The following is a 105,796-nucleotide window of genomic DNA, read 5'->3' on the forward strand; positions in this document are numbered from 1 at the left end:
TCGCGTACGTTCTTTCCGGGTGCAAGTCCAGTGCGGTTGGCGACACGGAAGATGTGCGTGTCCACCGCCATCACCGGTTCGCCGAACGCGGTGTTGAGCACCACGTTGGCGGTCTTGCGGCCGACACCGGGCAGGGCTTCCAGTGCGTCGCGATCGCGTGGCACTTCGCCACCGTGCTTCTCAAGAAGCAGCGCGCAGGTGGCGATCACGTTCTTCGCCTTGGCGTTGAACAGACCGATGGTGGCGATGTACTTCTTCAGTCCCTCTTCGCCCAGCGCGAGGATCTTCGCCGGCGTGTTGGCAACCGGGAACAGGCGTCGGGTGGCCTTGTTGACGCCGACGTCGGTGGCCTGTGCAGACAGCGCGACCGCCACCAGCAGTTCGAACGGCGAGCTGTATTCCAGCTCGGTCTTCGGATGCGGGTTGAGCTCGCGCAGGCGGGTGAACATTTCCACCACGTCGGCACGCGGCATCGTACCGCCGCGGCGCGCAGGTGCGCGCGCGGTCTTCTTCGCGGTCGCCATTACTGCTCCTTGCCGGCGGCGCGGGCCTTGGCCCGGGCGAGGATGGCGGCCGCGGCGGCAGGCAGGGCGGGTTTGACGTCCGGTGCCGGCGCGGGCGTCCGGCGCGCATCACGCTCTGCCTCGCGGCGGGCCAGGCGCACGGCGCGTGCGCGGAAACGTTCGCGCGCCGCCCATGCACGCTGCAGTTGCAACTGCATCTGGCACAGGCGGTCGGGCAGGTCCGGATGATCGGGCAGCAGCCGCTCATCGCCAGCCCTCACGACGTAGTCCATCAGTCCAGCCTGCAGCGCACCATCGGGATCGTCTGCCTGGACCCGGGCGAACAGCAGCACGGGGTCGGGTCGGGATGCCATGGCGTCAGCGGTTCTGGAAGGCGGGGGGGCGGCGCTGCAGGAAGGCGCTGGTGCCTTCGCGCATGTCCTCGGTGGCGAACAGCAGGCCGAACTGCGCACTTTCGTATTCCAGGCCGGCTTCCAGGCTGCATTCTCCGCCCACGTGCACCGCATCGAGCAGGCCACGCAGCGCCAGCGGCGCCGACTGTGCCAGCTGCCGGGCCAGGGCCTGCACGCGGGCGTCGAGCTCGGCGGCGGGCACCACTTCGTTGACGATGCCCAGGGCCAGTGCGCGTGCGGCGTCGATCGGGGTGCCCAGCAGGCACAGCTCCAGCGTGGCCGCGCGACCACACAGGCGCAGCAGGCGCTGGCTGCCGCCGAAGCCGGGAATCAGGCCGAGGTTGATCTCCGGCTGGCCGACTTTGGCCGAATCGGCGGCGATGCGCAGATGGCAGGCCATGGCCAGTTCCAGCCCGCCGCCCAGCGCAAATCCATTCACCCGGGCGATCACCGGCTTGGGCATGCGTTCGATGCGGCGCATCAGGGCCTGCCCGAGCAGGGAGAAATCACGTCCCTGAACCGCGCTCAAGGTGTTCATTTCGGCGATGTCGGCCCCGGCCACGAACGCCTTGGGGCCAGCCCCGGTCAGCACCACCACCCGTACCGCCGGGTCGGCGGCGGCGTCGCCAAACGCCTCGGCCAGGGCCTGCAGGGTGGCGGCGTTGAGGGCGTTGAGCTTGTCCGGGCGTTGCACGGTAATGGTGCGGACGGCGCCATCATCGCTGACGTCGACCGGGTGGGGAGCGGGGGCCTCGACCACGGGAAACTCCTGGAACGTTAAAAAAAAGTGATATTGAACTCTGTAAACGCAGACAGGTCATAGCCTGCGTGGTGAGTAGCGGTTACACGTTGTGGCCGTTATCCTAACCCGTCGCCTCAGGGCGGCGCAGAACGTCCCTGAGTTACCACCCCTGGAGAACTGTTTGATGAAGTTGCGTTCTATCGCGGTCGCCGTCGCGGCCCTGGCCCTGACGGGCAATGCCTTCGCCCAGGACATCGCGTCCGAGAAGGGCAAGCTGAGCTACTACTTCGGTTACGACTACGGCAACAACCTGGCGGAGCTGACTGGTCGCGGTGAGCAGCTGGACATCAACTCGGTGGTGAAGGGTCTGCAGGACGCCTACGCCAAGAAGCAGCCGGCGATCACCGCCGAGCAGCTGAAGCCGGCCGTTGAAGCGTTCCAGAAGCGCGAGCAGGGCCGTGCCCAGGCCGCCAAGGCCGAGTACGAAAAGGCTGCTGCCGAAAACAAGACCAAGAGCGATCAGTTCATGGCGCAGAACAAGGCAAAGGCGGGCGTGCAGACCCTGCCGAGCGGCGTTCAGTACCGTGTGATCGAAGCCGGCAAGGGTGCCAAGCCGACCCAGGCCAGCACCGTGCAGCTGGAAGTGGCCGGTCCGTTCCCGTACGGCCAGCGCCCGACCGAAGCCCGCCCGGCCCAGCAGATTCCGTCGATCAAGGTCAGCGAAGTCGAAATGAAGGCCATGCGTGAGACCCTGCTGCAGATGCCGGCAGGCTCGAAGTGGGAAGTCTCGCTGCCGCCGGATCAGGCCTACGGCGCCGACCCGCGCACCCCGTTCCCGCCGAACGTGGCTGTGCAGTTCGAGATCAAGCTGATCAGCGTCAAGTAAGAAGAAACAGCGTCAACATCAACGCGCCGGTGAACCCACCGGCGCGTTTTTGTTTCTGCACCACGCTGCAGCCGTGCGGGGCCCATCCCAAATTCAGCCCATTCGCGCTACTGTTGACCGGTGCAAATAATGGAAGAAACGGCGCGTGCTGTCGCAAGCCCCTGCATCAACGTCTGCAAGCTGGATCGCAACCGGCTCTGCGCCGGGTGCGGGCGGCATATCGACGAAATCGCACGGTGGTCGTCGATGAGCGACGGCGAGCGCAGCCACATCCTGGAGCGTGTGCTGCCCCTGCGCCAACAGCTGCAGCAGTCGCTGCGAGGTTCGTTGGCCGATCATGAGCGGCTGCTGCGCGCGCTGCATCCGCTGGCCGAACCGCCGGCAGGTGACGGCTGGAACCGCAGTGAACTGGATGACCTGCTGCCTCCGGGCCCACCGGTCGAGGCGGCGGTGTTGGCTGGCATCGTGCCGCGCGCCAACGGTGCGCAGGTGATCCTGACCCGGCGTACCGAAACCCTGCGGCAACATGGTGGCCAGGTTGGCTTCCCCGGTGGCCGTACCGAGCCCGATGATCGCGATGCGCTGGCTGCCGCACTGCGCGAAAGCCAGGAAGAAATCGCGTTGGCGCCGACACAGGTGCAGGCACTGGGATATCTCGATCCGTTCGTGACCATCACCGGCTATCGCGTGACCCCGGTGGTGGCAGTGATCGATCCGGATTTCGTGGCGGTCCCGCAGCCCAGCGAAGTGGCCGAGGTGTTCGAAGTGCCGCTGGACTATCTGATGGCCGCCGACAACCTGCGCCAGGTAGAAATCAACCATCGCGGCCGCGTCCGCCATGTCCTTGAATATGGCTGGCCCGGCCAGCGCATCTGGGGCGCCACCGCGGCCATCCTGTACAACCTGCGTCGCCGCCTGGAGCAAGTGCAATGAAGCCGATCGACCCACCGTGGACCACCCTTGTCGATGTTGCGACCCTGGCTGCGGCTTTGGGCAATGGGGTACGCGTGGTCGATGCCCGCGCGACCGCCAGTACCGTGCGCGTGGTCGACGCGCGTGCATCGCTGGCCGACCCGCAGGCGGGCAACAGCCTCTATACGCAGGGACACATTCCCGGCGCAGTGCATGCCGATCTCAACCGCGACCTGTCCGATCTGACGCGGGTGGGCCATGGCCGCCACCCGTTGCCCGACAGCGATGCGTTCGCCGCACGACTGGGGCAATGGGGCATCGGCACCGACACGCAGGTGGTGGTGTATGACGGCAGCGATGGCAGCATGGCCGCCGCGCGCCTGTGGTGGCTGCTGCGCCTGATCGGGCATGCGAACGTGGCCGTACTCGATGGCGGCATCGCCGCGTGGCAGGCCGCCGGCCAGCCGCTGGCGACCGGCAGCAGCGAGGTCACCGCGTTGCCCGCGTATCCGGGGCGCTTCGATGGCAGCCAGGTTGCCAGCGCGGACGAGATCGAATCACGCCTCAAGCACGCGCCGGGCTGGCTGGTCGATGCCCGCGCGGGCGAGCGGTTCCGCGGTGAGGTGGAGCCGCTGGACCCGGTCGCCGGCCATGTGCCGGGCGCGGTCAATCGCCCGTTTGCGTTGAACGTGCTGGACGGCCGCCTGCGCGATGCACAGGAACTGCGTGCCGAGCTGCAGGGCGTGATCGGCAACCAGGACCCGCAACGCGTGGTGCTGATGTGCGGCTCGGGCGTGACCGCCTGCCACCTGCTGCTGGCGATGGAAAGCGCGGGCCTGTCCGGCGCACGCATCTACGCGGACTCATGGAGTGGCTGGGTCAGCGACAGCAGCCGCCCGGTCGCCACCGGCGCCTGAGCAAAGCGGGTTGGTCGATTTGTCGTTCATCCACGCATGTCGTGGATCTACTGGCCACCGGTTCATCTCTGGGACAGAGCCCCCTGAGTCAGGGGGCGGCCGCGAAGCGGCGGGGGTGTGGGAGCTGGTAAGTGGGGCCCGCGGTTCGCGCAGCGAAGCGTGGGAGCGACAGCGCGTATGCGATGGCGTGTACCCAGGGCGCAGCCCTGCCGACGCTTACTCCAACCCCTGCAACGGCACCTTCGCCAGCACCCGCGCCCACGGGAACAACGGGCCCGGATCACGCTTGCGCGCCACGGTCACCGCCGGGTCATCACTGGCCGGCACCTGCTCCAGGTCCAACTGGTCATGTCCGGCAATCCGCCGCAGCGACGGGTAACGAGCCACCAGTGCCTGCAGCAGCTGTTCCAGCGCCAGCAGCTGCGCTTCGGTGTACGGCTCGTCCATCGCCTGGTGGCGGCTGTCGAGCCAGTGCGGGTAGCGCCCCGAATTGACCAGTTCGATGCCCACGGTATCGGCATTCATGCCGCGCACGTGGTGGGCGATGCGCTCCGGCGCCACGTACTGCACCACGCTGCCGTCGCGGTCGATGTAGAAATGCCCGCTGTTGCCGGCGCCGCTGTCGTACAGCACGCGCTCGCCGTACTCCCGGGCTGTCGCCAGGTCGGGTAGTTCCGTGCAGTGGATCACCACCATTGCCAGGCTGGATGGATCGCGCAGTGGCAGGCGGTCGTGGTAGGGCAACGGCTGCAGCTGCAGGCCGGGCAGGAGCGGTTTGGGCATGCGGCGATGCTAGCATTGCCGGATGAAACTGCCTTCCCTTCTGCTGTCGATCCGCTCCGTGGGAGCGCACGCATGAGCCGCGGTCACTGCATCCTGTCCCACGGCTTCGAGAGCGGCCCGGAGGCGACCAAGGTCACCGCGCTGGCCGAAGTCGCCGAGCGACTGGGCTGGACCCATGAGCGCCCCGATTACACCGACCTGGACGCGATGAGCCAGGTCAGCCGCGTTGGCGATGTGCGCACCCGCCTGCAACGCCTGATCGAGCGCACGGCCGCTGCCGCTGCGCAGGGGCCGGTGGTGCTGGCCGGCTCCAGCCTGGGCGCCTACATCTCTGCCATCGCCTCGCTGCAGGTGCCGGTGGCCGGCCTGTTCCTGATGGTGCCGCCCACCACCATGGGACCGATGCCGGCGCTGGATGCCGCGCCGGTGCCGACCACGGTGGTGCAGGCCTGGCATGACGAGGTGGTGCCGGCCGCCGGAGTCATCGCCTGGGCGCAGGCGCGCTCGGCGCAGCTGCTGCTGGTGGACGATGGCCATCGCCTGGAGCACCACGTGGAAGCCTCTGCGCAGGCCTTCGAGCGCCTGCTGCGGCAGCTGTGAAGCCCGGGCGCACGGCGCGCCCGCCCGCATTGACTACAATGGCAGCCCCGCCGCCCCCGGCGCGGGCCTGCCGGCCGTGTCCACGGCCCTCCCTTCCGAATGGCCCGGCCCCCTGCCGTGCCTGACCACCTGCGAACCGATCCCGTGAAATTTTTTGTCTCCTGCGCCAAGGGCCTGGAATACCTGCTTGCCGATGAGCTGTCGGCCCTGGGCCTGGAAAAGGCCACTGCCACCATCGCCGGCGTCAACGCCGATGGCGAACTGGAGCAGGCGCTGCGGATCGTGATGTGGTCGCGGCTGGCCAGCCGCGTGCTGTGGCCGATCGACGAATTCGAATGCCCGGACGAGCAGGCGCTGTACGACGGCGTGCGTGCGCTGCCGTGGCACGAACACATCAAGCCGGAGATGACCCTGGCGGTGGACGCGCATGTGTCCGGCGACAAGATCACCCATGCCCGTTTCGCCGCGCAGCGGATCAAGGACGCCATCGTCGACCGCATGCGTGACGAAGGGCTGGAGCGCCCTTCGGTCAACACCGACCTGCCGGACGTGCGCGTGAACCTGTCGCTGCGCAAGGGCCGCGCCTCGCTGTCGATCGACCTCGGCGGCGGCCCGCTGCATCGCCGCGGCTGGCGCGGTGCGGCGCATGACGCGCCGTTGAAGGAAAACCTGGCTGCCGCGCTGCTGATGCGCGCGCAGTGGCCGCGCCTGCACGCTGCCGGTGGCGGCCTGCTGGACCCGATGTGCGGCAGCGGCACCCTGCTGATCGAAGGCGCGCTGATGGCGGCCGATGTCGCCCCCGGCCTGATGCGCCATGGCAGCCTGCCGCCGAGCCGCTGGCTGGGCTTCGACAAGGCTGCCTGGAAAACCATCCAGAGCGAAGCGCGTGATCGCGAAGCGGCCGGCCTTGCCGCGCTGAAGCCGGTCATCCACGGCAGCGACATCGACCCGGTGGCGATCCAGGCCGCGCGCGAGAACGCCGAAGTTGCCGGCGTCGCCCATGCCATCCGCTTCACCCGCGCCGATGTGGCTGACCTGCCCACCCCGGAGCAGGAGATCGGCGCGGTGGTCTGCAACCCGCCGTATGACGAGCGCCTGGCCGCCGATCCGGCGCTGTACCGCAAGCTGGGCAATGCCCTGCAGAAGGCCGTGCCGCAGTGGCGCGCCAGCCTGCTGTGCGGCAATGACGAACTGGCCTTCGCCACCGGCCTGCGTGCGGGCAAGAAATACCAGATGTTCAATGGTGCGCTGGAATGCGCACTGATCGTCTGCGATCCGATCGCGGTGCCGGGCCGCGACCCGGCACAGGTGCGCGAGCTGAGCGAAGGCGCGCAGATGGTGGCCAACCGCCTGCGCAAGAACCTGAAGAAGTTCAAGAGCTGGCGCGCGCGCGAAGGCATCACCTGTTTCCGTGCCTACGATGCCGATCTGCCGGAATACGCAGCGGCCATCGACGTGTACGAGGAAGATGGCGGCCAGCGCCGCACGTTCCTGCATGTGCAGGAATACGCTGCACCCGCTGCGATTCCCGAGAACGACGTGCGCCGCCGCCGCAATGAACTGCTGGCCGCTGCGCGCGAGGTGTTCGGCGTGCCGCCGGAACAGGTATCGATGAAATCGCGTGAACGTGGCAAGGGCGGCAGCAAGTACGGCCGTTTCGAGCAGCGCGATGAGTTCCTCGTGGTACGCGAGAACAACGCGCTGCTGCAGGTGAACCTGTTCGACTATCTCGATACCGGTCTGTTCCTCGACCATCGCCCGCTGCGCCGGCTGATGGCCGAGCAGGCGCGCGGCAAGCGCTTCCTCAACCTGTTCTGCTACACCGGCGTGGCCAGCGTGCAGGCGGCGGTGGCCGGTGCGGCCAGCACCACCAGCGTCGACCTGTCGGCCACCTACCTGCAGTGGTGCTACGACAACCTGGCCTTGAACGGGCAGGGCGGCAATCAGCACCTGCTGGTGCAGGCCGATGCGATGGCCTGGCTGGAAGGTGATCGCGGCCAGTACGACGTGATCTTCTGCGACCCGCCGACGTTCTCCAACTCGGCCCGCGCCGAGGACTTCGACGTACAGCGCGAGCAGGTGAAGATGCTGCGTGCGGCCGTCGCGCGACTGGCGCCGGGTGGCGTGCTGTACTTCTCCAACAACTTCCGCCGCTTCAAGCTGGAAGAGAACGCCATCGCCGAATTCGCCCAGTGCCGCGAGATCAGCGCCAGCACCATCGGCCCGGATTTCGAGCGCAATGCGCGCATCCATCGTGCGTGGGAGCTGAAGCGCCTGGCGTGACGCGTCGCCGGGCATGGCCCGGCGCTACCCACGTGCGCGCAGAACGGTAGCGCCGGGCCATGCCCGGCGAGCGTGGGTCCGGTAGATCCACGCCATGCGTGGATGCGGTCCACCGCACGGGTTACAACAGCGCCACCACCAGCCCGATCACCGGCAACGCGATCGCCAGCGGCGCGATCCATTTCGGCCGGTACGGGTACAGCGCGAACGCCAGCACGATTCCACCCAGGGTGAGTGCGCCGAGCCACAGCACCGGGCCCATCGCCCAGCCGTGGTCGACCACGCACAGTGCGAAAGCCACCGTCAGCAGCACCCAGCCCAGCACCCGCCATTGCGTGCGCCGTGCCGGTGATGCCGCGGATTTGCCGTGCAGTTCCTGCTGGTGCTTTTCCATCGCCAGCGACAGCGCGGTGAACGCTGTGAATGACAATCCCAGTACCAGCAGCATCATGCGCTGGCCTCCGCTTCCACTGCATCGGCCGGTGCCCTCGTCGCTGCAGCGGCCGCCGCACGTTTCTTCTTCTCGGCGGCAGTCAGCTGTGGCGTCCAGCGCTGCATGCGCCAGCCGCACAGGGCCAGCATCGCACCGAAGGCGATCATCGACAGGTCGAAACCGGCCAATGCCCAGTCACCGTTAAACAGCGTGACGCCCAGGTGCGCGTGGGTGGTCAATGCGTTGACCACCGGAATCAGCGCGAACGCGGCCGCGCCGATGTACAGCTGCCACGCCCACATCATCCGCTTGGGCCAGATGAAGGCCGCCAACAGCGAGGCGCCCCACGCGTAGAAGAACACGTTCGCTTCGGCGTTGGAGCGCTCGGCCAGGCCCAGCGGCAGCAGGCGGTTGCCCCAGAAATAGGCGGCGAAGGCGATCGGCAGACCGGCCACGGCGCCGATGTTCAGTGCATCGACCAGGCGCAGGCCGAAGCCGGTGCGACCGCTCTTGGTATGCTTCGGCCGCTCCTTCACCGCCCACAGCACCACGCCGCTGGCCACCATCAGGCAGCCGGTCAGACCGGACAGGAAGAACAACGCGCGCAGGCCCCAGTCGGCGAAGCGGGCCAGGTGCAGGCCATAAAGCACGCCACGGGTGGCGGTGGCGCCACCGGAAGGCGGCGTTTCCTGCAGCAGCGCGCCAGTGACCATGTCATAGCGCAGCGCCGGGGTATCGATGGACAGGCGTTTGCCATCGCGCTGGCGGATGTCGATCACCGCATTGGCGGCACCAGGATTGGCAACGCTGAAACCGGCGACCTCGGTGCCGTGCCAATGCGTGCGGGCGCTGTCCAGCAGCTGCCGCAGCGGCAGGGGGGCTGCCTTGCCTTCGGCGGGTGCGGTGACCTCGGGCAGGCCACCAAAGGCCTCCGCATAGAACGCATCCTGGTCGGTGCCGTAGGCCACGTTCACTCCCCACGGCAAGTACATGATCATCAACGTGACGATGCCGGTGTAGGTGATCATCGCGTGGTAAGGCAGGGCCATCACCGCGCTGACGTTGTGGAAGTCCAGCCAGGAACGCAGGCCCTTGTCCTTCCGGAAGGTGAAGAAGTCCTTGAAGATCTTCTTGTGGGTGATCACGCCGGTGATGATGGCCACCAGCATGAACATCGCGCAGAAGCCCACCAGGTAGCGCGCCCACAGCACGGGAATGTAGTGCAGGTCGAAATGCAGGCGGTAGAAGAAGTCGCCGCCACGTGTCTCGCGGGCCTTCAGCTCGGTGCCGGTGTTCGGGTCCAGGGTGGCATCACCGAAGGCGCCGCGTCGGCCCTTGCTGGGGTCGGCCAGCTCGGCCGGCAACCGCCAGAACATCTGCATGGCCGGATTGCGTGGCTGCGGCAGGGTGACGAACCAGCTCTCGGCCTGCGGTGCGTTGGCCAGCAGGTAGTCGGCCGCGCGCTGCGCCGCTTCGTCGGTGCTGACCGTGCTGCGCGGCAGCTCCGGGCGCATCCAGCGGCTGATTTCCTCGCGGTAGTAGCTGGCGGTGCCGGCCATGAAGATCAGCAGCAGCAGCCAGCCGACCAGCAGGCCGGTCCAGGTATGCAGCCAGGCCATGGATTGGCGGAATCCATTCTTCATGCCCACGCTCCCAGCAGGCGCGAAATGCCGGCCAACAGCAGGGTGGGGGCGAGAATGCCGACCCAGGCACGCAGCGCACTGCGCGTGGCGAACGCCCACAGCGCGGCGCAGGCGGCGACCAGGATCGCCAGCAGCATGCCGGTCAGCACGGCCTGGCCGCGCGCTCCAGGCAGCGCCAGCGCACAGAACACCGTGGTCATCGAGGCAAGCGCGTAGCCGCCGAAGATGGCGGCAAGGGATCGGGACAGCACGCCCCATCGCGGGTTGGCGAAGAAGGTGCTGAGGCGGGGGCTGGCGGTTGCGGGCGAGCGGTCCACGGCGGTCCTGCAGGTTGAATGAAAGAGGACCGGCGCACCGAAGCGCGCCGGGGTTGGCCATCCGTGGCCGGGTGCCGGTCGCAGAACCGGCACCATCCATCAGGTCATCAGAGTTTCCAGCGCAGCGTCACGCTGACGTTGCGGGGTTCGCCCCAGTACACGCCCTGGTAGAAGCCGACGTTGTTGTAGTACTTCTTGTCCAGCAGGTTGCTGATGTTGAGCTGGGCGCTGAAGTTCTCGTTGAAGCGGTAGCCACCGGCCAGGTTCAGCAGGTAGAACGCGTCCTGGGTGATGCGCGCACTTTCGGTGCGACCGGTGGTCAGGTAGTCGGCCGTCGGCTTGGTGCTGTTGTTCCAGATGCGGCTCTGCCAGGTCACGCCACCGCCCAGCCAGAAGCGGCCTTCGATACCGCCCGGCCGCCAGCTGGTGTTGAGGCGGAAGGTTTCCTGCGGGGTGGTGGTCCGTTGCAGCACACCCGCGGCGTTGCGGATCCGGGTACGGGCGAAACCGGCCGAGATGTTCCACTGCTCGCCGATGCTGCCCTGGGTTTCCAGTTCCCAACCCTTCACCTTGTTGCCCTTGCCGGTCGAGCGATAGGCCTGGCCGCCATCGGGCAGCGAGTTCAGCGGCACCGAATCATCGATCTCGGCCACGTTGTCCTGCTTGCCTTCAAACACGGCGGCCGAGGCGTTCAGCAGGCCACCGAAAAATTCAGCCTTGACGCCAGCCTCGTACATGTCGCCGACCACCGGCTCAAGGTAGTTGCCGTTGCGGTCGCGGTAGTTCTGCGGCTTGAAGATGTCGGTGTAGCTGACATAACCGCTGAACATCGAATTGAAGTCGTAGACCAGGCCGGCATACGGGGTCAGCGTGTCGTCGGGCTTGTAGCCGGTGCGGGTGGTGCGGTTGCGGTTGCCGTTGGTGTCGTAGCCGTAGCCCCACTGGCGGGTTTCCCAGCTGCCATAGCGGGCGCCGACCACGGCCAGCAGCGGGTCGGCCAGGCGCAGGCGCGCGGCGATGTAGGCGGCGCGCTGGCGCAGCTCGTTTTCCGAGGAAAGACGGCCGTAGCGTGTCACCGGCAGGACCGGCACCTTGCCGGTCCAGTTGCGCCAGTCGGGAACCTGCATGTAGCCCGGTGCGCTGGTGTCGAAGCTGGTCGCTTCGGATTCGCCCTTGCGCACGGACTGGCCCAGCCCGAACACCAGTTCATGCTCGCGGCCGAACAGCTGGAACGGGCCGCCGACGTTGACGTCGAACACGTCCATCGTGCTGTGTTCGTTGAAGTGCGAGACGTAGGCGGTGACGCCGGTGCCGTCCGCGCGCGGGTAGCCGGCTGCGCCGTACCAGACGCTGCCATCGGTATCACGCACGGCATGGCTGACGTTGCCCTTCAGCGACCAGCCGCTGCCCAGCTGCTGTTCGAGGCGGGCGAAGGTGGTCTTTTCAATGATCGGCCATTCGCTCCAAGACGCCGACAGATTGGTCGAGCGCGGCAGGTTGGCCGGGTTGCCGTCAGCACCCCAGTAAGGCACCACGCCCCAGGTCACGCCCGTGGTGTGCGGTGACTGGTATTCATAGCCCAGCTCGAACAGGGTGCTGTCGGTCAGGTCGGCCTGGACGATGCCGTAGAACACGTCCTTGTCGAGCTTGTAGACATCGCGGAACGAATCGCTCTGCTGCTTGGCCGCGACCACGCGTGCGCGGATGCGCCCGTCCCACGCCACGGGACCGCCCAGGTCGGCTTCCAGGCGCTGGTTGCCCCAGCGCCCCACGGTCAGGTTGCTGCTCATCTGGAAGGTGTCGGTGGGGCGCTTGCGCACCATGCTGATGGTGCCGGACGGATCACCGGCGCCCGTGGTCAGGCCGGTGGCGCCGCGGATCACTTCGATGCGTTCGTAGATGACGTTGTCGGTGTTGGTCTTGATCGACCCACCGAAGGTGTTGAGCATCCCGTCGATCTGGAAGTTCTCGATCGTGTAGCCACGCGAAACATAGCTGATGCGCTCGCTGTCGGTGACCGACACGCTGACGCCGGTGACCTGGCCCATCACGTCGGACAACGAGAACAGCCCCATGTCATCCAGCCGTTGCCGGGTGATGACGGTGACCGACTGCGGCGTCTCGCGCAGCGACAGATCCAGCTTGGTCGCGCTGCGGGTGTTCTTCACCGTGTAGCCGTATGCGATCTCGCCGTCAGCGGTCACCTTCACCGTGTCCAGCGTGCGCGCATCGGCAGCGAGCGGTGCATCGGCGTGGGCCAGCGGAGCGATCATCACAGCGGTCAGGGCCAGGGCCAGCAGGGTTGGGCGGGGAGTATTCAGGGGAGAAGCCATCGGTGCGATTCCATGCAGGACAAAAAACAGGCGATGGCAAACGCACCCATAGCAGCCATGCGCTCCGCGCACGTCACCCAGCGTGATTCCCATCGACGGTGCGCCACCTGCGGCAGGCAGGTGACCCAGTGGTCGGGGGATGTACACGGGCGAAGGGGCGGGTGGGCGCGTGCTTCCGTGCCCCGCTTGGCTAAGCGTACAACCGATCAGTAAATGATAGGCATTCGCATTTCGTTAAGCAAGTGTGACAGCCCCATTCGTCCCCGAACATGTGGATCCAGGCAGATCGAGGGAAACGGTCGAAGGCGGGGCGCTGTGGGTTTGCGGGGTGTGAGCCGCATGGATGCGGCGACCAAGCCCCCAGGGATGGGTTCACGGCGGCCCCGCAAACCCACATCGCGCTGCCATCCCGCAGGAAACCAGCTGTGGCTGTTGCTCTGACTCGGGCCTCTGCGGGTGCCGGGCGCAGCCCGGCCGGGAACCCCCTCAGAACCGGAACAGCACCGTAGCCGCATGCAGCAGCAGCCCGATCAGCCCACCCACCAGGGTGCCGTTGAAGCGGATGAACTGCAGGTCTCGGCCCACGCTCAGTTCCAGCTGCTCTACCAGATGACGTTCGTCCCAGCTCTTCACCGTCTGCGCGATATGGGTGGTGACGCCCTCGCGCAGGCGCCCGGTGAGGCGCTGTGCGCCTTCCAGCAGGTGCTGGTTCAATGCCTCGCGCAACGCCGGGTCCGATTGCAGGCTGTCGCCCAACGAAGCCAGGCTGCGCTGCAGATGACCGACCAGTGCCGAATCCTCGCGCTGCAGATCGCCGCGCAGGCTGGCATGGATGCGCGACCACAGGCCCTGCACGTAGTCCTGCAGGGCAGGGTGGTCGATCATTTCCTGCTTGAGCTGCTCGATGCGTTCGGCCAGTGCCGGGTCTTCGCGCAGGCGCTGCACGTAGTTACCCAGCCATTGTTCGTAGTCCTGGCGCAGCGGGTGCTGCGGCTCGGCCAGCACCTGCTGCAGTTCTTCCAGCACCGCCCGGGCCAGGCGTTCGGCAAGGTTGTCGCCGATCTCATCGATCGGCTTGATCCAGTTCACCGTGCTCGACAGCGTCGGCCATTCGCGCTGGATGTAGCGCACGATCAGCTGCGAGGCGCGTTCCTTCACTTCCGGTTGCTCCAACCAACGCCCCAGCCGCTGCAGGCCCTCGTCCAGCACGCGCTGGTGGCGGCCATCGGCGGTCAGCAGGCCCAGCAGTTCGCCGGCGGTGGCTGCTGCGTTCCACTGCCGTAGCTGCTGCACCACGAAGCTGTGCAGCTGCCGCCGCACCGCAGCTTCATCGAAGAAATCCAGCGCCTGCAGCGCCCAGCCACGGGCCATATCGGCCAGCATCCGTGAACGCGCGGGATCGGCCAGCCAGCTGCCGAGGCGGCTGGCCGGGTCGAACACCTGCAACTTGGCCAGCAGCACCGTCGGTTCCAGGAACTGGTCGCGCACGAACAGGGCCAGGCTGTCGCCGATCCGTTCCTTGCTGCGCGGAATGATCGCCGTATGCGGAATCGGCAGGCCCATCGGCCGCCGGAACAGGGCAACCACCGCGAACCAATCGGCGAGCGCGCCAACCGCGGCGGCCTCGCAGAAGGCCGAGACCCAGGCCCAGATGCCACGCTCGCCCTGCCAGTGGCTGATCGCAAAACCGGCCAGCATCAGCAGCAGCAGGCCAAGGGCGAGGGTTTTCAGGCGCCGCAGCTGGGCGCGGCGCGGATCGATGGCAGACGTCATGCCCGAAGTCTACCCGCAGGCCGGTGAGTACCCGGTAGTGCCGGCCGCTGGCCGGCAGCCCATGGACGTTGCAAGCACGTTGCAGCTGCCGGCCAGCGGCCGGCCCTAACGGGGGATGCTCAGAGCGCTTCCAGCTGCCTGCGCAGGTGGGCCAGCTGTGCGCGCAGGGTGTCGTTCTCGCGGGTCAGGGCAACCACGCGGCGGCGCAGCGCCGGGGCATCCTCGCCAAGCTGCTCCAGTGCGGCCAGCACCTCGGCATCGCGGCTGGCGATCTCATCCTCGTTAGCCTCTTCGAAGTCCATTTCCGCCGACTCCGGTTCAGGCTTCGGCGCACGCGGCTTGCGCTTTGACTCACGCACGCGCTTTGCAGCCTGCTTCAGTTCATCCTTGCCACCGGCAGCCGCCGCGCGCTGCTCTTCTTCCGGCAGGTCGGCCACGGCGGCGGCGGCGCTGATCGAGATCACGCCGGCCTTCACCGCTTCCACCACCTCGGCCGCGGCCTGGGCGTGGATGCGCTCGATCATGCCTACCTGGCTGGTGCTCAGCTTGGCTTCGCGGGCCAGTTCAGCGCGGCTGATCTTCGGCGCCGGTTCCCACGGCGGGCTGTCTTCGCCGGCCTCGTCGGCAGGCTCGGCGGTGCCGTCGCTTTCGCGCTGCAGCTGCGCCTGTTCGACCTGCTTGCGCGCGGACAGGATGTCGCGCTTGCGCAGGGCCAGCACGCCGCGCTGGAAATCGGAAACGCTGCGCCGGCCCAGGTGCTGCTCGATCATCCACAGGTGCACGTCTTCCATGCTCTGGAAGCGGGTGTTCTGCACGGTGTTGAACGGCAGGCCATGCTTCTGGCAGATGCCGAAGCGGTTGTGTCCATCCACCAGCACGTCGCCCCACAGTACCAGCGCATCGCGGCAGCCTTCGGCGAGGATGCTGCGCTCCAGCGCCTCGTGTTCGTCGGCGGTGAGCGGGTCGATGTAGGCCTTGAGTTCTTCTTTGACGACGATGTTCATGGGCACGGCAACAGGCAGGAGCGGAACCGCCCATTGTACCCGCTCGCCAGCACCGCCCTGGCCTCAGGCGGTGGCCCGGATCATCTCGCCCAGGGTGCCGGTGATCTGGTCGATCTGTGCCTTGTCCACGATCAGCGGCGGTGACAGCGCGATGATGTCGCCGGTGCAGCGCACCAGCAGCCGCCCGTCGTGGAAGCAGCGGCGGAACACCTCGTAGCCACGGCTGCCAGGGGCGTCCTTGCGAGGTGTCAGCTCCACCGCACCGACCAGGCCGAAGTTGCGGATGTCGATCACGTTCGGCAGCCCCTGCAGGGCGTGCAGGCGCTCCTGCCAGTACTCGCCCAGCTCGATCGCGCGCTCGAACAACCGTTCCTCGGCGTAGATGTCCAGCGTGGCCAACGCCGCCGCGCAGGCCAGGGGGTGGCCCGAATAGGTATAGCCATGGAACAGCTCGATGGCCTGTGGCGGACCCTGCATGAAGCTGGCATGCACGCTGTCGCCGACCAGCACGCCTCCCAGCGGCACCGCGCCGTTGCTGGCGCCCTTGGCGAAGGTCAACAGGTCTGGGGTGACCCCGAAACGCTGCGCGGCGAACGCCATGCCAACCCGGCCGAAGCCGGTGATGACCTCATCGAACACCAGCAGGATGCCGTGCTGGTCGCAGATCTCGCGCAGGCGTTGCAGATAGCCCGGCGCCGGCAGGATCACCCCGGCCGAACCCGCGATGGGCTCGACGAACACAGCGGCAATGGTGGACGGGTCGTGCAGGGCGATCAGCCGCTCCAGATCGTCGGCCAGCTCGGCGCCCTGGCGTGGCAGACCCTTGCTGAACGCATTGCGTGACAGGTCCAGGGTATGCCGCAGGTAGTCCACGCTGCCGAGCTGCAGGCCAAACTGCCGGCGGTTGTTGGGCAGCCCGCCCAGTGCCATGCCGCCGAAGCCGACCCCGTGGTAGGCCTTCTCGCGGCTGATGAAGCGCGTGCGCTGTCCTTCGCCGCGCAGGCGGTGGTGGGCCAGCACGATCTTCATCGCTGAATCCACCGCCTCCGAACCCGAGCTGGTGAAGAACACGTGGTTCAACCCGGCCGGGGCCAGTGCCGCCAGCCGCTGCGCCAGGGCGAAGGCCGGCGGCGAACCCATCTGGAAGGCCGGCGAGTAATCGAGGGTGGCGGCCTGCTCGGCGATCGCGTCGACGATGCGCCGGCGCGCGTGACCTGCATTGCAGCACCACAGGCCAGCGGTGCCATCGAGGATGGAGCGCCCATCGACGTCCTCGTAGTGCATGCCCTCGGCACGTACCAGCATGCGCGGCGCGCCCTTGTACTGGCGGTTGGCAGTGAACGGCATCCAGTACGCGTCCAGTGAATCGGGGCGCTGGGTGGCCAGGTCGTGCAGGTCGCTTGCAGGGGTTTTCATGCCGGCTCCGTCGGGTCCGATGGTTGCGACTCTAGCGCAGCCGCGTCACGGTTCTGTCGGCAGGCATGGCCCGGCGCTACCGTTCGGGCCTCGACCTTGCGGTAGCGCCGGGCCATGCCCGGCGAGCGCGCAGCGCGGTCGATCACGGTGGGGTCGCGGCCGCGCCGGTATAAACAAGGAACGTTGATTGCTGGAGCGACCCATGGCCGACTTCCCCGACCGCAGCCACTGGCAGGCCCTGCGCAGCCGCGTGGCGATTCCTGCGCAAGCGTTCATCGATGGCCGCTACGTGGATGCCGCCAGCGGCGCGCGCTTTGATTGCATCAGCCCGATCGACGGGCGTGTACTGGGTGCGGTGGCCGACTGTGATGCACAGGACGTCGAGCGTGCGGTAGCCTCGGCGCGCTGCGCGTTCGAGGCAGGCCACTGGTCGCAGGCCAGCCCCGCCCATCGCAAGCGCGTGCTGCTGGCGCTGGCCGCGCTGGTGGAGACGCACGCCGATGAGCTGGCCCTGCTGGAAACGCTGGACATGGGCAAGCCGATCCGCGATGCGCGTCGCATCGATCTTCCCGGCGTGGTGCGCTGCCTGACCTGGACCGCTGAAGCGGTGGACAAGCTGTACGGTGAAATCGCCCCCACCGGTCCGCACGAGCTGGGCCTGGTCACGCGCGAGGCCGCAGGCGTGGTGGCGGCCATCGTGCCGTGGAATTTTCCGCTGCTGATGGCGTGCTGGAAGATCGCGCCGGCATTGGCGATGGGAAATTCAGTAGTGCTGAAACCCTCCGAGCGCTCGCCACTGAGTGCGTTGCGGCTGGCCGCACTGGCGGCCGAAGCGGGATTGCCGGACGGCGTGCTCAACGTGCTGCCCGGTCACGGCTCACGCGTGGGCGAGCCGCTGGCCCTGCACATGGACGTGGACGTGTTGGCCTTCACCGGCTCCACCGCTACCGGCGCCAGGCTGCTGGAATACGCGGGGCGTTCCAACCTCAAGCGGGTCTGGCTGGAATGCGGTGGCAAGAGCCCGCACGTGGTGTTCGCCGACGCGCCGGATCTGGATGCGGCCGCCAAGGGCGTGGCGCAGGGTATCTTCTTCAACCAGGGTGAGGTCTGCACGGCCGGTTCGCGGTTGCTGGTGCAGCGTTCGATCCGCGATGACTTCGTGCACCAGGTGATCGCCTACGGCCAACGCATGCAGCCCCGCCATCCGCTGGAGGCCGATGCACCGATGGGCGCGCTGGTCGATGCCGCGCACGTGGACAAGGTACTGGCCGACATCGCCCGGGCCGAAGCCGATGGCGCGCGCCTGCTGCTGGGCGGCCAGCGTGCCGAGGTGGAGGCGGGTGGTTGCTATGTGCAGCCGACGGTGTTCGACCAGGTACGCCCGGAACAGGCATTGGCCCGCGAGGAAGTGTTCGGCCCGGTGCTGGCCGTGCTCGGCTTCGATGACGAAGCCGAGGCCGTGCGCTTGGCCAATGATAGTCGCTATGGACTGGCCGCCGGCCTGTGGACGCGGGATCTTGGACGCGCCCATCGCGTAGCCCGCCAATTGCGCGCGGGCAGCGTGTGGGTGAACGGCTGGGATGGCGGTGACATGACGGCACCGTTCGGTGGCTACAAGCAGTCCGGCAACGGTCGTGACAAGTCGCTGCACGCCTTCGACAAGTACAGCGAGATCAAGGCCACCTGGATCCAGCTGTAGACCACGCTACCGGCAGCTTGCACTGACCTGCAGCACCGCCTCGCGCAGCAACTGCCGGTCCACTTCCTCCACTGCGTTCTGGAAGTACTGCATGTCCTGCTGGCCCAGCGTACACGGGTCAACCATGTAGCCCGGTGGCCAGGTGCCGAGCATCTGGGCAACACCCTGCAGGATCTGCTCGGGCGTCATTTGCCGGTGGATCCGGAATGGTGGGCGACGGGGCGCGAACGCCGCATGCACCTCACGGCGGCCGATCAGCTTTGCGGTCACACCCTCGGCAGTGATGCCATCGCCACCATCGATGCTGCCAGCCGGCAGCCTCAGATTCAGTGGTTGGTTGCGCGCAGCCGCGCTGCGTTGCCGATCAACATGCGCTGAGCGCTGCTCGGCCTGCGCAGGAGGAAGCGCGGGGGCGTGCGAAACCTGGTGCGGCGCAGCCGACGGCCGTGATGCATCGACAACCTGAGGGCTCATCGGCGGCGCTTCCGGCGGCAGCCAACGCAGGCTGATCCGCGAATTGTCGTGTGCGATCAAGGCGATGCGCCCCGCATGCAACAGCCACAACAGCATCAGTAGATGCACCAGCAGCACCACCAGCCATGCAGCCAGGCGAGGCAGCAGCGGGGAATCGGAGCACGACTGCGGGGCGGCAGAACCCATCGGTGAAGCATCCATGCAGGGACCGATGGTGCAGCGTAGCGGCCCCCCGGAAAGAATTCGTTGGCGTCGGTGTCGCCTGAAACCATTGCCCCGGCGGGGCCACCAAGCGTGGCAGAATCGGTCGATCCGCCGTTACCCGCCTTGCCGATGTCGACGATCACCGCTGCCGCGCCACCCGTGAATTCTCCCCGCCGTGTCCTGCTGGCCAGCCTGATCGGCACCACCATCGAGTTCTTCGACTTCTACATCTACGCCACCGCCGCGGTGCTGGTGTTCCCGCACCTGTTCTTCCCGGAAAGCAGCGACCAGGCCGCCTTGCTGCAGTCCCTGGCCACCTTCGCGGTGGCGTTCATCGCACGCCCGGTGGGCTCGGCGGTGTTTGGTCACTTCGGTGACCGTATCGGCCGCAAGGCCACCCTGGTGGCCGCGCTGCTGACCATGGGCCTGTCCACGGTCGCCATCGGTCTGCTGCCCACCCATGCGCAGATCGGCCTGTGGGCGCCGGCACTGCTGGCGCTGTGCCGCTTCGGCCAGGGCCTGGGCCTGGGCGGCGAATGGGGCGGGGCGGTGCTGCTGGCCACCGAGAACGCACCGCCGGGCAAGCGTGCCTGGTACGGCATGTTCCCGCAGCTGGGTGCACCGATCGGCTTCCTGCTGTCAGCCGGCATCTTTCTGCTGCTCGGCCGCTGCCTGGGCCAGGACGATTTCCTGCAATGGGGCTGGCGCATTCCGTTCGTTGCCAGCGCGCTGCTGGTCGGCCTTGGCCTGTGGGTTCGGCTGAACATCCACGAGACACCGGATTTCAAGCGCGCGCTGGAGCGCAAGGCGCCGGTGCGGCTGCCGATGTGGACCGTGCTGCGCGACCATCCGCTGCCGATGCTGCTGGGCACGCTTGGGGCGTTCGCCACCTTCGTGCTGTTCTACCTGATGACGGTGTTCAGCCTCGGCCATGGCACCGCCGTGCTCGGCTACAGCCGCGAGCAGTTCCTGCTGATGCAGATGGTGGCGATGCTGTTCTTCGCCGCCGGCATCCCGCTGTCGGCGCGCTACGGCGACCGCTGGGGGACGCGCCGCACGATGGCCATCGCCAGCCTGCTGATCATCGGCTTCGGTGTGCTGTTCGCGCCGCTGTTCCAGGCCGGCAGCCCGTGGCTGGTACTGACGTTCCTGTGCCTGGGCCTGTTCCTGATGGGGCTGACCTACGGCCCGTGCGGCACGTTCCTGGCCGAAATCTACCCGGTGGAAGTGCGCTACACCGGTGCCTCGCTGTCGTTCAACCTGGCGGGCATTCTGGGCGCAGCCCCGGCGCCGTACCTGGCGACCTGGCTGGCCGAGCGTTATGGGCTGGTCGCGGTCGGCTACTACCTGTGCCTGACCGCAGTGATCACCCTGTGCGCGCTGCTCGCCCTGCAGCGCCGCCAGCGCTGATCAGCCGAAGAAGCGCTTGAGCGTGCGGCCCAGCCAGCCGCCGCTCTGGTGCTCGCGGGCAAACTGGTTCAGGTGCTGCTTGACCTGTTCGGCATAGGCCTGGTCGTCGCCGCGGATGTGGTTGAACAGCCAGCGCGAGAGCATGGTGCGCAACTCGTCACTGATGTCCTCACCGGCCTGGAAGCGCATGCGGTATTCCGATACCCGTTTGATGAAGACCTCATGCACGCGCTTGTGCGCGGCACAGAACGGGTAGCCGGCCTCCTCCATCAGCTCTTCTTCGAATGCGAAGTGCGACATGGTGTAGTCCACCACCTCGTCGATCACTTCGCCCACTGCTGCCCGCTGCAGGCTGGTCTGCGCCACGTGCAGGTGGTTGAGCATCTCGATGATGCGGCGGTGTTGCTGATCTATCACATCGATGCCGATGTTCAGATCGTCCTGCCAGACCAGTAGTGCCATCCCCGGCTCCCCTTCATGCTGATGTCGGGGCCGACTGTAGAGGCGCCGCCCACGGGCGGCGTTGATCTGGATCAAGGCATGCCTGTCAGGACAGCGCAGCCTCGCGCGGGCGCAGCGGGCTGGCCACCGTGGTGCAGCTGACCCGGTTGCGGCCTCCGGCCTTGGCCAGGTACAGCTGGCGATCGGCCTCGGAAATCAGCCGGTGCAGCGCATCACGCTGCGGCCGCAGGCAGCACAGGCCGATGCTGACCGTCATGCGCAGCGTGGCACTGCCGATGTCCACTTCCAGCGCGGCGATGCGCTGGCGCAGCTCCTCGAAATAGAGCAGGGCTTCGTCCTGTTCCATGTCCGGCACCAGCAGGCAGAATTCCTCGCCGCCGAAGCGCGCGATCAGGTCCTGGCTTCGCGCGTGGTCGCCGACAGCACGGGCTACCGCGCGCAGCGCATCGTCACCCGCTTCGTGGCCGTGGGTGTCGTTGATGTGTTTGAAATGGTCGATGTCGATCATCGCCACCGCCACGCACTGGCCATGCAGCTGCAGTTGCGGCAGCTGGCGCTGGCTCTGTTCCAGGAAGCAGCGGCGGTTGGGCAGGCCGGTGAGGAAATCGCGGGTGGCCAGGTCCTGCAGCGTGCCGATCAGTTCCAGCTGGTCCACATTCTGCGAGACACGGCAGAAAAACTCTTCGCGCGAGAAGGGCTTGCGCAGGAAGTCATTGGCGCCGTTCTTCAGGAAGCGCGGAATCAGCGACGCATCGGTATTGCCGGAAATGCCGATCACCGCCACCTTGTCGCGCGAGCGCAGGGTACGCAGGCGGCGGGTGAACTCCACGCCCTGCATGCCCGGCATTTCCTGGTCGACCACGGCCAGGCGGATCGCCGGGTGCGCCTCGATCGCTGCCAGGCCTTCATTGCCATCGGCCGCCTCGTACACCTCGTGACCGTACATGCGCAGCAGGGCGGCGGCATAACCACGCGCGGACGGCGAGTCGTCCACCACCAGCGCGGCGATGCGCCGGTTGCGTTCCAGGCGCTGCACCAGCCAGACCAGATAGTCGATGCTGCCCGGAGTGTTCTTCAGCACGTAATCGATGATCTGCTGCTGCAGCACGCGCTTGCGCAGGTCCTCGTCGTACACGCCGCTGACCACCACGGTCGGCAGGTTGCGCTTGAGGAAGAACTCGACCACCGCGTCGCGGTCGCCATCGGCCAGCACCAGCCCGGTCAACACCAGGAACCAGCCGCCTTCTTCACTGAGCAGGCGATCGGCTTCGGCCAGCGAGCTGGCCACCACCACCGGCAGCTCCAGGCGCTGTTCGATGGCTTCGCGCAGCATGCCGGTGAAGGCACGGGAATTTTCCACCAGCAGGATGCGCTGCGGCAGCGGATCGGCCAGGTCGCCATCGACAGCGGCCTGCGGCAGGACGGGCATGATGCGGTGGCTCACGTGGGAGGGCTCGGCACCGATAGCGGCGGTTTCAGGTGCAACTTTAACGGAAGGAGGAAGACCTTCTGTGCGCCAACGTTCATGGGACCACCGCACCTTTGCGATGGGCGGACAGAATGTCGCCCTTTCGGAAAGGGGTATCCGACGTTGCGCTGCGAAGTTTGTTGCCGTAAATGACCCTTCATGGCGCGCCCAGCGGCGCATGGGTATGCTGGCAGCGCCCTTTTTGTCCATTGCGGGGTGGACTATTTCATCCGGTCATGCGGGGCATCGCATTATCTGATCGTGGTCAGGCTTCAGTTGCCTGGACGCTGCCCATTATTTCAACCATGGAGATGCCTGTGAGATTTTCCCGATTTTCGATCGTGGCTTCTGCCGCTGCCTTGCTTGCTGCGCCTGGACTTGCCTTGGCCTGCTGCCCGAGTGGAGGCAATGGTGTCCAGATGGCGCAGGCCGGATTGGGCGAGGCTCAGCCTGCTGCCGTCAACCTGAGTGCCGATCCGGCCTGGTCCGTGTACGCATTCGAGCGCGATGGAGTCGCGTATTACCAGGTCAATGATCTTGCAGGCCAGGTGGTGCTGATCATCGCCAACATCGATTCGACATTCTGGACATTGCCGGCCGGAAAGGCGCCGGTCCGCACCTCGCTGCCCTCAAGGCAACTGCCCTTGCCGCAGAATAGCCGCCGACGCACTGTTTTCCAGGGACCAGACTTCTCGCTTGTCGTCCACGGCGAAGGCCGCGACGCAATCTGGTCCGTCGAGTCCGCCAGCGGCGGCAAGTAATTCGCCCTGATGCTGGACTGGGTCAGCACCCTGCAGCGGTTGTCCGCTGCGGGGCTGGCCGGGGCGCATGCCCCTCTCAGTGTCGGGCGGATGTCTCGCTGGAATAGCTCAAATCTCGAGGCGGAGCAAGCCAGGGGCTGTCGAGAGGCGTGTCCCGCATCATGATCCTGATACGGTTGGTTCGGCATTGCACCGCGCCGGAGTAGGCATTTGCCCTGGCCGAGAGCCGCTCGATGGCCAGCCCCTGCGTGGCCGGCGTCAAGGTACTGTGCCGATCAAGCAGGGCCACGGTGAACACGATTCCCAGCTGGCCTCCGGATCGCCCGCAACGGGCGCGGATCAGGATCTGGCCTTTTTCTTCCTCCAGCAGCAACAACACCGCTTCGGCAAGCAGGCGATAGGCGGCCAACTGCAGCCCCATGCTCAGCTGGCAGGGATCGCCCGCAAGCAGCGGGCGGACCAGCCGATGGCTGGAATCCCAGGCCTCGCGCAGGCCGCCGGCCTGCAATGCGACATACAGCCCGGCGTGCTCGAGCTCGGTGGGGTATACCCTGCTGGTCAGTTCGCGGAACTGTTGCGAACGTGATGAGAAGGTTCGCAGCAGATCCGTAGCGGGTCCTTCGTGGCCGTTGGCCCTCAGCAGATGCGCCGTTTCTCCGAGCGCCGCTTCGATATCGTCGGCAATCCGACGCAGCCCCAAGGCCCGTTCCCGAAGATCCCGTTCGTTGGCGAGGTGCGCCGAACGTGAAAACGCAATCGCCTGGGAGACCTCCATCGCAGGGCGGGCCTGCTGGTGGTAGTGATGGGTGATGCGCGAGCCCAGCGCGAGCAGTGCAGTACTGGTGATTGCAATGATCTGCTGGGTGAAGAACGTAGTCTGGTCGAACGAGCTTGGAAGGCCGGTGGTTGGCATCGTCACGCTCAGCATGAGGTTCATGAGCGGGACACCGACTGCCGCGCCGCGCCAGCCATGCATGCAGGTGAGAGCGATCACAGGCAGCACCAGCAGCAACTGCAGAAGGGCGCGTGCCATGGGATCGTGGGCACCTACCAGTGCGATGAGCGCACCCAATACACATAGGGAACACAGCGCGGCTAGCGTTGGTGGAAGTCTCCAGACGCTCCAGTCATAGCCGCTGCGGCGACGCATCCACAGCAGTGCCAGCGGCGCGACCGTGAGGATGGCGATGTAGTCGCCGAGCACGAACAGTGCCGCATTGGAGTAGAACGGCATGCTGGGCGGGGCGGGCCAAAGCAGGTGGGACAGGCCGAGTTTCAAGGCACTGGCCACCAACGCGGCCGATGCTGCCACCGACAGCAGCCATCCTTCAGTTGTGGCCTCCATCGCCTTGCGATGGAGGTGGATGATCAATGCAACGGCCGGCATCAGGCAGGCGGAGGCGAGAATCACCCAGCCCAAGCCATAGGCTTCGATCATCGGATAGCGCATCTGGGCGAAGTAGGCGTACTCGCCCAGGATGAGGTACGGCCAGAGGCGGGGTGGGCACAGCAACAGCGCTGCAACGCGGATGCCGGCTGGCAGGAAGAACTGGTCAACCGACAGTCGCCATGTGGCCCAGCAGGTGATCGCGTACAGGGCAGCAAGCGCAATACCGACCGGTCGGATGCGGAAGCTCAGTTCAAACCCACTCTTCAACCAGTTCAAGCGCAAGCCTCCCTTGCTCGTCGCACGCTATCGCGATCCTGTCGATACATGAACAACTCCCTTACCGGACAGTATCGGGAGATCTGGAAAGGCGCAATCTCCGCTTCAGCTCATGGCGCTCGGAATGGGGCGCGCAGATGAAATGCCGGACAATGGAAGTCACGGCTGGTTTGTGATGTGCATCGCACTTTGCTATTCGTGATTCGCGGCTGGCGGCGGTTGCTGGAATGGATCGACTCCACTCGCGCGCCGTTCATCACGAACGGAGATCACGCCCCCGGGCGGGATATCGATCGATTCTTCCAGCAGGATCCTTATCCGATTCCGACCGCAGTGCAGCGAGCCGCCATAGGCCAGTATGCGTCCGGCCAGCTGCTCGGCTGCCTGGTCCATGGTCGATCGTGCCAGAACATGCCTGCGGTCTATCATCGACGCAAGCAGGACAATGCCACGGCGGTCGCGGTGAACGCCACAACGTCCGCGCACGATGAGCTGGCCGGTTTCGCCTCCAAGCAGGATTGAAACCGCCTCAACAATGGAGCGGTAAGCCGCCAGTTGGAGGCCGGAACTGAGTCTGCACGGATCGCCACTCAATCGAGGCTGGCAGACACGGTGGGTACTGTTCCAGTTTTCGCGCACTCCGCCTGCCTGCAGGGCCACATACAGCCCCAGCCTTTCCAGCGCAGCCGGGAAGATCATGCTCGCCTGTGCACGGAACAGACGCGAATGCACTTCAGACGTGTGTTTGAGGCTATGCGCCACTGCGTGGTGGCCTTGGGCATGGAGCCAGTTCACCATCTCATTGAGAGACAGGTCCAGTCCGTCGCCCAGACGGCGTAGGTGAGCGGCGCGTTCGCGTAGGTCCATCTCGCTGGATGCATGCGTTCGCCGGGCGAGAAGCAGGGTGTTCCTTCCATCTTCTTCACGCAGCCGGTGCTGATTCTGGAAGTGCGTTATGCGGGCGCCCAACAGCAGAAGAGCCACACTGGCGATGGCCATGGCCTGCTGGGTGGCGAACGTTGCAGCATCGAACGCTTCGGGCTCGACCTTCGGGGTCGTCAGTCCGATGATGAGATTCACCATCGCTACGCCGATTGCGGCGCCACGCCAGCCCAGCAGGCAGGTCAAGGCGATGGCAGGAATGGGCAGGAGCAGCAGCATTTGCAGGGAACCCGAGGCGGCCATGGTGACGGGTGATACGGGCGTTGCGTGCATCCCCACCAGGAGCGTGACTGCCAACGAGGCGGCGGTGAGCGCGACGGCCCGGGGGGGCCAGGGTTCTTCCTTGCGCCGGATCCACAGCAGCGCCAGTGGAGCGAGCACCAGGATGCCGATGAAGTCACCCAGCGCGTAGCGCACGGCGCTCGTCAGGAAAGAGGTCTCGCGCAACGGCGGCCACAGCAGGTGGGAGATGCACAGGTTGAGCAGGCTCACCACCACGGCACAGCACATCGCGATGGAGATGATGCCAACGATCGTGGTGCGCTCCAGCAGTTTCCGGTGCAGACGGATGATCAGCATCGTGGCAGGCATCAGGAACACTGAGGCGAAGATCACCCAAGTGAGGCCGTATTTGCCGAGAAGCGGAATGCGCAACTGCGCGAAATACGCATACTCACCCAGCAACAGATAGGGCCACAGCCGTGGCGGGCACAGCAGCAACGCTGCCACGCGCACGCCCGCTGGCAGGTAGAACTGGTCCAGCGAGAACTTGCGGGTACCCCAGCATGCCAGCGCATAAAGCACTGCCAGGGCCAGCCCTTCGGGGCGGAGCCGTATGCGTACCAACAGCCCCTCAGTCCACCATCGCATCCAGGTACTCCGCTGCGTCTGCGTAGATTATGCGAACAAAGCGCAGGTGTGGATCAAGTGGCTGAAGTGCGTCGGGCGCGGTTTCACCACAACGCATCCCGCAGCTTGTACCAGGACATGGCCGCCACCAGCAGCGGCATGCGCAGCAGGCGTCCGCCGGGGAAGGGGCCATGGCGCAGGCGCTGGAACACGTCCAGCCGCTCGCTCTGGCCAACGATGGCTTCGGCGATCACTTCACCGGCCAGCCCGGCCGCTGCCACGCCGTGGCCGGAGAAGCCCTGCGCGAAGTACACATTTCCATCCAGCCGGCCCCAGTGCGGGGCACGGTTGCGGGTGATGTCCACATAACCGCCCCAGACCTGCTGCAGCGGGATGTCGGCCAGTTGCGGGAACACCTCGTGCATGCGCCGCTGCATCACCCGGTGCAGGCCCGGCGGCGGCAGCGCGGAATAGCTGGCGCGGCCACCGAACAGCAGGCGGTGGTCATGGCTGAGCCGGAAATAGTCCAGCGCCCAGGCCGTATCGGAGACCGCCATGTTGTTGCCGATCAGGGCGCGGGCGCGTTCGGCCCCCAGCGGTGCGCTGGCGCCGATATACGTACCGACCGGCATGATGCGCCGCTCAAGCTCAGGCACCAGCCCCTGCAGCAGGGCGTTGCCGGCCACCACCAGCTGCGGCGCGCGCACGCTGCCGTGGTCGGTATGCAGCGCCGCATGTGCGCCGCGTTGAATGCGCGTCACCGGCGATTGTTCGTGGATGACCACCCCGGCTGCGCGCGCGGCATCGGCCAGCCCGCGGGCGTAGGCCAGCGGATGCAGGTGGGCGCTGAGCGGGTCGAACATCGCCGCGCGGTAGCGCGGACTGTCCAGTTGCCCACGCAGGGCATCGCGCTCCCACCACTGCATCGGATAATCGTAATGTCGCTGCAGGTGTTCGCAGGTGGCGCGCAGGTCGCGCTCGTGGCGTGCGCGGATGGCAACGCTGGCGTGGCCCTCCACCCAATGGCACTCGATGCCATGCTGGTCGATGCGCGCGCGCATCGCCTGTACCGCCTCGCGCGACCAGTCGAAGAGGCGGCGCGCATCCTCGCGGCCGAGCTGGCGTTCCAGCTCGTCCACTTCGCAGCCGTAGCCGACCAGCGCCTGGCCACCATTGCGGCCCGAGGCTCCCCAGCCGATCCGCTGCGCTTCCAGCACCACCACCCGCTGGCCGCGCAGGGCCAGTTCCAGTGCGGCGGTGAGGCCGGTATAGCCGGCGCCCAGTATCGCCACATCGGCATGCACTTCACCGCGCAACGGCGGCAATGCGGGCGGTTCGGGCAGGCTGCTGGCGTACCAGCTGGGCGGGAAGGCGGCGCTCACCGGCGGCCTCGCAGAAGCGGGAAAGGGCGTCGGAGCGGAGGAGGACGGTCGGGCTTCACACCGATAGTTTGGCCCAAGCCGGGCGCCCGTGGTGTGAGGGCAGCGGCTTGCCGATGCCGATGCCGGGCGCGTACCTTGATGCCACGCCAAGGAGTTTCCCCATGCGCCGCCTGCCCTGGGTGGGCCTGCCCACCGACAGCACCGTGCTCGGCCATCATCGTTTCGCGGTGGCCGGGGAAAAATATGTGCGTGCGTTGGTTGACGCTGCGCAGGCAACACCGCTGGTGCTGCCGAGTCTGCAGCCACCGCTGCCGGCGCGCGATTGGCTGCAGGGCCTGGATGGCCTGCTGCTGACCGGCGCGGTCAGCAACATCGAGCCGCAGCATTACGAAGGGGGGCGTACCTGGAACGGCAACCGGCATGACCCGGCGCGTGACGCCACTGCGTTCGCGCTGCTGCGCGAGGCGCTGGCGATGGATCTACCCGTGCTGGCGATCTGCCGCGGATTCCAGGAATTGAATGTGGCGCTCGGTGGCACGCTGCATCCGCAGGTGCATGCAGTGCCTGGCCTGGCCGACCATCGCGAAGATCCACAGGCGCCGGTGGAGGTGCAGTATGGGCCGGCCCACGCGATCACCCTGGCCGATGGGGGGTGGCTGGCGCAGTGGAGTGCCGCCGATCGGGTGCAGGTCAATTCAGTGCACGGGCAGGGCATCGCACAGGTTGCCGAAGGCCTGCAGATCGAGGCCTGGGCCGATGATGGCCTGGTCGAAGCAGCACGCAGCCCGCGCCATCGATTCGTGCTCGGCGTACAGTGGCACCCGGAGTGGCGTGTCATGCAGACGCCGTTCTATCACGCTATTTTCCGTGCGTTCGGCCAAGCTTGCCGGCAGCACCAACAGAATCGACTGGAATCCCCATGAGTTCCCGAACGCGCCCGCGCAAGACGGCCACGCCCCCGCCCCCGCAGGAAAGCAGCCTGCTGCGCTGGCTGAAGGAGCGGCGCATCACCGAGGTCGAATGCCTGGTTCCGGACATCACCGGCAATGCGCGCGGCAAGATCATCCCCGCCGACAAGTTCTCGCACGACTATGGCACGCGCCTGCCTGAAGGCATCTTCGCGACCACCGTCACCGGCGAATTTCCAGACGATTACTACGACCTGACCTCGCCGTCGGACTCGGACATGATCCTGCGCCCCGACCCGGACACCGTGCGCATGGTGCCGTGGGCGACCGACCCGACCGCGCAGGTCATCCATGACTGCTACACCAAGAACGGCGAGCCACACGAACTGGCCCCGCGCAACGTGCTGCGCCGGGTGCTGGATGCCTATACCGAGCTCGGCCTGCGGCCGGTGGTCGCGCCCGAGCTGGAATTCTTCCTGGTGCAGAAGAACACCGATCCGGATTTTCCGCTGCTGCCCCCGGCGGGCCGCTCCGGTCGCCCGGAAACGGCAAGGCAGTCGTACTCGATCGACGCGGTCAACGAGTTCGATCCGATCCTCGACCTGATGTACGACTACTGCGACGCGATGAAGCTGGACGTGGATACGCTGATCCACGAATCCGGCGCGGCGCAGCTGGAGGTCAACTTCACCCACGCCAATGCGATGGATCTGGCCGACCAGGTGTTCCTGTTCAAGCGCACCATGCGCGAATCGGCGATGCGCCATGGGGTGTATGCCACCTTCCTGGCCAAGCCGATGGAGAACGAGCCGGGCAGTGCGATGCACATCCACCAGAGCCTGCTGCGCATCAGCGATGGCCAGAACGTGTTCACCGGCGAGCACGGTGGTGAGGATTTCAGTCCGCTGTTCGCCCATTACCTGGCCGGCCTGCAGAAATATGTGCCGATGGCCATGGCGTTCTTCGCGCCGAACGTGAATTCCTACCGGCGCCTGGTGTTCGGTGAGGTCTCGCCTAGCAACGTGCACTGGGGCTTCGACAACCGCACCTGCGGCCTGCGGGTGCCGCTGGATACGCCGGAGAACATGCGGGTGGAAAGCCGCTTTGCCGGCTCCGACGCCAACCCTTACCTGGCGATGGCCGCGACCTTGGCCTGCGGGCTGCTCGGCATCCGTGAGCGCCTGGCGCCGGATGCGCCGGTGACCGGCAGCGCCAAGGAACTGGGCTACGACCTGCCGCGTTCGCTGGGTGAAGCGCTGGACGGGCTGGAGCAGTGCAGCGAGCTGCAGGCGCTGCTCGGCGAGCGCTTCTGCCGCGCCTACACCTCGGTCAAGCGCAAGGAATACGAGACCTTCTTCCGCGTGATCAGTTCGTGGGAGCGCGAGTTCCTGCTGCTGAACGTGTGAAGGCCGCGAATAGAAAAATCCCTCGCCGGGGGGTAGGCTGGCACCCGTCGCCGGCCCGGCCGGCCCCCCTTTCCGCATTCTGGAGCACCCGATGAAGCTGCGTATCCTCACGCTCGGCCTGGCCTCCGCCATGCTTTCCGCCTGTGGCGGCGGCAACGGCGGCGGACAGGACAGCCAGGTCCTGAACGTCTACAACTACAGCGACTACATCGCCGAAGACACCATCCCCAACTTCGAGAAGCAGAGCGGGATCAAGGTCACCTACGATGTGTTCGACAGTGACGAGATGGTCGAGACCAAGCTGCTGGCCGGCAACAGCGGCTACGACGTGGTGGTGCCGACGCTGAACTTCTTCGGCCGGCAGATCCAGGCCGGCGTGTTCCTGCCGCTGGACAAGTCGAAGATCCCGAACCTGGCCAACCTCGACCCGGCGGTGATGAAGCGCATCGCCACCCAGGATCCGGGCAACCAGTACGGTGTGCCGTACATGATCGGCACCACCGGCATCGGCTACAACGTGGACATGCTGAAGGAGCGCTTCGGTGGCAGCACCGACATCGCCAACAGCTGGGACCTGGTGTTCAAGCCGGAAAACATCAGCAAGATGAAGGACTGCGGCGTGACCATCCTGGACACGCCGGCGGACATGATTCCGATCGCGCTGCACTACCTGGGCCTGGACCCGCACAGCGGCGATCCGGCCGACCTGCAGAAGGCGGCGGACCTGCTGAAGTCGATCCGCCCGTACGTGCAGAATTTCCACTCCTCGCAGTACGTGGGCTCGCTGGCCAACGGCGGCACCTGCCTGGTGGTGGGCTGGTCGGGTGACATCATCCAGGCCCGCGACCGTGCGGCCGAGGCCAGCAATGGCGTGCACGTGGCCTATTCGATCCCGAAGGAAGGCGCGCCGCAGTGGTTCGACATGCTGGCCATCCCGAAGGATGCCAAGCATCCGGAAGCGGCCTACGCATTCATCAACTATCTGCTGGAACCGAAGGTGGCCGCGGCCAACACCAACTTCATCCACTACGGCAACCCGGTGCCGACCGCGACCCCGCTGGTGGACGAGGCGATCCGCACCGACCCGACCATCTACCCGCCGGCCGACGTGGCCGCGAAGATGTTCACCTATTCGATCAACACGCCGGAGACCGACAAGCTCTACACCCGGCTGTGGACCGAGGTGAAGACCGGTCGCTAAGCGTTTTCGGTAGCGCCGGGCCTTGCCCGGCAGCTGTCTTGCCCTGCGCCGGCGCCGGTACTGCCGGCCCGGCCAAGGTGCCGCAGGATGGCGGGCAACAGGTCGCGCGCATCGCGACCGCCGTTGCACAGGAATGATGAGCTCATCCGCTGCAGGTTGTGCATGCCGATGAAGAACAGCCCGGGCTGAGGGGAGACGCCGAACTCGCCGAGCGGGTAGCCGTGTTCGTCCAGCACGCCGTCCACATCCAGCCACGGCCATTCGGCGACGAAGCCAGTGGCGAGGACAACCGAGCGGATGCCGGCAGCGTTCAGATCCAGTTCGCGCGGCGAGGCGTCAGGCTCCCAGTGCAGGTACACCTCTTCGGGAATGTAGCGGGCGTCATCGGTGCGCGGTTCGGGCCGCGTGGCGTAGTACCCGCTGGCCAGTGAATCGAGATAGGCGTATTCGGCCCGCGTCGCCTCGACCGCGGTGCGCAGCTGTGGGCGGACATCGGCGAAGCGAGCGATGTCCGCGTCGAAGCCCTGCAGACGGCCCAACAGAGTGATGCCCTCGCGATGCATCGCCAGCAGGCTGATCGAGCTGCCCAGGCCTGCGCGTCCCTTGCCGGAAATCAGCGGGAACTCTGCGGTCCGGGCCTTGCGCAGCGCGCCCGGCTCCCCGGCGAGTACCCCGGCCGATTCACTCACATGCTGGTGGATGCGTCCGGCCATGTCCCACCAGGTCATCGAATCCTTGCCGCGCAGCCGGCGCGTATGCGAATGGCGCTCGGCCAGCGACCAATACACGTTACGGCCACTGGCGCGGAGATCCTGGGCGATCTGCGCGCCGGACTGGCCGCCGCCGATGACCAGCACCGCGCCGTCGGGAAGCTGCCGGGAACTGCGGTAGTTGCTGGAGTGCAGTACCGCCAGCGCCGGCCCGGGCGCAAAGGGAACGCGGGGCATCCGGGGACGGCCGTATTCGCCGGTGGCCACCACCACCGCAGCGGCCTGGATCGGCCCGTGACTCGATTCGATGGCGTAGCCGCCCGCCTTGGGCGTGACACGCAGGACCGCGCAGCCTTCGTGGATCGGCAGTGACCTTTCGCTTGCGTAGTCGCGGAGCCGCTGGATCACTTCCGGTGCGGCCATGAAGCCCTCCGGGTCGTCGCCCGCATAGGCGTGGCCATGCAGGGCCATCGTCGCGTTGGCGGTGTTGGTCTGGAAGGAATCCCAGCGCCGCCGCCAGCTGGCGCCCACGGTTTCCGCCTCCAGTACGCGATGCGCGACGCCGGCCTCCTGCAGGACCGCGCTGAGTGACAGCCCGGCCTGGCCGGCGCCGATGATGGCCACCTCCAGCCGATCGGCTAACGAGGGCTGGGGGGCGGGTGGGGCGAAGACAGAAGTGTCTGCGGATGTCACGCGTGTTCGTCCATGGTCGGCCTCGATCCTGGGGATTGCGACGGGGTAGTGGCGGGCGATCAAGGCTCCCGGTTCTGAAAAACGTTGCAGATTGGGCGCGGCACCCGCAGGCCAAGGCGGAAACAACAGGGAACGGCCACGCAGGGGGCGCGTGTTGCGCCTGGAGTGCGCCATTTGCGGGCCAAACCCGACACCGGTCCGGTACTCCAGGACGGCCAGCGGCGCCTTCCCGCCCGCCGTCGTCATATCCCCATCGGCCCCCGGCCGGTAGAATGGCGGCCGCTGTCCACCGCCCGCTCCCGGAGCCCCCATGCCCGTTGAAGCCCAGCCGGAAGCCGCCGTCGTCGAAGCGACCGGTGTGCCCGGCTATCTCTCCATTCGTGATCTGCGCAAGGAATTCGATGGCTTCGTCGCCGTCGACGACGTCAACCTGGACGTCCGCAAGGGCGAGATATTCGCGCTGCTCGGTGGCTCCGGCAGTGGCAAGTCGACCCTGCTGCGCTGCCTGGGCGGCTTCGAGACACCCACCAAGGGCAGCATCACCGTCGATGGCCAGCGGATGGACGCGCTGCCGCCGTACCAGCGGCCGGTCAACATGATGTTCCAGTCGTATGCGCTGTTCCCGCACATGACCGTGGAGCAGAACATCGCCTTCGGCCTGAAGCAGGACGGACTCGCCCGCGAGGCCATCGCCAAGCGCGTGGGCGAGATGCTCGACCTGGTGCAGATGGGCCATCTTGGCAAGCGCAAGCCGCACCAGCTGTCCGGCGGCCAGCAGCAGCGCGTGGCGCTGGCGCGGTCGCTGGCCAAGGGGCCCAAGCTGCTGCTGCTGGACGAACCGATGGGCGCGCTGGACAAGAAGCTGCGCTCGCAGATGCAGCTGGAGCTGGTCAGCATCATCGAGTCGTCGGGCGTGACCTGCGTGATGGTGACCCACGACCAGGAAGAGGCGATGACCATGGCCACCCGCATCGCGGTGATGGACGCCGGCTGGATCCAGCAGGTCGGCAAGCCCGATGAAGTCTACGAGCAGCCGGCCAACCGCTTCGTTGCCGAGTTCATCGGTTCGGTCAACCTGTTCGACGGGGTGATCGACGAGGACCTGCCCGAATACGTGACCGTGCGTTCGCCGCTGTTCCCGGCGCCGGTCTACATCGCCCACGGCATCACCTGCTATGAAGGGCAGCCGGTCGCGTTCGCGCTGCGCCCGGAGAAGGTGATGATCGGCAAGGACGAGCCGGAAGGGCACACCAACAAGGCGCAGGGCGTGATCGAGGACATTGCCTACTTCGGCAGCCATTCGGTCTACCACGTGCGCCTGCCCAGCGGCGCCAAGGTGCTGGCCAACTTCGCCAACTCGCAGCGCTGGGCCAGCGATGGCCTGACCTGGGGCGACCAGGTGTGGGTGCACTGGCGTGACAACGACGGCGTGGTGCTGACCTCATGAGCACGGCGGGCCTGAAGCGCTGGCTGCCGGGCACGCGTGCCACGGTGATTGGCATTCCGTACCTGTGGCTGCTGCTGTTCTTCGCCGTGCCGTTCCTGATCGTGCTGATGATCAGTTTCTCGCACAGCCGGGTCGGCTCGCCGCCGTATACCTGGCTGCTGCAGTACGTCGATGGTGGGCTCTCGCTGAAGCTCAACCTCGAGAACTACCTGGCGCTGTTCCGCGATTCGATCTATGCGCAGGCGTTCCTGAGCTCGATCAAGATCGCCGCGATCTCGACCTTCTTCACCCTGCTGATCGGCTATCCGATGGCCTATGCCATCGCCCGCCTGTCGCCGGCCGCGCGCAACGTGGCGATGATGCTGGTGGTGCTGCCGTCCTGGACCTCGTTCCTGATCCGCGTCTATGCATGGAAAGCGATCCTGGACCGCAACGGCCTGCTCGACCAGTTCCTGCAGTACACCGGCCTGCAGTCGCTGATGACCTCGATGGGCCTGCCGAAACTGCAGCTGATCGACACCCCGACCGCGGCCTACATCGGCATCGTGTACTGCTATCTGCCGTTCATGGTGCTGCCGCTGTACGCCAACCTGGTCAAGCATGACCACCGTCTGCTGGAAGCAGCCTACGACCTCGGCGCCAAGCCGTGGCAGGCGTTCCTGCGCATCACCCTGCCGCTGTCGAAGGCGGGCATCATCGCCGGCTGCATGCTGGTGATGATTCCGGCGATCGGCGAATTCGTGATCCCGGAAATGCTGGGTGGCTCGGAAACCCTGATGGTCGGTCGCCAGCTGTGGAACGAGTTCTTCAACAACCGCAACTGGCCGGGCGCCTCGGCGATGGCGGTGGCGATGATCCTGTTGCTGCTGGTGCCGATCCTGCTGTTCAACCGATCCCAGCAGCGGTTGCTGGAAGGGAAGCAGGCATGAGCCCGCGTTCTGCCAAGGGCCTGGGCCTGGGCGTGCTGCTGCTCGGCTTCGCTTTCCTGTACCTGCCGATCCTGCTGTTGATGTTCTATTCGTTCAACAGCTCACGGTTGGCCATGGTCTGGGCCGGGTTCTCCACCCGTGCCTACAGCGATCTGTTTGCCGACCGGGCGCTGATGGATGCGATGTGGACCAGCCTGGTGGTCGCGTTCTGGACCGCCTGTACCGCCACCGTGCTCGGCACGCTGGCGGCGATGGTGATGACCCGCTTCAAGCGTTTCCGCGGGAAGCCGTTCTTCGGTGCGCTGGTGACCGCGCCGCTGGTGATGCCGGACGTGATCCTCGGCTTCTCGCTGATGGCGCTGCTGGCCTCGATGGGCGCGATTCCGGGCTTCCCGGCGCGTGGCCTGGCTACCATCTGGATCGCCCACGTCACCTTCACCCTGTGCTTCGTCACCGTGGTGGTGTCCTCGCGCCTGCAGGAGATGGACCTGTCGCTGGAAGAAGCGGCGATGGATCTCGGCGCGAGCCGGCTGACCGTGTTCACCCGCATCACCCTGCCGATCATCGCCCCGGCGCTGGTGGCCGGTTGGCTGCTGGCGTTCACCCTGTCGCTGGATGACGTGGTGGTGGCCAGCTTCGTTGCCACGCCGGGCTCGACCACGCTGCCGATGAAGGTGTTCGCCTCGGTACGCATGGGCATCAGCCCGAAGATCAATGCGCTGGCCACGCTGCTGGTGTCTGCAGTGTCCATTGCTGCGGTGATCGGCTGGTACATCAATGCGCGTGCGGAGAAGCGACGCCAGCGCGACCTGCAGCTGGCCCGCCAGGACAACGGCTGAGCCGGCAACATCCGGCTCACGGCGGCCGGCGCACAATGGGGGTCTACCTGATGGAGACCCCCCATGACCGTCGAGATCATCAACCCGGCCACCGGCCAGGTGACCTACCGCCATGAGCTGATGGATGCCGCTGCCATCGAGCAGCGCCTGCAGGCCGCAGCCGAGGCGTTCCCACGCTGGGCCGAGCGCTCGCTGCAGGATCGCGGGGCGATCCTCAAGCAGATTGCCGGCCAGCTGCGTGCGCGCCGCGATGACCTGCAGCAGGCCATGACCAGCGAGATGGGCAAGCTGAAGGCCGAGGCCCTGGCCGAAGTGGAAAAGTGCGCGACCACCTGTGAGTTCTATGCCGACCATGCCGCCGACTATCTGAAGCCGCAGCTGATCGATACCGAGGCCCAGCGCAGTTACGTGCGCTATGAACCGATCGGCTGCGTGTTCGCGGTGATGCCGTGGAATTTCCCGATCTGGCAGGTGTTCCGCTTCCTGGCCCCGGCGTTCATGGCCGGCAACGTGGCGCTGCTCAAGCACGCCAGCAACGTGCCGCAGTGCGCCGACCTGATCCTGGCGGTGTGCCGCGATGGCGGCCTGCCGGACGGTGTGTTCGACGTGCTGCACATCGACAACGACCAGGCTGCCGACGTACTGCGCGATGCACGGGTGAAGGCAGTCACCCTGACCGGCAGCGAGAGGGCAGGGCGCTCCATCGCGTCCAACGCTGGCAGCCAGTTGAAGAAGTCGGTGATGGAGCTGGGCGGCAGCGACGCCTTCGTGGTGCTCGATGATGCCGACCTGGACAAGGCGGTTGCCGCCGCGGTGAAGTCGCGCTTCGACAACAGTGGCCAGACCTGCATTGCCGCCAAGCGCTTCATTGTGGTTGAAGCGGTGGCCGATGAATTCACCCGGCGCTTCGTCGAAGCTGCAGGCGAGCGTCAGTACGGCGACCCGAACGAGCGCGGCACCACGCTGGCACCGATGGCCCGTGCCGACCTGCGCGACGAACTGCACAAGCAGGTGCAGGCCAGCGTCGCCAAAGGCGCGCGGGTGCTGATCGGCGGCGAACCGATCGCCGGTTCGCATGCGGGCTACCCGGCCAGCGTGCTCGACCAGGTGGGGCCGGGCATGCCGGCCTATGACGAAGAACTGTTCGGGCCGGTCGCTGCGGTCATCCGGGTCAAGGATGAAGCCGAAGCGCTGCGCGTGGCCAACGACACCCGCTTCGGCCTCGGCGGCAGCGTGTGGACGCGTGACCCGGTGCGTGGCGAGTCCTTCGCCCAGCGCATGGAATGCGGCGCGGCCTTCGTCAACGCCATCGTCAAGAGCGATGCGCGGTTGCCGTTCGGCGGCAGCAAGGAGTCAGGTTTCGGCCGTGAACTGGCCGACCACGGCATCCATGAGTTCATGAACATCAAGACCATCTACGTGGCTTGATGATCACCCAATGCGCCACGACAGGTACGCCAGGTGTCGACCGTCGTGGCCTACCGGTCTGGTGGGTATCGACCCAATGCGCCACGACCAACGGTCGTGGCCTACCGGTTTGGTGGGTATCGACCGTTGGTCGATACGCCTTTATTACAGCCACTTCACCCGCTTGAACAGCCGGTACAGGCCAACGCAGATGCCACCGACAGCGACGATCATCAGCGGGTAGGCCCATGGCTGGTTCAATTCCGGCATGTGGCTGAAATTCATGCCATACCAGCTGGTGATCAGCGTCGGCGCGGCCAGCAGCGCGGCCCATGCACCCAGCCGCTTCACCGTCTCACCCTGGGCCAGCGTCACCAGTGACAGGTTCACGCTCAGGGCCGTGCCCAGCATCTCGCGCAGCGTGTCGATGACATCGCTGATGCGTACCGCATGGTCGTGCACGTCGCGGATATACAGCTTCACTTCGTCCGGGAACAGCTCGCCCTGGTAGCGGCGCAGCTGTGCCAGTACATCCTGCAGAGGTGCCACCGCCATCCGCATCTTGTTCAACTCGCGCTTGAGCTCGTACAGGCGCACCACCGTGCTGCGCTTGTAGCTGTCGGCGAAGATGTCCTTCTCCAGCAGTTCCAGGGTGTCGCGGAAGCGGTTGGTGATGGGCAGGTAATTGTCGACCACGAAGTCGGCCACGGCGTACAGGCAGTACGACGGGCCCATTTTCAGCAGCTGTGGTTCGCGCTCCACGCGCGCGCGTACCGGTGCGTACGAGAGCGAGGCGCCGTGGCGAACGGTCACCAGGAACCGTGGGCCGAGGAAGGCATGGGTCTCGCCGTACTGGATGCGCTCGTCAACCATCTGCGCGGTGGTCACCACCACGAACAACGAGTTGCCGTAGGCCTCCACCTTGGGGCGCTGGTGCGCGTTGCGCGCATCTTCGACGGCCAGGTCGTGCAGGCAGAATTCTTCCTGCAGCTTCAGCAGTACATCTTCGTTCGGATCGTACAGGCCGACCCAGACGAAACCATTGTTGCTGGCGATGACATCGCTGATGGCATCCAGGCTGATGTCGTGGCGTTTGCCGTCGTCATCGTAGTGGACGCAGTTGATGACGCAGGTGGGATTGGCTGCGGTGGAGGCGGCAGCAGCAGGGGCGGGCAGTGAGGCGGGCAATGACATGCCCGCCATCGTGCGTCAGTGCTGCGTTTCCGACAAGTGAGGACGGCGCCCCAGCACCCAGGCCAGCGCCGCGTGGACCGGCAGCAGCAGTACGATCCACTGCACGTTGTACTGCGCCTGCAGGCTCAGCCAGTGCAGCACCAGGGCAGCCACGGCCTGCACCGCCACCAGCCACAGCACGATCCTGAACATGCGGCCAGGCACGCGCCGCCGCAGCAGGCTGATCGCCCCCGGCAACAGCAGTACGCACAGCGGCGACAGCAGCAGCAGGTTGCGGTTGGCCCAGGCAGCGTAGTGCGTGCTGAAGCCCCACAGGAACACCAGCAGGCCGCCGGCGATGGTGCACAGCAGCCACAGCGGCAAGGCCAGGCCGGCCAGCAGGCGCGTACGCCTGCGCAGCGCCAGCACGCCCGCTGCAATCACCAGGCCACACAGCAGCCACGGCCACCAGTGGCGCGCGAAATCCTTCGGTTCGGGATCGATGCGGTGCGGCAGCAGTTCCTGCTCGGACTGCACCAGCGGGCGGCCGTCGCTGTTGCGGGCTTGCCGCAGGGCATCGGCCAGGCGCATCGGCACGAAGGCTTCCTGCCAGCGCGACAGCGGCTGGTCGGCAAACGGACCCAGGCCGATATCGAAGCCCAGCCACATCCACGGGGCCGGCGACGCCAGGCGCACCGACTCGCTGCGATAGGTGTTGCCACGCGAACGGCCCGACAGCTGTGAATGCAGCCCGCCGCCCAGTGCCTTGTCCAGCGTGTCGCGCACCATCGTCGCGCAGTTGGCCGTGTAGTAATCGTAGTGGTAGCGCGCGTTTTCCGGCTTGGCCCGTTCGGCCAGGTCGGCGGCCAGTGAGCGTGCCTGGTCCGGGGTGATATCCAGCCACTGTACGCTGGCACCGCGGCCGGTCTCGTCGTAGTACGACAGGTCCTGCTGCAGTGGCAGGGCCACCAGGTAATACATCATGTCGCCACGTACGAAGCGGCCGATGAAATCCTGTTCGGACGGATCGAAGTAGCCGAAGTTGTATGAGATCGCCTCGCCGCTCACCGGGTCCAGCACGACGATGGCATCGTGGCCGAAGCGTTCGAAGAACACGGTGCCGGGCTGCATGGTGACCACACCGACGCGCGGGGCAGGGGCATCGCTGGCCGTCGAAACGGTCGGCGCCGCCGCCTGCGCGAACGCAGCCAGGGGCAGGGCCGTGGCCAGCAGGCACAACGCCAGCCACAGGGTCAGGATCAGGCCACGGTGCTTCAAGCGTCGTCCTGCGCGTCCGGTGCCAGCACCGTTACATGGAAGGCCTGGACCCGGCGCGCATCGGCGCGGGCTACGCGGAACATGAAGCGGTCCAGCGCCAGTTCGTCACCGACTTCCGGCAGATGGCCCACCGCTTCGGTCACCAGTCCACCGATGGTGTCGTAGTCCTCATCGGAGAAGGTTGCACCGAAGCGCTCGTTGAAATCGCCAATCGGCGTCAGTGCATCCACCACGTACTGGCCATCGGCCTGGATGGCGATCTGCGCGGAGAAATCCTCGGCCTCGTCATGCTCGTCGTCGATCTCGCCGACGATCTGCTCCAGCACGTCCTCGATGGTGACCAGGCCGGCGACACCGCCGTACTCGTCCACCACGATCGCCATGTGGTTGCGCGACAGGCGGAATTCCTTCAGCAGCACGTTGAGCTTCTTCGCTTCCGGAATCAGCACCGCCGGGCGCAGCAGCTCACGCACGTTGCCCGGACCGTTGTCGGCAACCACGCCGCGCAGCAGGTCCTTGGCCAGCAACACGCCGAGGATGTCGTCCTTGTTTTCGCCATGCACCGGGAAGCGCGAATGGCCGGACTCGACCACCTGCTTCATCAGCTCCAGGAAGGGCGCCTCGACCGGCAGCGAGACCATCTGCGAACGCGAGATCATCACGTCGCCCACGGTCAGCTCGGCCACCGAAATGGCACCTTCCATCATCTTCAGGGTATCGGCGGCGATCAACCCTTCTTCCTGCGCGGTGTGCAGGACAGCGACCAGCTCGTCGCGGGTGTGGGGTTCGCCGGAAAAAGCAGACGTCAGGCGTTCAAGCCAGCCGCGCTTCTTTTCACTGTGCTCCACGAAGGAGCTACTACTGTCGTCTTCTGACATCTCTGGAAAAAAGGCACCCGGCAGGCCGGGCGATGACCCAAGTCTAGCAGGATGTGGGGGCCTGTCAGTGACCGTCGGCCGCCGGGGCGGTGGCGGCCGGGCCCTCGTCCTCGGCCGGCAGGTCCAGGCTGTAGGTGCAGCCGGCCAGGGTCCTGCCGGGGTGGCTGGCGACGGTGGATACGCTGAGGATGATCGACTCGATCTGCGCCTCCCCGGTCTTCGGGTCGGTCACATCGCGGCTGACCAGCTCGCGCCCGGCCATGAACTTGCCGTCCTGGTCGTAGCCGATCTCCAGGGCCAGCTGCTTGGCCAACGGCCGCGGGTCGGCCTGGTCGAGTACGGCCATGACGCTGGCGCCGGCCACGGCCACACGCTCGGTCTGCTGGCCGAACACGGTGATCGGGCTGGCCAGCCGGTACTCGCTCATGAACTGGTTGCCCTGCGGCAGCGGCTGCAGGCCGTGGGCGACGGCCTTCAGCGGATCGGCCAGCAGCGGTGCCAGTGCGGCGTGCTCGGCCACGCCCTGGCGGCATTCGATCAGGGCAGGCAGGTCCAGCGGCGCGGCGGAAGCGGTGGAGGCAAGCAGTAAGGGCAGTGGCAGGAAGGTACGCAGCAGCACAAGCGGGTTCCGTAATAGGGCCGAGCCCATGCTCGGCTGCTTTTTTGCCAGGTGGGCGGGGCGCATGGTGCGCTGCGGCCGAGCATGGGCTCGGCCATACGGGCACCGGCCCGCTGTCAGCGCTCGCCCGCGTACGGGTCGTCGATGCCAAGCTCGGCCAGGATCTCGCGCTCCAGCTGTTCCATCGCCTCGGCTTCCTTGTCGTCCTCGTGGTCCCAGCCGAGCAGGTGCAGCACGCCGTGCACGGTCAGGTGCGCGTAGTGGGCGTTGAGCACTTTGCCCTGCTCCTCGGCTTCACGCGCCACCACCGGTGCGCAGATCACCAGGTCGCCCAGCAGCGGGAACTTGACGCCCTTGGGCAGGCCCTCCGGCACGTCGGCCGGGAAGCTCAGCACGTTGGTGGCGTAGTCCTTGCCCCGGTAATGCCGGTTCAGCGACTGCCCTTCCTTGCTGTCGACCACGCGGATGGCCAGGTCGGCCTCGCGGATGCGGCCCTTCAGCGCAGCCGCCACCCACTTGCGGAAGCTGACGGCCGAGGGCAGCCCGGCACGGGGCAGGGCGTAGCTGACGGCGACATCCAGTCGTACGGGACCACGGGTCATGGAGTCGCTCCAGGTTGGATCTCATGCAGGTCGCGGCGGTCGTAGGCACTGACGATGCGCGCCACCAGCGGGTGGCGGACCACGTCGCGGGCTTCGAAGAAGGTGAAGCTGACGCCCTCCACGTCGCGCAGCACGTCGATCGCATCGCGCAGGCCGGACTTCACATGCTTGGGCAGGTCGGTCTGGGTCAGGTCGCCGGTGACCACGGCGGTGGAACCGAAGCCCAGGCGGGTCAGGAACATCTTCATCTGTTCGATGGTGGTGTTCTGCGCTTCGTCCAGGATCACGAACGCATCGTTGAGCGTGCGGCCGCGCATGTAGGCCAGCGGCGCGATCTCGATGACGTTCTTTTCCAGCAGCTTGAGCACCTTTTCCACGCCCAGCATTTCATACAGGGCGTCGTACAGTGGGCGCAGGTACGGGTCGACCTTCTGGCTGAGGTCGCCCGGCAGGAAGCCCAGCTTCTCGCCGGCCTCGACCGCCGGACGCACCAGGATCAGGCGCTGCACGCGTGATTCGTTCAGTGCTTCCACCGCGCTGGCAACGGCCAGGAAGGTCTTGCCGGTACCAGCCGGGCCGATGCCGAAGTTGATGTCGTGGCTGACGATCTGGTGCAGGTAGCGGCTCTGGTTGGAACCCCGGCCGCGCACGGTTCCGCGCTTGACCTTGATCGCCACGTCCTGCGCTTCGTAGGAGCGGTCGGCGATCTGTTCGATGTTGGCCGCGTTCAGCCGCAGGTGAATGGCGTGGTTGTCGAAGGTGGTCTCGGCCGCTTCTTCGTACAGCGCCTCGATCAGTTTCTGCGCCTCGGCGCTGGCCTCGGCCGGGCCGCTGATGCGGAACACGAAGCCGCGATTGGCGATTTCCACGCCAAGCTTCAGTTCGATCTGGCGCAGGTGGCCGTCGAACGGGCCGCACAGGTTGGCCAGCTGCGCGTTGTCTTCCGGCGACAGGGTGAAATCTCGATGCTCGATGCTTTTCATTGCTTGGGGTGGGGCGGGGTCGCCGTCCACCGCGATGGAGTCAGGGACGACAAGGGTAACGCGCAAGCCGGCATGACGACAGTTCTCCACACCGGGTGTGGACCGGCGCCGAAGAAACCTGTGGATAGATCCTCGCAGGGCTTGTGCCACAAGGAAGATGATGCGGTGGTGAAAATTGTGCCAGTGCCTGCGGGGTTTTCCACATGCGGTGTGGACGGTGTTGCCACGAACCTGTGGATAGGTGGCAGCGAACCTTGCGGCAGTGGCCTTGGCAGCGACTGATCAATTATTGGCCAGCGCTGATCTGGATCATTGCGGGTGCACAGGGAGCATGGCACCGTGGCGCCATCGCAGGAGGTGGCGCATGGCCGTGGGCACGTGGGTGCGCAGGATGGGGTTGCTGGGCAGCTGCCTGCTGGCGGGGTGCGGCGAAGCACCACCAGCAGCACTGGGTACGCTTGAATGGGACCGGATCAGCGTGCCCGCACCGGCGGCTGAAGTGATCAGTACCGTTGACGTGCGCGAGGGGCAGGCGGTCAAGGCGGGCGCGCTGCTGATGCGCCTGGATCCTGCCCGTGGCGCAGCCCAGCTCGACGCCGCACAGGCCGAAACGGCCCGCGCGCAGGCACAGCTCGAGGAACTGCAGGTGGGACCGCGTCCGGAGCAGATCGCCCAGGCGCAGGCACAGCTCACCGCGCTGCGCGCGCAGGCGGCGGAAGCCACCGCGTACTACCGCCGGGTGCAACCACTGGCCCGCCAGCGGCTGGTGGCGGCCGCCGACCTCGACCGGGCGCGAGCGGCCGCCGACAACGCCGTGGCCAGCGTGCGCGCTGCCGAACAGGCGTGGCTGGAGCTGCAGCGCGGCAACCGTCGTGAGGACATCGCCCAAGGCCAGGCTACCTCCAGGGCGACACAGGCACAGGAGGTCGTGCAGGCCGTCAACCTGCAGAAACTGCAGCTGCGCGCGCCGCGCGATGGCGTGGTTGATGCGTTGCCCTACAGGCAAGGCGACCAGGCACCGATCGGTGCGCCGTTGGTGGTGATGCTGGTGGGCGAACGGCCGTATGCGCGCGTGTACCTGCCGCAGCCGTTGCGCCTGCAGGTGAAAGTAGGGCAGGCGGTGCAGGTGCAGCTGGACGGCGCGAATACCGTATTGAAAGGGCATGTGCGATCGATCCGCAGCGAACCCTCCTTTACCCCCTATTACGCGTTGACCGGTGATGACGTCTCGCGGCTGAGCTACCTGGCCGAGATCGAGATCGACGACAGTGCCGACATGCAGGCGCTGCCCGCCGGGCTGCCGGTGCAGGTGCGTTTCTGAATCCGGTCGATGACATCGCCGTGCGCGCGCAGGGCCTGAGCCGCCGTTTCGGCGACCTGCTGGCGGTGGACAACGTCGATCTGCAGGTGCCGCGTGGGCAGGTATACGGCTTCCTCGGCCCGAACGGCTCGGGCAAATCGACCACCATCCGCATGCTGTGCGGGCTGCTTGAGCCGAGCGCGGGCGAGATCGACGTGCTGGGCTTGGCGATCCCGGCGCAGGCCGAAGCGTTGCGCCGCCGCATCGGCTACATGACCCAGCGCTTTTCGTTATACGAAGACCTGTCGGTGCGGGAGAACCTGGAATTCCTTGCCGCCATCCAGGATCTGCCACGCGCGCAGGCGCGGCAACGGGTCGATGCGCTGCTGCAGCAATACCGCCTGCAGGATCGCCAGGTGCAGTTGGCCGGGACCCTCAGTGGGGGACAGAAGCAGCGGCTGGCGCTGGCCGGTGCGGTGATCCATGCGCCGGAACTGCTGTTCCTGGATGAGCCGACCAGTGCGGTCGATCCCGAGTCGCGTCGCGATTTCTGGGAGGCGCTGTTCGAACTCGCCGATGCCGGCACCACGGTGCTGGTGTCCACCCACTACATGGACGAGGCCGAACGCTGCCACCGGCTGGCGATCCTTGATCGCGGTGCCCTGGTAGCCGATGGCACGCCGGCCGAACTGTGCGCGCAGCTGCAGGGCCGCACCCTGGCCGTCACCACCGCGCAACCCCGGCAGGCCAGCCGCGCGCTGGCAGCGTTGCCGGGCGTGCTCAGCGTGGCGCAGATCGGCACCGAGCTGCGTGTGCTGTGCAGCGAGGGCGCGGCCGATACCGCCTTGCTGGCGCAGGCCCTTGCCGCCGCCGATCCGCAGGCCAGCATCGAACCGGTGGCGCCCAACCTGGAAGACGTCTTCGTTTCCGCTACCCGTGGCCGCGGCCGGGAGCCGGCGGCATGAGCCTGCGACGGCTGTGGGCGATCATGCTCAAGGAGCTGCGCCAGCTGCGCCGCGACCGGATCACCCTGGCGATGATCATCGGCATCCCGGTGATGCAGCTGCTGCTGTTCGGGTATGCGATCAACCTCAACCTGCGACACCTGGATGCCGGCATCGCCGACCAGGCCAACAGTGCGGCGTCGCGCGCCCTGGTGCAGGACATGGTTGCCACCGGTGTGATCGCCCCGCGCGCGCAGGCCTATACGCCCGATCAATTGATGGAAGCGTTGCGACGGGGCAGGATCAGCGTGGGCATCGTGATTCCCGTCGATTTCGAACGACGCCGCTACGAAGGCCGCGAAGCGGTGCAGGTGCTGGTCGACGGAAGCGACACGGTGGTGCAGAGTGCGGCGATCCAGCTGGCGCAGGTGCCGCTGGACACGCGCCCGACCAGCAACACGCGGCCGCTGCGCGAAGGCAGCATCGCTAGCGGGCCGGTAAGCGTCATCAGCTTTTACAATCCGCAACGACGGTCAGCGGTGAACATCGTGCCCGGCCTGATCGGGGTGATCCTGACCATGACCTTGGTGATGTTCACTGCGGTGGCGGTGGTGCGCGAGCGTGAACGCGGCAACATGGAGCTGCTGATCGCCACGCCGGTGTCGCGCAGCGAACTGATGGTCGGCAAGGTACTGCCATATGCAGCGATCGGTCTGCTGCAGACCACCCTGGTGCTGCTGCTGGGAACCTGGTTGTTCGAGGTCCCAATTCGCGGCAGCCTCGTTGATGTCTACCTGGCGGCGGTGCTGCTGGTGCTGGCCAACCTCGCGCTGGGCCTGTTGATTTCAACGCGCGCGCGGTCGCAGTTCCAGGCCATGCAGATGACCCTGTTCCTGTTCCTGCCATCCATCCTGCTGTCGGGCTTCATGTTCCCGTTCGCCGGCATGCCCCGGCCGGTGCAGTGGTTGGCTGAAGTATTGCCGCTGACCCATTTCCTGCGCCTGGTACGCGGCATCATGCTGCGCGGTGCTTCGCTGTGGGAGCTGTGGCCGGACGCGCTGGCACTGCTGGTGTTCATCGTGGCGATGATGACCCTGGCCATCCTGCGCTTCCGCAAACGCCTGGATTGAAGCACGCCGACCAACGGTGGGCATCCACCGCGGTAGGTGCCGACCGCTGGCCGGCATCAATTGCGGTGGGTGCCCACCGTTGGTCGGCACACCTCAATTCCTCGGTAGGTGCCGACCGTTGGTCGGCACACCTTATTCTGTCACGACGCGCCCGCGCAGCGAGTTGGTCATCGCTTCAGTGATCACCACGTCCACGAACTGGCCGATCAGGCGCGGGTGCGCCGGGAAGTTCACCGAACGCATGTTCTCGGTCTTGCCAGTCAGTTCGTTCGGGTTCTTGCGCGAAGGGCCTTCCACCAGCACGGTCTGTACGCTGCCGACCATCTTTTCGGAGATCTGCGCGGCATGCGCGTTGATCCGTTCCTGCAGCCGCGACAGGCGCGCATGCTTTTCCGCGTCGCTGATCGTGTCTTCCAGGTCTGCAGCCGGCGTGCCCGGGCGACGCGAATAGATGAAGGAGAAGCTGTGGTCGAAGCCGATATCCTCGATCAGCTTCATGGTCTTCTCGAAATCAGCATCGGTCTCGCCGGGAAAACCGACGATGAAGTCCGAACTGATCGAGATATCGGGGCGCACCGCACGCAGCTTGCGGATCTTCGACTTGAATTCCAGTGCGGTGTAACCGCGCTTCATCGCTGACAGCACGCGGTCGCTGCCTGCCTGCACCGGCAGGTGCAGGAAGTTGGCCAGCTGCGGCACGTCGCGGAACGCGTCGATCAGCGAATCGCTGAACTCCAGCGGATGCGAGGTGGTGAAGCGGATGCGACCGATGCCGTCGATCTCGGCGATGGTGCGGATCAGCAGGCCCAGGTCGGCGAGCTCGCCGTCACCATAGGGGCCACGGTAGGCGTTGACGTTCTGGCCGAGCAGATTGATCTCGCGCACGCCCTGTGCCGCAAGTTGTGCCACTTCCACCACGACGTCTTCGAACGGGCGGCTGACTTCGGTGCCACGCGTGTAGGGCACCACGCAGAACGAACAGTACTTGGAGCAGCCCTCCATGATCGACACGAATGCCGATGCGCCATCAGCACGCGGTTCGGGCATGCGATCGAACTTCTCGATTTCCGGGAAGCTGATGTCCACCTGCGGGCGCTGCTGCTCGCGACGGGCGCGGATCAGTTCCGGCAGGCGATGCAGTGTCTGCGGGCCGAACACCAGGTCGACGAACGGCGCACGCTTGATGATCGCCTCGCCTTCCTGCGACGCCACGCAACCGCCTACGCCGATGATGACCTCGCGGCCCTGGTTCTTCAGGCTCTTCCAGATGCCCAGCTGGCTGAACACCTTCTCCTGCGCCTTTTCGCGGATCGAGCAGGTATTGACCAGGATGACGTCGGCGTCTTCCGGGCGATCGGTCAGTTCCAGGCCATCGCTGGCGGCGAGCACGTCGGCCATCTTGGCCGAGTCGTACTCGTTCATCTGGCAACCGTGGGTCTTGATGTACAGCTTGCCTTTCACCTGGTCGGGCTTGCGCGGACCAGAGGGCAGGGCAACGAGCGGGGTACCGCCCGGCGTGGCGGGCGGAAAGACGTCTGGCGTCCCGGTCATGGCGCTTAATCCATTCGGGTGGCGGGAAAGGGGGCGATTCTACCCTCATCCCGCCCCGCTCGCCCTGCGCTCGCGCGGCGCCATGGTCCCGCGCCACCCGCATCCCGCCCCGTTCGGTAGCGCCGGGCCGAGCCGGGTGCCCTCACGCCGCGATCAGCTCCGCATCGATCTGCCGCGAACGATCAAACGCGGTCATCGCGCTCATCCGATCGATGTAGGCGGCCGTCGCCGGTGCTGGCTGCACCAGGCCGAACGCACTGGTCCATGCCAGCGCATTGCCCCACAGCACGTCGGCCGCACTCATCACCTCGCCCAGCAGGTACGGCCCCTGCGCCAGCTGTGCCTCGATCACCTGCAGCACCGTATCGGCATCGTTGTAGGGCGACATCAGGCGCGGCGGCGGCTCGCGATGCATGGCCTTGTCGATCATCGCCGGCTCGAAACACGCGCCATAGAAGGCCATCCAGCGCAGGTAAGGGCCGCGCAGGGCATCGCCGATCGGCGGTGCCAGCCCGGCTTCCGGGTATAGGTCGGCCAGGTACAGATAGATCGCCACCTGCTCGGTCACCAGGGCGCCGTTGTGGACGATGGCCGGCACCTTGCCCATCGGGTTGATCGCCAGATAGGCCGGTGCCAGGTTGGCACCGGCCTTCAGGTCCAGCACCTGCATGCGGTAGTCGGCGCCCAGCGCTTCGAGCAGGGCGACAGCGCCGCTCGAGCGTGAACGGGCGGCGTGGTAGAGGGTGATCTGGCGTGACGTCATGGCATTGCTCCCTGCAGGTGGTGGTGAAGTGGGGCCCATGCTGGGGCACAATTGCGGACGACTTCTGTCCGCGATCCGTCATGCGCCATACCGCCCATCGCCTGCTTCGCCTGATTTCCCTGCTGCAGGCCCGCCGTCACTGGTCCGGCGCCGAGCTGGCCGAGCGCATGGGCGTGGACCGGCGCAGCATCCGTCGCGATGTCGAGCGCCTGCGTGAGCTGGGGTATCCGGTACAGGCCTCGGCCGGTGTAGGTGGCGGCTACCGGCTGGGCGCCGGTGCGCCGGTGCTGCCGATGCTGCTGGATGAGGAGGAGGCCACCACACTGGCGATTGCCCTGCGCGCGGCGTCGGCCACGGTGTCCGGCATCGACGACACCGCACGCGGCCTGCTGTCCAAGCTCGACCCGCTGGTGCCGGCGCGTCGCCGCCAGCAGGCCGGCGAAGTACATGCCGCCACCGCAACCCTGTCCGACCTGCCGTCCACCGACGCGCGCCTGCTCGGGCGACTGGCCCAGCATTGCCGGCAGGCCGCGCGGCTGGCCTTCGAATACCGCAGCGCGCAGGACGCGGTGACGCAACGCGAAGTCGAGGCCCAGCACCTGGTCAACTACGGACGGCGCTGGTATCTGCTGGCCTGGGACCTGGGGCGGCAGGACTGGCGCACGCTGCGCGTGGACCGGATGGGCGCAGTGCGTCCGCTGCCAGAGCCCGGCCTGCATCGGCGCACTCCGGCGCCGCCGGATGTGATGGTGCGGCAGGCGGTCAGCCAGGCGCCGTTCGCGCTGCAGGCCGTCCTGCGCCTGGCCGGCAGCGAAGCGGAGCTGACCGGGCGCATTCCGCCCTGGTGCGGTGTGCTGGAGGCCGACGGGCCAGCGCATTGCCTGTTGCGGATGGGCGCGGAGAGCCGCGGCATGATGCTGGCGCAGATCCTCAGCCTGGATCGCCTGCCGGTGGCGGTGTGGACCACGCCGGCCGAGCTGCGCGAGGAGCTGGCCCAGCGCCTGACCGGGCTTGGCCAGGTCCTGGCCGTGCCCGCCGTCACGGTCTGAGCCGGCGCCCTTGGCAAGCCGCAGCGAAGCTGGGACACTCGCGGCCATGAAGGGGAGACTGGGGATAACGGCGATCATCATCGCTGCGCTGACCGCTGCGCCGGCCAGCGCCGGTACCCTGTACAAGTGCCTCGGCGCCGACGGTGTCACCAGCTATGTCAGCAAGCGGGTGGCCGGTGCCCAATGCAGCACCATCAGCTACACCCGCAGCGCGGGCAGGGCAGCGCGCGCTCCCGTTGCCACGCCGGTGCCGGCGCCGCTACCAGCACCTGCGGCACCTGCTGCAGTGGTGGCCAGCGCCGAGCGTAATCCGGTCGCGGTCGCCGCCGCTGCGGCCAGTCCCGCTGTCGCAGCGACCCCGGCACCCGCAACGACCTCTACGCCGGCCAGTCCACGCGGCGGCAGGATGGTCAGCGGACAGGTCTATTCGTACATGCAGGACGGGGTGCGCCACTACACCAGCGCACGCCCGACCCAGGTGGCCAACCTCGGCCCGGTGCGGACCATCCGCTACAGCTTCATGGAGCGCTGCTACGCCTGCGGGATCAATCCGCGCGTCGATTTCAGCAGCGTGCGCCTGAACACCACGGCCTTCCAGAGCGAGATCACCGCGGCCGCACGCGAATTCGGGGTGGAAGAGGCCGTGGTACGCGCGATCATCCATGCCGAGTCGGCCTACAACCCGACCGCACTCAGCCGTGCTGGCGCCCAAGGCCTGATGCAGCTGATGCCGCCCACCGCCGCGCGCTTCGGCGTCAGCGATTCCTACGACGCGGGGCAGAACATCCGTGGCGGTGTGCAGTATCTGGCGTGGCTGTTGAAGCGTTTCAATGGAGACCTGACCCTGGCCGCTGCCGGCTACAACGCGGGCGAGGGCGCGGTTGATCGTCATCGCGGCGTGCCGCCCTACAGCGAGACCCAGTATTACGTGCGCCGGGTCGGCCAGCTGGCCGAGCGCTATCGCACGGTGCTGAGCAAGCAGTAGGTGCCGATCGTTGGTCGGCCCACCGTTAACAGGTAGGTGCCGACTGTCAGTCGGCACGGATCTGAAAGAGTTGTTGCAATGCGTTGTGTGGCGCGCAACGGTTCCGCTACACTCGACCGAGATTCAATGCGGCTCTGGCCCCCACCGGAACCGCTGGCAGCCTTAAAGCTACCTAATCAATATCGGAGTGCCGGATGGCCAACGATGGGGTACACGATCCAGTCAACACCGGACGTCGGCGTTTTCTTACTGCCACCACAGCCGTGGTGGGCGCCGTCGGCGTCGGATTCACCGCAGTTCCTTTCATCAAATCCTGGAACCCCAGTGCCCGCGCCAAGCTTGCCGGCGCACCGGTGGTGGCCGACATCAGCGCCCTGCAGGAAGGCCAACGCCTGATCGTGGAATGGCGTGGCCAGCCGATCTGGATCGTCAAACGGTCCAAGGCGATCCTTGACGCGCTGCATGGGCTGGATGGCCGCTTGAAGGACCCCGAGTCCGGCGAGAAGGACCAGCAGCCGGAGTACGTGCTCAAGCAGAACCCGGAGCTGCGCTCGATCAAGCCCGAGATCTCGGTGCTGGTCGGTCTCTGCACGCACCTGGGCTGTTCGCCGGAAATGGTGGGTGAAATCCGCCCCGAGCCCTACGATCCGCAATGGAAGGGCGGCTATTTCTGCCCCTGCCACAAGTCGCGCTTCGACATGTCCGGCCGCGTCTTCAAGGACGTGCCCGCACCCATCAACCTGAAGGTGCCCGCGCACCACTACCAGGACGACAACACCATCATCATCGGTGTCGATCCGCAGGGGGCTGCCTGATGTCCAACATCCTCAGCCGTACCGCCACCGGCGTGGCCGACTGGGTCAATGCCCGCGCGCCGGGGTTGATGCCTATCTACCGCAAGCACGTCAGCGAGTACTACGCGCCGAAGAACTTCAACATCTGGTACTACTTCGGCTCGCTGGCGCTGCTGGTGCTGGTCAACCAGATCGTCACCGGCATCTTCCTGACCATGCATTACAAGACGAATGCCGCCGAAGCATTCGCCTCCATCGAATACATCATGCGTGACGTGGAGTGGGGCTGGCTGATCCGCTACATGCACTCCACCGGTGCCTCGCTGTTCTTCATCGTGGTCTACCTGCACATGTTCCGCGGGCTGCTGTATGGCAGCTACCAGAAGCCACGCGAGCTGGTGTGGATCCTGGGCATGCTGATCTACCTCGTGTTGATGGCCGAAGCCTTCATGGGCTACGTGCTGCCGTGGGGCCAGATGTCGTTCTGGGGCGCCAAGGTGATCATCTCGCTGTTCGGCGCCATTCCGGTGATCGGCAACGGCCTGACCGAATGGATCATGGGCGATTACCTGCCCAGCGACGCCACGCTCAACCGGTTCTTCGCACTGCACGTGATCGCGCTGCCGCTGGTCCTGCTGCTGCTGGTGGTGCTGCACCTGGGCGCGCTGCATGAAGTGGGATCGAACAATCCCGATGGCGTGGAGATCAAGAAGGGCCCGAAGGGCAACCGCTGGTCGCCGAACGCGCCGACCGACGGCATCCCGTTCCATCCCTACTACACGCTCAAGGACGGCGTCGGTGCGGGCTTCCTGCTGATCATCGCGGCCTTCATCATCTTCTTCGCACCGGCCTTCGGTGGCCTGTTCCTGGAACACGACAACTTCACCGAAGCCAATCGCCTGGTCACCCCCGAGCACATCAAGCCGGTCTGGTACTACACGCCGTACTACGCGATGTTGCGGGTGGTGCCGAACAAACTGGGTGGCGTGATCGTGATGTTCTCGGCCATCGCCATCCTGTTCCTGGTGCCCTGGCTGGACCGGGCCAAGGTCAAGTCCTACCGCTACCGCGGCTGGCTGTCGCGCGGCCTGCTGGGCATGTTCGTGGTGTGCTTTGCGTGGCTGATGGTGATCGGTTCCGGTCCTGGTACCGATGCACACGAGACCTATGTCGGGCGGGTGCTGACCTTCCTGTACTTCGCCTTCTTCATCACCATGCCGATATGGACAAGGCTGGACAAGACCAAGCCGGTACCGGAAAGGGTGACCACGCATGACTGAGCGCTGGATGGTCCGGCTGGCCCTGGCGGCCGCCCTGATGCTGGGCAGTACCCTGGCCATGGCCGCCGAGGGCGGCACCAAGCTCCTGCAGGCCGGTAACGACCTGGGTGACCGGGCGTCGCTGCAGCGTGGTGCCCAGTTGTACATGAACTACTGCAGTGGCTGCCATGCACTGAAGTACCTGCGCTATTCGCGGATGGGCGAGGACCTGGGGCTGAGCGAGGAAGAGGTGATGAACAACCTCAACTTCACCGGCTCGGCGATCGGCGATCCGGTGCCGGTGGCGATGCCCAAGGAGCAGGCCGAAAAGTGGTTCGGCAAGATGCCGCCTGACCTGAGCCTGATTTCCCGGGTGCGCGGCAGCGACTGGATCTACACCTACCTGAAGTCGTTCTACCTGGACAGCAGCCGCCCGCTGGGCTGGAACAATGCGCTGTTCGCCAACGCATCCATGCCTAATCCGTTGTGGGAGATGCAGGGCCTGCAGCATGCGGTACATGGCAAGGCCGAAGCAGCGGGCATGGACCCGCCGGTGACGGGCCTGCGCATCGAAAGCCCGGGTTCGGTCGATGCGGCGCAGTACGACCAGGCCGTGCGTGACATCACCAACTTCCTTGAATACGCCGGCGAGCCGGCCGCGCTGAAGCGGCAGCAGCTCGGTGTCTGGGTGATCCTGTTCCTGGCCCTGCTGACCTTCCTGGTGTACCTGTTGAAGAAGGAATACTGGAAGGACGTGCACTGATCCAAGGCCGGCCATCGCAACGGGCCTATTGGCTTTTGTGATGGTCGGTTGCACACTCGGGGAGGAGTCGACCGTCAGCACGGTGCTGGCGGCGCCGATACGGCAGGCGGTCTCCTGTCGTAGGAGAGCCTTTGATGGCGGCGAGCGTACGCATGCGCAATACACTGACGCTGTTTTCCTCGAACGACGATGTACTGTGCCACCGTGTGCGCCTGGTGCTGGCGGCCAAGGGCGTGAGTTTCGACTTCGTACCGGTGGATCCACAGAACCCGCCGGAAGATCTGATCGATCTCAATCCGTACCACTCGGTGCCGACCCTGGTCGAGCGCGAGCTGGTGCTGTATGCCGCGTCGGTGGTCAGCGAGTATCTGGACGAGCGCTATCCGCATCCGCCGCTGATGCCGGTCGACCCGCTGTCGCGCGCGCGCATCCGACTGGCCATGCTGCGTATCGAGCACGACTGGGTGCCGCAGGTGCAGGCGATCCAGCTGGGCAACAAGACCCAGGCCGAGGCAGGGCGCAAGCGGCTGAAGGAACTGTTGACGGCCTCGCTGCCGTTGTTCAAGGCCAGCAAGTTCTTCCTCAACCCGGAAATGAGCCTGGCCGACTGCGCGATGGCGCCGATCATCTGGCGCCTGCAGTCGCTGGACGTGCCGTTGCCGAAGGACGGCAAGGCGATCGAGGACTATGGCAACCGGATCTTCCGCCACCCCGGTTTCGTCCGCAGCCTGACCGATCAGGAAAAGAAACTGCGCGATCTGCCGGGCTGATCCGCCATCCGCTTTCCCGTCTGCACGCCGACCGGCGTGCAGGCGATCCGCCCCGGCCGGGGCGTCGGGCGCTACACTTCACGCATGACCGAAGACTTCTTCCACATGACCAGCCACCGACCGTACCTGTTGCGGGCCCTGGTGGAATGGATCAATGACAACCAGCTGACGCCGCATATCCTGGTCGACGCCGGCGTTCCCGGCGTGCAGGTTCCGCCTTCAGCCATCAAGGATGGCCGGGTGGTGCTCAACATCGCCGAACGCGCGGTGGTACGGCTGGTGATCGACAACGAGTCGGTGAGCTTCTCGGCGCGCTTCTCCGGCACCAGCTATCCGGTGCAGGTGCCGATCAGCGCCGTACTGGCGGTATATGCCCGCGAAACCGGGCAGGGCATGGCCCTGCCGGATGACATTCCCGGTGGCGAGCCGGCGCCGGCCAGTGATGAGCTGCTGCACGACGATGAGCAGACGCCGCCGGACGACACGCCGCCCGCTGGTCCGCCGCCGAAAGGCCGTCCGACGCTGCGCGTGGTCAAGTAATGGTGGGGCCGACCGTTGGTCGGCACACCTTCAGCCCCTACACATCCTCGGCCTCTTCGTTGTCCGCACGGATCTGGCTGATCCGTGCCGCGCCCGGGCCGGTAAATGAAACCAGCTGGTCGCCGCGCAGCACCATGCGGCCGACATGGCGATCGATGCCGTCGTAGGAATACTCGAACTTGAAGGTGCGTTCGAAGCCGAGGCGTCCGTCTTCCCCGCGCGACAAGCGCAGGCCCGTGGCGTGCACCGCCTGGTCCAGCCACTGCACATCGGCGGCACGGCAGGCGTTGCGGCCCAGCTCGATCGCACGTTCGGCGGCCGAACGCGCTGCGTTCCAGAAGAAGTAGACGATACCGCCGGCAATCAGCAGGAACAGCAGGGTGGGCATGGCGTCAGCCGTCAGGTGTCGATCCGCCAAAGATGGCGACGAATGGCGACCGGATCAAGCGGCATCTGCTCAGCGATTGCTGCCAGGCTCCGTTGCCGGCTGCAGCGGCAACGGTGTCGGCGCAGCGGGTATCACCGGCGGAAGCGGTGCGACCCGCGGCGCAGTGGCATTCAACTGCAGCAGCGCGGCCCAATCCTGCCGGTTGAAGCTGCATTCGTCCTCACGGCCCGGCGTGCAGGTTGGGTCGATGCCGGTGGTATCGCGCTCGCGCGGCGGCGGTAGCTTGATCGTGCCGGTGCGATCCAGTTGCAGCAGGCGCATCGCCACGGTGTTCATGACATTGCCGCCCACCAGGTAAAGCGTCTGGTCGCCACCGAGGTTGGCCGCCACCACCACTTCGCAATGCGACTTCCAATGGCCGACCGAGCCGTTGCCCAGGGCCTGCACCAATCCGCTGTAACTGAGCGTGCTGCTGCGGTCGCGCAGGAAGCACAGCAGATCGCCCGGCGCAGGCTTGGCGGTGGCCGGGTCCACCAGGCGGTAGGGCACGCCGGAAGGGCCTGCCTGGTAGGCGGCGCGGATGTAGTCGATATGGCGTGGGGAAGTATTGAAGCCGGGTACGCCGGCACGCACCATCACCCAGGAAATGAAGGCCGCCGACCACGGATTGTCGATCAGGAAGGCGCGGCAATCGCTGTCGGTGTAACGCGTGCCCAGCGGCGCCAGGCAGCTGCTGGCGCCGGGCTGGCTGCCCAGCGCGTTGAGCGTGCCGCTTTCGCGCCAGTAGCTGGTGACCCGTTGCCAGGCGATCAGGCCGTTGTCGGCCAGATGATCACCTTCGGCCTCGGTGACACTGAGGCTGGCGGCGCGGCCGTCGCGGTCGATGAAGGGGCGATACCAGAGCCGATGCTCGTTGCAGGCGGTGTTGCGGATGGCGACCGCCAATGGGCTCAGGCCGAAACGCGGTGGTACATCGCAGGCTTCGGCAGCGGCGGCCGAGAAAGGCGTCGCGGCCAGCAGCAGGCAGGCAGGCAAGAGCATCCGGCGCATGCGCGGCTCCTGTGGGGGATGGCCGCAGCGTCGCAGCGCCGTTGTGAACGCCGGGTGTGAGAACGGTAGTGCCGGCCGTTGGCCGGCAACATCACGATCCGCGAATCCACCCTCAACCCGGTGGCGGACCCAGTTTCAACGACAGGTCGATTGCCTGCACGTGTTTGGTCAGGCCGCCGATGGAAATGCAGTCCACCCCATCTTCGGCGATCGAGCGCAGGCCCCCGAGGCCGACGCTGCCGGACACCTCCAGTGGAATGCGGCCTTCGGTGATGCGCACCGCTTCGCGCCGCAGTTCCGGGCTGAAGTCGTCCAGGAGGATGCGTTCACAGCCGGCTTCCAGCGCCTGCCGCAGCTGTTCCAGGTCCTCGACCTCGACCACCAGCGGCAGCTGTGGCCATTGCTGGCGGGCGGCCGACACAGCGGCAGCCAGTGAACCGGCCGCGCGGATGTGGTTCTCCTTCAGCATCACCGTGTCGTACAGGCCGAAGCGGTGGTTGTCGCCACCACCGCACCGCACCGCGTATTTCTGCGCCAGGCGCAGGCCGGGCAGGGTCTTGCGGGTATCAAGGATGCGCGTGCCTGTACCTTCCACCGCAGCCACGTAGCGGGCCGTGGTGGTGGCAGTGCCGGACAGGGTCTGCAGGAAATTCAGCGAAGTGCGTTCGGCGCTGACCAGGCTGCGGCTGCGCCCATGCAGCAGGGCCAGCACGGTGCCGGCGCTGACGCTGTCGCCTTCGGCCACCCGCCACTCGATCTGCACGTCCGCATCGAGTGCGCGGTGGGTGGCATCGAACCACGGACGGCCCGCGATCACCGCATCCTGCTTGCACAGCAGGTAGGCACTGTCAGGCTGGTCGGGCAGCAGGGCGGCGGTGACGTCACCGCTGCCCAGGTCCTCGGCCAACGCGCGGGCGACATCGGCCGCGACGACGGCTGGATCCGGCGTCGGCAGCGCGCTCATGCGGCCGGGAAGTCGGCGATCTGTGCGGTCGGGATGGCTTCTTCGGCCAGCAGCACCGGGATGCCGTCGTCGACGCGGAACACCTGCTTGCGGTCGCGGGTGACCAGGGCTTCGCGCAGCGGCTGCGCCAGCGGGTTGCCATCGGCGCGGTTGACGGAACCGGCGGCGATCGCCCGGTTGAGGGCTTCCAGGCCCTTGCCATCCAGCAGGGACAGGGGCTGGCGGGTATCGGGCGATACCAGCAGGTCGAGCAGCTTGCGATCCATGGTTCTTCGTCTTGCGTGGAAGATGGCTAGAATACGTCTTTAAGGCAGGTGACGGCCAATGACCCCCAACCCGATCGCGCCGCTTGTCGGCATCGTCATGGGTTCCCGCTCCGACTGGGAAACCATGCAGCACGCCGCCCAGAAGCTTGAAGCTCTGGGTGTTCCGTTCGAAGTGAAGGTGGTGTCCGCGCATCGGACGCCGGATGTGTTGTTCAGTTATGCCGAGCAGGCCGGTTCGCGCGGGCTGCGCGCGATCATCGCCGGCGCCGGCGGTGCCGCGCATCTGCCGGGCATGATCGCGGCCAAGACCGCGGTGCCGGTGCTGGGCGTGCCGGTGCAGTCCAAGGCCCTCAACGGCATGGATTCGCTGCTGTCGATCGTGCAGATGCCGGCCGGCATCCCGGTCGCCACCTTCGCCATCGGCAATGCCGGTGCGTCCAATGCCGCACTGTTTGCCGCCGCGATGCTGGCCAGCGACCAGCCGGCCATCGGCCAGGCGCTGGACAGCTTCCGCGCGCGCCAGACCGAAGACGTGATGGCCCACGACGATCCGCGCCAATGAGCCTGACCGTCGGCATCCTCGGCGGCGGCCAGCTCGCCCGCATGATGGTCCTGGCCGGTGCGCCGCTGGGACTGCGCTTCGAACTGTACGATCCGGCGGCCGACGCCTGCAGTGGCCCGCTGGCACCGCTCACCGTCGGTGCCTTCGATGATCGCCAGGCACTGGCTGACTTCGCCGCCAAAGTCGATGTGATCACCTTCGATTTCGAGAACGTGCCGGCAGACAGCGCGCAATGGCTGGCCGACCGTGTGCCGGTCTACCCGCCGCCGTCGGCGCTGGCGGTGGCCCAGGACCGGTTGAGCGAGAAGACCCTGTTCCAGCAGCTGGGCATTCCGCTGCCGGCCTTCGCCGATATCCGCAGCCGCGACGAGCTGGCTGCCAGGGCCGCCGAATTCGGCCTGCCGTGCATCCTCAAGACCCGCCGCCTGGGCTACGACGGCAAGGGCCAGTTCCGCCTGCGCAGCGAAGCGGACATCGATGCGGCATGGCAGGCCCTGGGGGCGCAGGTCGAGCGCACCGGCCTGATCCTCGAGGGCTTTGTCGCCTTCCAGCGCGAAGTCAGCGTGGTTGCCGTGCGCGGCCGCGATGGCAGCTTCCAGGCTTGGCCGGTCACCGGCAACTGGCATGTCGACGGCGTGCTGTCGGCCAGCGTGGCACCGGCGGTGCTGTCCGCTGCCGAGCACGAAGCGGCGATCGGCTATGCCCATCGTGTCGCCGAACACCTGCAGTACGTGGGTGTGTTCGCATTGGAGCTGTTCTGCCGCGACGGTGAACTGCTGGCCAACGAGATGGCGCCGCGCGTGCACAACTCCGGTCACTGGACCATCGAAGGCAGCGAAACCTCCCAGTTCGAGAACCACCTGCGTGCGGTGCTCGGCCTGCCGCTGGGCAGTACCCGCATGCTCGGCCATGCCTGCATGCTGAACTGGCTGGGGGCAATGCCCGACCCGACGCCGGTGCTGCAGCAGGCCAGTGGCCATTGGCACGATTACGGCAAGGAGCCCCGTGACGGCCGCAAGGTGGGTCACGCCACCCTGCGTGATGATGATGCCGATGCACTGGCTGATGCGCTGGAGCAGGTAGGCCTGGAGCTCGACCGCCAGGCCCAGGTGGCCCCCGCGGTACACGCGCTGCGCAACCGCTGAGCGAAGGCGTGCCGACCGCTCGCCGGCCGGCGCCGCTGTCCCGGTAATGCCGGCCGCTGGCCGGCAGACGTCGCTGATGCTGGTAGTGCCGGCCGCTGGCCGGCAACGCCCACCAAGGTGGGCATCTACCAGAGCAGGGCCCACCAGGATGGGCATCTACCAGAGCGGGGCCGACCAAGATGAGCATCCACCACGGCCAGGCGTGATGCCGGTAGCGCCGGGCCATGCCCGGCGGATACGGATGCCCGTCGGTCTCAGCGCAGCTGGCTCTCGGCGAATTCCCAGTTCACCAGTTGCCAGAATGCTTCCAGATAGCGTGCACGATCATTCTGGTAGTCGGTGTAGTACGCGTGCTCCCAGATATCGCAGCACAGCAGCGGCGTGCTTTCGCCGGTCAGCGGGGTGCCGGCATTGCGCGTGGCCTGCAGGCCGAGCTGCCCACCCGGGTGCTGTACCAGCCACACCCAGCCGGAGCCGAACAGGCCAAGCGCGGTTCGATTGAACTCTTCGCGCAGGCGTTGGCCGTCGCCGAACTGGCGCTTGACCAGCTCGCCCAGGCGGCCCTGCGGCTCGCCGCCGCCGCGCGGGCGCAGGCATTGCCAGTAGAAGCCGTGGTTCCACGCCTGGGCGGCGGCATCGAACAGCGCGCCCTGGGCGTGGCGGACGATGTCCTCCAGCGTGGCTTCTTCCCATTCGGTGCCGGCGATGGCGGCATTGACCGCGTCGACGTAGGTGCGATGGTGGCGGCCGTGATGCAGTTCCACGGTCTGTGCCGACAGGTGCGGCTGCAGGGACGAGGGCAGGTAGGGCAGGGCGGGCAGTTCGACGGACATGGACAGGTTCGTGGCCAGGGGGCGGCGGCAGCCGGTACCATCGGCTTACAATGGCAGCTACCGTGGGCAGTCTAGCCGACCATCGCGGTTGGTTCGTCCGGCGAAGCAAGGAGTGAGGTGTGGCGGTAATGCAGCAAATCCAGGCCGAGGTGGATCGTTACCCGCTCGTGCTGTTCATGAAGGGCACCCCGCAGTACCCCATGTGCGGCTATTCCAGCCGCGCCGTGCAGGCGCTGATGGCCGCAGGCGCCGTCGCACTGCGCACGGTCAATGTGCTGGAAGAGCCCGAGATCCGCGCCAATCTGCCGCGCTTCTCCAATCTGCCCACCTTCCCGCAGCTGTTCATCAACGGCGAGTTGATCGGCGGCTGCGACATCGTCATGGAACTGTTCGAAGCCGGCGAGCTCAAGCGCATCGTCGAAGAGGCTGCGCAGGGATGAGCGCCTGGCCATCGACGTCACCGGCAGACGGGGCGCTCGATGGCCGCCCGTTGCAGGGCCGCGTGGTGCTCATTGCCGGTGCGGGCGGCGGGCTCGGCAGCGCTGCCGCTGTTGCAGCCGCTGAGGCGGGGGCGACCGTGGTCCTGCTGGGGCGCAAGCCACGAAGGCTGGACCGGGTCTACGCCCAGGTGCAGGCGGTTGGGCCGGAGCCCCTGTTGTACCCGTTGGACCTGGAAGGTGCCGGTCCCGACGATTATGCCGAACTGGCCCAGGCCGTGGCACAGGAGCTGGGACGTCTTGATGGCCTGCTGGTCTGCGCGGCCCACTTTCCCGGCCTGACCCCGTTCGAGCTGGCCGACCCGGCCAGCTTCGCCCGTGCCGTGCACGTCACCCTGACCGCTCCGGCCTGGCTGGCCCAGGCCTGCCTGCCGTTGCTGCGCCAGCGTGAAGACGCGGCGCTGGTATTCACCGTGGATGCCCCTGAGCGGGTGGGGCAGGCGTACTGGGGAGGCTACGGTGTCGCCCAGCACGGCCTGCGCGGGCTGATCGGCAGCCTGCATGACGAGCTGGCCCGCAGCCCGGTGCGGGTGAGTGGCCTGTATCCCGGCCCCTTGCGTACCGCCCTGCGGGCGCGGGCCTATTCGATCGACCAGGACCCGGCTGCGCGGGGCCCGGAGGCGGCCGCTGCTGCGGCCGTGACCCTGTTGTCCGCCGCTGGACAGGCGTGGCGCGGGCAGGTGCTCGATGCGGGCAGTCCGCCATCGACGAGTGAAGACGTTAGTAAAGCGGAATGAAGATTCCGTCACGATAGCGTTGCGATCCGGTGCCGTTTGTCGCACAACCGTCACATTGAAAGCGTAGCGTGTTAATCTAGTGTTAACCGTTGCGGCAGCTGCCGTTCACGGTAGGGAACCCCAGATAAATGTCCGAACAGCCGCCCGCAAGGCTGCTTGGATGCGCTTTTTTTCCGCCATCGCCAACTCGCATCGAGGCTACCGAACAATGACTCACCCATTCCGGATGTCCAAGCTCACCCTTGGTCTCGTGGCTGCGCTCGCCGCCGCTCCCGCCTTCGCCCAGAGCACCTCTGCCGGTGTCGGCGGCCAGGTTGTGTCCCGCGCCGGCCAGCCCGTCGCCGGTGCTGAAGTCACCATCACCCACACCGAGTCGGGCACCGTTTCGCGTGCGACCACCGATGCGGCGGGTCGTTACAACGCGCGCGGCCTGCGCGTGGGTGGTCCGTACTCGATCACCATCACCAAGCCCGGTGAAGGCACCAAGACCGAAGATGGCGTCTACCTGGGCGTGAACCAGACCGGCACCATCAACGCCACGCTGGCCGGCGACCTCGCCGCGACCAACCTGGACACCGTGCAGGTCACCGCTGTCGGCGGCGGCTCGGAAGTGTTCAGCGCCACCAAGATGGGCTCGGGCACCAACATCAGCCAGCAGCAGATCGAAGTTGCGCCGTCCATCGGCGGCAACATCCAGGATCTGATGCGCCTGGATCCGCGCGTCACCTTCATCGACCGCGCCTCGGGCTCGATCTCGGCCGGCGGCCAGAACCCGCGCTTCAACTCGATCAGCATTGACGGCGTCTCGGCCAGCGATACCTTCGGCCTGGAAGGCAACAACATGCCGACCCGCCGCCAGCCGGTCGCGATGGAAGCCATCGAAGCACTGGACATCAACCTGTCCAACTACGACGTCAGCATCGCTGCTGCCGCCGGCGCCACCGTCAACGCGGTGACCAAGTCGGGTACCAATGAATTCCACGGTTCGGTGTACGGCACCTACCGTGACGGCGACTGGTTCGGCGACAACCCGGAAGGCCAGCCGTTCAATGGCTTCACCAAGGAAAAGACCTACGGCATGACCGTCGGTGGTCCGATCGTCAAGGACAAGCTGTTCTTCTTCGCCAACTACGAAAAGTTCGAGCAGTCCGCTCCGGGTGCCGACCTGGCAACCACCCCGCTGGGCAAGGCCAATGGCCAGTTCACCCTGGCTGACGTGACCCGTGCGCAGCAGATCGCGCAGGGCTACGGCATCGACGCCGGTGGGATCGAAAGCAACGGCGACACTTCGATGGAAGAGTACGCGCTGAAGCTGGACTGGAACATCAGCGACAACCACCGCGCCAACATCCGCTACAGCAAGATCGACCAGAGCAAGCTGCGCATCAACGGCATGACCACGAGCTCGGCGTCGCTGAACTCGTACTGGTACCAGCACAACAAGACCAACGAGAGCTACGTCGCCCAGCTGTTCAGCGACTGGACCGACACCTTCTCCACCGAGTTCAAGGCGTCGTACCGCGAGTTCTCGGCGATCCGCGCGGTCAATACCAACGCTCCGAGCGTGCGCATCTATTTCGATGGCACCACGGCTGCGCCGTCGGGTGACTCGCTGTACCTCGGTACCGAAGTCAACTCGCAGGACAACATCCTGACCACCAAGGCGTGGAACTACTACGGTGCGGGTACCCTGACCCTGGGTAACCATGACGTCAAGTTCGGTGCGTCGTACGACACCAACGACATCTACAACTACTACGGCGCCAACTCTTGGGGCGCCTACACCTTCTACGGTCTGGACAATTTCGCTGCCGGCCGCTGGAGCACCTACGATTACGCCCCGGAGCGTACCCCGGGTTCGATCGCAGCTGATTACAAGTACAGCAACCTGGCCCTGTTCGTGCAGGACACCTGGTACGTCAACAGCAACCTGACCCTGACCCTGGGTCTGCGCGCTGACCGTCCGGACACCAGCCCGAACCCGACCTACAACGCTGCTGCGTCGAGCTTCTTCGGCTACAACAACAGCAAGGTCTTCGAAAGCAAGTTCCTGGTGCAGCCGCGCTTCGGCTTCAACTACACCTTCGACACCGAGCGCCCGACCCAGCTGCGCGGTGGCGTCGGCCTGTTCCAGGGCGATTCCCCGCAGGTGTGGCTGAGCAACAGCTACTCGGCGACCGGCTTCAACACCACCGTCTACAGCCTGCGCTCCGATGCCTACAACGCTGGTCTGAAGTTCAACGGCGACAAGGACAGCCAGCCGGTGCCGACCGGCCCGGGCTCGACCCAGCAGAACGTCAACTTCGTCGGCAACGACTTCAAGCTGCCGTCGATCTACAAGGCCAACCTGGCCTTCGACCATGAAACCCCGTGGTACGGCATCGTGGCTTCGGCCGAACTGCTGGTCACCAAGGTCAAGGACGGCCTGTTCTACCAGAACCTGAACCTGGGCCCGGTGCAGTACCAGGGTCCGGACGGCCGTGACATGTACTACGCGCAGAACAAGGTCGGTGCGTGGGCCAACGGCGACGCGCGCGTGAGGCGCAACAAGGACTACAACAACGTCTACCTGATCAACAACACCGACAAGGGCCGCACTTCGCAGTTCACCGCGTCGCTGTCCAAGCCGTGGAGCGACACCAGCGACTGGTCCTGGAACATCGGCTACACCTATACCGATGCCACCGAAGTCGGCTCGCTGACCAGCTCCACCGCCAGCTCGGGCTGGAACTACCAGTACGCCTTCGACGCCAACAGCCCGGTCGAGAACACCTCGCGCTACCAGATCCGCGACCGCCTGTCGGGCGCGCTGAACTGGAAGCACAAGTTCTTCGGTGACTACGAGACCAAGATCGGCCTGGTGTACGAAGGCCGCAGCGGCCGTCCGTACAGCTACGTGTACGCCAACGACGCCAATGGCGACGGCCGTTCGGCCAACGACCTGTTCTACGTGCCGAAGGGCCCGGGCGATGTGCTGTTCGGCAACCTGGCTGCCAATGGCCAGTTCACTGCCAACGCGCAGATGGAGAAGGACTTCTTCACCTGGCTGGCCGCCAATCCGGACCTGGCCAAGTACGCCGGCAGCGCAGCTCCGGCCAACGGCTTCCGCAGCGGCTGGATCAATACCTTCGACATCCGTATCAGCCAGCAGCTGCCGGGCTTCATGAAGGGTCACAAGTCGGAGATCTGGCTGGATATCCAGAACGTCGGCAACATGATCAACAAGGACTGGGGCAACATCTACGACTACGGCTTCTTCGCCGACAGCCGCGTTGCCACCCTGCAGGGCATGTACCAGGGCAAGTACGTGTACAACTACCGCGGTGCGGATACCCCGACCGTCGCCAACGCCGACGCCGATGGCTTCGACGTGGGTGTGTCGCAGTGGTCGCTGCAGCTGGGCTTCCGCTACCAGTTCTGATGAACTGACGTAGCAACAGCTGTGCGCGGAAACGGCCGGGGAAACCCGGCCGTTTTCCGTTCAGGCGAAAGTCCTTGCAGGGGGCAGGGCATCGGCGTAGCATCCGGACACGTGCGCGGCGCAGATGCCGCCGAAGCGGTCCCGGAGCGGCGAACGCGGGACGCACCTATCCAACGGTCGGGCTTCCCGGCCGTTTTGCTTTTTAAGGGGGCGGCAGTACAGTCGGACACCTTAAAGGAAGCAGAAAAGTGGATATGACAACGAATGAAAAGGCAGCGCGGACGCTGCCGGTGCAGGACGCGCGGATCTACCCGCGTGGTGGCCTGGATGTGCTGTCGCGGGCCGAGGTTGCGCGCCTGCGCGACGCCTCCAGTGGTGGTATGCACGAGCTGCTGCGCCGCTGCGCGCTGGCCGTGCTGACCAGTGGCAGTGCCTCCGATGATCCGCGCGCCGCGCGCGATCTCTATCCCGACTTCGACATCCAGGTGGCACAGCAGGATCGCGGCGTACGTATCGACCTGGCCAATGCGCCGGCGATGGCGTTCGTCGATGGCGAAATCATCCGCGGTGTCGCCGAACTGCTGTTCGCGGTGGTCCGCGACCTGGCCTACATGGCCATCGAGATGGGCCCGGCCTACGCGGCCGAGCTGGAGTCGTCCGAGGGCATCACCAATGCGGTGTTCGGGCTGCTGCGCAATGCGCGCATCCTCAATCCGGGTGACCCGAACCTGGTGGTCTGCTGGGGCGGTCACTCGATTTCGCGCGACGAGTACTTGTATACCAAGCAGGTCGGTTACGAGCTGGGCCTGCGCGGCCTGGACATCTGTACCGGCTGCGGCCCGGGCGCGATGAAGGGCCCGATGAAGGGCGCCACCATCGCCCACGCCAAGCAGCGCCGGACCGTGACGCGCTACATCGGCCTGACCGAGCCGGGCATCATCGCCGCCGAGTCGCCGAACCCGATCGTCAACCACTTGGTGATCATGCCGGACATCGAGAAGCGCCTCGAAGCCTTCGTCCGCATCGGCCACGGCATCATCGTGTTCGCCGGCGGCGTGGGTACCGCCGAGGAGATCCTGTACCTGCTGGGCATCCTGCTGCGTGAGGAGAACAAGGACCTGCCGTTCCCGCTGATCCTGACTGGCCCGACCGTGGCCGCGCCGTATTTCGAGCAGATCGACCGCTTCATCCGCCTGACCCTGGGCGATGCTGCGGCCGAGCGCTACGAAATCGTCATCGGCGACCCGGTGGCGGTGGCCAAGAAGATGTCGGCCGGCATCAAGCGCGTGCGTGAACATCGCTTGGCGCAGAAGGATTCGTTCTTCTTCAACTGGTCCATCGAGATTCCGTGGGAGTACCAGCAGCCGTTCGTGCCGACCCACGAAGCGATGGCTGCGCTGGACCTGCATCACGGGCGTGCGCCACACGCGCTGGCGGCTGACCTGCGCAGGGCGTTCTCGGGCATCGTCGCCGGCAATGTGAAGGAAGACGGCATGCGCCGCATCGAGGAGTTCGGGCCGTTCCAGATCCATGGCGACCCCGACATGATGCAGGCCCTGGACGGGCTGCTGCGCGCCTTCGTCGAGCAGCGCCGGATGAAGATCTCCGGCGAGTACCAGCCCTGCTACCAGGTGCTGGCGTAAGCCGGGCGAGGGCCGGCTGGGCGGCGCGGCGGGGGCCGTGCCGGATCGGCCGGGGAGGGCGGGACGTCAAGCCTTTGACGCCCGTCGCCCGGATCTGACCGTTCATCCTGCCGCCGCTTGCTGGCGGCAGGCCGGTGCGCCATCGTGGCCACCAACACGCTGGGGAGCGTCCAATGTCATCGCGCCGGTCCAAGGGCTTCACGCTTGTCGAACTGATGGTCACGATTGCCGTGCTGGCGATCCTGAGCACCATTGCCTATCCCAGCTTTCAGGGCACGATTCGCTCCAACCGGATGGCCACCACCAGCAACGAGTTGATTGCTGCGCTCGCGTTGGCGCGCTCGGAAGCCATTCGCGGTACGCATGGTGGCGGGGTCTGTGCTTCCACGGCGGGCACCAGCTGCGATGGCAAGTCCTGGACGGATGGCTGGATGGTCTGGAACGACGCCAATGGCAATGGCAGCTTCGATACCGGCGAGGCCGTGCTGCGCTATGCAGAGGCCCGGACGAAGATGCAGGGCGTCAGCGGCCAGGCCCTTACCATCGCATTCGACCCCCGTGGCCGCAGCCGTGCCGTGACCGCGCAGGACATCACATTGCGTCCGGCCGATTGCGGCAGCCAACCGCTGCAGCGGCGGTTGTCCATCTCGCTTACCGGGCAGACCCGCCTGCAGAAGGAGGCCTGCAAGTGACACGCGCCGCTTACCAACGTCGTCGGTTTTCCGGACGCACGCAACAGGGTTTCACCCTGATCGAAGTGCTGATCGCAATCCTTGTGCTGGGCTTCGGCCTGCTGGGCTTCGCCCTGCTGCAGACGATGAATGTCCGCTACGTGCAGAGTGCGAATTTCCGCACGCAGGCCACCAATCTCAGCTACGAACTGCTGGATCAGATCCGCGCCAACCGCGTTGCCGCGCCGCTGTACGTGGGTGATTACACCGCAACGACCACCAAGTGTGCGCCGCCAACCGGCGCGGCCATCGCCAAGGACACCTACATGACCGACTGGCGCTGCCGCCTGGGTAAATCGCTGGGTGCGGAGAGCAAAGCCTCGGTCACCCGCAATGGCAATCAGTATTCGGTCCAGGTCACGTGGGGCGACGAACGCTGGAAGGCGGATGCGGTCGACACCACCTTCACCGCGAGTACTCGCCTGTGAGCCGCGCCAGCTTCTCTGCCCGGCGCATGCAGGGCCTGTCGCTGATCGAGCTGATGATCTCGCTGGTCATCGGCCTGATCATCCTGTTGGCGGTGGTGCAGGTGTTCTCCGCCTCGCGCACCGCCTATCAGCTGTCCGAAGGTCTTGCCCGCGTGCAGGAAAACAGCCGTTTCGCGATGGATACGCTGCAGCGTGAGATCCGCATGGCTGGACATTTCGGCTGCACCAACGACCAGGCGCACACGCTGGAGTCGTTGTCCACACTGCAGTCCACCCTGGATGGCGCGGCCAACCCTGGCCTTGACTTCATGCGTTCCATCCAAGGCTACGAGGCCACCGGCACCGAGCCTGGCAAGACACTCACGCTGGCAGCGACACCAGCGACGGGGGGAACCGCCTATACCCCGGCATTGCCGACGGCGATCTCCAGCGCGTTGACCAACCGGGTCGACGGCAGCGACATCATTGCGCTGCGCTACCTGATGCCTGACGGCGTTCCGATCACCGCCATCGGTGGCACCATCCAAAAGCCGGTGTACTCCTTTGAGGCCGCGCGTTGGTCGGTGCTGCGCAGCGGCGTGACCAATCCGGGTCTTTTCGGCGTTGCCGACTGTGGTTCGGCCACGGTCTTCCAGGCCAGTGCAGTCAACGCAACGACCGGCACCATCACCTTCGACACCGTGAAGTTGAACGGCTCGCGCACTTTCAGCAATGGATACATGCTTGGTCAGGCGATGCTGTATCGCGCTGAAAGCGCCGTCTACTACGTGGGTTACGACGCGACGACCAAGCAGAGCTCGCTGTACCGCGTGCGCTTTGGTGCGGCCCCCAACGGCGATCTGGTTGCGTCCAGCCCGGAAGCGATGGTGGAGGGTGTAGAGAATCTGCAACTGCTTTACGGTCAGGACCGTAGTCTGGGCGCCCGGCCGTCGGGTTACATCGATCGTCAGGGTACGGCGAAGGCCGTGCAGGAGTCGCTGCCCAGCGACATCGGCCTGGCCTGGCGACGTGTCGGCGTCGTCCAGGTGGGCCTGCTGGTCTCCAGTCCGGATCCGGCAGCAGCCCGTCAGGCAGACTCCAACGCCGCGCTGGTATCCATGGGGGTGACCTATACCGCCCCTACCGATGGACGCATGCGTGCCGTCTATCAGACCACCGTCGCACTGCGTAACCGCCTGTTCGGCAACTGAGGTCATCATGCGCTCATACCGATTCCGGCCCGTCGCTCCCCGTCGCCAACGCGGCGCGGTGCTCTACGTGGCCCTCATCATGCTCATTCTGTTGGCGTTGATCGGCATCGCGGGCATGCAGGTCACCAGCATGCAGGAGCGCATGGCCTCCAATTACCTGCGTACGAACCTGGCGTTCCAGAACGCTGAGTCGAGTGCACGCCAGGTCGAGACCGGCATCGAAACCGCGCTGGATGGCGCCAACGTCTTCCTCGCTGATCAGGAAGAGTGCAGCCCGACCTACGACCCGTTGACCTGGGCCAACGCGATCACCAAGACCGCGGCCAGCTACACCCGACGCATCGACAAATGCTCTTCGGGCAGTACCGGTTCCAGCATCAAGACCGGCAAGCGGGCCAACGAAGAAACCGGAAACACCTACCAGGTCACGGCCCTGGCCAGTGATGCCCCCACCGACGCCTCTGCCAGTGCCGTCATCGACACGGTCTTCATCCCATGAACAACGAACGTCGTTTCCTTCGCCTCCGTCCTGCCACCTGGCTGCGTGCCGGGGCCGGGGTTGCCGTGTTGGCCGGGCTGGCCGCGCTGATTCTTCCGTTGCAGGCGGCGCTCGGCGACTACGACATCGCCCAGGAGCCGCTGTACACCAAGCAGAGCCAGCCGCCGCTGATGATGATGGTGATGTCGCGCGATGAGCAGCTGTTCAACAAGGCCTACAGCGACTACAGCGACATCGGTGGCGGGCCGGGCGGTGAACCGGATGGCATCCTCGATACCACGTATCTGGATGCATTCGAATACGGTGGCTACTTTGATTCCAAGCTGTGCTATGGCTACGCCAGCGGCGTATTCAAGGCGTCCGCTGCCGCAGGCGGTGCCAACGGCCACAGCTGCAGCAGCGCCTGGTCGGGCAACTTCCTCAACTGGGTGACGATGAGCCGCCTGGACGTGATGCGTGGCGTGCTCTATGGCGGCCAGCGTTCGGAAGATACGAAGGACAAGACCGTCATCGAGCGCGCGCAGATCCCCAGTGATCTACATGCCTGGGTCAAGGTCTACAGCGGCAGCGACATCGGCAGTTTCACGCCACTTTCCGGCACGCAGTCGTTCTGCAATGCGACCATCGCCGCCAATGGTGCGCCGTTGATGCGTGTTGCTTCTGGCAACTGGTCCGAGTGGGCGTCCACTGCATCCTACCAGTGCGGCGTCAATCGCTCCGGCGAGGGCAGCGCGGACACGCCGCGTTCGACAGTTGACTACACCGTGCGTGCGGAAGTCTGCGGCTCGACCAATGCCGCGTTGCGCGAAGGCTACTGCCGCAAGTACAACGATGGCGCCACCGATCGCTACAAGCCGGCTGGCGTGCTGCAGACCTATGGCGAAAGCGGGCGCCTGCGCTTTGGCCTGATCAGTGGCACGTATTCCAGCCCGCGCGATGGTGGCGTCCTGCGCCGCAACATCGGCAAGATCGCCGGCAACGGCACTACGTTCTGTGCCGCAGGCGATGAGATCAACCTGTCCACGGGCCAGTTCTGCAGCGCGCTGGCCAGTGGTGCCGAGGGCATCATCAACACGATCTCCAACTTCCGCATTGATCAATGGAACTGGAGCAGCAACTGGAACGACTGCAACACCTACGGCATCCTCAATCGTCAGGACCAGGGAGGCAATGGCAACCTGGCCGACCCGGGTACCAGTGGCCAGAAGTGCAGTGCCTGGGGTAATCCGTTGGCGGAGATGTACGCCGAAGCACTTCGCTACGTGGGGGGCGGCGCCAAGATCTACGGGGACAGTGGCGACCTCAGCGGCCTGCCAACCAGCGTGGCCTGGAAGGATCCCTATCGCCTGCCCGCCGACGGTGGCAACTCCTACTGCGCGACCTGCAGCATCCTGGTCCTGTCTTCGGGCCTGCCCTCGTTCGACAGCGACAATATCGGCTCGGTGACCAATCTGGCCGCCGCCACCACGGCTACCGATGCGATCGGCGCTGCCGAAGGCATCGCCGGCAACACGTACATGATCGGCCGTATCGGCGACACCCCCAAGGGCACTTCGCTGAATACCCATGAGGATATCTGCCAGGGCCGGGCCGTAACCAGCCTGAGCAAGGCGCGCGGCATCTGCCCCGATATCCCTTCGATGGAGGGCAGCTACATGATGGCTGGCCTGGCCAAGGCGGCTGCCGAGACCGACATGCGCCCGGGCGTGCAGAGCAAGCCCTCGTCGTACAAGCTGACGGCGACTACCTATACCGTCGCGATGGCCGAAAATCTGCCGCAGTTCGAAATTGCGGTGGGCGGACGCAAGATCGGCCTGGCGCCGCTGTGCCAGGCCAATAATTCCGGCAGTGCAACGCAGGCCACCAGCGGATGGCGCAGCTGCTTCCTGGGCTCGGTGGGCATCGGCATCAAGGAAGCCAACAGCAGCGGCGGCAATCTTGTCTATGGTCGCACCTACCGCTCAGATGCCAAGGCGGGCAGTTTTTCGCTGGTATGGGAAGACTCGCTGTGGGGCAACGACCACGACAATGACGTTGTGGCCATGATGAGCTACTGTGTGGGCGCGACCTGCAACGATGCCTCCGGCTTCAACAACATCTGCTGGCGTGCCGATACCAGCAAAAGTGTCAGCGCTGCAAACAATGCAGCGGTATGCAACACAAACGGCACCGTCAGCGGCACGGTGGCTGAGGATGAGGTGCTGGTCCGCATCGAAAACCTGTCTGCCTATGCCGGCAACGCGATGCTGACGGGCTATACGATCACCGGTTCCAATGCATCCAACACCGTGCAGCGCCTCGCGCTGCGCCCGGGTAACTCCAACGGCTCCGTGCTGAGCACCACCAACAACTTCCCCAGCAACTGGCAGAAGCCGGTGGTCATCAAGTACAAGGCGTCGACCAACGCTGCCGGCCAGCTGGAAAGCCCGTTGTGGTATGCGGCGAAGTACGGTGTCCCTGCGGGTGGCAAGGCATGGGACAGCAAGAAAAAGGGCGTGCCGGACAACTACTTCCTGGCTCGCAACCCGACCAAGCTGAAGCAGGCGCTGGAAGAAATCTTCGACAGTGCGGCTGAAGGCGATGCGCCGGTCGGTGGCAGCGGCTCGGGCGCGCGCATCAGCACCGGTTCGTTCACGGTAGCGTCCCATTTCCGCGTGCCCTCCGGCAGCAACGACTGGACCGGTGATGTCATCGCCACACGGGTGACCAGTACCGGTGCCGACGGTGCAGAGCTGTGGCGGGCATCAAGCAAGATCGCTTCGTCGACCCGACGCATCTACATGGCGACGGCGCCCACCTCCACCGATTCGGCCAAGGATACGGTTACTGCTGCGAAGGTGGCAGAGTTCACCTCGGCCAACCTGCCCGGCGCCGACGAGAATGCGAAGGCCGCGACCCTGGGCCTGGTCACGCGTCCGGACTGGTACACCGGCAAGACCTCGGCCAACCTGGTCAGCTATCTGCGCGGGGCTGCCATCAGTGGCTTCCGCACGCGCACCTCGCCGTTGGGCGATATCGTCAACTCGGGTACCGAGGTCGTTTCCAACCGCGATGACTTCGGCTATGGCTACTGGAGCGTCCAGGCGGCTCCATGGAAGAAGACGCTGGGCGCGTCGTACGCCACGTACCTGAAGGCAAAGCAGGCGAGCAGTGGCCCGCCGACGATGATCTATGTCGGTGCCAACGACGGCATGCTGCATGGTTTCAACGGCTCGGAGACTGCCGCAGCCGGGACCGAGGAGCTGGCGTTCATTCCGTCCTCGTCGCTGCAGCACATCGCTGAACTGGCAAATCCCAAGTACGGTCACCGCTACTACGTGGATGGTCCGCTGACATCGTCGGATGTGTACGACGGCAGCAATTGGCGCACCGTGCTGGTGGGTACCACCGGTGGTGGCGGCTCGTCGGTCGCGCCCAGTGGTGGCAAGGCGAGCAACGGTTCGGTGTTCGCGCTGGACGTGGGCAACCCGACCGGCTTCGGTGCCAGCAGCGTGCTGTGGGAAGTGTCGGGCAAGACCGAGTCGGATCTGGGCTTCGTACTGGGCAAGCCGGTGGTGGTTCCGGTGTCGGGCACCACCGCTGGCGGCCAGCCACGTTTCGTGGCGCTGTTCGGCAACGGCGTCAATTCCACCAGCGGCAAGCCGGTGCTGTTCGTGGTCGATATCGCCACAGGCAAGGTGCTGCGCAGGATCTCCCCGACCGGTGCGGCCTACGCCAACCGCAACGGACTCATCAACTTGGCCACAGTGGCGCTGAAGAACAACGATGGCATCACCGATACGGTGTACAGCGGCGACATGCAGGGCAACCTGTGGAAGTTCGACCTGTCCGATGCCAACCCGGCCAACTGGGGGGTGGCATTGGGAGGGGCGCCTTTGTTCACCGCTGTGCGCAACAGCAAACCGCAGCCGATCATGGGCGGCATCGAAGTCACTCGTGGTCCCAGCGGTGGGGTCAGCCTGTTCTTCGGCACCGGCCAGTATTTTGCGGCCGATGACAATGCAGTCAGCAGTTCCTCGCCGGTGCAGAGCCTGTACGGCGTGTGGGACAACCTGCAGACGACGGCTGGCGGACGCGCCAACCTGGTGCAGCAGAACATCATCACCACCACGGCTACCGATGGTTACTCTGCGCGTGCCGTCAGCAGCACCAGTTTCGTGTACGGCGCTGTTCGCGGCTGGTATGTGGATCTGGTGGTGAACAGCAGCATCGAAGGTGAGCGCTTCGTGGGCAACCCGAACGTACAGGGCGGCACGGTGTACTTCACCACTTATGTTCCAGGTACCGCCATCTGCGGCAGCGGGGGCGGTGTGAACTGGATGTACGGCCTGAACCTGTTGTCCGGCGGTGGGTCAATGAGTGGGTTGAGCTCGACCATCGGCGGCACCTCGATCTGTACCGGCGACTGTGCGGCCGTGGCCCTGACCAAGGGCGGAGATCTGGGGCAGGGACCTCCGGTGACAGGTACCAACATGTTCGTGCCCAAGCTGGAGCCGTGCGACCCTGCTACCTCCAGCTGTACGGTCGACAAGCTGCTGGAAGCCGAGGCCTGCACGTTCGTACTGCGCAGCCCGGGCGCCGATCCGCTGTACAAGCCGCGTGCGTGTGGTCGCCAGTCGTGGCGGCAGATCCGTTGATGATGCAGTTCGAGGACATTGAATGAACGCCTTGACCCTCCGCCGCAACGCCCGCGGATTCACCCTGATCGAGTTGATGATCACGGTCGCCGTAATCGCGATCCTCGCCGCCGTCGCCATTCCGTCCTACAGCGAGCACGTGCGCAAATCCCGGCGTGCACAGGCGAAGGCCGATCTGGTGGAGCTGGCGCAGCAGCTGGAGCGCTTCCATACCGTGCAGAACACGTACAGTGGGATGACTCTGCCGTTCACCGTCTCGCCCCGGGAGGGCAAGTCGTACTACACGTTGTCGTTGTCCGGTGCGGCGACGTCATCGGCGTTCACGCTGCAGGCGGTGCCGGGGACTGGCCAGGACAAGGACAAGTGCGGCACCCTGACCCTGGACCAGGCGGGGCGCAAGACGCCCACCGAGGCCAAGGTGGCGGGTTGCTGGTAAGGGACGAAGGTGTTGCAAGCCTCGCAATGAGCGTCTAGAATGCGCCTCCCCGCCCGAATAGCTCAGCCGGTTAGAGCACTTGACTGTTAATCAGGGGGTCGTTGGTTCGAGTCCAACTTCGGGCGCCAGATTCGAAAAAGCCGCGAGAAATCGCGGCTTTTTTCGTTCTTCGATCCGCCATCTGCCGCATTCAGCAAGGTTTTTCAGTTCGTGGCCGCTCGCTGCGTACGCGTCCGCCGACGTTGACGATCACCCTGCTGTGCTCTTTCCCGTCCACGCAGAGCACCAGCGACTGATTGGTGCCGGCATTGCGGCCATCCGGCAGGAACTGCACATGTCGCCGATGTTGGCTGGATTCCATCCGCACAGGCGGCGGTATGCGATCCCGCACATGGATGACGGCGGCGGCAGTCGCGGCTGCCCATGGCGAGGGTTCCGTCCGTACCAGCCACCCTTGGCTCCATGCGTTGCTGCAGTTGACACCATCGGCCGACCCGCAGACCGTCACTCTTCGGCGCTGGGTGATGGCTGTATTGCGTGCCAGTACCAGGCTGCTGGTCAGTTCGGCACGCAGTGATTCCGCTTGCAGGTGGCGGAGCGTGCGCTGCCAGGGTCCCCAGGCCAGGGCCAGGAGCACCGACAGCACCATCAGTACGCTCACCAGTTCCAGCAGGTGAAGGCCGCGTGCCAACCGCGCAGGGTGGGGGAGGTGTGTGGCCGCAGTCATGGCCACAGGTTGGCTGCAGGTCTTGACTGCCACCATCAGCCAGATCCCCATATTTGAGGCAGGCTTCCCCTCAGCCGACCGTCACCGGACGCCCCGTATACTCACCTTCCCCGAGACCTGGCAACACCATGAGCGACAGTTTTCAACTTGTCTCGCCGTATTCGCCGGCGGGAGACCAGCCCAACGCCATCGCCAAGCTGACCAGCAATTTCGAAGCCGGCGTCGCCAAGCAGACCCTGCTGGGCGTGACCGGCTCGGGCAAGACCTACACCATTGCCAACGTCATCCAGCAGATCCAGAAGCCGACGCTGATCATGGCGCCGAACAAGACCCTGGCCGCGCAGTTGTATGGCGAGTTCAAGGCGTTCTTCCCGCACAACGCGGTGGAGTACTTCGTCAGCTATTACGACTACTACCAGCCGGAAGCCTACGTGCCGTCGTCGGACACCTTCATCGAGAAGGACAGTTCGATCAACGAGCACATCGAACAGATGCGGCTGGCGGCGACCAAGACCTTGCTGTCACGGCCGGATGCGATCGTGGTAGCGACCGTGTCGGCCATCTATGGCCTGGGTGCGCCGGAAGACTACCTGTCGCTGCGCCTGATCCTGTCCAAGGGCGAGCGCATCGACCAGCGCGACCTGATCAATCACCTGACCCAGCTGCAGTACACGCGCAACGAATACGAGCTGCAGCGCGGTACCTTCCGCGTGCGTGGTGAAGTGATCGACGTGTTCCCGGCGGAATCGGACAGTGAGGCCCTGCGCATCGAACTGTTCGATGGCGAGGTGGAAAAGATCACGATGTTCGATCCGCTCACCGGCGAGACCATGCGCAACCTCATGCGCTTCACCGTGTACCCGAAGACCCATTACGCGACTACGCGTGAACGGGTGCTGGCGGCGGTGGAGACCATCAAGGTCGAGCTGAAGGAGCGGTTGGAGCAGCTGTACGCGCAGAACAAGCTGGTCGAGGCGCAGCGCCTGGCCCAGCGCACCCAGTTCGACCTCGAAATGATGGCCGAAGTGGGTTTCTGCAACGGCATCGAGAACTACTCGCGGCATTTGACCGGCAAGAACGCGGGCGAGCCGCCGCCGACCCTGTTTGATTACCTGCCGGCTGATGCGCTGCTGGTGATCGACGAATCGCACGTGACCATTCCGCAGATCGGTGCCATGTTCAAAGGTGACCGGTCGCGCAAGGAAACCCTGGTCGAGTTCGGCTTCCGCCTGCCATCAGCGCTGGACAACCGTCCGCTGCGCTTTGAGGAGTGGGAGGCGCGCTGCCCGCGCAGCATCTATGTGTCGGCGACACCGGGTCCGTATGAATTCCGCGAGGCCGGAGAGGACATGGCCGAGCTGGTCGTGCGCCCGACCGGGCTGATCGACCCCGTGGTGGAGATCCGCCCGGTCGGCACCCAGGTCGATGACCTGATGAGCGAGGCCAACGAGCGGATCAAGGCCGGTGACCGCGTGCTGGTCACCACCCTGACCAAGCGCATGGCCGAAAACCTCACCGAGTACCTGACCGAGCACGGTATCCGCGTGCGCTACCTGCACTCGGACATCGATACCGTTGAACGCGTGGAGATCATCCGTGACCTGCGTCTGGGCAAGTTCGATGTGCTGGTGGGCATCAACCTGCTGCGCGAGGGGCTGGACATGCCCGAGGTCTCGCTGGTGGCGATCCTGGATGCGGACAAGGAGGGCTTCCTGCGCTCGACCGGCTCGTTGATCCAGACCATCGGCCGTGCGGCCCGCAACGTGCGCGGCAAGGCGATCCTGTATGCGGACAAGATCACCCGTTCGATGCAGGCAGCGATTGATGAGACCGACCGCCGCCGCACCAAGCAGGTCGAGTACAACCTGGAGCACGGCATCACTCCGCGCTCCGTGGCGCGGCCGATCGTCGACGTGCTGGAGGGCGCACGTTCGGATGCCGCTGAAAAGGAGTCCCGCAAGGGCAAGGGCAAAGGCCGTTCCGGGGTGGCAGAGGACACGGTCGACTACCGTTCGCTCAGTCCGGCGCAGCTGGCTGCTCGCCTCAAGGCCCTGGAGCAGCGGATGTACCAGCATGCCAAGGACCTGGAATTCGAGGATGCCGCCCGGGTGCGCGACCAGATCAGGCAGCTGAAGGAAGCCAGCCTGGGCTGAACGCGGTAAAAAGGCTTTTCTTCACAAAAGTATTGCGCTTGCCGGTCGCCATCCGTAATATACGCGGCCTGCACCGACGCAATCGCGGGGCTGCAGAAGCAACAAACGGGCGGTTAGCTCAGCGGTAGAGCACTACCTTGACATGGTAGGGGTCACAGGTTCGAACCCTGTACCGCCCACCACGAAGTCCCCCAGGGGGCTGTCGTGAGCATGAAAAGCCCGGCCCTGGCGCCGGGTTTTTACGTAGAAGCACCAGCCTGCGGGCTGCACGGAATATTTGGGCGGTTAGCTCAGCGGTAGAGCACTACCTTGACATGGTAGGGGTCACAGGTTCGAACCCTGTACCGCCCACCACCGGTTCCCGGCATGGCCGGAGCAGCGGTGGACACGATGAAAGCCGGCCTTGGGCCGGTTTTTTTGTGCCTGCGATCCGCGCTCGTTTCAGCCTGGCCGGCTTGCTGCCAGCGTCAACCGCGTTGCTCGACACTGGCGCTGCGCTGCAGCTGCCAATGACCATCTACGCGCTGCCACAGTTGCATGAGTCCCCGGCTATGCACTTGCCCGCGCTGTCCCCCAGGCGCTTCACGCTGCACGCGACCATGGGCCACCTGAAGCACGCGATCCGCACTCAGGCGCAGGATCTGTACGCTCTGGCGCTCCGTCTGCCCGCGCGTGGCGGGCTCGCGAGCGGCGCGTTGGGCATCGGCCTGCAGAATCTGCAAGCGCAGCGAATCGTGTCCGGTGCCGGCGTCGCGGTTGCATAGACCGGCCATCAACAGCAGCAAGGCAAGCATCGGCATGGCACGGTGCTCCGGAGAAGGGAGCCCAGCGTTGCACTGTGGCCTGCGCTGTGAAATCGGCATGCGACGAAGACCGGAAAAGCGCGTGCCAAGTGCCGTCTGCAAGGATGAATCAGGGCCCGGCCGGGGCGGCGGCAGAACACGATCATGAAAAAGGGCCGGGCCACCCGTGAAGGCAGTCCGGCCCGTTTGCCCGGAAGTGACCCCGTTGGCCGGGAAGCCTGGGCTCAGGTCACGACATGGCTGGAACCATCAGGCGGGCTCAGAGCGGATCGCAGCACAGGCGAGGGCCGGACCAATGCCCTGAGCCGCCATACGGGCAGCCCGGGGTGAATTCACAGCCCGGTGCGAACCCGGCCTTGGCCGGAGTGGCGAAGGCCTGCGCGGCACCGAATGACATGGCGGCCACGACGACGATGCCGGCAATGGACGAGAACAGCTTCTTCTTTCCGATCATCTGTATCTCCTTTGCAGCGCTTCGAGGCGGGTTACATGGGATCGCAGCAGGCCAGCAGGCCGTGGGAGCCTGCGTTGCCATAGGGGCAGCTCGGATGTTCCTTGCAGCCCGGCGCGAAGCCGGTCTTCACCGGAGTGGCGAAGGCCTGCGCGGCACCGAATGACATGGCGGCCACGACAACGATGCCGGCAATGGACGAGAACAGCTTCTTCTTTCCGATCATGTGTATCTCCTTGGAATGGCGATGGAACATGAAGTCACCGCGTGCGGGGCGGTGTCGAAGCGGGATCAGTTGGCGACGCAGCAGATGCGCGTGCCGCCGGCGCGGCCATTGCCGCCGAACATGCATCCGGGGGTATCCACGCAACCCGGTGCAAAGCCGGTCTTCACCGGTGTGGCGAAGGCCTGTGCGGCCCCGAATGACATTGCAGCAACGATGACGATACCGGCGACGGACGAGAACAGCGTTTTCTTCCCGATCATGTGTATCTCCTTCAGTTGGTGTGGCTTCCCGGATTCAATGCGTTGGCGACGGCCTGTACCGTTCCGGTGTCGAGCTGGCCGACATGCTTGTAGGCGATGCTGCCATCCGCGGCCAGCACCATCAGCATCGGTGTCAGCGTGGCGCGGTAGCGCTTGGAGACTTCGCCCTGATCGTCGACGGCGATCGGAAACGCCAGCGCGTGCTTGCCTGCGTAGTCGGCAAGCTGGTCGTACGGTGGCAGGCCCACGCCCACCAGCTCGGCACTGCCTCGCGCAGCCGCGATCTGCTGCAGTTGTGGCACCGAGGCCAGGCAGTAACGGCAGGCGGTAGAGAAGAAGTAGAGGATCTGCGGCACGCCGCGCGCGCCACCGATATCGACATGGGTCTGCTGCGTCGTCCGCAGCGTCAACAGTTCAGGTCGGGTGCCGGTTGCAAGGCCATGCGCATCCAGCTGGGTCTGCTGCAGCTGTGCCGCCATCTGTTCATTGACCTGCCGCAGCTGGCGGTTCTGCCAGGAAAGCATGATGACCAGTGCGGCCAGCAGCAGGGCGAATACAGGAAACAGTGCACGCTTGAGCATCGATCATCCTTGAACGCCGCGTTGCATTGACCATACCGGAAACAGCAGCAGGAATGTCAAGCTTTTGTATCATCGGTGACGCAGTTCCCAAACCACAGGACACAACCATGAGTGACCATGCTCCCGTTTCCCGGCCGAACCCGATCATCGACCTTCTGTTCGGTGGCAACATGCTGGAAGGCACGTTCAAGGCCGTGGTGTGGGTAGCGTTGCTGTCCGCGGTTCTGGCCTGGACAACCTTCCGCTGACGGAATGCTCAGGCGGCGGTGAAGGCCTGCCGCAGGCTGCGCAACGTTGCCTGCCGATACTCGGCTGCACACGGCTCGCCCATTTCCAGCTCCTGCAGGCGCAGGCCGACCAGGGTCATCGACAGCGCATATCCGCGCGCAGCATCGGCAGCGCGTGACAGGCCAAGTGCACGTCGGGTCAACGCGTCCACATGATCCATGTCCGGCAGCAGGCCCAGGTAGGCGCGCTCGGCGCTGTCCAGATCCGGCGCGCGCAGGATCGCGTTGGCATCGGCGGTGGGGGTGACGGCGGCCATGCGGGATCCTTGTTGTCCGTGCGGCGGATGCAGGTTCGGTCAGAACGCGCGCATCAGTGAGATGAAAGCGGATGTCTGGCTGCTGCGCCGTGCCATCGGGCTGTCTTCGACGGCATCACCGAACCACTGGTTGGCGACGACGCCAGTTGCGCGCCATTTCGTACCCAGGGGCGTGCTGACCGCGATCTGCAGGCTCGGCGAGGTGGCACTGCCGGGCTTGTAGGCCGCCAGCCCGGAGCGCAGCGCTTCTTCGTCACTGATGCCGTAGTAGTAGTCGAGCAGGCGGGCGCTGGAATGCACCACGCCCACGCGCGGCACCCAGGTGAAACGGCCGGCCTGGATCGGATAGCTGTAATGCAGGCTGGATTCAACACCGCCGCCGTGCCCGCTTACTTCGCGCTTCACGCTGGCCGCCACCGCGCCCCAGTCGGCGCTGTAGTCGGCATTGATGCCGACCATCGCCGACATCTGCCGGCTGTGCAGGCGGCGCAGCTGCGGATCGTTCACGTCGTCGGTCTTGAAGCGCAACGTGTAGGGCGTCGCCACCGCCGACAGGCGCAGGCCGTCGGCCTTGTAGAGGTTCATGCCAAGCGAGCCGGGGCTGGCGAAGAAGCGCTTGCCCTGCCAGGACAGCGCCGGCAGCACCAGCGGCTTGTCGTCATAGTGCGCGTAGGCGCCAGTGGTCGCGCCGAAGGTGATGCCGGCCTGTACCCCCGGAGCCTGTTCCTGCGCGGTGGCCAGCAGCGGCGTGGAGAGAGCGACGGTGCACAGCAGGGGGCGCAGCAGGGCGGGGGACAGTGAGGTCATCGATGTAGTGCGTTGCAGGGATGGCGATGCATGCTGCGCGCGCAACATTGTCGGAACATTGCGCAGGCGCAATCTGCTGGCATCGCCGCCACTTGCACACCGAAGGCACTATGATCGGCACCGTTTCCGGTTGCCGAGCCCCCGATGCGCATTCTCCTGGTCGAAGATGATCCCGATCTCTCGCGAGCCCTGCAGTCCGGGCTTGAGCGCCAGGGTGTGGTCGCCGACGTGGTCGGCAGCCTGGCCGAGGCTGCGCTCGCCCTGCGTGAGCCGGTCCATCAGCTGATGCTGCTCGATCGGCAGCTGCCCGATGGTGATGGCGTGGGCTTCGTGGCGACTGCCCGTGCCCTGCGGCCGAACCTGGCGGTGATCATGCTCACCGCCAAGGGGGGCCTGTCAGACAAGGTGGAGGGGCTGGATGTCGGTGCCGATGACTACCTGGTCAAGCCGGTGGCGATCGAAGAGCTGATGGCGCGCATCCGCGCCGTATCGCGTCGACCGTCGGCAATGGTGACCCCCCGGTTGCGGCTGGGCCGGCTGGAGTTTGATTTCGAATCGCTGCAGGCACAGGTGGATGGCCAGCCGGTCGCACTGCCGCGGCGGCAGGTGCTGGTGCTGCAGGCCCTGGCGATGCGGCAGGGGCGCACGGTCACCCGCAGCGCGCTGGAAGCGGCGGTGTACGGATTCGATGATGAAATCCAGTCCAATGCGCTCGACGCGCATATTTCAAAGCTGCGCAAGGCGCTGCAGCAGGCCGGGGCAGGCGTGGAGATCCACGTGATCCGCGGCGTCGGCTATCTGCTGGCGGAGGCCTGAGATGGCACGACCGATTCGTTCGATCACGCTGGGACTGGCGTGGCGGCTGTTCCTGGCGCAGGCCTTCACGGTGTTGTTCGCCGTCGTCGCGCTGATCCTGACCTGGGGCGACAAGGACACCTGGGGCATGGACATGTTCATGGCCGAGAGCGCAGCCAATGCGGTGCACAGCGAAGGCGGCCGGCTGGTGCTGGACGAAGCACGCTGGCAGAAGCTCGATGCGCGTGCTGGTGGCAACCTGTGGTTTGCCGCGGTCGACGATCGGGGTGTATGGCTGCAGCGCGGCACGCTGCCTGCCATCCACGCGCCGCTGCTGGCCCGCCTGCCGACACTGGGCGCCACCGAGCTGGGGTCGCTGGTACCGCCGTACCTGGACGTGGCCCGGGTGATGATCCGCAACGAAGACGGCCGCCGCATCACGGTGATGGTGGGCGGGGCGCCGAAGGGCGGCCTGCTGGATGGCGCATTGATGGTGCTGCGGTTGATCGGCCTGTGGTTCTTCCTGCCGTTGATCGTGGTCACGCTGCTGGTGATGCCGACGGTGATCCATCGCGCCATGCGTGGCGTGCGCCGGTCCGCGCAGCAGGCCAAGGAGCTGGATATCGGCCAGCCCGGTGCGCGCCTGGACGCGCAGCTGGTATCGACCGAGGTCGCGCCTCTGGTCGAAGCGTTCAACGATGCGATCGACAAGGTGCAGCAGGGCTACGCGGCACGCGATAAATTCCTGGCCGACGCCGCCCATGAGCTGCGGGTACCGATTGCGGTGGTGCAGGCGCGCTTGTCGCAGTTGCCGCAGGGAGAGTTGAAATCGCAGCTGCTGACCGATGTCGCCCGCCTCGGCAACGTCGCCGAGCACCTGCTCGACCTGCAGCGCCTGGACCGGAACGTCGCAGCGTTGCAGCGGCTGGACCTGGCGCATGTCGTCCGCGAAGCGGCCGCGGACCTCGCTCCGCTGGTCGTGGGTGCCGGCTATGGCTTCGAAGTGGATGCGCCGGAAACGCCGGTATGGATCCATGGTGATGGCCTGGCCCTGGGCCGGGTGATCGCCAACCTGGTGCACAACGCCATCGTCCACGGCGGCGGGCGCGGCACCATCTGCGTGCGTCTGGACCGGCAGGGCCTGCTGGAGGTCAGCGATCAAGGCGCCGGTGTACCGGTCGGTGACCGCGAAGCGATCTTCGAGCCGTTCCACCGCCTGCGTGCCGCCGGCAGCGGCAGCGGCCTGGGCCTGCATCTGGTCAAGGAAATCGTGCAGCACCACGGGGGCACGGTGAGCGTGGGCGAGGCTGTCGGAGGCGGCGCCAGTTTCCGGGTCAACTTCCACCGCGGCAGCGTGCGTCGTTAGTCGGGCGCTGACAAAACCGCAGGGAGTTGCCTGATGGTTGCGTGAGGCCTTACCACGGCACGCTGTGTCGATGGCTGCCGATCGGACCTTGTCGCCGCTGCTGGGCCCCGCGTGCGCCGCCGCTCTGGTTACCGGCGCCTTGGCCTGCGTGCTGTTGCCGGTGTTGCCGCCGCTGTGGCTGTCTGCTCTGGCGACCGCCGTGGCGGCGTTGGGCTGGGTGCTGCGCTGGCGCGGGCGCGCGGCGGCTGCGCTGCTGTTCGGCTTGGCCTGGACGTCCTGCCATGGGCATTGGGCATTGCAGGCGCAGCTGCCGGCCGGTGCTGCTGCCCAGGATGTGCTGGTCCGGGGGCAGGTCGTCGACCTGCCGAAGCAAGCGCCTGGATACACCCGGTTCGAATTCCGGGTCGATGCGTCCGATGCGACGCCGATGCTGCGTGGAAAGCGGCTGCAGGTGTTCTGGCACGCGCCCCGGCGCGGGCCGGCCGACGCCGGGGCTGATCAGAGACATCGCCTGCACGCCGGCGCGGACTGGCAGTTGTCGCTGCGCGTGCGGCCGCCACGCTCGCGTATCAATCCGGGGGGCTTCGATGGCGAACGGCATGCGTTGCTGCACGGGCTGGCAGCGAGTGGCAACGTGCGTGATGCCAGCACCACGAGGCAGCTGCGTCCCGCGCATGGCCTGCCCGCTTGGCGCGAGCGCACCAGTGCGGCCATCGCCACGCAGATCGCACACCCCTCGGCACGGTTCATCCAGGCCTTGGCGCTGGGCGATACGCGTGGCCTGTCCGATATCGACTGGGCGCAGCTGCGCGCGCTGGGCCTGACCCACCTGATCGCCATTTCCGGCTTCCATGTCGGTCTGGTGGCGGGCTTCGCCGCATTGCTGTGTTCTGTTCTCTGGCGATCCTGGCCGGGGCTTGCCGGGTTCTGGCCACGACCACAGGCGGCGGCCTGCGCGGCGGCGGTGGCAGCGGCCGGCTATGCCGTTGTCGCAGGCAGCGAGCTGCCGACTGTGCGCACCGCGCTGATGATCGCGGTGGTGGCCCTGGCACGCGTCGTCCGCCGTCCGGTGACAGTGGCACAGGGCTTGGCGCTGGCCGCGCTGGCGATGTTGCTGCCGGCACCGCTGTCGGTGCTGTCTGCGGGCTTCTGGCTCAGTTTCGGGGGCGTCCTGTGGTTGTTGTGGTGCCTGCCGCAGGGGCGGCCGAAGGGGGTCACCGCGATGCTGCGCGGCGCGCTGGCAGGACAGGGGGTGGCCAGCGTCGCTCTGCTGCCGCTGGCAGTGGCGCTGTTTGGCGGAACTGCGCGGCTGGGGCCGCTGGTGAATCTGCCGGTCATTCCGCTGTGGAGCCTGCTGGTAGTGCCTTTGGCCCTGCTGGGAACCGCTCTGGAGGCCCTGCTTAGTGGGGCAGGGCAGTGGCCTTGGCGCGCGGCAGCCTGGGTGTTCGATGGCAGTTGGCAGCTGATGCAGCCGTTGGCCGAGCACCCGCAGGCGATGTGGTGGCTGGCGCAGGGGCCAGCCTGGGCGGTGCCGGCGGCGTTGCTGGGGGTGTTCTGGTGGTTGTTGCCGCGTGGTGCCGGTGCGGTGCTTGCCGGGTCATTGCTGTGCCTGCCATTGCTGTGGCCAGCACGGTCGGTGCCGCAGCAGGGCGAGTTGGAACTGGTGGTGCACGATGTCGGCCAGGGCGCGGCCGTGTTGCTGCGAACCGCCCACCACGCACTCTGGTACGACGTCGGCCCGCCGGCGGGCAGCGGAGGCGAGGAGAGGATACTGCTGCCGACGTTGCGGGCGTTGGGACAGGCGCCGCCGGCACGGGTGATGATCAGTCACGACCACCTGGACCACAGCGGCAACCTCGCCGCGTTGCGCCGACAACTGCCAGGCCTGGACGTACTGGCGCCACAGGGCAGTGCAATTGCCACTGCCCGCACCTGCCAACAGGGACTGCGCTGGCAATGGGATGGGGTCGATTTTCAGGTGCTGCATCCGCCCGCTTTGCCTGCAGCTCCGGCGAAGGGCGTCGACAACGAGGCCAGTTGCGTGCTGCGGGTCGCCGGCGCACACGGGGTGGTGCTGCTGCCGGGTGACATCGGCCGGCCCGGCGAGCAGGCGCTGTTGGCGGGCGCTGCCGCGGCGCTGCGTGCTGACGTGGTGCTGGTGCCCCATCACGGCAGTGGCGGCAGCTCCACCCCCGGCTGGGTGAAGGCGGTGGCGCCACGGTTGGCGCTGGTCTCGGCCGGGCACCAGAACCGCTTTGGACACCCGAAGCGTGACGTGGTGCAGCGCTGGCAGGCGGCCGGCGCCGAAGTGCTGTCCACCGCCGAGTCCGGCGCGATCCGTGTATGGCTTGGCGCACAAGGCCTGCAGCTGCGTGAACAGCGTATCCACGCAGCCCGGTGGTGGGATGCCGCTGGGCGGGCACGGTCGGCTGCTATCCTATCGCCGATCGAACAAGCGGCCGTTGGGCCGGAGGGTTGAAACGTGTGGGAACTGGTCAAGGCCGGTGGCTGGCCGATGGTGCCGCTGCTGCTGTTGGGCGTACTGGCTTTGGCGATCGTCCTGGAGCGTTTCTGGTCCCTGCGGCGTAACGAGGTACTGCCGCCTGGCCTGGGCCAGGAAGTGCGCAACTGGGCCGCGCGCGGCAAGCTCGACCCGGCGCACCTGCAGACCCTGCGTGCCAATTCGCCGTTGGGCGCCCTGCTGGCCGCGGCACTGGAAGCGCGCAATCGCCCGCGCGACCAGATCCGCGAGCGCATCGAAGACACCGGTCGCCACCTGGTGCACCGCATGGAGCGTTTTCTCAACGCGCTGGGCACCATCGCCTCGGCCGGCCCGTTGCTGGGCCTTCTCGGCACCGTGGTCGGCATGATCCAGATGTTCCTGGGCATCCTCGATCACGGCGTGGGTGACGTGAACCAGCTTGCAGGCGGAATCGGCAAGGCGCTGGTATGCACCGCCACCGGCATGATCGTGGCGATCCCGGCGCTGATGTTCCACCGCTTCTTCAAGGGCCGCATCCACGGCTACGTGGTGGAGATGGAGCAGGAAGCCAGCGCATTGCTGGATACGCTGGATGGCCGGCCCGGTGTGATGACCCCGGCACCCGCCACGCGCGCGTCCTCCGCCGCTACGGCAAAGGCCTGATCGATGCGTATCGGCAACGACCGGTCCCAGGATGAGCCGCATATCGACCTGGTGCCGCTGATCGACGTCATCCTGGTGCTGATCATCTTCTTCGTGGTCACCACCACCTTCGATGCGCGTTCGACCCTGCAGGTGCAGCTGCCGACCGCCAGCCAGCAGCAGACCAACGAGCCGCCGCGCTCGCTGAGCGTGCTGATCAACGCTGACGGCCGCTACTTCGTCAACGATCAGGAAGTGCTGCGCAGCGACGTCGAGTCGGTCAAGCAGACCATTGCGGCTGTCGCCGGCAGCGACCGCGAACAGACCGTGCTGCTGCGTGCCGACGCGCGCACTCCCTACCAGGCCGTGGTCACCGCGCAGGACGCGCTGGGCCAGCTCGGCTTCCGTCGTATCGCCATTGCAACAGCGCCAGAGGTGCGTCCATGAGTTCCCATCACGCGCCAGTGTGGCCGATCTACAAACGTCTGCTGGGCTATACCCGCACCTACTGGGTGTTCATGATCGGCGCGGTCATCGCGATGGTGGTCGAAGCCCTGGCCGGCTATCACTTCACCAAGCTGATGGAGCCGCTGGTCAACCGGGGCTTCGTCAACCCTGAGCCGCGCATGGCGGTGATCCTGCCGCTGACCATCCTCGGCCTGTTCCTGATGCGCAGCGTGGCGACCTGGGTCAGCGACTACACGCTGGCCAAGACCGGCCGCAGCGTGGTCCGCGACCTTCGCGAACAGGTACTGCAGAAGTACCTGCACCTGCCGTCCTCGCACTTCGACGCCGAAGCGACGCCGGTGATGGTCAGCCGCCTGAACTTCGATACCGAACAGGTCACCCAGGCAAGCGCCGACGCGCTCAAGACCGTAGTCGCCGATACCCTCACCATCATCGCCATGCTGGCGGTGATGCTGCAGATGAGCGTCAAGGTGACGCTGGCGATGCTGGTGGTGGTGCCGCTGATCGGCGTGATCGTCTCCTACGTGGGCAAGCGCTACCGGCGCATCAGCCGCGGCATCCAGGACGGCATGGGCACCATGGCGCAGACCGCCGAGCAATCGCTGGCGGCGCAGCAGGAAGTGAAGGTGCACGGCACCCAGCAACACGAGATCTCGCGCTACTCGCGCCTGGCCAACCGCATGCTGGCACTGAACATGAAGGTGGAAGTGACCCGCGCGGCCGCCTCCAGCGTGGTCCAGTTCCTGGCGGCGCTGGCGCTGGCGGTGATCGTGTGGGTGTCCACCCGCGAGGCGCTGGCCGGCAAGCTCAATGCAGGCCAGTTCATGGGCCTGATGACCTCGATGATGGCCATCATTCCGTCGCTGCGCCGGCTGACCAGCGTACAGACCTCGATCTCACGCGGCGTGGCCGCTGCCGAGCGCCTGTTCAGCATCATCGACATGCCGGTCGAGCGCGACGACGGCAAGCACACGGTGCAGCGCGTACGCGGCGAACTGGCCTTCGAGCACGTCATGCTGCGTTACCGTGAAGACAGCGGCATCGCCCTGGACGACATCAGCTTCGTTGCCAGGCCGGGTACGGTCACCGCCATCGTCGGTCGTTCCGGCAGCGGCAAGACCAGCCTGATCCGGCTGGTCCCACGCTTCTACGAACCCAACGGGGGTCGCATCCTGCTCGACGGCGTCGCCTTGGATGAGTACCCGTTGGCCGACCTGCGCAGGCAGGTGGCCATCGTCGGCCAGAAGGTGATGCTGTTCGACGACACGATTGCGGCCAACATCGCCTACGGCATGGATGCAACCGACGAGCAGATCCGCGCGGCGGCCGAAGCGGCCAATGCCTGGGAGTTCATTGCACGCATGCCGCAGCAGCTGCAGACACCGGTGGGTGAGAACGGCGCGCTGTTGTCCGGCGGCCAGCGCCAGCGCCTGGCGATCGCCCGCGCGATCCTGCGCGACGCGCCGATCCTGATCCTGGACGAGGCTACCGCGGCGCTGGACAACGAATCCGAGCGCCTGGTGCAGGATGCGCTGCAGCGTTTGATGCCCGAGCGCACCACGCTGGTGATCGCGCACCGCTTGTCGACCATCGAGCATGCCGACCAGGTGCTGGTGATGGACCATGGCCGCATCGTTGAACGCGGGACCCACCAGGAGCTGCTGTCAATGGGTGGCCTGTACCAGCACCTGCACAACATGCAGTTCCGCGAAAGGCAGGACTGATGGCGGGCAAAGGTACCCAGACCCCGCCGTACTGGTATGACGGCAGCCCGGTTCCCTGGCCGATGCGATTGCTGGCACCGCTGTACGCGGGCGTTACCGCGTTGCGTCGGCGCCTGTACCGGCGTGGCTGGCGCAAGCGCCATGCGCTGGCGGTGCCGGTCATCGTGGTCGGCAACATCACCGCCGGCGGCACCGGCAAGACGCCCCTGACCATCGCCCTGGTCGAGCGCCTGCGGGCAGCCGGTTGGAAGCCCGGTGTGGCCAGTCGCGGCTATGGCCGCGAAGACGCCGACAAGGCACGTTGGGTGGAAGCCGATACGCCGACCGCCCTCGGTGGCGACGAGCCGGTGCTGATCGCCTGGAAAACCGGCGTGCCGGTGCGCGTGGACAGTGATCGCGTGGCGGCGGGCAAGGCGTTGATCGCCGCCGGCTGTGACGTGATCGTCTGCGATGATGGCCTGCAGCACTACCGGCTGGCGCGCGACATCGAGATCGAGGTGGTCGATGCCCAGCGTCGCTATGGCAATGGCCGCATGATTCCAGCCGGCCCGCTGCGCGAGCCGGTCAGTCGCGCCGCCGAATGCGATTTCCGCGTGGTCAACCTCGGCCAAGCGGATGAAACGACGGCTGCCCAGGCCTGCGGCTTCGGCCAATGGCCGATGGCCCTGCACATCGACAGCGCACAACCGCTGACCGGTGGACGGGCTCGTCCCCTTTCGTACTTCGCCGGCCAGCGCGTGCATGCCGTGGCCGGCATCGCCCATCCGCAACGCTTCTTCGACATGCTGCGTGCGCGTGCGATCGGCGTGGTGCCGCATGCTTTTGCCGACCATCACGCTTATCAGCCGCAGGATCTGTCCTTTGGCAGCCAGTTGCCGGTGCTGATGACCGAAAAGGATGCCGTGAAGTGCCGCGCCTTCGGCAACGACTGGCATTACGCCGTGCCGCTGCGTGCCGAGATGCCTGCTGCTTTCTGGATCGCGTTGACCGATCGCCTGGACAAGCTGCGACCGAACTGAGGGGCCGTGCGGCGCTTGCAAATGCACGCCGCCGGCCGCATTCCTGCTGTATCGCGCCTGCCGAGTACCGCCCGCATGACCGACTTCGTTGTTGCCATCCCGGCCCGCTATGCCGCTTCGCGGCTGCCGGGCAAGCCGCTGCGCCTGCTGGGCGGAGAGCCCATGGTGCTGCATGTGGCCCGCCGCGCGCTGCAGGCCGGCGCAGGTGAGGTATGGGTCGCGACCGACGACCAGCGCATTGCCGACGCATTGTCCGGCCTGGGGGAAGTGAAGGTAGCGATGACCGCAGCTTCGCATGCCTCTGGCACCGATCGCCTGGCCGAGTGCGCACGCATCGCCGGCTGGGCGGACGACACTGTAGTGGTCAACCTGCAGGGCGATGAGCCGTTCGCACCGGCCGCCGGCATTCGCGCTGTGGCTGCGGCACTGGTGGAGGGCAGCGCACCGATGTCGACCTTGGCCACGCCGGTCGAGGATGCGCACACGCTGTTCGACCCGAACGTGGTCAAGCTGGTGCGCAACGTGCGCAACGAGGCCATGTACTTCAGCCGTGCACCGATTGCCTGGCATCGCGATGGCTTCGCCCGCAGCCGCGAGATCCTGCCCGAGGGCCACCAGTGGCTGCGCCACATCGGCATCTACGGCTACCGTGCCGGCTTCCTGCAGCAGTTCGCCTCGATGCCCCCGGGCGCGTTGGAACAAGTGGAATCGCTGGAGCAGCTGCGCGTGCTGGAAGCGGGCTACCCGATCGCCGTTGCAATCTCGCCCGAACCCTTCCCGCCGGGCATCGACACCCCTGAAGACCTGCAGCGCGCCGAAACGCTGCTGCAGGCGATGGCCGCGCGATGAGGCTGCTGGTCGTCTGCCTCGGCAACATATGCCGCTCGCCGATGGCCGAAGGCGCGCTGCGCGCCCGCCTGGATGCCTCGGCGCTGGCCGGGCGGGTGCAGGTCGATTCGGCCGGTACCGGCGACTGGCATGTGGGCCAGCCACCCGACCGGCGTGCGATTGCGTGCGCGGCCGGGCATGGCGTGGACCTTGGCAGCCTGCGCGCGCGGCAACTGCAGCGGCAGGACTTCGATGCCTTCGACTGGATCCTGTGCGCCGACGAGGCCAATCTGCGTGATGCCGCTCGCGTTGCTACCGCCACCCAGCGCGAGCGCCTGGCGTTGTACCTGCCGTGGTCGGGCGGGCAGGGCGAACGCGCGATTCCCGATCCCTATACCGGCGGCAGTGATCATTTCGAACAGGTCTGGTCGCTGGTCGATGCTGCTGCCGAACGCACAGTGGCACGCCTGTTGCATCACGCCCACTCCGGCATAATCGGGCCATGAACATCCAGCCCGTCCCGGACCTGCCCGAGTTCGCCGCTTGGCTCAATGCCGCGCCCTGCACCCTGACCGAACTGCGTGGCCGGCCGGTCGCGCTGTTGTTCGTCAATGCCGCGTCCGCATGGAGCGCGCAACGGCTGGCCGAGTTCAGCCAGTGGCTGTCACGCCACCCCGGCAAGCTGCAACCCTTGGTGCTGCAGGTGCCACGCTTCGATTTCGAGCGTGACGCCAGTGCTGCATTGAAACTGCTGCGTCGGCAGGGCCTGACCATGCCGGTGCTGCTCGATGCCGATTGGGATGGCTGGCGCCGCTTCGGCGTCACCGCCTGGCCGACCATGGTGTTGCTGGACGCGCAAGGCCGCGAACAGCAGCGCTTGATCGGCCAGGGTGCGCCCGGCGAGCTGGAGCGGGCCCTGAACGTCCTCTGCGAGGGGGCGCCGTCGGCGCCTTCGCGCGGCGGCAGTGAACTGCACCCCGAACCGCGCCAGGCGCTGCGGTTCCCGATGGGTCTGGCGGTGAGCCAGGAACGGCTGTACATCGCTGACAGTGGCCGCCACCGCATTCTCGAATGCAGTCACGGTGGCCGCGTGCTGCGTCAGTTCGGTCTGGGCACCGCCGACTTCATGGACGGCAACCTCGCCGAAGCCGCCTTCCACCGGCCGCAGGCGCTGGCGCTGGAGCGTGAGTCGCTGTACGTGGCCGACACCGGCAACCATGCCGTGCGCCGCATCAACCTGCTGACCGGCCTGGTTGACACCCTGTGCGGCAATGGCCGTCCGGGCGCTCCCGTGGAAGGGCCGGTGGCGCAGCCACGGCAGGTGTCGCTGGATCATCCGGTGGGCCTGGCCATCGCCGAAAACCAGCTGCACATCGCCATGGCCGGCGACAACCGCATCTGGAGCTACCACCTCGGCCAGCGCAGCCTGCAGTGGCGCGCCGGCACCGGCGCCATCGACGAGCGCGACGGCAGTGGCCATCTGGCTGCGTTCGCCCAGCCCACCGCCGTGGCCGTGGTCCAGCAGGTGCTGTACGTAGCCGACGCGCTGGGTTCATCGATCCGTTCGCTGCAGCTGCGAGGCGATCTGGTGCAGACCCTGGTCGGGCAGGGCACCTGGCGCTTCGGTGAAGATGACGGCCCGCGCGCGCAGGCCAGCCTGCAGTTCCCGCAGGCGATCGCGTTGAGCCCGGACGCCCCGTTGTTGTGGATCGCCGATACCGGCAATGGCCGCCTGCGTACGTTGCGCCTGGGCGGCGGCGAACTGACCACCCAGCCCTTGCCGCGGCGCCTGCATGGCCCGGCCGGCCTGGCCGTCGGTGCCGGCGCCGTGTGGATCGCCGAAACAGATTCCCACACCGTACTGCGCCTGGACCCTGACAGCGGCGTGCTCAGCGAAGTGCCGATCAGCGAATGACCGTTGTTCCCGTCCCAACCTTCGATGGCAAGGCATTCGCGGCCCAGCTGAGTACCGCCCCGGGCGTGTACCGCATGTACGCGGCCGACGACACGCTGTTGTACGTCGGCAAGGCCCGCGCGCTGCGCAACCGCGTGGGCAGCTATTTCAACGGCAGTCCGAAGAACGCGCGCATCATGTCGATGCTCTCGCAGATCGTGCGCATGGACGTGACCGTGACGCGCTCGGAAGCCGAGGCGCTGCTGCTGGAAAACCAGCTGATCAAGTCGCTGTCGCCGCGCTACAACGTGTCCCTGCGCGACGACAAGACCTATCCGCATGTGCTGCTGACCCGCGAAGACTGGCCGCGCATCGCCCTGCATCGTGGTCCGCGTGCCATTCCCGGGCGCTATTTCGGGCCGTATCCCGGCGTCACCGCAGTGCGCGAGACGCTGAACCTGATGCACAAGCTGTTCAAGCTGCGCAGCTGCGAAGACAGCGTGTTCCGCAACCGCTCGCGGCCCTGCCTGCAATATCAGATCGGACGCTGCAGCGCGCCGTGCGTGGAACTGGTGCCAGCAGCGGACTACGCCGAGTCGGTGCGCCGCGCGGCGATGTTCCTGGAAGGCAAGAGCGATGAGCTGACTCGGGAGCTGGGCGAGCAGATGCAGGCCGCCAGCGAAGCGCTGGAATTCGAGCAGGCCGCGCGCCTACGCGACCTGATCACATCGTTGCGCAGCATGCAGACCCGCCAGTACGTGGACGGCCGCGCGGCCGACCTGGACGTGCTGGCGGTGGCCATGCAGGGCTCGCAGGCCTGCGTGATGCTGCTGGCCTTCCGTGATGGCCGCAACCTGGGCACCCGCCCGTTCTTTCCTCGCACCAACGGCGAGGAAAGCCCGGATGAAGTGCTGGCGGCCTTTGTTTCGCAGTACTACATCGAATTCGAGCCGCCGCGCGAGATCCTGCTTGACCGCGAAATTCCCGATGCCGATCTGATCGGTTCTGCACTGTCGGCCTCGGCCGAGCGCAAGGTGCAGTTGAAATGGAACGTCCGCGGCGAGCGCGCCGGCTACCTGGAACTGGCCAGCCGCAACGCGCAGTTGACCCTGGCCACCGAGATCAACAGCCGCACCGCGCAGCACGCGCGCAGCGAAGCCCTGCGGGTGATGCTGGGGCTGGCCGAACCGGTGAAGCGGGTGGAGTGCTTCGATATCAGCCACACCATGGGCGAAGCCACCGTGGCCTCCTGCGTGGTGTTCGATGCTTCCGGCCCGGTGCGCGCGCAGTACCGCCGTTTCAACATCAGTGGCATCGAGCCGGGCGATGATTACGCCGCGATGCGCCAGGCGATCGACCGCCGCTTCCGCCGCGCGGTGGAGGAGCAGGGCGTCCTGCCGGATGTGCTGCTGATCGACGGTGGCGCCGGCCAGCTGGCACAGGCCCAGGCAGCGTTGGCCGATCTGGGCGTGGAAGACGTGCTGCTGGTGGGGGTGGCCAAAGGTGTGGAACGCCGTGCCGGCCACGAAGCACTGGTGATGCCCGATGGCCGCGAACTGCGCCCGGGTGCGGCCGATCCCGCCCTGCAGTTCATCCAGCAGGTGCGCGATGAAGCCCACCGCTTCGCCATCACCGGCCATCGCGGGCGCCGGCAGAAGGCCCGGATGACCAGCAAATTGGAAGACATCCCCGGCATCGGGCCGCGCCGGCGCGCCAGCCTGCTGAAGCATTTCGGTGGCCTGGTCGGCCTGAAAGCGGCCGGAGAAGCGGAAATTGCCAAGGTGGAAGGCATCAATGATGCCCTCGCAGCGCGCATCTACGCTAACCTGCACGGGTTGGCCGCGCCGGATCCGGCCGAGTAGAGAGAGAAGAAAGCAGCATGACGTTGACCCTGCCCACCTGGCTGACCCTGTTGCGGATCGTGATGATCCCGGTGCTGGTGCTGGTGTTCTACCTGCCCTACACCTGGACCAACTTCGCATCGGCGGCGATCTTCGGCCTGGCCGCGATCACCGACTGGCTCGATGGCTGGATCGCGCGTCGCTACGGCCTGGAGTCGGCGTTCGGCGCCTTCCTCGACCCGGTGGCGGACAAGCTGATGGTGGCGGTGGCCCTGTTCCTGATCGTGCAGGGTCATCCGACCCCGTGGATGGCGTTCTGGGCGGCGGTGATCGTCGGCCGCGAGATCGCGGTGTCGGCGCTGCGCGAGTGGATGGCCGAACTCGGCCAGCGTGCCAAGGTGCGGGTGGCGATGATCGGCAAGGTCAAGACCACCGCGCAGATGGTCGCGCTGCTGTGCCTGCTGTACTCGGTGGCGCCGAACGTGCCGGTCGACGACATCTGGATGGGCCCGCCGGTATTCCATATCGGTGACTGGACCCTCGCCATAGCCGCGGTGCTGACCCTGTGGTCGGGCCTGCAGTACCTGCACGCCGCCTGGCCCAGCCTGCGGGACGACGAGCGCGCCGCGCGCGAGCGTTCGCGGCAGAAGAAGCTGGGCAACTGAGCACCGGGGTCGGATCCCTTTCCGCAGGAAAGGGCTCTGACCCCATCGCTGCCATCATCCACGCATGGCGTGGATCACCTGGAATGTGGCCTGCGGTAGATCCACGCCATGCGTGGATGACGCATTCCATGACCTCTCGATCTGCCTGAAAAAAAAAGGCCTTGACGCGTTGCGCAGAACAGGTAGAATTTCGCCTCCCAAGCGGGAATAGCTCAGTTGGTAGAGCGCAACCTTGCCAAGGTTGAGGTCGCGAGTTCGAGTCTCGTTTCCCGCTCCAGATTCAAGAAAAACGCTCCCGGAAGGGGGCGTTTTTCGTTATGAGCTGTCGCGAGATAGGGCGATGTCGACGGCGTGGTCTGGGAGTGGCTCGATGTCGGCAGACATCATGACTTGGGTGCCGACAGAACGTTGCGCAGAGTTGTGCTCTTAGATCGGCAATCCTCCGGAGACAATCGCTAGCTTTCCGGTCTTGTCGAATGTCACATGGATTCTGTAGCTGCCGGATTTCCATCGCATGCGGCTGCTTTCTGGATTTGTCCATTCCGGTTCACCAAACATTGACAAGACGTCGCTTCTGCCTTGGCCGAAAGTGAGGCCGTGGGGCAGGGCGCCTCGATAAACGGAGAAGTCGCCGATTTCCCGTCCGTAGTAGCGGAAATTGGATAACACTAGCGCGCCAGCTGGATAGTCGCGACTAGGAAAGGCCAAGGACTCAGAATCTGACAATGTCAGTTCAACGCCGAGTGATGCGTTGGACAAGTAAGCATCTGTCCAATGCGGCTCCAGGGCTGGAGCATCGACGATCCCAAGCTCCTTCAGCAACGACTCGATTTCTCGCTCGCCGTAGTGGTAGCCAAGGTGGGCGAAGTGATCCATATCGATTCTCGAATGTCGTGGTCCGGGAGGACTGGTCGTCTTGTGGGTTCATTCAGAGCGGTTGTTGCTCGGAGCGATCAGTCCACTGCCAGCGGATCGCCGAGACTCGCGCTCTTGTACATGCTCAACTACATGTCGCCGTTCTCAGATTGGTCCCGATCGAGGGTGTCGGAGTGGTTGTCGATAGTCGCCACTACATTGGTGATGGCACTGGGCCAGGAACTATTGATCGTCGTCCGGGGTGAGTCCATACAAGTATTCCGAAATGGAGCCCGATCGGGCGAGCGAGCGCTTCATCCCCACTTCACCGCCACTCCATCGCCTCACCATGTGCCGATCCCACGCTGTACTCCCGGATCCAGCAAGGTGATGCCGCGATGCCTCACACTCTCCCTGCCAACGACTACGACGTGGTCATCGTCGGCGCCAGCTTCGCCGGTGCCGCCTGCGCACTTGCCGCCGTCCAATACGGCCTGCGCGTCTGCGTGCTCGAGCGCAAGGCCGACCCTGGCGAACGCCTGCATACCACCGGCATCGTGGTGAAGGAGGCCATGGAACAGACCTGGCTGGGGCGCATGCCCGAACACCTTGTGCAACGCGTAGCACGCGTGCGCCTGTATGCGCCGAACCTGCACAACGTGCTGCTGACCGCACCGGGTTACTACTTCCTCACCACCGATACGCCGAACCTGATGCGCTGGCTGGCCAGCGAACTGCGTGCCAGTGGCGTGGACCTGCGGCTGCAGCAGTCGTTCACCGACGCCTGCCGCGACGGCGACGCGTGGCAGGTTGAAGGGGTGGGGCGCACGGCCTGTCTTGTCGGCGCTGATGGCGCACGATCACGTGTTGCCCAGCGCACAGGCCTGGGCCAGGTGCGCGACAACCTGTATGGCGTCGAGCGCGAGTTTGCCGGCGTGCAGCTGCCGGAAGGCGATGCCTTGCACTGCTTTGTCAGCCGCCGGTTCGCACCCGGCTACATCGGCTGGGCCGCGCAGAATCCCACCGGCGTGCAGGTGGGATTGGCGCTGCGGCATGATCCCGCACATGCACGCCCGCCGGATATCGAGGGATTCCTTGAACACGTGCGCGACGTTGTGGGACTTCCGCACTCGGCCCAGGTTGCCGGCACCCGCGCGGGCCTGGTGCCCTGCGGGTTGCCGGATGGCCCGATCACTGCGCCGGGCGTGATCCTGACCGGTGATGCGGCAGGTGTCGTCTCGCCGCTGTCGGCCGGCGGCATCCACTCGTCATGGCGGCATGGCTGGGCGGTCGGTGATGCGATCGGGTTGCACCGGCGCGGCAAGGGGCCGGCCGCAGAGCAGGTGGCGCGTCAGGCCGCCCCCACCTTTCACCGCAAGCGCTTGCTGCGCTGGGCAATGGACCACCTGCAGCGGGACTGGCCGGTCAATGCGCTGCTGCGTACCGGCCCGATGCGCCGGCTGGCCGAGCAGATCTACTTCCATCGGCGGGGCGTGCGGATGTGATCCTGAAGCTGAACGCTGCTTCATGAGGGGGCAGCAGAATCCTGTTGACGCCGTGCAGCAATCCCGACACAATAGCGCTCCTTCGACGCAGGTCGAACGGAATCTGCGGGAATAGCTCAGTTGGTAGAGCGCAACCTTGCCAAGGTTGAGGTCGCGAGTTCGAGTCTCGTTTCCCGCTCCAGATTCAGAAAAACGCTCCCGCAAGGGGGCGTTTTTCGTTTGCGCACCGGAAAGGGATTGCGATCGCGCTAGCGCGGGCTGCCTCGGCCCGCACCGCACCAGGTTCGCACGTCCGCACGATCGAAGCCGGCGCAGGCGTTCTTCCGCGTGATGTACAGATACGGGGCGTCGGCCCGGTAGGTGAAGTGGTAGTAGTAGTTCCGGTCCTGGCCGTACACCCAGTAGTTCGACGAGCCCTCGTTGATCACGTAGGGCTCGAAGGAAAAGATCGACGACTGCGCGGGAATGAAGTTGCTGCGGTCCATCAGCAGCATGGCCGCGTTCGACGCCAACGGAGTGGTCAGGCAGATCGCCGTCGTGCCCACGATGAGTACGGTCGCGAAGATGCCGAGCGTGCGGCGAAGGGCGGATTTCAAGCGTATTGCCTGCCGGTGGAAGCGTTCAGGACAATGTGCCGCAGCGCCCGCGGACAGTCCAGCGTTCAGCTTGGCGGCGCCGATGAAAGGCTGTGGAAAGGCCGAGGGTTCGCAATGCATGCACCGCACACGCGCTGTAACGCACCTCCGACCGATTCTCCATGTCCACTCCACAATCGCGGCGTAGCCTCCTCGGCTTCTCTCTCCACGAAGGCGGGCGGGTGGCCAGTCGCATCACTTTCCCGGCAGCGTTCGCGCAACGGAATGCCGTCGTCCCACGCATCGTCCTGGGTACCGGGGCGCTGCTGACCAGCATGATGCTGGTGGGCTGCATGTCGGTGCCGGTTCCCGATCTGCCTGATCGCGTACCAGCAGTCTGGAGTCAGACCGCGGCAGGGCAGGGCGTAGCGGTCGACGCGCGGCAGTGGTGGAAGGTGCTGGCCGATGCGCGCTTGAACGCGCTGGTGGACGAGGCCGTCGCCGGCAATCTGGACCTGCGCCAGGCCACCCTGCGGTTGCAGGCGGTACGCCTGCTGTCGGGCACTTCCGATGCGCGCTTCCGTCCGGAAATCTCCGCCAGTGCCAAGCAGGTGCAGGACGCCGCTGCGGTCGACACGTACTTCCACGCCGGCGTTGAAGCGATCTGGGATCTTGGCCTGTTTGGCGCAGCGGAGAGTGCCCGTCTAGGCGCGCAGGCGGCCAACGGAAATGCCGAAGCACTGCGCGATGCGGCACAGGTGGCGGTCATCGCTGATGTCGTGCGCAGCTACCTGGATCTTTCCGTCGCGCAGGCGCAGGTGGATCTGCTGGGCAGGCAGCAGGCCGTTGACGCACGTGGCGAGCAACTGGGCCTGGTGCGGCAGCGCCTGCATCTGGACGAGCCCGGTGAACTGGATCGCCTGCGCGCGCGGCGGGCGGCCACGCGCGCGGCCATTGCACAGGCGAATGAAAACGCGGGCAACGCCTCGCGCGCGTTGGCGCTGCTGCTGGGGCGCGATGGTCCGGATCCGGCCTGGAATGCGTACCGCACGCCACCGCAGTTGAGCGCCTTCACCCTGCAGCAGGTGCCGGCCGATCTGCTGCGCCATCGCCCGCAGATCCTGCTGGCCGAGGCCGATGTGCTGCAGGCTGCCGCCGAAAAGGGCAGTGCACGCGCGTCGATGTTCCCGAAACTGAGCCTGGGCGGTTCCATCCTGTACGCCTACAACCTGACCCAGAATGCTCGCTCCAATTCCGATTCCAGCCCATCGATCGGTCCCTACATCGATATCCCTCTGTGGGATTGGGGCCAACGTCGCGCGCGCTATCAATCCGACGACAAGCAGCTGGATGCAGCCTTGCTGGGGTATCGCAAGGCAGTGCTGCAGGGCGTGGCGGAAGTGGAGGGTGCACTGGGCAGCCTGGCCCGCCAGGACAGCAGCATCCAGTCGCTGCAGGTGGCCGACGAAGCAGCCCGGCAGCAGGTCGTACGACAGGCCCGGCAGGTGCAGCTTGGTCTTTCCAGTGAGTTCGACGGGTTGGAAACCCAGCGTGCCGCGCTGTCCGCGCAGGCCGACCTGATCGGCGCGCAGGGTGCTCGCGTACTTGCATTCGCATCGCTCTATCGCGCAGTGGGCGGTGCTCCCTTGCCAGTCGAGCCTGAAGGCGACGCGCAATGATCGCGCTTGCCCGCAAGACCCTGGTTTACGAGTGGCGCCGTTTCCTGCCGGTAGTGCTGGCCATGTGTTTCGCCGGCGTGCTGCTGATCGTGCAGGCGGCGCTGGTGCTGGGCATCTTCGGCACCGCCGCGATCTACGTGAAGGCATCCAGCGCCGATGTCTGGGCGGGCTTTGCCGGCACGCAGAGCGTGAACTACGGTCATGCGATCAGTGCAGATGTAGAGAATCGCCTGCAGATGGACCCGGATGTCACCCGCGTCGAACCCTACGAGTGGGTCGATGGCGAGTGGCGCTCCAGCGCACAGGGTGCCGGCAACGTGTCGGTCTATCTGTCCGGCATCTCCACGGCAGGCGACGCAATGATGTTCTCGCGCATCCTGTCGCCCGATCTGCGTGCCCGGTTGCGCGAACCCGGTGCGGTGATCGTCGACAGCGCGGACCTGGATACGCTGGGCGTCGATCTGCACCGCAACCGCGCGTGGATCAATGGCAAGGCCGTGCGTGTGGTTGCAGCGCAACCCGGCCTGCGTGGCCTTGGCGGCGTCAACGTGCTGGCGTCTTTGGATACCGCGCGTGCCATCGCCGGAACCGATCCGCATGAAGGCAGCACCTATTTCGTGGCAGGCACGCGCTCACCGGAGCTGGCCGCGCGCGTGCGCGATCGCCTCAGTGCTTCGACGGGCCGCGCCACGCCCGTCGAGTTCTGGACAGCGCCGGAGTTCGCCAGTCGTTCGCAGCAGTACTGGCTGTTCGATACCGGCGCCGGCATCGCAGTGCTGTTCATGGCGGTCATCGTCTGCTTCGTCGGCGCGGTGATCACCAACCAGTCGTTTGCCGCGGTGGTGGCCGGGTCGGTTCGCGAGTACGCCACCCTCAATGCGCTCGGCGCAGGCCGCTACGCGCTGGCCCGTGTGGTGTTCGAACAGGCCGTGCTGATCGGTGGTGTCGGCATGCTGCTGGCCGCAGCCTTCAGCGCGGTGGTGCTGATGGCCGCGCAGACCCAGCGCGTACCGGTACAGCTCACGCCGATGGTGGTTCTTGGCTGCGTGGCGCTGGTCGCGGTGATGGCCATGCTGTCGAGCATCATGGCGGTGCGCAGCGTCGTCCGTTCCGATCCATCGCTGCTGTTGCGTTGAGGGGCCACCGATGACGAATGCTCCCATCGCGATCCCGACCCTGCGTGCCGACGCACTCGAGAAGGGCTTCGTGTCCGGCGATGTGCATGTGCCCGTGCTGCGTGGCCTGTCGCTGGACATCTATCCCGGCGAATTGACCTTGGTATCGGGCCCCTCCGGGTGCGGCAAGAGCACGCTGCTGTCGCTGATGTCCGGGCTCTCAACGCCTGATGGCGGTCGCGTGCATGCGCTTGGCCAGGACGTCAGCCACATGACCCGCAGCGAGGTGGAGCGCTTCCGTCTGCACCACGTCGGTTTCGTGTTCCAGGGCTTCAACCTGTTCCCGGCGCTGACGGCGCTGGAGCAGGTGCAGCTGCCGTTGGGCTATCGCGGCATGCGCAACCGCGACAGCGAGCCGTTGGCGCGGCAGGCGCTGGACGAAGTCGGCCTCTCGCACCGCAGCCACATGCGCCCGGCACAGCTGTCCGGCGGCGAGAAGCAGCGCGTAGCCGTCGCCCGTGCGTTCGCCAAGTCACCCACGCTGATCTTCGCCGATGAGCCCACCAGCGCACTGGACGCCGAGAACGGCCAGCGCGTGATCGACATCCTGCACCGCTATGCACGCGCGCATCAGGCCACGGTGTTGTGTGTAAGCCACGATCCACGCCTGATCCGCCATGCGGATCGGGTGATCGCCATGGAAGACGGCACGGTCCGCGATGACCGCCGCCAGAACGAAACCGTAGAGCCCAGCCCATGACCAGAATGCCGCCGTTGTTCTCCCTTAGTTTCTCCTTGGGCGCGGCATTGCTGCTGGGTGCCTGCAGCAAGGATGCACCCGTACCCGCGCAGCCGACCGCTGCCACGGCCGCCAGCGCGGACAACGTCGCCGTCGCGCGCGGCATCATCGATGTGGAAGGCGGGCTGATTGCACTGGTACCAGCGATGGATGGTTCGGTCAGCACCGCGCCGGTGAAGGAAGGGGCGGTGGTGCGCAAGGGCGACGTCCTGCTCACCCTGGATGGCGCATTGCTTGAACAGGAAGTTGGCATGGCCAACGCCGATCTCGCGCTGGCCACCGATCGGCTGAAGGGCAGCCAGGCGCAACTGCGCGAACTGGAGCGCAACGCCACCCGCCTCGCCACTGGCGCCAGTGAAGGCGTGTCGTCCAACCAGCAGGCCGACGCAGCCAGGCAGCAGCTGGCAGGTGTGCGCGCCGATGTGGATGTGGCCGGAGCGCAGGTCGACATGGCCCAGCACAAGCTGGAGCACGCCAAGCTCAAGCTGCGACAGATGTCGCTGACCGCACCGGACGCCGGCACCGTGGTCGGCCAGGTGCCGGGCGTGGGTGCGTTCGTGCAGGCCGGCAAGCCGGCGATGTCACTGTTGCCGGCTCGACCGTTGCAGGTGCGTGCCGAGCTGAGTGCGGCCTACGCCGATGCCGTGCAGGTTGGCATGCGTGCGACGGTGGTGATCGATAGCGATGGCACCGAGGGCAAGCCATTGCCGGTGGCACGCGTGGTCCGCATCAGCCCGGTGTTCGCGCAGGCACGATTGCCCGAAGACGCAGGGCGCGGCGTGGCCAAGGTAGTGGAGTGCGTGCTGGAATTCGACAGCGCCGCCAAGGCGCGCGTCGGCCAGCATGTGCGGGTGGAGTTCCGGAGGTAAGGCTGCCGGGTCAGCTGCTGAGCCAGCTTCGCAGGCGTGGCCAGACCGAGGCCGGGACAATCACGAGCAGCGCCAGCAGGTAGAAAACGGTAACGGCCAGTAGCCAGTTAAGGTGCACGTCGCGCACCAGGGATTGATGCATGGCGGTCATGCCCCAAAGAGCGGTCCATCCCAACCACGGAAAGACGCCGATCAGCATCCGCAGCCACAAACGGCGGAACCGCCATGGCCTTACGATCAGCCCTAGCACTGCGATCTCCATAAGGACGATCAGAGCGAAAGTGATGACTGACGCTGTGGGGTAGGGCAGAGTACCAGACTCGATGTGACGCAGCCGCCAATGGTCTGGCTGGAAGCCGGCGTGGATAAGCTCGCAGAAGATCAGCAGCCACGCAATAAATGCAAGCAGCCAGAAGATTCGGGACGCGGCTGGTTGGTGGAAAGATGGCTTCATCTACCTGGTCAGGTAACCCTGTTGCATCCAATAGTCCATCGCGAACGCATCTTCATCCGCAAACCAGGGCGTCTCACCGTCGAGCAGCTTGGCGTTGGTGCGACGCATTTCCCGAGCGCCGAGCTTGAACAACCGTAAAGCGGCGGCCAATTCAGGTCCTCCGACAGGATCGATCTGGACTGGCGCCTCTTCTGCGTCCTGGTCTGCCTTGTGGCGGATACGGACCCGTTCCTTTCCGTCCATGCACGTCTCAATGTCGTAGTAGTAGCTCTCGATAACGCTGGTTCCGTTAGGCTGATGCAGTTCCTGGGACAAGCGGAGTATGGGTTCTTCAGTGGCTGGAGCACTCTTCTGCTGGCGAAACGCCGCGTGACAGTGGCCGACCCAGAATCCGCGCCGATCTTCATCGTCGTAGTCATCGTAAGGTTGGCATATCGCCAGCGCCAGGAGATGGCGGATGTCCTGCGGCGAAATGATCTGCGTTGTCCAATGGCGACTGGACGTTCCTTCCTGAAGGAATCGCCAGCCCTCGAGGATCAGCGCAACATGGGGTGGTTGGATTTCATTCGCTTCGACTTGTCTCCATTCCGCCTTGTCCTGACTCGTATCATTGCAGACATATTTCCACAGGCCCCAACTCTTTCCAGGTCGGCGGCCCATGAGGCGATCAATCACGCCGACGTCGGTCTCAACGTGCTCCATTACGAAGCGGGCGCCAATACTCTGTGACAGATCTTCCATCTGCACCATGTAGGCGGCAGCTTCCGGATGCTCGGTGTCCACTTGCACGTAAAGTGAAATGCCGCTGCGAATGAACTGATAGTCACGAGTGTCCGTCGGCAACATGTCCTCGCCACAAACTCTCAGGAAGTTCGCTGGGCTGACATTGGCATCACCAAACAAGTTGAGTGTGCACAGCAGGGGATCCGCCGCTGACAGGCCCTCCCTCCGGATGACGCCTTTCCCTGATTTCAGCCTTTCGACTATCGCTTCCGCACTCAGCGACCAACTACTGTCTGGATGAGCGTCCTCTCTGAACAGACAGTCCGGCTCGATGAGCTGCGCGAGTTCATCGCCATCCATGGCTTCGACATCGTCGATCCTGCGCAGGAACTGAATCGGGCCATCAAGCTCCACAGAATAGTCGGTCTGGATGAAGAGCGCGGCCTCTGTACTTCCGACAACGTGCAGGCGTCCGTGGTTGTAGTCGCCCCAGAACAATTCATGGACACGGAGATTCCCGCCGACTCGGATTTCTTGTCCGCCGACGATGGCATTGGTGGTCGTTAGATCACCCGAGACAATCAGTCCACATGCGCCGTCGGTCTCCAGGCTGTAAATGTGCCGGGCGATCGTCATGTTGCCGCGAACGAAGATGAACCATGCATGCTCGCCTATGTTTCCATTCCGCCATGGAGCCAGTGGGTCGTCCAGGTCCAAGGTGTCGAGCATCAGGTCTCCATCGGCGAGAAGGACCAGTTCATCCAGCTTCTCGGCAGGTTGCTGCCTGCCGCGATAAATCGAGTCCTCAGGTACTTCATCAGCAATCTCCGCGTACCGAACAATCCGGAATGGGCATTCCGGGGAAAGCCGCGTGACGATCTGATGTGGAGTCGGTAGTGATGGTCGTCGTGTTACCGGGGAGAGCTTCCCATTCGGATCTTCGCGGACGAGTTGGAAGTTGGCGAGTTGGGCAAGAATTGAAAAGTGAATCGGCGCGTTCACCGCCTGCAGAGAGTCAAGGTGCGCAATGCCGCCCAGTCCAAGTGCAGGAAAGAATCCAAAGCACTGCCCGACATCCAAGGGCCCATGCTTCAGAGTGGCAGCGTCGAACAATGGCTGGCCTTCATGGCTGATGAGGTCCAGCGTGTCGTCGGGGAGTCGGAACGGAATGGTCGCGCTTTGGCCGATATCGCACGATGAGGATGACCCCTCAGCCAATCGTTTGCAGAGGATCGTACCGGTCAAGAGGTCGATCTGACCTGCGCCATGCAGCCCATGGACGAAGTAGAGGGTACCGAACGCGGAGTATGCATAGGCATGCGTGTCGGAAGGAGCAAGATCCACGTCATGCGCCAGAATCTGGTCCATCACCATCGCAAGGTCCTGGGGATGGCATAGCTGGATTCGTCCATTTCTGAATATGGATCGCCCGCGCCGGATCAGCAAACCCCGGAGAGTGGCCGGCAGTACCTCATGTAGTGCTTCGATCTCCGCACAGTTGAGTCCAATCGATGCGACTTGGTTGTTCGGCTGCTGCATGGACGGTCCTTGATCAGAAGGAGATCAGGGCGCGCTTGGTCAACAGGGACATGGCCGGCGCCAGATGCTCGGGTCGCATACTGTCCGTTATTCATTCGCTACAGGGCCATGCAACTATTCCGAAAATCTGCCATGACCGATTCACCTTCTCGACCGAAGCGTCGCGTTCATCAACTCAGCGCGAACCTGCGTGCTTGCCGATTGTTGGCCTCCCGTGCGCCCGCCACGCACTGACCAGCGACACCACGCACAGCGCCAGCAGCAATCCCACATCCAGAAGCAGCAGGCACAACAGATGCATGCCCTGCACCGGTGCCTGGTGCAGGGCAGCGGCCAGCCACGGGAACGACCAGGCCAGCAGCAACACCAGGGCGATCAGCAGCCGCAGCCACAGGCGCCCTGGTTTCCAGGGACGCACGATCAGCACGGTGACGACCAGTTCCGCTCCAGCCAGTACAGCGAACTGGACGACCGCGCCGGTGGGGTAGGGCAGGGTGGCGTCTTCGAAGTGGCGCAGCATCCAGTAGTCCGGGGTGAAGCCCGCATTGATCAGTGCAGCGATCACCGCAAGCCAGGCCAGGGCGACAAGGCTCCAGCACAGGCGGGCGAAACGAGGTCTCGTGGGCGGGTTCATCGGTGCTGCGGACTGTTGACGGCGTGAAGGAATTTGGACACAATAGCGCTCCTTCGACGCAGGTCGGAGAATCTGCGGGAATAGCTCAGTTGGTAGAGCGCAACCTTGCCAAGGTTGAGGTCGCGAGTTCGAGTCTCGTTTCCCGCTCCA

100 protein-coding genes and 6 tRNA genes (1 of these 106 cut by a window edge) are annotated in these 105,796 nt (G+C 65.9%); 63 read left to right on the forward strand and 43 right to left on the reverse strand.

From position 1 onward, the window contains the following. The 3 genes in view from nth to AC07UW_RS04230 are tightly spaced (at most 4 nt apart) and all read right to left on the reverse strand, a layout consistent with a single transcriptional unit that may run on beyond the window. On the reverse strand, nucleotides 1–524 hold the 5' portion of the coding sequence (nth, locus tag AC07UW_RS04220) for an endonuclease III (RefSeq protein WP_312962373.1). The gene continues 166 nt to the left of window position 1, outside the view; 524 of the gene's 690 nt are visible here — the first part of the coding sequence; the start codon lies at nucleotides 522–524; its stop codon lies beyond the left edge, outside the window. Continuing rightward, a complete protein-coding gene (locus tag AC07UW_RS04225) occupies nucleotides 524–877 on the reverse strand; it encodes a hypothetical protein (RefSeq protein ID WP_336026299.1) in 354 nt (117 codons plus the stop codon). Before AC07UW_RS04225 ends, nth begins: the two co-directional genes overlap by 1 nt. A 4-nt stretch (nucleotides 878–881) precedes the next feature. Further along, nucleotides 882–1,676 carry an enoyl-CoA hydratase/isomerase family protein gene (locus tag AC07UW_RS04230; RefSeq protein ID WP_025875367.1) on the reverse strand — a complete coding sequence of 265 codons (795 nt, stop codon included), beginning with the start codon at nucleotides 1,674–1,676 and terminating at the stop codon, nucleotides 882–884. A 166-nt stretch (nucleotides 1,677–1,842) separates the two neighbouring features. Between AC07UW_RS04230 and AC07UW_RS04235 the strand changes: the two genes are divergently transcribed. From AC07UW_RS04235 to AC07UW_RS04245, 3 genes are all read left to right on the forward strand, one after another. After that, complete coding sequence (locus AC07UW_RS04235) at nucleotides 1,843–2,544, forward strand: FKBP-type peptidyl-prolyl cis-trans isomerase (protein WP_025875366.1); 702 nt, start codon at nucleotides 1,843–1,845, stop codon at nucleotides 2,542–2,544. A 129-nt stretch (nucleotides 2,545–2,673) separates the two neighbouring features. Then, a complete protein-coding gene (locus tag AC07UW_RS04240; RefSeq protein WP_447944864.1) occupies nucleotides 2,674–3,477 on the forward strand; it encodes a CoA pyrophosphatase in 804 nt (267 codons plus the stop codon). Continuing rightward, nucleotides 3,474–4,373 carry a sulfurtransferase gene (locus tag AC07UW_RS04245; protein WP_495211487.1) on the forward strand — a complete coding sequence of 300 codons (900 nt, stop codon included), beginning with the start codon at nucleotides 3,474–3,476 and terminating at the stop codon, nucleotides 4,371–4,373. The genes AC07UW_RS04240 and AC07UW_RS04245 overlap by 4 nt, the downstream gene beginning before the upstream one ends. A 216-nt stretch (nucleotides 4,374–4,589) precedes the next feature. On the opposite strand, the gene AC07UW_RS04250 is transcribed toward AC07UW_RS04245, so the two are convergent. After that, the gene (locus AC07UW_RS04250; protein WP_025875363.1) at nucleotides 4,590–5,156 is read right to left on the reverse strand and encodes an N-acetylmuramoyl-L-alanine amidase; all 567 of its coding nucleotides are present in this window, start codon (nucleotides 5,154–5,156) and stop codon (nucleotides 4,590–4,592) included. A 72-nt stretch (nucleotides 5,157–5,228) separates the two neighbouring features. On the opposite strand from AC07UW_RS04250, the gene AC07UW_RS04255 reads away from it, so the two are divergent. Further along, a complete protein-coding gene (locus AC07UW_RS04255; protein WP_025875362.1) occupies nucleotides 5,229–5,756 on the forward strand; it encodes an alpha/beta hydrolase in 528 nt (175 codons plus the stop codon). 144 nt (nucleotides 5,757–5,900) lie between these two features. Then, the gene (gene rlmKL / locus AC07UW_RS04260; RefSeq protein ID WP_080149528.1) at nucleotides 5,901–8,039 is read left to right on the forward strand and encodes a bifunctional 23S rRNA (guanine(2069)-N(7))-methyltransferase RlmK/23S rRNA (guanine(2445)-N(2))-methyltransferase RlmL; all 2,139 of its coding nucleotides are present in this window, start codon (nucleotides 5,901–5,903) and stop codon (nucleotides 8,037–8,039) included. Nucleotides 8,040–8,160: 121 nt separating this feature from the next. Here rlmKL and AC07UW_RS04265 read toward each other — a convergent pair whose 3' ends face one another. From AC07UW_RS04265 to aptA, 7 genes are all read right to left on the reverse strand, one after another. Next, complete coding sequence (locus AC07UW_RS04265) at nucleotides 8,161–8,490, reverse strand: DUF3325 domain-containing protein (RefSeq protein WP_032975662.1); 330 nt, start codon at nucleotides 8,488–8,490, stop codon at nucleotides 8,161–8,163. Continuing rightward, entirely contained in the window at nucleotides 8,487–10,115 is a 1,629-nt protein-coding gene (locus AC07UW_RS04270; protein ID WP_495211488.1) for a PepSY-associated TM helix domain-containing protein, read from the reverse strand. Before AC07UW_RS04270 ends, AC07UW_RS04265 begins: the two co-directional genes overlap by 4 nt. Next, entirely contained in the window at nucleotides 10,112–10,432 is a 321-nt protein-coding gene (locus AC07UW_RS04275; protein ID WP_032975664.1) for a DUF3649 domain-containing protein, read from the reverse strand. The genes AC07UW_RS04270 and AC07UW_RS04275 overlap by 4 nt, the downstream gene beginning before the upstream one ends. A gap of 107 nt (nucleotides 10,433–10,539) precedes the next feature. Beyond that, nucleotides 10,540–12,765, reverse strand: coding sequence for a TonB-dependent siderophore receptor (locus AC07UW_RS04280; RefSeq protein ID WP_336026329.1), 2,226 nt, complete (start codon nucleotides 12,763–12,765; stop codon nucleotides 10,540–10,542). Between the two features lie 486 nt (nucleotides 12,766–13,251). Continuing rightward, on the reverse strand, nucleotides 13,252–14,538 hold the full coding sequence (locus AC07UW_RS04285; RefSeq protein WP_495211489.1) for a DUF445 domain-containing protein: 1,287 nt from the start codon (nucleotides 14,536–14,538) through the stop codon (nucleotides 13,252–13,254). 119 nt (nucleotides 14,539–14,657) lie between these two features. Further along, nucleotides 14,658–15,542 carry a ParB N-terminal domain-containing protein gene (locus tag AC07UW_RS04290; RefSeq protein WP_495211490.1) on the reverse strand — a complete coding sequence of 295 codons (885 nt, stop codon included), beginning with the start codon at nucleotides 15,540–15,542 and terminating at the stop codon, nucleotides 14,658–14,660. A gap of 63 nt (nucleotides 15,543–15,605) precedes the next feature. Continuing rightward, entirely contained in the window at nucleotides 15,606–16,958 is a 1,353-nt protein-coding gene (gene aptA / locus AC07UW_RS04295) for an omega-aminotransferase AptA (RefSeq protein WP_495211491.1), read from the reverse strand. Nucleotides 16,959–17,160: 202 nt separating this feature from the next. Here aptA and AC07UW_RS04300 point away from each other — a divergent pair, with 202 nt between their 5' ends. Further along, entirely contained in the window at nucleotides 17,161–18,657 is a 1,497-nt protein-coding gene (locus tag AC07UW_RS04300) for an aldehyde dehydrogenase (protein ID WP_032975672.1), read from the forward strand. Between the two features lie 6 nt (nucleotides 18,658–18,663). Here the strand turns inward: AC07UW_RS04300 and AC07UW_RS04305 are convergent, their stop codons facing one another. After that, nucleotides 18,664–19,317: a hypothetical protein gene (locus tag AC07UW_RS04305; protein ID WP_495211492.1), complete on the reverse strand. Its 654-nt coding sequence runs from the start codon at nucleotides 19,315–19,317 to the stop codon at nucleotides 18,664–18,666. A gap of 147 nt (nucleotides 19,318–19,464) precedes the next feature. On the opposite strand from AC07UW_RS04305, the gene AC07UW_RS04310 reads away from it, so the two are divergent. Beyond that, entirely contained in the window at nucleotides 19,465–20,745 is a 1,281-nt protein-coding gene (locus tag AC07UW_RS04310) for an MFS transporter (RefSeq protein WP_080149309.1), read from the forward strand. Here AC07UW_RS04310 and AC07UW_RS04315 read toward each other — a convergent pair whose 3' ends face one another. Continuing rightward, nucleotides 20,746–21,207 carry a bacteriohemerythrin gene (locus AC07UW_RS04315; RefSeq protein ID WP_025875341.1) on the reverse strand — a complete coding sequence of 154 codons (462 nt, stop codon included), beginning with the start codon at nucleotides 21,205–21,207 and terminating at the stop codon, nucleotides 20,746–20,748. Between the two features lie 85 nt (nucleotides 21,208–21,292). Next, nucleotides 21,293–22,636 carry a diguanylate cyclase gene (locus AC07UW_RS04320; RefSeq protein WP_223497215.1) on the reverse strand — a complete coding sequence of 448 codons (1,344 nt, stop codon included), beginning with the start codon at nucleotides 22,634–22,636 and terminating at the stop codon, nucleotides 21,293–21,295. Between the two features lie 458 nt (nucleotides 22,637–23,094). Here AC07UW_RS04320 and AC07UW_RS04325 point away from each other — a divergent pair, with 458 nt between their 5' ends. Beyond that, nucleotides 23,095–23,436, forward strand: coding sequence for a hypothetical protein (locus AC07UW_RS04325; protein WP_223494686.1), 342 nt, complete (start codon nucleotides 23,095–23,097; stop codon nucleotides 23,434–23,436). Nucleotides 23,437–23,512: 76 nt separating this feature from the next. Here the strand turns inward: AC07UW_RS04325 and AC07UW_RS04330 are convergent, their stop codons facing one another. The 3 genes from AC07UW_RS04330 to AC07UW_RS04340 form a co-directional block, all read right to left on the reverse strand. Continuing rightward, nucleotides 23,513–25,102, reverse strand: coding sequence for an MASE1 domain-containing protein (locus AC07UW_RS04330; protein ID WP_223494688.1), 1,590 nt, complete (start codon nucleotides 25,100–25,102; stop codon nucleotides 23,513–23,515). Between the two features lie 192 nt (nucleotides 25,103–25,294). Beyond that, nucleotides 25,295–26,914, reverse strand: coding sequence for an MASE1 domain-containing protein (locus AC07UW_RS04335; protein ID WP_495211493.1), 1,620 nt, complete (start codon nucleotides 26,912–26,914; stop codon nucleotides 25,295–25,297). An 83-nt stretch (nucleotides 26,915–26,997) separates the two neighbouring features. After that, entirely contained in the window at nucleotides 26,998–28,275 is a 1,278-nt protein-coding gene (locus AC07UW_RS04340) for an NAD(P)/FAD-dependent oxidoreductase (RefSeq protein WP_425507087.1), read from the reverse strand. Nucleotides 28,276–28,436: 161 nt separating this feature from the next. Between AC07UW_RS04340 and AC07UW_RS04345 the strand changes: the two genes are divergently transcribed. The 3 genes from AC07UW_RS04345 (at nucleotide 28,437) to AC07UW_RS04355 (ending at nucleotide 31,790) form a co-directional block, all read left to right on the forward strand. Continuing rightward, the gene (locus tag AC07UW_RS04345; protein WP_132825490.1) at nucleotides 28,437–29,198 is read left to right on the forward strand and encodes a gamma-glutamyl-gamma-aminobutyrate hydrolase family protein; all 762 of its coding nucleotides are present in this window, start codon (nucleotides 28,437–28,439) and stop codon (nucleotides 29,196–29,198) included. Further along, on the forward strand, nucleotides 29,195–30,589 hold the full coding sequence (locus AC07UW_RS04350) for a glutamine synthetase family protein (protein ID WP_025875326.1): 1,395 nt from the start codon (nucleotides 29,195–29,197) through the stop codon (nucleotides 30,587–30,589). The genes AC07UW_RS04345 and AC07UW_RS04350 overlap by 4 nt, the downstream gene beginning before the upstream one ends. A 91-nt stretch (nucleotides 30,590–30,680) precedes the next feature. Then, on the forward strand, nucleotides 30,681–31,790 hold the full coding sequence (locus tag AC07UW_RS04355) for a polyamine ABC transporter substrate-binding protein (protein WP_032975677.1): 1,110 nt from the start codon (nucleotides 30,681–30,683) through the stop codon (nucleotides 31,788–31,790). Here AC07UW_RS04355 and AC07UW_RS04360 read toward each other — a convergent pair. Then, nucleotides 31,787–33,256 carry a flavin-containing monooxygenase gene (locus tag AC07UW_RS04360; RefSeq protein ID WP_495211494.1) on the reverse strand — a complete coding sequence of 490 codons (1,470 nt, stop codon included), beginning with the start codon at nucleotides 33,254–33,256 and terminating at the stop codon, nucleotides 31,787–31,789. The genes AC07UW_RS04355 and AC07UW_RS04360 overlap by 4 nt on opposite strands. 247 nt (nucleotides 33,257–33,503) lie before the next feature. Between AC07UW_RS04360 and AC07UW_RS04365 the strand changes: the two genes are divergently transcribed. The 4 genes from AC07UW_RS04365 (at nucleotide 33,504) to AC07UW_RS04380 (ending at nucleotide 37,836) form a co-directional block, all read left to right on the forward strand. After that, nucleotides 33,504–34,640: an ABC transporter ATP-binding protein gene (locus AC07UW_RS04365; RefSeq protein WP_495211495.1), complete on the forward strand. Its 1,137-nt coding sequence runs from the start codon at nucleotides 33,504–33,506 to the stop codon at nucleotides 34,638–34,640. Then, a complete protein-coding gene (locus AC07UW_RS04370) occupies nucleotides 34,637–35,569 on the forward strand; it encodes an ABC transporter permease subunit (protein WP_223494694.1) in 933 nt (310 codons plus the stop codon). The genes AC07UW_RS04365 and AC07UW_RS04370 overlap by 4 nt, the downstream gene beginning before the upstream one ends. Next, on the forward strand, nucleotides 35,566–36,408 hold the full coding sequence (locus tag AC07UW_RS04375) for an ABC transporter permease subunit (RefSeq protein ID WP_025875316.1): 843 nt from the start codon (nucleotides 35,566–35,568) through the stop codon (nucleotides 36,406–36,408). Before AC07UW_RS04370 ends, AC07UW_RS04375 begins: the two co-directional genes overlap by 4 nt. A 63-nt stretch (nucleotides 36,409–36,471) precedes the next feature. Then, entirely contained in the window at nucleotides 36,472–37,836 is a 1,365-nt protein-coding gene (locus AC07UW_RS04380) for an NAD-dependent succinate-semialdehyde dehydrogenase (RefSeq protein WP_032975683.1), read from the forward strand. A gap of 144 nt (nucleotides 37,837–37,980) precedes the next feature. Here AC07UW_RS04380 and AC07UW_RS04385 read toward each other — a convergent pair whose 3' ends face one another. From AC07UW_RS04385 to AC07UW_RS04410, 6 genes are all read right to left on the reverse strand, one after another. After that, nucleotides 37,981–39,009, reverse strand: coding sequence for a magnesium and cobalt transport protein CorA (locus AC07UW_RS04385; RefSeq protein WP_223494696.1), 1,029 nt, complete (start codon nucleotides 39,007–39,009; stop codon nucleotides 37,981–37,983). 15 nt (nucleotides 39,010–39,024) lie between these two features. Then, entirely contained in the window at nucleotides 39,025–40,266 is a 1,242-nt protein-coding gene (locus AC07UW_RS04390) for a lipoprotein N-acyltransferase Lnb domain-containing protein (RefSeq protein ID WP_495211496.1), read from the reverse strand. Continuing rightward, a complete protein-coding gene (locus tag AC07UW_RS04395; RefSeq protein ID WP_032975685.1) occupies nucleotides 40,263–41,144 on the reverse strand; it encodes a CorC family transporter in 882 nt (293 codons plus the stop codon). Before AC07UW_RS04395 ends, AC07UW_RS04390 begins: the two co-directional genes overlap by 4 nt. 64 nt (nucleotides 41,145–41,208) lie before the next feature. Beyond that, nucleotides 41,209–41,793 (reverse strand): hypothetical protein, encoded by a 585-nt coding sequence (locus AC07UW_RS04400; protein WP_336032724.1) that lies wholly within the window; start codon nucleotides 41,791–41,793, stop codon nucleotides 41,209–41,211. Nucleotides 41,794–41,879: 86 nt separating this feature from the next. Continuing rightward, a complete protein-coding gene (gene ybeY, locus AC07UW_RS04405) occupies nucleotides 41,880–42,365 on the reverse strand; it encodes an rRNA maturation RNase YbeY (protein WP_059063681.1) in 486 nt (161 codons plus the stop codon). After that, complete coding sequence (locus AC07UW_RS04410; protein WP_025875300.1) at nucleotides 42,362–43,348, reverse strand: PhoH family protein; 987 nt, start codon at nucleotides 43,346–43,348, stop codon at nucleotides 42,362–42,364. The genes ybeY and AC07UW_RS04410 overlap by 4 nt, the downstream gene beginning before the upstream one ends. A 364-nt stretch (nucleotides 43,349–43,712) precedes the next feature. Here AC07UW_RS04410 and AC07UW_RS04415 point away from each other — a divergent pair, with 364 nt between their 5' ends. The 3 genes from AC07UW_RS04415 to AC07UW_RS04425 are packed head-to-tail and all read left to right on the forward strand — an operon-like array spanning nucleotide 43,713 to nucleotide 46,722. Next, nucleotides 43,713–44,669, forward strand: a complete 957-nt coding sequence (locus AC07UW_RS04415; protein ID WP_495211497.1) for an HlyD family secretion protein — start codon at nucleotides 43,713–43,715, stop codon at nucleotides 44,667–44,669. Nucleotides 44,670–44,689: 20 nt separating this feature from the next. After that, nucleotides 44,690–45,613, forward strand: a complete 924-nt coding sequence (locus AC07UW_RS04420) for an ABC transporter ATP-binding protein (RefSeq protein ID WP_495211498.1) — start codon at nucleotides 44,690–44,692, stop codon at nucleotides 45,611–45,613. Beyond that, the gene (locus AC07UW_RS04425) at nucleotides 45,610–46,722 is read left to right on the forward strand and encodes an ABC transporter permease (protein ID WP_495211499.1); all 1,113 of its coding nucleotides are present in this window, start codon (nucleotides 45,610–45,612) and stop codon (nucleotides 46,720–46,722) included. The genes AC07UW_RS04420 and AC07UW_RS04425 overlap by 4 nt, the downstream gene beginning before the upstream one ends. A 132-nt stretch (nucleotides 46,723–46,854) precedes the next feature. Here AC07UW_RS04425 and miaB read toward each other — a convergent pair whose 3' ends face one another. Both miaB and AC07UW_RS04435 read right to left on the reverse strand, forming a co-directional pair. Beyond that, nucleotides 46,855–48,273: a tRNA (N6-isopentenyl adenosine(37)-C2)-methylthiotransferase MiaB gene (miaB, locus tag AC07UW_RS04430; RefSeq protein WP_223494703.1), complete on the reverse strand. Its 1,419-nt coding sequence runs from the start codon at nucleotides 48,271–48,273 to the stop codon at nucleotides 46,855–46,857. 142 nt (nucleotides 48,274–48,415) lie between these two features. Further along, nucleotides 48,416–49,036 carry a glutathione S-transferase family protein gene (locus AC07UW_RS04435; RefSeq protein ID WP_099842221.1) on the reverse strand — a complete coding sequence of 207 codons (621 nt, stop codon included), beginning with the start codon at nucleotides 49,034–49,036 and terminating at the stop codon, nucleotides 48,416–48,418. A gap of 80 nt (nucleotides 49,037–49,116) precedes the next feature. Here AC07UW_RS04435 and AC07UW_RS04440 point away from each other — a divergent pair, with 80 nt between their 5' ends. The 7 genes from AC07UW_RS04440 to AC07UW_RS04470 all read left to right on the forward strand — a co-directional run bounded on the left by AC07UW_RS04440 (nucleotide 49,117) and on the right by AC07UW_RS04470 (nucleotide 55,196). Beyond that, nucleotides 49,117–50,085, forward strand: coding sequence for a helix-turn-helix transcriptional regulator (locus AC07UW_RS04440; RefSeq protein ID WP_223494705.1), 969 nt, complete (start codon nucleotides 49,117–49,119; stop codon nucleotides 50,083–50,085). Between the two features lie 46 nt (nucleotides 50,086–50,131). After that, a complete protein-coding gene (locus tag AC07UW_RS04445) occupies nucleotides 50,132–51,070 on the forward strand; it encodes a lytic transglycosylase domain-containing protein (protein ID WP_495211500.1) in 939 nt (312 codons plus the stop codon). A 194-nt stretch (nucleotides 51,071–51,264) separates the two neighbouring features. Continuing rightward, nucleotides 51,265–51,885, forward strand: coding sequence for a ubiquinol-cytochrome c reductase iron-sulfur subunit (gene petA, locus AC07UW_RS04450; RefSeq protein WP_025875286.1), 621 nt, complete (start codon nucleotides 51,265–51,267; stop codon nucleotides 51,883–51,885). Continuing rightward, a complete protein-coding gene (locus AC07UW_RS04455; protein ID WP_025875284.1) occupies nucleotides 51,885–53,144 on the forward strand; it encodes a cytochrome b in 1,260 nt (419 codons plus the stop codon). The genes petA and AC07UW_RS04455 overlap by 1 nt, the downstream gene beginning before the upstream one ends. Continuing rightward, a complete protein-coding gene (locus AC07UW_RS04460) occupies nucleotides 53,137–53,886 on the forward strand; it encodes a cytochrome c1 (protein ID WP_025875282.1) in 750 nt (249 codons plus the stop codon). The genes AC07UW_RS04455 and AC07UW_RS04460 overlap by 8 nt, the downstream gene beginning before the upstream one ends. Before the next feature lie 134 nt (nucleotides 53,887–54,020). Further along, on the forward strand, nucleotides 54,021–54,656 hold the full coding sequence (locus tag AC07UW_RS04465) for a glutathione S-transferase N-terminal domain-containing protein (protein ID WP_025875280.1): 636 nt from the start codon (nucleotides 54,021–54,023) through the stop codon (nucleotides 54,654–54,656). 84 nt (nucleotides 54,657–54,740) lie between these two features. Beyond that, nucleotides 54,741–55,196: a ClpXP protease specificity-enhancing factor gene (locus AC07UW_RS04470; RefSeq protein WP_025875278.1), complete on the forward strand. Its 456-nt coding sequence runs from the start codon at nucleotides 54,741–54,743 to the stop codon at nucleotides 55,194–55,196. A 37-nt stretch (nucleotides 55,197–55,233) separates the two neighbouring features. Here the strand turns inward: AC07UW_RS04470 and AC07UW_RS04475 are convergent, their stop codons facing one another. The 4 genes from AC07UW_RS04475 to AC07UW_RS04490 form a co-directional block, all read right to left on the reverse strand. After that, nucleotides 55,234–55,584, reverse strand: coding sequence for a DUF3301 domain-containing protein (locus tag AC07UW_RS04475; RefSeq protein WP_025875275.1), 351 nt, complete (start codon nucleotides 55,582–55,584; stop codon nucleotides 55,234–55,236). A gap of 69 nt (nucleotides 55,585–55,653) precedes the next feature. Beyond that, nucleotides 55,654–56,634 (reverse strand): DUF2272 domain-containing protein, encoded by a 981-nt coding sequence (locus tag AC07UW_RS04480; RefSeq protein ID WP_495211501.1) that lies wholly within the window; start codon nucleotides 56,632–56,634, stop codon nucleotides 55,654–55,656. A gap of 112 nt (nucleotides 56,635–56,746) precedes the next feature. Beyond that, the gene (gene nadC / locus AC07UW_RS04485; protein WP_025875271.1) at nucleotides 56,747–57,598 is read right to left on the reverse strand and encodes a carboxylating nicotinate-nucleotide diphosphorylase; all 852 of its coding nucleotides are present in this window, start codon (nucleotides 57,596–57,598) and stop codon (nucleotides 56,747–56,749) included. Then, complete coding sequence (locus AC07UW_RS04490; RefSeq protein ID WP_025875269.1) at nucleotides 57,595–57,864, reverse strand: Trm112 family protein; 270 nt, start codon at nucleotides 57,862–57,864, stop codon at nucleotides 57,595–57,597. The genes nadC and AC07UW_RS04490 overlap by 4 nt, the downstream gene beginning before the upstream one ends. Nucleotides 57,865–57,922: 58 nt before the next feature. On the opposite strand from AC07UW_RS04490, the gene purE reads away from it, so the two are divergent. Beyond that, on the forward strand, nucleotides 57,923–58,426 hold the full coding sequence (gene purE, locus AC07UW_RS04495) for a 5-(carboxyamino)imidazole ribonucleotide mutase (RefSeq protein WP_025875268.1): 504 nt from the start codon (nucleotides 57,923–57,925) through the stop codon (nucleotides 58,424–58,426). Then, complete coding sequence (locus AC07UW_RS04500) at nucleotides 58,423–59,571, forward strand: 5-(carboxyamino)imidazole ribonucleotide synthase (RefSeq protein WP_495211502.1); 1,149 nt, start codon at nucleotides 58,423–58,425, stop codon at nucleotides 59,569–59,571. The genes purE and AC07UW_RS04500 overlap by 4 nt, the downstream gene beginning before the upstream one ends. Nucleotides 59,572–59,825: 254 nt before the next feature. On the opposite strand, the gene AC07UW_RS04505 is transcribed toward AC07UW_RS04500, so the two are convergent. Continuing rightward, entirely contained in the window at nucleotides 59,826–60,404 is a 579-nt protein-coding gene (locus AC07UW_RS04505) for a superoxide dismutase (protein ID WP_495211503.1), read from the reverse strand. A 119-nt stretch (nucleotides 60,405–60,523) separates the two neighbouring features. Between AC07UW_RS04505 and grxD the strand changes: the two genes are divergently transcribed. The 11 genes from grxD to AC07UW_RS04560 all read left to right on the forward strand — a co-directional run bounded on the left by grxD (nucleotide 60,524) and on the right by AC07UW_RS04560 (nucleotide 74,751). Further along, the gene (gene grxD / locus AC07UW_RS04510; RefSeq protein ID WP_025875264.1) at nucleotides 60,524–60,844 is read left to right on the forward strand and encodes a Grx4 family monothiol glutaredoxin; all 321 of its coding nucleotides are present in this window, start codon (nucleotides 60,524–60,526) and stop codon (nucleotides 60,842–60,844) included. Continuing rightward, nucleotides 60,841–61,638 (forward strand): SDR family NAD(P)-dependent oxidoreductase, encoded by a 798-nt coding sequence (locus tag AC07UW_RS04515; RefSeq protein ID WP_495211504.1) that lies wholly within the window; start codon nucleotides 60,841–60,843, stop codon nucleotides 61,636–61,638. The genes grxD and AC07UW_RS04515 overlap by 4 nt, the downstream gene beginning before the upstream one ends. Before the next feature lie 208 nt (nucleotides 61,639–61,846). Further along, nucleotides 61,847–65,059, forward strand: coding sequence for a TonB-dependent receptor (locus AC07UW_RS04520; RefSeq protein ID WP_485129803.1), 3,213 nt, complete (start codon nucleotides 61,847–61,849; stop codon nucleotides 65,057–65,059). 254 nt (nucleotides 65,060–65,313) lie between these two features. After that, entirely contained in the window at nucleotides 65,314–66,702 is a 1,389-nt protein-coding gene (gene ppnN / locus AC07UW_RS04525) for a nucleotide 5'-monophosphate nucleosidase PpnN (protein WP_223494715.1), read from the forward strand. Between the two features lie 173 nt (nucleotides 66,703–66,875). Beyond that, complete coding sequence (locus AC07UW_RS04530) at nucleotides 66,876–67,394, forward strand: GspH/FimT family pseudopilin (RefSeq protein WP_223497220.1); 519 nt, start codon at nucleotides 66,876–66,878, stop codon at nucleotides 67,392–67,394. Further along, nucleotides 67,391–67,861: a type IV pilus modification protein PilV gene (gene pilV / locus AC07UW_RS04535; protein WP_495211505.1), complete on the forward strand. Its 471-nt coding sequence runs from the start codon at nucleotides 67,391–67,393 to the stop codon at nucleotides 67,859–67,861. Before AC07UW_RS04530 ends, pilV begins: the two co-directional genes overlap by 4 nt. Further along, nucleotides 67,858–69,051 carry a PilW family protein gene (locus tag AC07UW_RS04540; protein ID WP_223494717.1) on the forward strand — a complete coding sequence of 398 codons (1,194 nt, stop codon included), beginning with the start codon at nucleotides 67,858–67,860 and terminating at the stop codon, nucleotides 69,049–69,051. The genes pilV and AC07UW_RS04540 overlap by 4 nt, the downstream gene beginning before the upstream one ends. Before the next feature lie 7 nt (nucleotides 69,052–69,058). Then, nucleotides 69,059–69,550 (forward strand): pilus assembly PilX family protein, encoded by a 492-nt coding sequence (locus tag AC07UW_RS04545; protein WP_223494718.1) that lies wholly within the window; start codon nucleotides 69,059–69,061, stop codon nucleotides 69,548–69,550. Next, nucleotides 69,547–74,187, forward strand: a complete 4,641-nt coding sequence (locus AC07UW_RS04550; protein ID WP_336026470.1) for a pilus assembly protein — start codon at nucleotides 69,547–69,549, stop codon at nucleotides 74,185–74,187. Before AC07UW_RS04545 ends, AC07UW_RS04550 begins: the two co-directional genes overlap by 4 nt. A gap of 22 nt (nucleotides 74,188–74,209) precedes the next feature. Continuing rightward, nucleotides 74,210–74,623, forward strand: coding sequence for a type IV pilin protein (locus AC07UW_RS04555; RefSeq protein ID WP_495211506.1), 414 nt, complete (start codon nucleotides 74,210–74,212; stop codon nucleotides 74,621–74,623). A gap of 51 nt (nucleotides 74,624–74,674) precedes the next feature. Continuing rightward, nucleotides 74,675–74,751: transfer RNA gene (locus AC07UW_RS04560), tRNA-Asn, on the forward strand. 62 nt (nucleotides 74,752–74,813) lie between these two features. Here the strand turns inward: AC07UW_RS04560 and AC07UW_RS04565 are convergent. Continuing rightward, a complete protein-coding gene (locus tag AC07UW_RS04565) occupies nucleotides 74,814–75,386 on the reverse strand; it encodes a GspH/FimT family pseudopilin (protein ID WP_495211507.1) in 573 nt (190 codons plus the stop codon). Nucleotides 75,387–75,478: 92 nt separating this feature from the next. On the opposite strand from AC07UW_RS04565, the gene uvrB reads away from it, so the two are divergent. The 4 genes from uvrB (at nucleotide 75,479) to AC07UW_RS04585 (ending at nucleotide 78,267) form a co-directional block, all read left to right on the forward strand. Continuing rightward, the gene (gene uvrB, locus AC07UW_RS04570; RefSeq protein ID WP_223494722.1) at nucleotides 75,479–77,503 is read left to right on the forward strand and encodes an excinuclease ABC subunit UvrB; all 2,025 of its coding nucleotides are present in this window, start codon (nucleotides 75,479–75,481) and stop codon (nucleotides 77,501–77,503) included. Nucleotides 77,504–77,610: 107 nt separating this feature from the next. Beyond that, nucleotides 77,611–77,685: transfer RNA gene (locus AC07UW_RS04575), tRNA-Val, on the forward strand. Between the two features lie 97 nt (nucleotides 77,686–77,782). Continuing rightward, nucleotides 77,783–77,857: transfer RNA gene (locus tag AC07UW_RS04580), tRNA-Val, on the forward strand. A 155-nt stretch (nucleotides 77,858–78,012) separates the two neighbouring features. Continuing rightward, nucleotides 78,013–78,267, forward strand: coding sequence for a hypothetical protein (locus AC07UW_RS04585; protein ID WP_336026484.1), 255 nt, complete (start codon nucleotides 78,013–78,015; stop codon nucleotides 78,265–78,267). A 298-nt stretch (nucleotides 78,268–78,565) separates the two neighbouring features. Here the strand turns inward: AC07UW_RS04585 and AC07UW_RS04590 are convergent, their stop codons facing one another. From AC07UW_RS04590 to AC07UW_RS04605, 4 genes are all read right to left on the reverse strand, one after another. Beyond that, nucleotides 78,566–78,760: a hypothetical protein gene (locus AC07UW_RS04590; RefSeq protein ID WP_099820043.1), complete on the reverse strand. Its 195-nt coding sequence runs from the start codon at nucleotides 78,758–78,760 to the stop codon at nucleotides 78,566–78,568. A 31-nt stretch (nucleotides 78,761–78,791) separates the two neighbouring features. After that, a complete protein-coding gene (locus AC07UW_RS04595) occupies nucleotides 78,792–78,983 on the reverse strand; it encodes a hypothetical protein (RefSeq protein ID WP_025875235.1) in 192 nt (63 codons plus the stop codon). Between the two features lie 65 nt (nucleotides 78,984–79,048). Next, on the reverse strand, nucleotides 79,049–79,243 hold the full coding sequence (locus tag AC07UW_RS04600) for a hypothetical protein (protein ID WP_025875233.1): 195 nt from the start codon (nucleotides 79,241–79,243) through the stop codon (nucleotides 79,049–79,051). Nucleotides 79,244–79,254: 11 nt separating this feature from the next. Continuing rightward, on the reverse strand, nucleotides 79,255–79,824 hold the full coding sequence (locus tag AC07UW_RS04605) for a peroxiredoxin family protein (RefSeq protein ID WP_495211508.1): 570 nt from the start codon (nucleotides 79,822–79,824) through the stop codon (nucleotides 79,255–79,257). Nucleotides 79,825–79,931: 107 nt separating this feature from the next. Between AC07UW_RS04605 and AC07UW_RS04610 the strand changes: the two genes are divergently transcribed. Further along, nucleotides 79,932–80,072, forward strand: a complete 141-nt coding sequence (locus tag AC07UW_RS04610) for a hypothetical protein (RefSeq protein ID WP_165780968.1) — start codon at nucleotides 79,932–79,934, stop codon at nucleotides 80,070–80,072. A gap of 8 nt (nucleotides 80,073–80,080) precedes the next feature. Here AC07UW_RS04610 and AC07UW_RS04615 read toward each other — a convergent pair whose 3' ends face one another. Both AC07UW_RS04615 and AC07UW_RS04620 read right to left on the reverse strand, forming a co-directional pair. Continuing rightward, complete coding sequence (locus tag AC07UW_RS04615; RefSeq protein WP_025875229.1) at nucleotides 80,081–80,368, reverse strand: hypothetical protein; 288 nt, start codon at nucleotides 80,366–80,368, stop codon at nucleotides 80,081–80,083. Nucleotides 80,369–80,407: 39 nt separating this feature from the next. After that, on the reverse strand, nucleotides 80,408–81,175 hold the full coding sequence (locus AC07UW_RS04620; RefSeq protein WP_025875227.1) for a MipA/OmpV family protein: 768 nt from the start codon (nucleotides 81,173–81,175) through the stop codon (nucleotides 80,408–80,410). A 144-nt stretch (nucleotides 81,176–81,319) separates the two neighbouring features. Here AC07UW_RS04620 and AC07UW_RS04625 point away from each other — a divergent pair, with 144 nt between their 5' ends. From AC07UW_RS04625 to AC07UW_RS04685, 13 genes are all read left to right on the forward strand, one after another. Further along, entirely contained in the window at nucleotides 81,320–81,991 is a 672-nt protein-coding gene (locus AC07UW_RS04625) for a response regulator transcription factor (RefSeq protein ID WP_025875225.1), read from the forward strand. A gap of 1 nt (nucleotide 81,992) precedes the next feature. After that, nucleotides 81,993–83,336 carry a sensor histidine kinase gene (locus tag AC07UW_RS04630; protein WP_312107831.1) on the forward strand — a complete coding sequence of 448 codons (1,344 nt, stop codon included), beginning with the start codon at nucleotides 81,993–81,995 and terminating at the stop codon, nucleotides 83,334–83,336. A 70-nt stretch (nucleotides 83,337–83,406) separates the two neighbouring features. Continuing rightward, nucleotides 83,407–85,815: a DNA internalization-related competence protein ComEC/Rec2 gene (locus AC07UW_RS04635; protein ID WP_495211509.1), complete on the forward strand. Its 2,409-nt coding sequence runs from the start codon at nucleotides 83,407–83,409 to the stop codon at nucleotides 85,813–85,815. Nucleotides 85,816–85,818: 3 nt separating this feature from the next. Beyond that, nucleotides 85,819–86,481 (forward strand): MotA/TolQ/ExbB proton channel family protein, encoded by a 663-nt coding sequence (locus AC07UW_RS04640; RefSeq protein ID WP_108265380.1) that lies wholly within the window; start codon nucleotides 85,819–85,821, stop codon nucleotides 86,479–86,481. Between the two features lie 3 nt (nucleotides 86,482–86,484). Next, nucleotides 86,485–86,907: an ExbD/TolR family protein gene (locus AC07UW_RS04645; protein ID WP_025875217.1), complete on the forward strand. Its 423-nt coding sequence runs from the start codon at nucleotides 86,485–86,487 to the stop codon at nucleotides 86,905–86,907. Next, entirely contained in the window at nucleotides 86,904–88,652 is a 1,749-nt protein-coding gene (msbA, locus tag AC07UW_RS04650) for a lipid A export permease/ATP-binding protein MsbA (protein ID WP_223494727.1), read from the forward strand. The genes AC07UW_RS04645 and msbA overlap by 4 nt, the downstream gene beginning before the upstream one ends. Continuing rightward, nucleotides 88,652–89,671, forward strand: a complete 1,020-nt coding sequence (gene lpxK, locus AC07UW_RS04655) for a tetraacyldisaccharide 4'-kinase (protein WP_223494729.1) — start codon at nucleotides 88,652–88,654, stop codon at nucleotides 89,669–89,671. Before msbA ends, lpxK begins: the two co-directional genes overlap by 1 nt. A gap of 75 nt (nucleotides 89,672–89,746) precedes the next feature. Further along, complete coding sequence (gene kdsB / locus AC07UW_RS04660; RefSeq protein ID WP_363731055.1) at nucleotides 89,747–90,520, forward strand: 3-deoxy-manno-octulosonate cytidylyltransferase; 774 nt, start codon at nucleotides 89,747–89,749, stop codon at nucleotides 90,518–90,520. Further along, the gene (locus AC07UW_RS04665; RefSeq protein WP_495211510.1) at nucleotides 90,517–91,005 is read left to right on the forward strand and encodes a low molecular weight protein-tyrosine-phosphatase; all 489 of its coding nucleotides are present in this window, start codon (nucleotides 90,517–90,519) and stop codon (nucleotides 91,003–91,005) included. The genes kdsB and AC07UW_RS04665 overlap by 4 nt, the downstream gene beginning before the upstream one ends. Continuing rightward, nucleotides 91,002–92,414 (forward strand): hypothetical protein, encoded by a 1,413-nt coding sequence (locus tag AC07UW_RS04670; protein ID WP_495211511.1) that lies wholly within the window; start codon nucleotides 91,002–91,004, stop codon nucleotides 92,412–92,414. Before AC07UW_RS04665 ends, AC07UW_RS04670 begins: the two co-directional genes overlap by 4 nt. Then, complete coding sequence (uvrC, locus tag AC07UW_RS04675; RefSeq protein ID WP_312786530.1) at nucleotides 92,411–94,255, forward strand: excinuclease ABC subunit UvrC; 1,845 nt, start codon at nucleotides 92,411–92,413, stop codon at nucleotides 94,253–94,255. The genes AC07UW_RS04670 and uvrC overlap by 4 nt, the downstream gene beginning before the upstream one ends. A 17-nt stretch (nucleotides 94,256–94,272) precedes the next feature. Continuing rightward, complete coding sequence (gene pgsA, locus AC07UW_RS04680; protein ID WP_025875200.1) at nucleotides 94,273–94,899, forward strand: CDP-diacylglycerol--glycerol-3-phosphate 3-phosphatidyltransferase; 627 nt, start codon at nucleotides 94,273–94,275, stop codon at nucleotides 94,897–94,899. 201 nt (nucleotides 94,900–95,100) lie between these two features. Further along, a tRNA-Gly gene (locus AC07UW_RS04685) sits at nucleotides 95,101–95,176 on the forward strand. Nucleotides 95,177–95,325: 149 nt separating this feature from the next. On the opposite strand, the gene AC07UW_RS04690 is transcribed toward AC07UW_RS04685, so the two are convergent. Further along, entirely contained in the window at nucleotides 95,326–95,775 is a 450-nt protein-coding gene (locus AC07UW_RS04690) for a hypothetical protein (RefSeq protein WP_032975740.1), read from the reverse strand. A gap of 377 nt (nucleotides 95,776–96,152) precedes the next feature. Between AC07UW_RS04690 and AC07UW_RS04695 the strand changes: the two genes are divergently transcribed. Continuing rightward, nucleotides 96,153–97,259, forward strand: coding sequence for an NAD(P)/FAD-dependent oxidoreductase (locus AC07UW_RS04695; protein WP_495211512.1), 1,107 nt, complete (start codon nucleotides 96,153–96,155; stop codon nucleotides 97,257–97,259). A gap of 105 nt (nucleotides 97,260–97,364) precedes the next feature. Then, a tRNA-Gly gene (locus AC07UW_RS04700) sits at nucleotides 97,365–97,440 on the forward strand. A gap of 67 nt (nucleotides 97,441–97,507) precedes the next feature. Here AC07UW_RS04700 and AC07UW_RS04705 read toward each other — a convergent pair. After that, entirely contained in the window at nucleotides 97,508–97,855 is a 348-nt protein-coding gene (locus tag AC07UW_RS04705) for a hypothetical protein (protein WP_492711296.1), read from the reverse strand. Between the two features lie 161 nt (nucleotides 97,856–98,016). On the opposite strand from AC07UW_RS04705, the gene AC07UW_RS04710 reads away from it, so the two are divergent. The 4 genes from AC07UW_RS04710 to AC07UW_RS04725 are packed head-to-tail and all read left to right on the forward strand — an operon-like array spanning nucleotide 98,017 to nucleotide 102,296. Next, nucleotides 98,017–99,513, forward strand: a complete 1,497-nt coding sequence (locus AC07UW_RS04710; RefSeq protein ID WP_495211513.1) for a TolC family protein — start codon at nucleotides 98,017–98,019, stop codon at nucleotides 99,511–99,513. After that, nucleotides 99,510–100,649, forward strand: a complete 1,140-nt coding sequence (locus tag AC07UW_RS04715; protein ID WP_495211514.1) for an ABC transporter permease — start codon at nucleotides 99,510–99,512, stop codon at nucleotides 100,647–100,649. The genes AC07UW_RS04710 and AC07UW_RS04715 overlap by 4 nt, the downstream gene beginning before the upstream one ends. Before the next feature lie 10 nt (nucleotides 100,650–100,659). After that, entirely contained in the window at nucleotides 100,660–101,388 is a 729-nt protein-coding gene (locus tag AC07UW_RS04720; RefSeq protein WP_025875189.1) for an ABC transporter ATP-binding protein, read from the forward strand. Beyond that, nucleotides 101,385–102,296: an HlyD family secretion protein gene (locus AC07UW_RS04725; protein ID WP_495211515.1), complete on the forward strand. Its 912-nt coding sequence runs from the start codon at nucleotides 101,385–101,387 to the stop codon at nucleotides 102,294–102,296. Before AC07UW_RS04720 ends, AC07UW_RS04725 begins: the two co-directional genes overlap by 4 nt. 10 nt (nucleotides 102,297–102,306) lie before the next feature. On the opposite strand, the gene AC07UW_RS04730 is transcribed toward AC07UW_RS04725, so the two are convergent. The 3 genes from AC07UW_RS04730 to AC07UW_RS04740 all read right to left on the reverse strand — a co-directional run bounded on the left by AC07UW_RS04730 (nucleotide 102,307) and on the right by AC07UW_RS04740 (nucleotide 105,646). Beyond that, the gene (locus AC07UW_RS04730) at nucleotides 102,307–102,750 is read right to left on the reverse strand and encodes a hypothetical protein (RefSeq protein WP_495211516.1); all 444 of its coding nucleotides are present in this window, start codon (nucleotides 102,748–102,750) and stop codon (nucleotides 102,307–102,309) included. Next, entirely contained in the window at nucleotides 102,751–105,012 is a 2,262-nt protein-coding gene (locus tag AC07UW_RS04735; RefSeq protein WP_495211517.1) for a T6SS immunity protein Tdi1 domain-containing protein, read from the reverse strand. It abuts the gene before it with no gap. A 175-nt stretch (nucleotides 105,013–105,187) separates the two neighbouring features. Next, complete coding sequence (locus AC07UW_RS04740) at nucleotides 105,188–105,646, reverse strand: hypothetical protein (protein WP_495211518.1); 459 nt, start codon at nucleotides 105,644–105,646, stop codon at nucleotides 105,188–105,190. A 74-nt stretch (nucleotides 105,647–105,720) separates the two neighbouring features. Between AC07UW_RS04740 and AC07UW_RS04745 the strand changes: the two genes are divergently transcribed. After that, nucleotides 105,721–105,796: transfer RNA gene (locus AC07UW_RS04745), tRNA-Gly, on the forward strand.

The organism is Stenotrophomonas sp. GW821-FHT02D01, assembly GCF_059421765.1.

Coding starts and splice junctions, on each gene's coding strand:
- AC07UW_RS04225 (WP_336026299.1), bottom strand. CDS start 877: ATGGCATCCCGACCCGACCCCGTGCTGCTGTTCGCCCGGGTCCAGGCA.
- AC07UW_RS04235 (WP_025875366.1), top strand. CDS start 1,843: ATGAAGTTGCGTTCTATCGCGGTCGCCGTCGCGGCCCTGGCCCTGACG.
- AC07UW_RS04240 (WP_447944864.1), top strand. CDS start 2,674: ATGGAAGAAACGGCGCGTGCTGTCGCAAGCCCCTGCATCAACGTCTGC.
- AC07UW_RS04245 (WP_495211487.1), top strand. CDS start 3,474: ATGAAGCCGATCGACCCACCGTGGACCACCCTTGTCGATGTTGCGACC.
- AC07UW_RS04250 (WP_025875363.1), bottom strand. CDS start 5,156: ATGCCCAAACCGCTCCTGCCCGGCCTGCAGCTGCAGCCGTTGCCCTAC.
- AC07UW_RS04255 (WP_025875362.1), top strand. CDS start 5,229: ATGAGCCGCGGTCACTGCATCCTGTCCCACGGCTTCGAGAGCGGCCCG.
- AC07UW_RS04265 (WP_032975662.1), bottom strand. CDS start 8,490: ATGATGCTGCTGGTACTGGGATTGTCATTCACAGCGTTCACCGCGCTG.
- AC07UW_RS04270 (WP_495211488.1), bottom strand. CDS start 10,115: ATGAAGAATGGATTCCGCCAATCCATGGCCTGGCTGCATACCTGGACC.
- AC07UW_RS04280 (WP_336026329.1), bottom strand. CDS start 12,765: ATGGCTTCTCCCCTGAATACTCCCCGCCCAACCCTGCTGGCCCTGGCC.
- AC07UW_RS04285 (WP_495211489.1), bottom strand. CDS start 14,538: ATGACGTCTGCCATCGATCCGCGCCGCGCCCAGCTGCGGCGCCTGAAA.
- AC07UW_RS04290 (WP_495211490.1), bottom strand. CDS start 15,542: ATGAACATCGTCGTCAAAGAAGAACTCAAGGCCTACATCGACCCGCTC.
- aptA (WP_495211491.1), bottom strand. CDS start 16,958: ATGAAAACCCCTGCAAGCGACCTGCACGACCTGGCCACCCAGCGCCCC.
- AC07UW_RS04300 (WP_032975672.1), top strand. CDS start 17,161: ATGGCCGACTTCCCCGACCGCAGCCACTGGCAGGCCCTGCGCAGCCGC.
- AC07UW_RS04305 (WP_495211492.1), bottom strand. CDS start 19,317: ATGGGTTCTGCCGCCCCGCAGTCGTGCTCCGATTCCCCGCTGCTGCCT.
- AC07UW_RS04310 (WP_080149309.1), top strand. CDS start 19,465: ATGTCGACGATCACCGCTGCCGCGCCACCCGTGAATTCTCCCCGCCGT.
- AC07UW_RS04315 (WP_025875341.1), bottom strand. CDS start 21,207: ATGGCACTACTGGTCTGGCAGGACGATCTGAACATCGGCATCGATGTG.
- AC07UW_RS04320 (WP_223497215.1), bottom strand. CDS start 22,636: ATGCCCGTCCTGCCGCAGGCCGCTGTCGATGGCGACCTGGCCGATCCG.
- AC07UW_RS04325 (WP_223494686.1), top strand. CDS start 23,095: ATGGCGCAGGCCGGATTGGGCGAGGCTCAGCCTGCTGCCGTCAACCTG.
- AC07UW_RS04335 (WP_495211493.1), bottom strand. CDS start 26,914: ATGCGATGGTGGACTGAGGGGCTGTTGGTACGCATACGGCTCCGCCCC.
- AC07UW_RS04345 (WP_132825490.1), top strand. CDS start 28,437: ATGCGCCGCCTGCCCTGGGTGGGCCTGCCCACCGACAGCACCGTGCTC.
- AC07UW_RS04350 (WP_025875326.1), top strand. CDS start 29,195: ATGAGTTCCCGAACGCGCCCGCGCAAGACGGCCACGCCCCCGCCCCCG.
- AC07UW_RS04355 (WP_032975677.1), top strand. CDS start 30,681: ATGAAGCTGCGTATCCTCACGCTCGGCCTGGCCTCCGCCATGCTTTCC.
- AC07UW_RS04365 (WP_495211495.1), top strand. CDS start 33,504: ATGCCCGTTGAAGCCCAGCCGGAAGCCGCCGTCGTCGAAGCGACCGGT.
- AC07UW_RS04370 (WP_223494694.1), top strand. CDS start 34,637: ATGAGCACGGCGGGCCTGAAGCGCTGGCTGCCGGGCACGCGTGCCACG.
- AC07UW_RS04375 (WP_025875316.1), top strand. CDS start 35,566: ATGAGCCCGCGTTCTGCCAAGGGCCTGGGCCTGGGCGTGCTGCTGCTC.
- AC07UW_RS04380 (WP_032975683.1), top strand. CDS start 36,472: ATGACCGTCGAGATCATCAACCCGGCCACCGGCCAGGTGACCTACCGC.
- AC07UW_RS04385 (WP_223494696.1), bottom strand. CDS start 39,009: ATGTCATTGCCCGCCTCACTGCCCGCCCCTGCTGCTGCCGCCTCCACC.
- AC07UW_RS04395 (WP_032975685.1), bottom strand. CDS start 41,144: ATGTCAGAAGACGACAGTAGTAGCTCCTTCGTGGAGCACAGTGAAAAG.
- AC07UW_RS04400 (WP_336032724.1), bottom strand. CDS start 41,793: ATGGGCTCGGCCCTATTACGGAACCCGCTTGTGCTGCTGCGTACCTTC.
- ybeY (WP_059063681.1), bottom strand. CDS start 42,365: ATGACCCGTGGTCCCGTACGACTGGATGTCGCCGTCAGCTACGCCCTG.
- AC07UW_RS04410 (WP_025875300.1), bottom strand. CDS start 43,348: ATGAAAAGCATCGAGCATCGAGATTTCACCCTGTCGCCGGAAGACAAC.
- AC07UW_RS04415 (WP_495211497.1), top strand. CDS start 43,713: ATGGCCGTGGGCACGTGGGTGCGCAGGATGGGGTTGCTGGGCAGCTGC.
- AC07UW_RS04425 (WP_495211499.1), top strand. CDS start 45,610: ATGAGCCTGCGACGGCTGTGGGCGATCATGCTCAAGGAGCTGCGCCAG.
- miaB (WP_223494703.1), bottom strand. CDS start 48,273: ATGACCGGGACGCCAGACGTCTTTCCGCCCGCCACGCCGGGCGGTACC.
- AC07UW_RS04435 (WP_099842221.1), bottom strand. CDS start 49,036: ATGACGTCACGCCAGATCACCCTCTACCACGCCGCCCGTTCACGCTCG.
- AC07UW_RS04440 (WP_223494705.1), top strand. CDS start 49,117: ATGCGCCATACCGCCCATCGCCTGCTTCGCCTGATTTCCCTGCTGCAG.
- AC07UW_RS04445 (WP_495211500.1), top strand. CDS start 50,132: ATGAAGGGGAGACTGGGGATAACGGCGATCATCATCGCTGCGCTGACC.
- petA (WP_025875286.1), top strand. CDS start 51,265: ATGGCCAACGATGGGGTACACGATCCAGTCAACACCGGACGTCGGCGT.
- AC07UW_RS04455 (WP_025875284.1), top strand. CDS start 51,885: ATGTCCAACATCCTCAGCCGTACCGCCACCGGCGTGGCCGACTGGGTC.
- AC07UW_RS04460 (WP_025875282.1), top strand. CDS start 53,137: ATGACTGAGCGCTGGATGGTCCGGCTGGCCCTGGCGGCCGCCCTGATG.
- AC07UW_RS04465 (WP_025875280.1), top strand. CDS start 54,021: ATGGCGGCGAGCGTACGCATGCGCAATACACTGACGCTGTTTTCCTCG.
- AC07UW_RS04470 (WP_025875278.1), top strand. CDS start 54,741: ATGACCGAAGACTTCTTCCACATGACCAGCCACCGACCGTACCTGTTG.
- AC07UW_RS04475 (WP_025875275.1), bottom strand. CDS start 55,584: ATGCCCACCCTGCTGTTCCTGCTGATTGCCGGCGGTATCGTCTACTTC.
- AC07UW_RS04480 (WP_495211501.1), bottom strand. CDS start 56,634: ATGCGCCGGATGCTCTTGCCTGCCTGCCTGCTGCTGGCCGCGACGCCT.
- nadC (WP_025875271.1), bottom strand. CDS start 57,598: ATGAGCGCGCTGCCGACGCCGGATCCAGCCGTCGTCGCGGCCGATGTC.
- AC07UW_RS04490 (WP_025875269.1), bottom strand. CDS start 57,864: ATGGATCGCAAGCTGCTCGACCTGCTGGTATCGCCCGATACCCGCCAG.
- purE (WP_025875268.1), top strand. CDS start 57,923: ATGACCCCCAACCCGATCGCGCCGCTTGTCGGCATCGTCATGGGTTCC.
- AC07UW_RS04500 (WP_495211502.1), top strand. CDS start 58,423: ATGAGCCTGACCGTCGGCATCCTCGGCGGCGGCCAGCTCGCCCGCATG.
- AC07UW_RS04505 (WP_495211503.1), bottom strand. CDS start 60,404: ATGTCCGTCGAACTGCCCGCCCTGCCCTACCTGCCCTCGTCCCTGCAG.
- AC07UW_RS04515 (WP_495211504.1), top strand. CDS start 60,841: ATGAGCGCCTGGCCATCGACGTCACCGGCAGACGGGGCGCTCGATGGC.
- AC07UW_RS04520 (WP_485129803.1), top strand. CDS start 61,847: ATGACTCACCCATTCCGGATGTCCAAGCTCACCCTTGGTCTCGTGGCT.
- ppnN (WP_223494715.1), top strand. CDS start 65,314: ATGACAACGAATGAAAAGGCAGCGCGGACGCTGCCGGTGCAGGACGCG.
- AC07UW_RS04530 (WP_223497220.1), top strand. CDS start 66,876: ATGTCATCGCGCCGGTCCAAGGGCTTCACGCTTGTCGAACTGATGGTC.
- AC07UW_RS04545 (WP_223494718.1), top strand. CDS start 69,059: ATGCGCTCATACCGATTCCGGCCCGTCGCTCCCCGTCGCCAACGCGGC.
- AC07UW_RS04550 (WP_336026470.1), top strand. CDS start 69,547: ATGAACAACGAACGTCGTTTCCTTCGCCTCCGTCCTGCCACCTGGCTG.
- AC07UW_RS04555 (WP_495211506.1), top strand. CDS start 74,210: ATGAACGCCTTGACCCTCCGCCGCAACGCCCGCGGATTCACCCTGATC.
- AC07UW_RS04565 (WP_495211507.1), bottom strand. CDS start 75,386: ATGGTGGCAGTCAAGACCTGCAGCCAACCTGTGGCCATGACTGCGGCC.
- uvrB (WP_223494722.1), top strand. CDS start 75,479: ATGAGCGACAGTTTTCAACTTGTCTCGCCGTATTCGCCGGCGGGAGAC.
- AC07UW_RS04585 (WP_336026484.1), top strand. CDS start 78,013: ATGACCATCTACGCGCTGCCACAGTTGCATGAGTCCCCGGCTATGCAC.
- AC07UW_RS04590 (WP_099820043.1), bottom strand. CDS start 78,760: ATGATCGGAAAGAAGAAGCTGTTCTCGTCCATTGCCGGCATCGTCGTC.
- AC07UW_RS04595 (WP_025875235.1), bottom strand. CDS start 78,983: ATGATCGGAAAGAAGAAGCTGTTCTCGTCCATTGCCGGCATCGTTGTC.
- AC07UW_RS04600 (WP_025875233.1), bottom strand. CDS start 79,243: ATGATCGGGAAGAAAACGCTGTTCTCGTCCGTCGCCGGTATCGTCATC.
- AC07UW_RS04605 (WP_495211508.1), bottom strand. CDS start 79,824: ATGCTCAAGCGTGCACTGTTTCCTGTATTCGCCCTGCTGCTGGCCGCA.
- AC07UW_RS04610 (WP_165780968.1), top strand. CDS start 79,932: ATGAGTGACCATGCTCCCGTTTCCCGGCCGAACCCGATCATCGACCTT.
- AC07UW_RS04615 (WP_025875229.1), bottom strand. CDS start 80,368: ATGGCCGCCGTCACCCCCACCGCCGATGCCAACGCGATCCTGCGCGCG.
- AC07UW_RS04620 (WP_025875227.1), bottom strand. CDS start 81,175: ATGACCTCACTGTCCCCCGCCCTGCTGCGCCCCCTGCTGTGCACCGTC.
- AC07UW_RS04625 (WP_025875225.1), top strand. CDS start 81,320: ATGCGCATTCTCCTGGTCGAAGATGATCCCGATCTCTCGCGAGCCCTG.
- AC07UW_RS04630 (WP_312107831.1), top strand. CDS start 81,993: ATGGCACGACCGATTCGTTCGATCACGCTGGGACTGGCGTGGCGGCTG.
- AC07UW_RS04635 (WP_495211509.1), top strand. CDS start 83,407: ATGGCTGCCGATCGGACCTTGTCGCCGCTGCTGGGCCCCGCGTGCGCC.
- AC07UW_RS04645 (WP_025875217.1), top strand. CDS start 86,485: ATGCGTATCGGCAACGACCGGTCCCAGGATGAGCCGCATATCGACCTG.
- msbA (WP_223494727.1), top strand. CDS start 86,904: ATGAGTTCCCATCACGCGCCAGTGTGGCCGATCTACAAACGTCTGCTG.
- lpxK (WP_223494729.1), top strand. CDS start 88,652: ATGGCGGGCAAAGGTACCCAGACCCCGCCGTACTGGTATGACGGCAGC.
- kdsB (WP_363731055.1), top strand. CDS start 89,747: ATGACCGACTTCGTTGTTGCCATCCCGGCCCGCTATGCCGCTTCGCGG.
- AC07UW_RS04665 (WP_495211510.1), top strand. CDS start 90,517: ATGAGGCTGCTGGTCGTCTGCCTCGGCAACATATGCCGCTCGCCGATG.
- AC07UW_RS04670 (WP_495211511.1), top strand. CDS start 91,002: ATGAACATCCAGCCCGTCCCGGACCTGCCCGAGTTCGCCGCTTGGCTC.
- uvrC (WP_312786530.1), top strand. CDS start 92,411: ATGACCGTTGTTCCCGTCCCAACCTTCGATGGCAAGGCATTCGCGGCC.
- pgsA (WP_025875200.1), top strand. CDS start 94,273: ATGACGTTGACCCTGCCCACCTGGCTGACCCTGTTGCGGATCGTGATG.
- AC07UW_RS04690 (WP_032975740.1), bottom strand. CDS start 95,775: ATGGATCACTTCGCCCACCTTGGCTACCACTACGGCGAGCGAGAAATC.
- AC07UW_RS04695 (WP_495211512.1), top strand. CDS start 96,153: ATGCCTCACACTCTCCCTGCCAACGACTACGACGTGGTCATCGTCGGC.
- AC07UW_RS04710 (WP_495211513.1), top strand. CDS start 98,017: ATGTCCACTCCACAATCGCGGCGTAGCCTCCTCGGCTTCTCTCTCCAC.
- AC07UW_RS04715 (WP_495211514.1), top strand. CDS start 99,510: ATGATCGCGCTTGCCCGCAAGACCCTGGTTTACGAGTGGCGCCGTTTC.
- AC07UW_RS04720 (WP_025875189.1), top strand. CDS start 100,660: ATGACGAATGCTCCCATCGCGATCCCGACCCTGCGTGCCGACGCACTC.
- AC07UW_RS04725 (WP_495211515.1), top strand. CDS start 101,385: ATGACCAGAATGCCGCCGTTGTTCTCCCTTAGTTTCTCCTTGGGCGCG.
- AC07UW_RS04730 (WP_495211516.1), bottom strand. CDS start 102,750: ATGAAGCCATCTTTCCACCAACCAGCCGCGTCCCGAATCTTCTGGCTG.
- AC07UW_RS04735 (WP_495211517.1), bottom strand. CDS start 105,012: ATGCAGCAGCCGAACAACCAAGTCGCATCGATTGGACTCAACTGTGCG.
- AC07UW_RS04740 (WP_495211518.1), bottom strand. CDS start 105,646: ATGAACCCGCCCACGAGACCTCGTTTCGCCCGCCTGTGCTGGAGCCTT.